A 115,343-nucleotide genomic window follows, 5' to 3' on the forward strand; every position below is an offset into this window, starting at 1 on the left:
AGGAAAGAAAACCGAAAATAAAGAAAATATTACTTTTAATGATCAAGAATTAATTTCCCAAAGAGATATTGAAAATAAACTTAGAATAATTTTTGGAACTAAAGTTATTTGCAAACAAAAGAAAGACGGAGCCGGGCAAATTACAATTGATTTTTACTCAAACGAAGAACTTGATAGATTATTTGATCTTTTTGATATCATTGAAAAAGCTAATTCTTAAAATACTAATCTTATTTTTGTTCACATCAATTAATGTTCAAAGTCAGAACATTAATCAAGATTCAACTTTAACAAATAGTGAAGCCGATACAACTTTTATTATGACGAAATCCCCAACGGGAGCAATGTTAAGAAGTGCAATAATTCCAGGTTGGGGACAGTTTTATAATGAATCATATTGGAAAATTCCGATTATTTGGGGAGCTGCAGCTTGGTTTGTTTATGGGTGGCAAGGTGAAAATGATAATTATAATTACTTTAGTGATTTATATAACAAAAGTTTACTTGATCCGTCTAATAATTTAACATTAGTATATAAAAATATAAGAGATGGTTATAGAGATAATAGGGATTTATTTGCAATTTATTTGGGTTTAACATATTTTCTTAACGTTATTGATGCTTATGTTGATGCGCATTTATTTGATTTTGATATTGGAATGAATAGTTTTACAAAAGAACCGGAATTCAAAATTAAATTCAATTTTTAATGAATAATAATTTCAACATTTGCCAAAATTGCGGAGAAAAAAATCCGTTATATTTAAATAAATGTACAAAATGTCATCATTATTTTAGAGCTGCTGTAGTAAATATTGATTTATGGAGCACAATTTGGAGACTTTTTGAAACTCCAAAAGATGCGCTAAAAAATATAATTTATGCCGAACATAAAAACTTTATAACATTTCTCACTTTTTTTCTATCAATAAAGCTATTACTCATTTCTGCTTTTGTTCAATCTTTTGTTGATGATAGTGTAATGAATTCAAAAAGCTTTATTTACAACATTCTCATTCAAGCTGTTATTTACACTGCATTTTTTATATTTTTTTCAATTTTATTAAATGTAGGATTAAAGAAATTCACAAAAACAAAATTTAAGAATACATTTGCCGTTACAATTTTTTCATTTATTCCAACTATCTTAACTCTATTTTTCCTAACCCCAATTGAATACGGAATTTTTGGTAAACATTGGTTTATATTTAATCCATCACCATTTTTGATAAAAGAAATTCCGGCTTACATTTTAACTTTAGTAGAATTAATTTTTATTATATGGAGTGTCATAATCTTTTGGAAGGGAATAAAACTTCAATCGAATTCAAACTTTTTTAGTATCGCAATGATAATATTTTTTTTAATTTTTCTAATATCAATTATTTTGAAAATACCTTATATTATTTTTTAAGTTTATTTATATAATCAATTATAATTCCATATCTTAAACCTCTTCCGCTAACATAAATTATATCAAGGTTTTTCATTTTCATTATTGATTCAAGAATTAAAATTCCGGCAAATAAAACATCTTCTCTTCCTTTAACAACATTGCCAAAATTTGTTAACATTTCATTCGGCTGAATGTTTATAATTTTATTTTTCAATTTTAATATTTCAGAAAAATTTAAATGCGAATTTTCTACTTTTTTTTCATCATAATCTCTAAGATTTTGTTTGATACATGATAAAGTTGTTGGAGTTCCGGCAACAGCAATCGTAGTTAATTTTTGCGGAATATTAAAATATATTTTTTCAAATAACTGATGTAAAAATAATTCCGCTTCTTTTATATTAGTTTCTTCAATAGGTCTATTCTTGAAGTATTTTTCTGTTAAACTTACAACTCCGGTTTGAAAACTATGCTTAAAAATTATATTGTTTGATTTCCCATAAATTATTTCCGTACTTCCGCCGCCAATATCAATTACCATTTTTTCTTCAGCTTTTGGCATTGATGATGATGCTCCCAAATATGAAAATTCAGCTTCAGTATTTCCATCAATAATTTCAATTTCCAAATCAAGTTTTGATTTTACCAAAGTACAAATTTCATCAGAATTAGAAGCAATTCTCATAGCATTTGTTGCTTTTAACAAAACTTTTTCGCACCTGTATTCAATAATTTTATTTTTATATAAAGTTAATATTTCAAGTAAATGATTTATTCTATCATGTTGAATTTCTTTTCCCGGAAGCAAACCTTTTCCCAATCGAGGTGAATTGTATAAATTTATCAGCGGAAAAAGATTATTATTTTCAACTTTTGCTATTAGTAATAAAACTGTATTTGATCCTATATCAATACTTGCAATGTTCATAATTTCCAAGTTTTAATTGAGTTAAAGAATTGTTATTTTCAAATTATAAATTTAATTTCACTCTAAATATAAAACTTCAAAAATGAAAATTAAAGAAAAAGAATTTGAAGAAGTGCTTGAAGACTTAAAATCAGTTGCTGCACAAATGGGAGCAAAAGTTAGATTTGAAAGAGGAGACTTTAAAGGCGGATATTGTATTGTGAAAGAAAGTAAAATTATTGTTTTAAATAGACTCTCGACAACTCAAAGAAAAGTTATTACACTTTCTGCAGCATTAAAAGAATTAGGTATTGATGATATTTATTTACCTCCAAAATTAAGAGAAATTATCGAAGAAATGGATGAAACGAAATGAAGATAATAATAATAAATGGTCCTAATTTAAATTTACTTGGAAAAAGGGATGAATCGCAATATGGAAATTTAACTCTTGAAAAAATTGAAGAAATAATAAAATTAGAATTTCCAGAGGATGAATTCGAATTTTTTCAAAGTAATTTAGAAGGTGAAATTGTTGATAAATTGCAAAATGCCTCAAAAAATTTTGAAGGAATTTTAATAAATCCCGGAGGATATACTCATACTTCAGTTGCAATTAGAGATGCTCTTGAAATTGTAAAAATTCCCAAAATTGAAGTACACCTTTCAAATGTTTCATCAAGAGAAGATTTTAGAAAAGTAATGATAACTACTCCATGCACAAATGGATACATTTCTGGATTTAAAGAAAAAAGTTATTTAGCCGGAATATATCTTTTAAAGAAAATTCATTCTGAAAAATAATTTCATCTCCATGCTCCCACATATTTAGCAAGCAAAATCTTTCAGATACGAATTATTGTATCGTTATACATATTCTTGGTGCTAAATAAATTTATGAATTTATTCGAATATAATTGCATAAATATTTTAATTCAATTTCATGCTAATTAAGCATTAGCTTGATTTTCTTGCAATCTATTTAAATTATACATATAACGATTGTTTCAAGCAAAAGTTTAGAATAAATTCTAAACTTGCTATTTTTTAACACTTTATATATTTTAGCTAAAGTATAAATCGAGGAATTGTATGAAAGATTTTGGATTAAAAAAATTGTATTACTCAATCTCAGAAGTAAGTAAATTAACCGATTTGGAGCAATATATTTTACGATATTGGGAAACAGAGTTTGAACAATTAAAACCATCCAAAAATAGAGCTGGAAATCGAATTTATACTAATAAAGATATAAAAATGATTTTACTCATAAAGCATCTATTACGTGAAGAGAAATATACAATTGAAGGTGCAAAGAAAATTTTAAGTGATCCAAACGAACTAAATAAAATAAGTTCGGAAAATAGAAATACTTCAATACAAAAAGTTGCAACTCCAGAACAAAATTTTCAAGAACAACGCGATATTAAAAGAGACCTTGAAGATTTAAAGAACTTTTTAGTAGATTTACGTTCAAAGATATAATTCTCGGAACGTAGCGCAGCCCGGTAGCGTACTTGAATGGGGTTCAAGTAGTAAGACTGATTTTATTGCGTTTATTAACTAAAAACCAAATAAATAATAGAAATAAAACTCATTGTTGCAAAATTGTTGCAATAATAATTTTGAAAATGCATAGCAATGGTAGAATTTTTGGTTAGTTAATAAATTGTGCCAGAGCGAATGTCGGTACGAACAAGCAACATTTTAAGGTTATTTATAGCAGATTTATAATGTTGAGAAATTAAACTTTCAGTTACACCGCAGCTTTCAGCAATAAAATTATTATTCATTCCTTGAAGTTTACATCCTAAAATTATTTGCTCTGTCCGTGGAAGTTTTGGAAATTGATCAAGCATAAGATTTATAATTTCAGTGTTCTCAATATTCAATAAAAAATTATCCTTTTCATTATGCTCCAATTGCTCCGGTTCATATCCGAAATTGATTTTTATTTTTCTGATTTCATCAAGTATTCTGAATCTTATTATCTTCATTAAATAAGTTGTAAATTTAATTTTATTATTAACATCAAAATCAACGTTAATGCAGTTTAACAAAACTGTATTAGCTATTGAAATCTGAGAATCATAATCAATTAAATTTTTTGGAATTCCTTGAATTGCTTTGTGTAGTAAAAGTTGATGATTTTTAACTAAAACATCTAAGGCTTTCTTACTGTTAGTTTTCCGGTAAAACTTTATGAGTTTTTTAGTATTGAGATCTTCCATAGAAAAATAAAGTACGTACTAAGTACGTACTTTTTTGATATGCAATTTAATTATTGAAAAACATCATTTCATTATGATTATTTATAAATTCAATAATATTTTCCGGCTGTACTTCTTTTAATTCTTTGAAAAGACTTTCTAAATCTTCACGTTTAAAAGATAAATCATTATATGGCATTTTTTCAATTTCAGTTTTAGAAGTTGTACCGAATATTTTTTTAATGATGTTTGTTTTAATCATAATATCTTCTTTACTCCTTGGACTTCCTAATCCATTCAATTCAAAAACTGCTTCTATTTTTTCGATTTCAATTTTTCTTTTAAGATCTTTTTCATAATATTCACGATCAGAAGGAATAGAATTTTTATTTGTTTCTGCTGCAACTTCTCCGGTCGGCAATCCTTGAATAAAATTTATTATTGGTTTGAAATCTTTGAAAGTAGGGAAGGAAAATATTTTACCATTTATTGAATCTGATCTATCTTTCAAAACATATCCAAAAATTTCTTTTGTAGGTTTACCTTCCTTATTATAAATATCGTTTGAATTCATCCAGACATTAAGATCAGTTTCATAGGGAGTTTCTCCGGCAATTTTCATTTTAAATCCGGATTTAACAAAAGAACCTTTTTCTGTTACAACTCCGTTTTCATCTTTTGTATCTTCTTCTTTTTCATATTCAAATCCTCCTCTTCCGGTAAAAACGATATTACCTTCTGACTGAACAAATTTTTCTGAGAATTCCTCGTTCCAAAGTGGAAGGATTTTACCCCAGTCTAGAAGTGTCATAAAATTTTTTTTATTTCTAACGCGATAATCTTTAATATATCTGTAATAAATTTTAGTTAGTGAATCGATAAAGAGAAAATCAATTTCTTTTTTCTGCAAAAAGTTGAAAGCTTCTTGAACATCTTTTAAAGATGTTGTTTCTTTTGCGATTGCTTCAATTTTATTTTTCTTAAATAAGTTGATTAAAAAACGTGATCCCTTTTCATTATCCAAAATAAGAATTGGTTTTGTTAATTTCATTTGTTTGTAAGTTCCGGTTATAAATTCAAAAGCGGTTCTGGTTTTTCCAGAACCTTGAAAGCCGCCAAAACTTGCTTTAATGAAATGATCTTTACTAATTAACGGTTTTGCAAAATCTGATAAGTTCATTTTACAATACTCCTTTATTTTCTAAGTTGACTAAGTTTACATTAATTTCATCAATATTTTTTCTGCAATTTCGACAATTTTTGAAGCTGGTCTATATTTAGAATTTAAGTAGAAGTTATTAGAATAAAATTCTAATTCTTCCGCATAAAGTTTAATTACTCTAAAATGTTTTTGAATTTCAGTTAAAGCAGCGCTAATATTTTGAGCATCCATTTTTTTAACTCCTATTTTTATCAAAGTAATTTATTATTCTATTTTGATTATTGATTCTTTCATTTGCTTCCATAACATCAAAAATCAATTCACTGATTTTAAATTCACATTCTGCAAAAAGAGAATTATATAGAAATGTAAAATCTAATTTCCCAAATTTTTTAATTGATGCGTTTTTAATTTCTGCTTGAATTGATCTTAAAATCAAGTTTGCTTTTTCATCCGCTTGAATCTCTTCCGGAATTTCTTCCGGCGTTAGTAAATCTTCTAATGGATTAAAATAATTTCTTGGGTAAATGTTAGTTTTCATTTTCTTTTATCTCCTCAGTTTGAGAAATATCAAAAACAACTGCACTAAAAAAATTGCTTGGTTCTTCAGCTTCTTCACCTTCATTTTTCTTTTTATCAACTCCAACCGGATATAAAATAACTGCTCCGTGTTCACCTTTTTTTACTTGTCTGCCGTGCTCCTTCCATTGATGAAAGCCGCCGCAAATAGTTGGAATTATATTTTGGAATCTAAATTGCAAAGCGATTAACATTTGGTTTCTACCGGAATAAACTCTTCCTTCAATTGATGAAATTATTCTGCAGGATAACTCCAATTTTTCATCATCCGAAAGAGAATTTAATTTTTGAACTAAAATTTTTGTTTTTTCTTTTCTTGTTAATTTTTCCGTTGTTTCCATTATTGAACCTCTTTTAATTTATTGTTGATGTCTTGAATAAGTTTTAGGATTTCGTCAAGTTGTTTTAAAATTTCTTCCATTGGTTTGCCTTAGAAATAATTGATAAAATGCATTTGTTTTTTGCTGAATTGCTTAAAAGATTTAAGAAATTTCTTTTCTATTTTTTGCGGAATTGATAAAAAAATAACTGCGTAAGATTTGCCTTTATAATTAAGTGTTGTTTGAAAATATTCTGTTGAATTATGGTTTATGCGTAACCATTGAAAGAAAAAATTATTACAATGCTCCGGATTGAAAAAGAATACAAGCTGCCCTAAAAAACCATTTAATACATTATTGAGAGGTTTGCCGCCGATGTAAGAACAATTGTATTTAAAAGCAAAAGATGAAATTTGATTTATGGTGTACATTAAAGAACCTCTTAAAATAATTTTAACTGATTTGGTTGTTTTGTTAGTTTTTTGCCTAAAAGAGAAAAATATTTTTCTTGTGCTGTTGATAAATTTTTGTAAGAAAAACTATGATGTTTACCGGATGACAAATAAATATTTATATGATAACTACCTTTAAAAAAAGTAAGCCTATAAAGGATGTTGTTTTTTTTGACTTGCTGTATGACCACGACCACCACCTAATAAAAAAGAAAAAATGAAAAAGAAAAAAACTGTAAAATGACTTTTGTGAAGTGCGGAGAAAAAGCAAGGGCGGGCTGATATTTGCCCGCTATGTACACCCTTGACTTTTTTGAGCAACGGAACATATTTTGCCACAGTTTTTTTCTTCATTTTTTATTTTTTGGTAAAATGATTATGATAAAAGAAAAGTTATTTAACGAAGTTATATAACTGATACTTGGGCGTGAGGAACGAGTGACCGGAATAATAAAAACAAAAAAAATACTTTATGAATGAATGATGGAGCGATTGACGAGGTTCGAGGATTGAGCGACTGAATGAAAGAATAATGTATTATAAAAGCTAAACAAAGTTCCACGAACGAAGTGAGGTTGAAAGTTAAATAGTATTGAGGGACGAAATCCGAAGGTAAGGAGCGAAATATTATTTTTAAGTTTTGAGCTGAACAATTTTTATTAACACTATGGATTAATATTACTTAATAAAATTTGTGAAGTGTTTGTTTGATTTAACGAAAGGACGAAGTATAAAAAAACTTGGTAGTGACGAGATGTCGGATACCAAGTTTCTGCAATTAACTAAGATGGCAAATTCTTGACTGCTTTTGCAGTTTAAGATAATAAAACTCTGATAAGCTGGCTTGCACCAGTTGCGGCGTCTAATGCAAAACCATTAGATTCACCGGATGCGAAAGTTATTGCTTGACCACTTGCATTTGATTGAACTTTTGAACCAAGTGTTACAGCGGCACCGGAAACAACTAATGCAATGCCGGATGTCATAACCGGACCGTATTCATTTATTGAAGTATCTGCGTTTAAAACTCCAAGAGCTTTGGCACCATTTCCGCATAAAGCACCATCTAAACCAATGAATAAATTTTTTGTTCTATCTGCGGTCATTAAAACCGAAGTGATTAAAGTTGATTGTTCTGTCTGCATTTCTTTTGTCCTTAATTTATATAATAAAAATGGATCTTGTGAAAAAACATGATAATTTAAGCGAGCTAATGATTCAGCGACAACTGGATTAGGCATACCCCAACCGTTTATTTCGGAATAATGAATAAAGTAATCCGAAGGTGATTCTGTTGCAATTACATTATAATCACCGCAGCGCATTAATAAATCTCTGCATTGCCAAAAAGTTAGATCGGTTTTAAACATCAGCCAAAGAATTTTACCGGCAAAGTAACCGGCGGGGGTTTCAGTAAAATTTGAAATTTGATTAACAAAAAAATCAATATTATAGCCGTGAATATTTCCTTCGGCCAATGAATTACCAAAACCAATAAACATAACATGTTGAGGTAAAGTCAATAGAATATGATGTTGTGAAGTATTATAAGTATTTTGAATTATATTAACTGAAGGATAATAGCGACGAGACATATCGAAATAATTCTGATTGAAAGAACTATAACCAGTTACAATGATTTCAATTTTATTGATTAATGCAAATTCTAAAGCGGCTTCCAATCCGTAATAAAAATATATAATATTATCGGAGGGAAGAATATCTATATTGCCATTAGAATTAAATCCAGCTAAAATAGCATCATGAATTCTTTGGTAAGAAATATTTTTATAATCATTGGGATCATTTATATCATTTGGTGCATCAAAAGAAATAATGATTTTAGGATATTCTTTAATATGTGGAGCAATTGTTGGCATTACTTATTTCTTTTTTTTCTAGTTGATTTACCTTGATTACCTTGCCTACCGACATGCAAGCTTGAATTTCCCGGATTTTGCTGTTCATCAGAATTATTTATTTCTTCTGAATTAATGCTTAATTGTTCCGAATTATTAGCTATTTCTTCCGAACTATTATTTAAATCTTTTGAAACTTTCCCGACTTGAATTTCTTGAGATGAATTTTCAAGAAACGGCAATAATTCATCGGATGGATTCCCTAAGAAATCCATACCGATTTTATAAATTGTACCTTCGTGAACGAAATTTTCTAATACTTTCATATTAGATCACCGTATTACTAATTAAATAACCAGCATCGGGGCCAACAATTTTAGGCTGGAATATATCAGTCGAGCGTACAAATAAAACTTTTCCATCACGATCAAAAGTATCAACGGAAGGATAAGCTTTTTTCTTAAAAGTGTATCCAAAAGATGGTTCGTAATAAGAACGCTTTTCATTTGTCTGTGCTTTTGGAAGGTAATACAAGCCCATAAAATCACCGAACAAATCGGCATTAACATTTGCATCATTAGCATAAACAGCATTGCCGATAAATAATTCATCAAAACCTAATAATTGGCGTAACAAATCCGGGGTAACAACTGCATTCATTGTATATTTAATACGGTCAACGATTGCCGGATGATTTTTAAGAGCCATGTAAGTAATTGCTCCCAAAACTGCAACATTAGGATATTTTGCAATTTGCGATCTAACTGCATTTTTTGCATCGTCAATAATCTGTATTGGATTTGAAGCTGACTGATTAAAGCCGCTTCCGGTAGTAAGAGTAATTCTGTTAGTTGCCGGATAATTAGCAGTATTTTGAAGTAAATCTGCGATTTGTTTTTCGAGTCTTAAATTGATGCCATTTGAAACCACATTAGTAGCATGCATTTTTAAAGGAATATCATCTTCATCAAGTTCACGGTAATCAATTGGGTAAGAAAGATCATGCTCCGTTAAAACAAAATCAACAGTACTTCTACCTTCGGGAGAAATCTGATTAGATGCAGCGCGGATGGCTCTTTCCGTATTATAAATTTTAAAAGCTTCTTTGTTGAATAAAGGCACTTTTCCGCCTTCCTTTGAAACTACAACAATTGGGAAAATTTTAGTACCGATATGTTCAGCATTAGAATAACCTCTAGCTAATTCAGTAAGAACGGGGTCGTTAACTCTCTTTTGTTTTAATGTTCCATCCATATATGGACCTCATATTTAATTATGTTTTAATTATTCATTAAACTTAGAAGCGCATCCTTATAAGAAATTTTCTGTTCTTTGGATAACGCCAATACTTTTTTGTGAAGTGAGAAAGATTCAGGATCAACCTCATAGTTATCATATTCATACTCAGATTTAGAACTGCCGAGATTTTTTGCGAAATCATCCAATAAAAGCATATTTGGGAATTGATCTAAAAGGGCATCAAATTTCGATAATAAAGTTTTGGTTTGATTTTCTGAATTAGAAACATGCTCCGAAGTAATAAATTGGAGAAGATCCATAATTGATAATTTTATTGCGGGAGTAAGCGAACCGGATTTAATTTTATCGTTAAGAGAAAATTCAAATTTTGAGATATCAATTTTTAACTGAACGGAATAATTAAGCTGTTTGGTTAGATCATCTTTCAAATTTGTAAAATCATTTTTAAGATTTGTAACAACCGATAACAAATCATTTGCTGAGGATTTATCATTTGATGCATTATTATTCTTAGATTGTTCCGGAAGAGGATTTCCGGTTTCATCTAAGATTGCAGTCGAAAAAGCGACAAATTTTTCGGTTCTGTAGTTATCAATTATTTCATCAATTAAACCAATTGCAAGGGCTTCATCAGCAGAAATGAATGAAGATTTATTGCACATTTCTTTAAGTTTTTCTTCATCAAGATTAGTTTTCGCTTTATAAATATCTATTAGCGTATCGCGGAATTTTCCAAGATTGTTTGATTGGTCTTGAAAATCGTTAGTATCACCGATTGCGATATTCCACGGATTATGGATAAATATGTAGGAATTTTTATAAGCAAGGATTTTATTTCCAGCTAGAGCGATAACCGAAGCGATTGAAGCCGCGATTCCATCAATAATTGTAGTTACGTTTCCAAAATCTCGAAGCTGATTAAAGATTGAAAATCCCTCAAAAAGAGAACCTCCGGCTGAATTAATACGAACTTCAATTTCAGAAATATTTTTTGATTTGAAATCTTCAAGCGTGTTAAGAATTGTTTTAGAAGAAATGCCAAAACTTGAAATATGATCAAAAATGTTAATAATACCTTTATTCATTTTATCCTCAGATAACTGTTTAATATTAGCCAATTGTTTGTATGTGACCAAAATAATTCATAAGTTAGAATAAAGCAAGAAAATAAATAGCGAAAAAGCTATTTATTTTATCGCAGTAATATGAGAGGTAGGAAAAAGAAATATATAAATCATAAGAAAGTCGAGGAATACATACGGATAGGGCTTTCAGGCAGAGAAATAGCAAAATTAACTGATGTAAGTGAGTTCACAATTAGGAAGATATTTCACGCACTTTTACAAAAAAGGGAGCATGAAAATATTTTAGCACTAAATGAGAAAAAAAAGAAATTATTGGATAAGCAATTTGAAAGAGCGATGGAAGGAAGTGATATTATGTTAATCTGGTTGGGTAAGAATTGGCTTAAGCAGAGTGATAAAATTGAAGAGAATGTAAGACAGAAATTAGAAATAACTAAAAAAGAAATCAAATAAAACAGAAGACAGAATTCAGAAGACAGAATGAAAGAATTGAAAAAAAATGTAATTCATAGTCATTCAGTGGTGATTCAGTAGTAAAGAGAAACGTTGAAACGTGAAAAAGAAATTGAATAATTAAAAATTAGGAATTATGAATTAAGAAGACAATAGGCAGAAAATAATTAAGAATTAAGAATTAAGAATGAAAAAATTAAAAAAATTATGAATTATGAATTAAAAAAGTAAAAGAAATTTTGAATGAAGAATTAAGAATGAAAAAAAGAAAAAGTAATTCGTAGTTATTCAGTGGTGATTCGATGGAGAAGAGAAAAGTTAAAAGTAAAAAGTAAAAAACAAAATCAGAATTAAGAAAATAAAAGAAACAGAATTTGAAGGCGTTAATAATATATCATACTAATGCACTTGAACCGGCTCATTCGCAAGCAGTGAAAACAGCGTTTATTGCTGGCGGTGGAATTGATGCAGATATTTATTTAATAACAAATTTTAATCAAGCGGTTTTAGATTATGAAAGAGATAATAATTATGATGCAATAATTTACAGTTATGAAGGATTAGCAAATTATTTACAGTTGGCGATAAATAATCCAGACATAATGATATTCATGCCGACTCATTCAATTTATGCAGAACAAATACAGCAGTTAGTCGTAACCGAAAGTTTACAAGATTTACAAGGCGGTGAATATGAATTTAAAGAAACAACGCAAAACAAGGATTCATTTAGTAATGGTTATATCTGCGGACAGTTATTTAAAATAGCAGAATTAAGAAATTGTAGTTTACAAGATGCAAGGTTTTTGGCGAATAAAACGAAAGATGTTGATGGCGGAATAAATATTACTTCCGCAACAAATTACCAAACAGAAATTTTTATTGATGAGCCAAAAGAAATAGAAATTGAATATTTACAAGACTACCAAGTAAAAGTAAAATGTGATTTGGTTAGAGATGCAATTGAATATGAATATCAAATATTAAAAGAAAACAATTACATAGGTGAAAGAGAAAGAATAATTGAATTTACTGATTCTGAAGAAAGATTTATAAAATATAGAGCAATTAGGGGAAGCAATATTTCAAATTGGAGTGAATTATTTAAAATATATCCATTAGAAGAAAGGAGAAAAAAAATGGTAAAAGTATCAATGTTTAGACAGGTTGGCGTTAGAAGAAAAGAATTTATAGAAGATGTACCAACTGAAGAAGGGCAAATTTATGTGAGCAAAATTGAAAATGGTGTAATGCAAATGGTTAAAAAGAAAGCAGTAAAAAGATATACTGCACAAATAGGAGTTGCAGAAGGAATTGACGATATAATATTATTTGAAAATGATTTGGGTACAGTAACGGTAAGTTGGAATAATACATATAAAAGAGTTGAAATAGCAAATACCAATATTTTATTTAATGGTGTACTTGCTTTTACAGAAGATGATTATGATTATAAATTCCAAATAGGTAGGGGTAATCAAATGATAGCAATTTCTGCTAAGGATATTAATAATGTTGTTTTAGATGAATTTTTAGTAACGGTACATATTGAAGTATTTAAATAATACAATGAGAACGGAAAGACGTTGAAAACAGAAAAAAAAGATTAAGATTAAGAATGCAGAAGTCAGTCCGTTAGCTAACGGAACAGAAATCAGAAAGAGAAAAAATAAAAAGCTGACTGTTGCGGAATGTTCAGCATTCCAAAAAATACAATTATAAGTACATAAAGATTATTTTGGTATGCTATGAAGCGCTTGCCTACTGCAAGCAGGTTTGTAAATCAGCAATAAAAATAAAAATGAATGAAGAAGAAAGTATTAGTCAGATTGAAATTAATTACCATAAGAATCAACTCAAGATATTTTTTGAATCGAAGAAAAGGTATAAGGTAATTACAAAAGGGAGAAGGTTCGGGCTTACTAAAGGTATGGCGAATTTTCTTATTGAAAAAATGTTTGATGAAACGCTCAAATGTTTGTGGGTTGATACGACTTACTCAAATATTCAGAGATATGTAGAAAGATATATTATTCCGATATTAAAAAATGTACCAAAGCAATATTGGAAGTGGAGAAAGAAAGAATCCATTTTAGAAATTTGCGAATCGTACTGCGATTTCAGATCAGCAGATAGACCGGAAAATATTGAAGGTTTTGGATATAATTTAATAATCCTAAACGAAGCCGGAATTATATTAAAAAACAGAAAATTATGGATTGAATCTATTCGTCCTATGGTAATGGATTATAAAGCCGATGTAATAATCGGCGGTACTCCAAAAGGTAAGAAGCATAAAGGTGAGCCGCATTTGTTCTTTGAACTTTCGGAATTATGCAAAATTGAAAAAGATTGGGAATTATTCCAATTCTCGACTTATGATAATCCGCTTATTGATGTCGATGAAATTAAGCAGCTGGAAAGGGAAATTGCTTCATCAATTAGGGACCAAGAAATTTACGGAAAGTTTATTGATGTAACAGAAAATGCAATCATTAAAAAAGAATGGTGGCAATATTTCCGAAATGAAAGTTATAAATCTGAAAACATCACCGGAATTTATCAAAGCTGGGACACAGCTTTTAAGAAAAATGAGGAGAATGATTTTTCCGTTTGCAGTACTTGGGCTGTTACAAAAAATAAAATATTCTTAATTGATGTTTACAGAGAGCGATTAACATTCCCGGAATTAAAAAGAATTGCCGTACAACTTTTTATGAAATATGAGCCGAAGGAAATTTTAATTGAAGATAAAGCAAGCGGAACGAGTTTAATTCAAGAATTAAAAAGTGAATCATTACTTCCAATAAAAGAGATAAAGGTCGATGGTGATAAAATTGCACGCGCCAACGCTGTTACTCCGCTTATAGAAATTGGGAAAATATTTATTGATGAAAATGCGAAATGGAAAAAAGATTTTATTGATGAATGCGAAGAATTTCCGAACGGACAGTTTGACGATCAAGTAGATTCCATAACTCAATTTTTGAATTACATAAAGAATAAACAAAAAGAGAATGCTGATATTACTGCAAGAATAATTAAGTATAAAAAGCCGAAGAGGAATTTTAGGAATGTGAGAGGATGAGGAAGACAATTAAAAATTAAAAATGAAAAATTAAAAATTAGAAAGCGGAACTCAGAAGTAAGGAGAAAAAGGCAAGGAAATTACAAGATTGCATGATTGTATGAATAAATTAAGAATTATGAATTAGGAATGAAAAAATAGAAGACAGAATTCTGAATGCAGAAGGCAGAAAAATAAAAAAAGAGTAAGATTAAGAAAAAGAAAAAAGGAACGGAAAGATTGCTTTGAAAAGCACTCGCAATGACAACAGAAAAGAAAAAATTAAAAAAAGATTAAGAGTAAGAATAAGACCAGCTTGCAGCTGGCAAGTTAAGAGCAAAAAGAAAAAATTAAAAAAATAATGTCATTAGTAGTCAAAAATTGTCATTAAAAAAAAAGAAAGAAAAAATAAAGAGTAAGATCAAGATTAAGAATAAGATTAAGAAAAAAAAGAAAAAAGGATAATAAAAGAAATTGCCGAAGATAATTATTAAAAAGGATTTTGCGACTGCTGAAAAAGTGGAATGGTGGAAAAAGTTACAGTATTCGATTCCAGATCCCGATAAAATTTTGCAAGATAATGGTTTTGATTATTCGATTTACAGAAATTTATTGAGTGATCCGCATTTATGGAGCACGATTCAGCAGAGAAAGGCGCAAGTTAATCAAATGGGCTGGACTTTAGTTAATGATGAAAATGAAGAATTATCAAATGAAATTGTTGAAGTATTAGAAAGAATTCAAATCAATAAAGCAATTGATCAGATTTTAGATTGCACCTTGTTTGGTTTTGATGTCGAAGAAATTAGATATGATGTTATTAACAATAAAATTACACCCATTGAATTAAATCAGAAGCCGGTCGAGTGGTTTATTTACTCAAATGAAAATGAATTGAAGTTAAGAAAAATAACCGGAGGAAGTTACGTTTTTGAAGAAGGTTTATCATTGCCGGAATACAAATTTATTTTATCTCAGCATAAAGCAACGTATCAAAATCCTTACGGTGAGAAATTACTTTCCAAAGTTTACTGGCCGATTACTTTTAAAAAAGCAGCAACAGATAATTGGGAAAAACTATTAAACGAACACGGCGTACCATATATAGTTGCAAGGCATCCAAGTAATGCAACGGAAACACAAAAAACAATTATTGAGCAAAGTTTAACGGATTTATTAAATGATCATGTTGGAATGTTAAGCGAAGAAATAGGATTGGAATTTAAGGAAAGTCAGAAATACAATGCCGGAGATTTGTTTAAGAATATGATAGAGACTTTGAACATAGAAATATCCAAAGCAATATTAACGGTAACATTAACAACAGAAATAGGAAGTACCGGAAGTTATAAAGCGGCTCAAATTCATAGAGATATGCTTGAAATGATTGGACTTCAAGATAAGAAAATTGTTGAACGAGCAATAAATAAGTTGATAGAGTTTTATGTAATTCTCAATTATGGAACTAAAATAAAATATCCCAAAATAGTACTCGAGAAAAAAGAAGGAATTGTTGATGCGACAGTAGAAAGGGATAAAACATTAAAAGAAATGGGAGTGAAGTTTAACAAAGATTATTTTGTAAGGAGATATAACCTTCAAGAAACTGATTTTGAAATTGAAAATACCGGAGAAAAATAATGAGTCTTGCTGAATTGATTTCGGGAATTGGAACAATTGGAGTTTTGATAATAGCATACTTCTTAAAAAAAACAATTAAGGATTTTGAAAAAAGATTTGAAAAGATTGAAGAAAAACAAAATAAGCAAGAGGAAAAAATAAATAAACTAAAACTGAATGAAATAATAAATTATAACAAACTTGAAATAATAATTTTGAACATGGAGAAATCCATATCAAAGTTGATTGAGGACAAATTTGAAAAGTTTAATAAAATTTTAGTTACAAAAGAACATTGTGACAATATTCATCATCAATAAAAAGGGAGATAATAAAAAATGCAACAAATATTAAAAAACATTATTGCAATTATTGGATTGGCAAAGTTATTGAATTATGTTTGGGAAATTGCCTTTGATGAGTTAAACAAGCTTGCAACGGACAGCGAAGCGGCATGGGATGATAAGGCGGTAAAGGTTTTGGATGAGATTGTGAAGGGAGTGATAAAAAGTTTGGAAGTGAAAAGTTAAAAAGATTACAAGATGGCAAGATTACAAGATGGCAAGATTACAAGATGGCAAGATGGCAAGATTACAAAGAGAATTCAGAATCCAGTAACCAGAAGGCAGAAAAAAAATTAAGAATTAAGAATGAAAAACAAAATGAAATTTTGAATTATGAGTTAAAAGGAAAAAAATATAAAAAATTATAGTGGAGCAAAGGGTTTAGCCGGATATGAAAAGTCCGGCTTTTTTTTGCGTGAAATAAAAATACATAATTTTATAGAAAAAAATATTTTTATAAATAAATTGTAATAAATTCATTATTTTTAAGAGGGGGTCAAATCAATTATTTAATTAATTGAGTGGTGAAATGCGACTCCTATACATACCAAGACTTGTAAACCAAATTAAAAAAAACTCACCGACATATCTTTTACAAAGATTAACACTCGTATTTAGACAAATAAATGTTTTCACAACAGGATTAAAAAATAATTCAAATATTTTATCCTTAATCAGAAAAGATATTCCATTATTAATCTTTTATTTGAAAAATCTTATTAAAAATAAATTAGTAGAAATGAAAATAGTTATTTAATGGTGAGAAATAAAAGAACAAACAAATACTACTCATAGTACGTAGTAGGTTTAGAGAATTAAATTTTAAAAGAATAAAACTAAATTGAAAAAAATTACGTGTGAGTAAGGATGCGAAGCTGTAGGAAAAGATTAAAAAGAGAAATAAATGATTAGTCGTTAAAAATTGAAAAGGCAGAAAAGATTTTTGTAAAAAAGTTTTCTGTTAGCAGAAAAATTAATTAACGGCGCTTGGCGCCTAAGTATATATGTTATACGGCTGAGAAAATATGAAATCTGTAAAACCAGAAGAATTATTCAAACATAGAGTATTTTTTACAGAATTTGATAGAATCACACATTCAGATTTATTTATGAATTCAGATTCCAAATTAATCCAGATTATTCAGATTGAAAGAAAACTGAAACTATACATTTTAACAAAAGCGCATATTGTCATTGCCACTTCCCAACTTTTAGAATCACCAATCGCCCATGAAATAATATTTAATAATCCAAACTTATTAAAGTCTGAAACGATTATTCCTTCATTAAGAGTAGAGTATAAAGATGCGAGTGATTTTTTAGTTTGGAAACGTGAAGAAGCTGCTTCTAACAAAAACAATACGTATCATTTTAGCCAAACTGAAGAAATTGCAAAAATTATAGATACCCAAGGTAAGGCAGTTAGGTGGGCTCTGGATGATATGAGTATATGGTTTAAAGAAAGACTTGTTGGTGATTTGAGAAATGAAAAAAGTTTAGTTAGAAGTAGTATGAGAGAAAAGGGATTGTTGTATGATGAACATTTAACAAATGAATTATCTCTGATTGAAGGTCTTTCAAGAGGAAAAGTAATTGATGTATTGAAAAAAACAAAAAATAATGAATATATCGATTTTATGAGTTATTACTCTGACTTTATTTATTATTTAAGTGGCGCAAGGACAACTGATTCCGAGGGTGTTCTGCCCCAAGAAAATCTCATTGATTTTTCATTATCTGAATTATTGGGGCGAAAAACTAAATTATCCGATAATGAAATATTCTTTAAAATATTCTTGGATATTGTAAAAGCTAAAACATCAACAATATTTCCAATTGATTTTTTAGATGCTATTTCTATTAGCGATGCCATAGAATTACGTCAAATAGCTTTATCAAAGAACTTCATTGATAAATACAATGAGATCCAATTAAAAACTAAGAAAGCCTTATTAATAAGTGATCCAGAAAAACTGGTTTTACTTTTAAACGAATTAGATGAGTTTGAAGAATCTTTATTTATTGAATTTTCTCAAGCTTTGGATCATGAGTTGCCGACAAGACTTAAAGAGAAAAAACAAAGAGCTACGGGAAATATACTTCATTCAATCGCTTCTATATTCTTGCCGTTTTATAGTCCAGAATCTTATAAAGATATAACAATTTCTGGATTACGCTTGCTTGGAAAAGAGAAAGCTGCGAAAAAAGTTGACGAAAAAATCCGCCAAGGAATGTTTGCATGTGAAAAACTATTAGAGAATACTTCGATTCTTGAAAAGCAAATTTTTCTGGACTTTGTAGATGAAATGAAAAAGAAATATTCTAGTAAAATGTTTGATTAAAGATGTATATCATGTTCTTCAAACCAACCACTTTAAACATAGCGGCATTTGTATTGTTATAATGCTTAGTTGCAAATGTTTGTTGCTTTTTGAGTGTAGTTAACAAAATGAATTAATAAATAATTATTGTCATTTGTTTTCAAAGCTGCGATGCTGTGTTGAGCGGCGGCTTAAAAACAATGCCGTTAGCTTGCACATAATAGTGAATAAATTATGGATGAATATTTTGCTTATCGGATATTTTTGGTTGATGCATCTCAAGTAGAATTGTTTACTGACTCTATTCCGAAAAGTCAAAGAATATTTGAATTGATTAGTCGAATTCAACAACAAGGGAAAGTAGAATACATTGATAACAATATTCGATACCTTTTTTGTTTTGTTAAAAATTATTCAGACAAATATTTCATTCTTCAATTTGCTAAAGAAGAAACATATACAAAATTAGCCGAGGGAGAAAAAATAATTGAGACTATCGAGGATAAAAGATATCCATTCATTTATCTTTTTATCGATATTACTCGTCAAATTATTTTAATTGAACATAAATCGACTATGTTCAGAGATATTGATATTCCTAAAGCGAAGATTGAAAAATTCTTTTCTAACCGTTTCCGGACATTCGGTTTAGTTACAAAAATTCAAGAAATATCTAGCGAAATTACTTTTTGGGAACAATTACAACATTATGATGAAATATTTTCATTTGATATAATGCTTACAGGTCCAAATTTGTTCGGTGCACGTTATAGAGCGAGCGAATTAGCAAAAGATATCCACGATAATTACAATGCATCAGAATTCAATATAAAATTGAAAAACACTCTTGGAAAGCTGAAACTTCTAAAAGAAAATATTTCAGACTATATAAAATTAGCAGCTGCTGGTGCTGGAAAGTTTGTTGCTGAGGTTGCAAAGAAAGGTATTAAAGAGAAGATTGGTAGTTTTTCCTATATTTTAAAGAAACACTATGATCGAGATGTTGATAAAATATCTGAAGAGCAATTAAATAATGATTTTGAAGATTTAGATAAACATAATGATGAAAAAAAATAAATTATCACCTGTGTATATCATATTATTATTTATATGGCTATTCTTTATCTCTTGTGCATTGGTTAAGCATACTAATATTAACATAAAATCCATTTCTGATAATTCTTTTTTATTCACTTACTTGGGAATATTTCTTGGTTTTGCATTAACAATATTTACTTTCATTGTTTCTATGGTAGATAAAATAAAAGATGCTATTGAAAAGGACGAATCGAAAACAAAAGAACAAAAAAACATTGCACAAATAAATATCCTCTCTTTTTATTCTGAAATCAAAGACGATATATTTTTAATATTCTATTTCTTTATAATTGTAACAGCTTTGTCTTTGTTTGAAAATGTCGACATTCCATTTATAAATACTTCCAATTTCTTTTTATCAAAAATCCAATTAATCGTTGCAATAAAATTAGAGTTATTCATTCTTAGTTTATATGCAATATATGATTTGACTTCCAGTGCTTTTAAAATATCTGAAGCAACTGGAATATTTAAGAAAGATAAAAAGGCTAGCTAAACAGCCAATCAAGAGGACGACGTATTCGCATTCGACATTTTAGAAATTTTAGAGTTAGTCGTTACGTTCTGGCAAACTTGATAAAGGATGTTCTATTAAACAATATTGTTGCAACCTGCGCTTACAAGGAAAGTTAAGCACAGTTTGTTAAATCATCGACAATTGTTATTAAGTGGCATTGCTGTTTTTGACAACAGGTTATCCGTTGCCTTTGGATAGCAGTGCGTTGCCGTTATATGTTAAATAAGTGTCAAATTAAGTTAAGAAATGTAATTTGAGTAAAAGGATATTTATGAAAATTAAAGATAATAAAGATGATCTTTGGGGAAGCTATCTCACGGGATTATTGTATTCGGGAATTCTGGCAATTATTTTACTTCTGATTTGTTTTGCGGTTGATGAGAGTTTATTTGATAGCTATATTACCTTACTAGTATTAGGTATAGTATGTTTGGTATTTTTTCTTAGTGGTTTTAAAAAAATTGAGGAAAACAACATCGGGTTTGTGTGTTTTTTAGGTAAAAGAGATTTTGATCAATATTATGGAGAAGGTAAATGGTGGATTTTCCCATTTGCATCATTTAAACAGAAACCAGATATTGAAACACTAAATTATACTGAAGATATTAAAGAAGAAGTTATTTCAAAAGATGATATTCTTTTAAATCTCCAGGTTTCATATACATGGCAACTCAAAGATGCTAAATTACATGATAAAAAAGCGCAAGCTAATTCAGTAAGCAAAAAACTTGCTTTTGAACTAATTAAATTTATTAAAAGCAATAAAGCAATTGAACTATTAAGTGATATAGAAATTTCAGAAAAAGTAATGAGCAACTTTCTTAAACTTGAAGGGAATAAAATTGGTATAGAAATAATAGGTGTATTTCCAATAATAAATCATCATGAGCAATTTAAACCTGTTGCTTTAGAATATGAAAGAAAATACAAAGAATTAAAATATCAACTTAAACAACTAAAATTAATAAAAAAAGATATGAAGATTTATCAAAACCAAGTACTTGAATGTATCAGGGTGCTAGGTTTTTCAAATGAGGAAGCCTTGAACTTTATTAAAGTTTATAAAAATGATGTTATCCTAAATGAACACAGTTACAATTTCAATATTGGAGAACTAACTAAAGCTTTAGATGCTTTAATAAATATTCTTAAGAGATAAAAATGAAAAATAAATATATTTTTTTACTTATTGTTTTTATACTTTTATTTGGTTTGTTATTCATTATTTATAAGACACGATCCGACAACGAAAAATATCGAATAGAAGAAACACGTATTAACGCACATAATCAATATGTTAGGGATAGCATTCAAAAGTTTGAAGACAATCTAGCAACTCAAAAGAGATTAGAAACTGAAATAAATAAAAGTAAAATTAGACAGCAAATTGAAAGCGAGAAGTTCCTATCTAACATTAATTCTTCAATTACAAACTCTAATAGCAACACTGATGTATGTGTAACTATTATTGATGAGGATGGAAATATTTCATCTTCAGTTTCAAGTGCAATTGCTAACATATATATGCAGAAAGGGAAAAAAAGCAATCCTGGATTATTGAGAAATTCATTTATTAAAAAAAAAGAGTTTCAAGAATTGTATGAAGGGGGCTCGGCTATAATTTCACGATTAGAATTAATAAAACATACGGATTATTTGGCACTTGGTAAAATTAATTATTCAATGCGGAAAGGGGAATTAGTTGGAGGAACAATAATTTGTAATGCTTCTATTGATATAAGAATAATATCGGCAATAGATAAAACTCTGTTAGAAAGTTTCTCCTTTTCAGTTAATGGGAATGGAGTAACAGAATCCCAAGCAAAAGAATATGCAATTCAAAAGTTGATAGATGTTTATTATAGTGAACATTCAGCGATATAAGAGGATTAAAATGAAAAAATACATACAATTATTTTGTCTTTTATTTGTTACAACAATTGCATATTCACAGACCGCATTTGATAAATCTGTGAGTGAAGCTACTTCTGATCTTGCAAACAAGTTAATCCAAAAGAATAAAAAGAAGGCAGTAGTTTTATATATTACAGATTTAAGTAAATTGCAAACAGTAGCGGGGAAATATATTGCCGATGTAGTTTCATATAACCTCGTTAATAATACAGGTAGTTTTGAAGTTTTTGATAGAGAAAATCTATCTGGAATAACAGAAGCAAAAAAGTTAATTGCTGAAGGTTATATTGATGTTAATACAGCAAAGGAATTAGGGAAAATCTTGTCTGTTGAAGCAATTATCATTGGGAATTACACAGTATTAAGCAATACCATGAAACTTAATTTAAAAGCTTTGGATGCAAATAGTGGTTTTGTAATAGCTGCTACAATGAAAGACTTAATATTAGATTCTGATGCTGGATCCTTGTTGGGAATTAATATAGAAACTAATACAGGAAAAAATAATTCCAATCGCGGATTCAATGATCGTCCACTGAATTCAAATGAAGATTACAATAATCCGGAGACAGTGAATAAAGAATGTGAGATCAAAAATACTGGTGATTATTGTTTCACAAATAGTACTGTACTTAAAATTAGTTTGCAAATAAGTTCCACAGAATATCCATTTAAACATTTTAAAATGACATTGGAACCAGGTCAAACTCAATGTTTCTATGATTTAGTAGCACAGACGTACGAATACAATTACCACCAAGAAAATTATAATCCAGGTGCATTTTATAGGAAAAACGAAAAGGACAAAACAAGGAGCGGTCAAATATTAGTTGAAAAATGTAAATCAAAAACATTTATTATAAAATAAGGAATGCCTACAACATGTAAATCCCATGGATAGGCAACACGATCCCCATTGAATTGGGGCAAACTCGTTTGGGTTTTGGCAAATATAGAAATTTATTTAAGTTTTATAAAAATTCTTTACAAAAAAACTAACCGAATACAACTGCGTTAAAAATCCGTAAAAGACTTACCATTTTTTTAATCTAATTTATTTTTTAAATTTATCTTAAAGACTTTAAGAAAGGGAAAATTATGTGCGGGAGATTTGAAAATAGAATTCGAGAAGATTGGATGATGGAGAAGTTTGCAGAGTTTAATGTGAATGTGTTTTTTAGAACTGTTGATAAGCTGCGTAAAAAAGAAAATATTGCTCCCACTAATAAAATATTAACAATTATGAAGAATGAAGATGATTTATCCGGAGATGATAATAAATGGGGAATAAAGTTTTCTGATACTTCACCATTGATATTTAACTCGAGGATTGAAACAATAAGCGAAAAGCAATTTTGGAAAATGTTGTTTGACAGAAACAGATGCATTGTTCCTATGAGTGCGTTTTATGAATGGAAGAAGGAAAAAACGAAGAAAGTACCGTATAGAATATTTTTGAAAAATGAGGCGATGTTTTTTGTTCCGGGACTTTACAATAAGGATAAGGAAGGGAATAAGTCGGTTTCTTTAATTACAACCGAACCGAATAATTTTATGAAAGAAATACACAATAGAATGCCGGTAATTTTGAATATGAAAGATGCAGTTGAATTTTTAAGCGGAGATGTAGGAAGCAATTTTGAAAAATGTGTTCCATACAAAGATGAAAAAAATATGAAAATGGAAGCTGCGGAGATTTAAATCATCCATAATTCTTATCCACTAATTTCATGGTATCTCTTAAAACACCGAGTGATCTTTGACTTAGCAAGTCAATTTTAACCAATCCCATATCTTCAATTGGATACATATCAGGCTGAGTAATAATTAAACCAACTCCTTTATTAGCTGCATATTCTAATGCTACATAATTTGTTATTGGTTCTTCTGTTATTAGTATTCCACCGGGATGAATACTTGCATGTCTTGGAATTCCGCCAAGTTTTGAAGCTATGTTTACAACATTTGACCAAAATTTATCTTTGAGATTAAGATTTTTTGATTCCGGGAATTTCTCAGAAATAATCGGCAGATTTTCAGCACTTGTCCATGGAATAAATTTACTGAATTTTGAGATATCCGTATCGCTAACACCAAAAACTTTGGCAGTATTTCGAAAAGCTGATTTTGCTCTAAAAGTTACATGAGTACTAATGAATGCAACTTTCTCATAGCTATATTTTTCATAAATATATTTAACCAATCCATCTCGTTCCTTCCATGAAAAATCCAGATCAACATCCGGGGGAGATTTTCTTCCTTTGTTTAAGAATCTTTCAAAGTAAAGGTTATATTGAATTGGATCCATCTGTGTAAATCCCAAGCAAAAAGCAACAAGACTATTTGCGGCAGAACCTCTTCCGATATTCATCATATTTCTTTTTCTTGCTTCATTCACAATATCCCAAACAACTAAAAAGTAATCACTATATCCCATTTCTTCTATTACTTCCAGCTCATACTGAAGCCTTGTAACAACTTTTTCGGTGATGGGCTGATATTTCTTAGCTAATCCATTAAAAGCAATTTTCCATAGAAATGAGTATGCAGTTTCACCTTTATCAAGCGGATATCTTGGGAATTTATACTTACCAATCTCGAGTTCTACATTACAGTTTTGCACTATGTACTTTATATTCCAGAGGGCTTCGGGTAACACTTTCCAATTCTTTTGAAAATCTTCATTTCTTATTAAAAAGAATTCTTCATCAGCTAAATCTTCATTATCCAAATTTTCTATTGTCTTATTCAATCTTATTGAAGTAAGAACTTTATGTAATAAAAAATCCTCTTGTATTAGAAAATAAGCCGGATGAGAAGCAATGATTTGTAAACCTTTACTTCGAGCAAAATCATACAACTTACGAGTTATAGGTTTGTGTTTTTCAGTAATAATAAGCTCAACAAAAAGATTCTTTTTAAGCTCATCAGTAAAATTTAGAGAGGTGAGTAACTCAATTGATGAAGAAATAAAGAATAAATTAGGGGAAGGTTTTTCAAATAAATCTTTTAGTTGAAAATCTTCTTTTAGGTTTCTGGTAGTTAATATTTTACATAATTCAGAATAACCGTTTCTATTCTTAGCAAGAATTATTGTATTTAACTTTTTGTTCTTTGGATCATCAAGAAAGGCTCCTAAAATCGGTTTGATATTTTCTTCCTTTGCTAATTTGGCTAATTGGATTAAACCACTCATTTTATTTGTATCAGTAAGACAAACATATTCGCTGCTTATCTGTTTAGCGTATTTTATTAAATCCGGTATTTCTATTGTTCCTTCGAGAAGAGAATATTTTGAATGTATGTGTAAACTCAGCATTTTGATATTTGGTATAAAAAATATATATTAGTGAACAAATGTACACTAATACCAAACATATTATCAAGACAAATCTTTTAGATCTTAAAAATTATTCATTACCAACATCTGCAAAAGATGTAAAACTTAGAATTTACGACAGAATCCCATCTAAAGTTGTAGATATCTATGATTTTGATATGATATTTCATGATCAAAAAACTATGGATTTGATACGTTCAGGAAGTACAATAGGATGTTTCTACATAGAAAGTCCGGGAATGAGATCATTATTAAAGAGGTTAAGCTGTGATACTTTTGAAATGTTAACTGCAGCTAGTTCAGTAATTAGGCCAGGAGTTGCGGAATCCGGTATGATGCAGGAATTTATAGACAGACACCATGATCCCTCAAGGAGAAAGTATTTAGTTCCGGAAATGGAAGAAGTTTTAGGTGAAACATATGGAGTTATGATTTATCAAGAAGACGTAATAAAAGTTGCACATAAAATTGCAGGATTATCTCTAGAGGAAGCAGATTTATTAAGAAGGGCAATGTCGGGAAAAATGAGATCTCATACAGCGATGGAAAGAATAAAGATTAATTTCTTTTCATCATGTAAATTAAAAGGTCATAGCGAGGAAGTATCAAACGAGTTATGGAGACAAATTGAATCATTTGCAGGTTACGCATTCTGTAAAGCACACAGCGGATCATTTGCTCTGCTCTCATATCAGGTAGCATATTTAAAATCTCATTATCCGGCGGAATTTATGGCAGGTGTTTTAAGCAATCGAGGAGGATATTATGCCCCGGCTGTTTACATACAGGAATGTAAAAGATTAGGTTTAAAGGTCAACTTGCCTTCGGTCAACAAAAGTGAATATGAGTACACAGGAAAGGGAAAGGAGATTCAGATTGGACTAATGGCAATCGGTGACTTATCAAATAAAACGATGTTAAAGATAATTACAGAAAGAACTAAAAACGGAAACTTTGAATCGTTATTAGATTTTTTCATAAGAACAAAAATAGGATATTCCGAATGCGAAATACTTATAATATGTGGAGCATGTGACTGCTTTAATCAGACACGACCGACATTAAATCGCTTATTAGGTTTGTATAATTACAACAAGCAATTTCTGCATAATGACGAAGAATCACTATTTGGCTACGATCATTTTAATATTGAAGATCAAGTAACTACCAGCGAGCAATATTCCATTGAAAAAATTTGCAAGTACGAATATCAAACTTTTGGTTATATGGTAACACAGCATCCTTTGTATTTTTACAGAGATTTTACGAAACAAAAGAATATCGTGAAAGCAATTGATATGAAAAAATATAATAGCAAGAAAGTTGAAATGATAGGATGGTTTATGACTTCCAAAAGAATAAGAACCAAAAAAGGCGATATTATGAAATTCTTATCTCTTGAAGATGAAACCGGAACATTTGAAGCAGTGATATTTCCGAAGGTTTACAGTCAATGCGCAGAACAGACCATGTCAATGGGTCCATATCTTTTATTTGGCAGAGTTGATTATAATATGGGAAATAATCTTGTCGTTGAAAAGTTAACAGTACTTTCGAATAGAGAAATTTTATCAATGATACAGAAGGACTCAGTTGAGAATAATTATTTTGGCGATGTTGAACACTTCAGTAATGATGAAATTGATATTGTTAAAAGTCTTGATTTTGAAAAATATAAAACTGCTTATCTGTAGTGTTTGTATGTTGGCAAACAGAAGTAGCAAGTAGTTAGGAGTTAGTAGTCGGAAGGCGGGATTCAGAAAACAGAAAATAAGTAAAAATTAATAATTAAGAATAAAAAACAAGAGAAATTATGAATTGTGAATTAAAAAGATAGAAAAAAAATTAGGAATTAATAATTAAGAATGGAAAAATTGAAAGATTTCAAAATTGCATGATTACAAGATGGCAAAAGCAGAATACAGAATTTAGTAACTAGTAGTTAGAAAACAGAAAAGAAATTATGAATTAAAAGAGAAAAATTAAAAGATTTATATTGGTGCAAAGGAAATTAGCCGGACTTAGAATGTCCGGCTTTTTTTTTATCTAAAAGAAAAGTGTTAAGCCCATTCTAACGGGAGCCCCTTTTATTTCAAATCCATCGTCCTCTGATTCTCTTTCTGTTATAAAAGATGTTGTCGCAAATTCGGTTACAGTTGTTGTTTTGTATGAATAATTATTATCATTGATAAAATATTGCATCAATAAGCCTACCTCCACTGAGAGAGAAAAATCTTCCGAAAATTTATATTCAGCTCCAACAATTCCATTTATACCAAATCTCTGTGTATCATTCCTATTGATTATAGTCTCTCTATAGGTATGGTTTGTATAATTACGTTTATTGGTTTCATCTAATTTACTAAAATATACAAATGGACCAATACCAACCAAAAAATTAACGTTCTTTTTATTATATACAAGTTTATGATATTGAATTGATAGACCAAAACCAAGACTATGATTTTCTTTTGTGGTTAATGCCTCATTATGATCAGAATAATCGTATTCTTGGATTTCTGAACCAGAGCCATCTGAGTTATATGTATTAAATAAAAATCCAAATCTTAAACCATTATTTTTATCCCAAAAATACCGGTATGAAATAGTGTAACCATCAAAATTAATTAGTTGGAAATTACTGCCGATTTGAAATTGTAGTCCGTGGGGATTTTCTACGGTGCAGCTGTCTTGTGCATAGTTAGAAGAAACGATTATTGAAAAAATAATTAAATAAAGAAATGGTTTCATGTCAACTCCATATTTATGAAAGATAAGCCAAGAGGATTAATTTTCAATTTTCGAGGTATGTACAGAAAATTTCACGTAAGATTGTGGTTTTGGGTTTCTTGAATTTGTCCGATAATTCTTTTACAGCATTATATGATTCTAAATCAAATTTTAGCTGAGCTTTATACGTTTGAATTCTGACAAAATTATCATACTTGAATTTATAAATTGGTTTATTAATCTTTTTAATTGATGTATTAATAACCTTGCTATGAAATACTTCTTTTAATAATCCAGTAAAGCCTAATGCTTTTTTGTATTTATCATATTCATTTGAATAAACTATAAGTGAGATCGATTTAGTTTTAATTATTTTAGACATGATTATATATTTAATTTATTATTATAAATTTATAAATAAATATTTATTTGTATATAATAATATAATTCAAATTATAAAAATAATTACATTATTTGACAGAAGATATGCAGAAGTGAATTCTGGAAAGTACATACAGATTAAGTTGACAAGACAGTAAGTCCCAAAGTAATAATGTCTAAAAATTTGCATTGGAATATTATTATAAAAATATTAATATTGGTTTAAATGTTATAAAATTAAGATATTCAGAGAAGGGGGAGTTCTAATGATTTAATTTATTTAAAAGATTTATAGGAATAAAAATGGATAAGAAAATTACAAATCCAATTCTTACCTTTTTTGGAACATATTTTTTTGCATTTCTCTTTTACCTCATTTGGATATTAAAATATTTGAGGCATTTCAATTTTGAATACCAGAAGTATAATTCGAAGATTAAAAGTTTATTATTTCTTGTAGAAATGAATGTTGGATTTATTTCGATTTACACGATAATACTTTTATTTAATACATCTCAAAGTACAACTCAAGTAACAATTGTACTACCTTTCATTTATGTTTTGGCAAATCTGATTACTCTAATTATTGCTATAAAGTTTACAAATTTATTATTAACTGTTTACAGAGAAGAAGGATATTCAGTCAGATATTCAAATCTTTACACATTGTTGATTTCATTCGGAATATTTTTAATATGCCTAATACCATTTGTTGATTTGGAAAGTAAAATAATATTAGTAGCTGCTGGGAATACTTTTATTGCGGCTTTTGTAACTTTTTTGCAGTTAAAGATAAACAGATTGTTTAGTACGGAAGAGTATTTGTTTCAGATATAATAATTAGAGAATTCATGGATTCCCGTCCGTTAGTTAACGGATCACATGAATGACAAATTGAATATTTCTGAAGTCTTTGTTGCCAAATATATTTTAATTGGAAAAAAAATAATAATGTTTTTAGTTACTCGGATGGAACCCCCCTTTCAAACGGGTAATGAAATCTGGCGGATGGCTTTTAGCTGTTCGCTGGAGATTTAAGAATTTATTTTTTTATGTTGGCTAGGTAGGTGCATATCATTTCTCTTGTGATGAAAGGTTTTGCAACTTTATATTTTTCTGCGATTTTTGTTACTTCAGTGAAAACAGTTAATTCAACCTTTATAGAACTTTTATAAATCATAGATCTTTCAGAAAGGTTATACTTTAGAATATAATTTGGATTTTTCTTAAGTATAGACTTAAAATTATTTAATATATTATTGAATATTATTTGCCTTTGAATATGGTTGGCTCTTAAAAGATGTTGGGCTAGCTTTTGTTTTTCTTCTTTGTAAAGCATTGTAAGTAATGTTTTATATTCCATAGTTTGAGTTTAGAATGTTTATATTTTATTATATAAAAAATAATATTTAAATAAATAAAAAAACTGAAAAATTTGTAATAAAATTATTATTTTTGAGTGGGGGTCAAGTCAATTAAACAAAACAATTGAGTGGTGAAATGCGGCTCCTATACATACCAAGACTTGAAATAAAGAAAATAAGAACTTACCAATTTTTATACACACCAAAATCTAAAATACATTTAAATCCAAGTATTATATTTAAAAGGTTATAAAAGCTTATGCCCCAAATATTTGATAATATTAGTAATCATTTAAATAGCGCACTGAAAAAAACTCTTGAAATATCTTTTCGTTCAGATTTCTGTGTTGGATATTTTAATTTAAGAGGATGGAAACAAGTCGCTGACGAAATAGAAAACTGGAACGGTGGTGAGAATAATAACTGCAGGTTACTCGTTGGGATGCAAAACTTAGGTGTTGAAACTTTAAAAGAATATTTTTCACAAACCGATATTAGTTCAATTGATAATAAAGAAGCAATAAAAATTAAGAAGAGACTTGCTCAAGATTTTAAAGATCAACTAACAATTGGAATCCCTACAGAAGAAGATGAAATTGGTCTTAGAAAACTTGCAAAACAAATTAGTGAGAAAAAAGTAGTTGTTAAATTATTTTTAAAACATCCTTTACATGCAAAACTGTATTTACTTTTTAGAAAAGATCCAATAAGCCCAATAGTTGGTTATCTTGGTAGTAGTAACTTAACACTTGCCGGATTATTAAAACAAGGTGAATTAAATGTTGATGTTATTGAGCAAGATGCAGCTAAAAAACTAGCACAATGGTTTGTGGACAGGTGGGAAGACCGTTGGTGTATTGATATTTCGGAAGAACTAATTGAAATATTAAATACAAGTTGGGCTTCAGAGAAACTATATAGTCCATTCCACGTTTATTTGAAGATGGCATACCATTTAGCTAGAGAAGCAAGAACTGGTATTAATGAATTCAAAATTCCTAAAATATTCCAAAATGAATTATTAGAATTTCAGAAAAAAGCTGTGTTAATTGCAGCACATCATTTAAATAAAAGAAACGGTGTATTGGTTGGAGATGTAGTAGGTTTGGGTAAAACTATAATTGCAAGCGCCCTTTCAAAAATATTTGAAGATGATTATTCAGCTAGAATATTAATTATTTGTCCAAAAAACTTAAAACAAATGTGGGATGACTATGTTTATAAATATGAATTAAGGGCAAAAGTTTTATCAAGTTCTGTTGTTCAAAATGAATTAAAAGAATTGAAAAGGTACAACATTGTTTTGATTGATGAAAGTCATAACCTTAGAAATAGGCAAGGTAAGAGATACAGAGCAATTCATGAGTATATCAAGGAAAATGAAAGTAAAGTAATATTATTAACTGCAACCCCTTATAATAAAACTTATATAGATTTATCAAATCAACTAAGATTATTTGTTGATGATGAAACTGATATTGGAATTGGTCCAGAAAGATTTATTGAATCGGTTGGTGGACAGGTTGAATTTTCTGCAAGATATCAAACTCAACCAAGAACGTTAAGTGCATTTGAAAGAAGTGATTTTGCAGACGATTGGCGAGAATTAATGCGTTTGTATTTAGTAAGAAGAACAAGAAGTTTTATCAAAGAGAATTATGCAGAAACTGACGAAACGATTGGAAGGAAATATCTTACTTTTTCAGATGGCAGACGTTCCTATTTTCCAGATAGGATACCAAAAAGAGTTGAGTATGTGTTTGATCCTAATGATCCAACTGATCAATACGCTAAATTATATTCTAAAAAAGTTGTAGATGTTATAAATGATTTGAATTTACCAAGATATGGAATAGCTAATTATTTAATTAATGATGCAATAAATAAGGCTGATAGTAATGAAAAGATTATAATTGACAATTTATCGCGTGCTGGAAAAAGGTTAATAGGTTTTGCAAGAACAAATCTTTTCAAGCGTTTGGAAAGCAGTGGGTATTCTTTTTTATTATCTATAAATAGACATATTTTTAGAAATTATATTTTCATATATGCACTACAAAATAAACTTCAAATTCCCATCGGACAAAATGAAGCTAGAGCATTAGATGAATATTTAGATGAGCTTGATTTAGATATTTTTAAAGAAAATGATAACAATCATTTTTACTTATCAGAAGAACAATTTTTTGAACATGCCTCAGTAATTTATAACCAATATCTTGAAAAATACAAAATAAGATTTGATTGGATTAGATCGAAACTTTTTAATGTTGATCTAATGGAAGAATTAAAAAGCGATTGTAAAAAATTATTCAAAATATTAAAATTAGGAAAAAACTGGAATGCAAAAGAAGACAGACAATTAAATGCATTATATAAGTTATGCTACAAAAAACATAAAGAAGAAAAAGTATTAATATTTACACAGTATGCTGATACTGCAAATTATATTGCCGATGAATTTAAACATAGAAATGCAGAAAATACTGAATGTGTTACCGGAGATAACGAAGAGCCAACAAAATACGCATATAGATTTAGTCCAATAAGTAATAATAAAATGGGTTACAAGAATACGAAAGAAGAAATAAGAGTACTTATTTCAACAGACGTATTAAGTGAAGGACAAAATTTACAAGATGCTCATATTGTAATAAATTATGATTTGCCATGGGCTATTATCCGTTTAATTCAGAGAGCTGGTAGAGTTGATAGAATAGGTCAAAATGCAGAAGAAATACTTTGTTATTCTGTTTTACCAGAAGATGGATTAGAACAAATTATTAATTTGAGAAGAAGGTTAAGTCAGCGAATAAGCGAAAATGCCGAAGTAGTTGGATCAGATGAAACATTTTTTGAAGGTGATCCAGTTAATATTACTGATTTATACAATGAAAAATCGGGAATTCTTGATGATGAAGATGATGGAGAAGTAGATCTTTCTTCTTATGCATATCAAATATGGCAAAATGCAATTGATGATGATCCACAATTGAAAAAGACAATACCAGATTTACCGGATGTAGTTTATGCAACTAAAAAAATAGATAGTCTTGAGGAAAAAGAATCAGTTATAGTTTATGCGCGAACTTATGATGACAACGATATTCTTTCTTTAGTTGATAAAGATGGAAATCTTATCACTAATTCTCAATTCAGAATTTTAAAAGCTGCAGCTTGTGATAAAAATGTTAAGCCACTTGAAAAAATTCATAATCACCATAAATTAGTTGAAAAAGGAATTGAAAATATTAAAGAAATAGATAGTAAAATTGGCGGACAATTAGGAAAGAAAACCGGAGCAAGATACCGAGTTTATAAACGATTAACAGATTATTATGAAGATAATAAAGATTCTCTTTTTGTAAACGATGCAATAAAAAGAGCGATTGAAGATATTTATAAATATCCACTAAGAGAATTTGCTAGAGAAACTTTCAACCGGCAATTGAAATCCGGAATTTCCGATTACGATTTGGCAAATCTTGCAGCATCCTTAAGGGAAGAAAATAAGCTTAGTATTATTGAAGAAGATGATACTAATAAATATAAAGAACCAAAAATTATTTGTTCACTTGGATTAAAAGATAAAGAGTAATTATGGCAATTCAACGAAAACTTTTCAATCAGCTAATTAAAGATTTTAACTTCTCAGAATTATTTATTGAACTTGGATGGGATAAAGTTTTAATAACCCAGAAAATAAAAGCCAATGATGAAACTTATGAAATTAAGTCAGCTGCTCAGAAACGTAGTTTTGTAATTTTTGTTTGTAATTCGAACCATGATAATAGAATTCCTAACAAAGATGAAAGAAAAAAAATAGATAAGGCTGTAACCAAATTGTTTTATGAACACCTTATAATTTATATCGATAAAAACAAAACTCAACAGCTTTGGCAATTAAGTGTACAAGAACCAAATAAACCAATTCAATACCGTGAATTTAATTATTATATAAAAAATGATCCTCAACAGCTTTTTGAAAAGTTAAATCATTTATTCTTCACTTTAGATGATGAGGACAAAATTGCACTTGTAGATGTAAAAAGCAGAGTAACGGAACAATTCAATCAAAATGCAGAAAAAGTTACCAAAGCATTTTATGCTGAATTCAAAAAGCATCATGCTGTATTTCAATCCTTTATTCAAGGTCTTGAGAACCAAATGGATATTGATTGGTACACATCCTTAATGTTGAACCGATTAATGTTTGTATATTTTATACAAAAAAAAGGTTTTCTTGACAGCAATACAAATTATTTGAGTGATAAACTTAGAACTATTAAAAGCAAACAAGGTAAAGATAAATTTTATAAAACATTCTATAAAACATTTCTGTTAACTCTTTTTCACCAAGGACTTGGCAAACCAAACCACACTCCAGATTTTGAAAAAGAACTTGGTAAAATTCCATACTTAAACGGTGGATTATTTGACGTTCACAAATTGGAAAAAGATAATGATAAATTAGACATTGCTGATAAAGCTTTTGAAAAACTATTTGCATTTTTTGATGAATATAATTGGCACCTTGATATTAAACCAAACACAACCGGTAAGGATATTAACCCCGATGTAATTGGCTATATTTTTGAAAAATATATAAATGACCGAGCTACAACGGGAGCGTATTATACTAAGGAAGATATTACTGAATATATAAGCAAAAACACAGTTATCCCATACTTGTTTGATAAAGTAAAAGAAAAAGTTAAAAATGCTTTTACTTATGATAGTTCACTTTGGAAAATGCTTAAAGAAAACCCGGATAGATACATTTATGATTCAGTTAAAAAAGGAATAAATACAAATTTTAATATAAAAAATAACTTTAATGATAAAGTTACCGAAGACTTGCCAAATTTCATTTCTATCGGTATCGATACATCAAAACCAAATTTACTTGAGAGAAGAAACCGCTGGAATGAAAAAACGGATGAAGAATTAGCTTTACCAACCGAAATTTGGCGCGAGACGATTGAACGAAGAAAAAGATATTGGGAATTACGTGCTAAAATTGAAAATGATGAAATAAGAGAAATAAATGATTTTATAACATACAATCTTAACATTCGTCAATTTGCACAAGATGCAGTTGAACAATATGAAGGTTCTGATTTTGTAAATGCTTTTTATAAAGCAATAACTGAAATAACAATTCTTGATCCAACTTGCGGATCCGGTGCATTTTTATTTGCAGCACTTAACATTCTTGAACCTCTTTATGAAGCATGCATAAGCAGAATGCGAGAATTTGTTGAAGTTGATAACGAAAAAGGAAACGGAAAAAAACATGAAAACTTCCGTAAAGTTTTAAATGATATTGAAATTCATACTAATGAAAAATACTACATTTTTAAAAGCATAATACTTAACAACCTATACGGTGTTGATATTATGAACGAAGCTGTAGAAATAGCTAAACTCCGTTTATTCTTAAAACTTGTTGCTGTTGTTGAACCGGATGAAAGAAAAGAAAATTATGGATTAGAACCCTTACCGGATATTGATTTTAATATTAGAGCCGGTAACACACTTGTTGGTTATGCTACTGAAAACGAAATTGATTCTGGTTCTGAACTAGATGCATTTAATGAAAAAGAAAAAGAAAAAGTAAAAAATGAATTACTTGAAAAAATTGAAATTGCTGCAAGTTCATTTAAGAGCTATAAAGAAGTACAGCTTGAGTCTTGTAAATTAGATTATATTCAATTCAAAAAAGCTAAAGACAATCTTGAACTTAGATTAAAAGAATTAAATGAACAATTAAATGATTATTTAGCAAAAGATTATGGAATAGTTAAAGAGAAAAATAAAAAGAAATATTCGGAATGGATTCAAACTCATAAACCATTTCATTGGTTTGCTGAATTTTATGAAATTGTTCACCAAAATGGAGGTTTTGATGTTATAATAGGTAATCCACCCTATATAGAAAATTCTAAAGTTTTCAACATTTATAAACCAAAATTATCAATTACAATAGATGCGGGGAATATTTATACATTAGTTTTAGAGCGTGGTCATTCAATAGTTCACAAGAAATCAAAACATGGCTGGATAATCCCAATTTCAGCAGTATGTACTGATAGAACAACTAGTTTCCAAAATTTTATTAGAAGTAATTATAACAGATGGATTGCGACATATGATATTTTCCCTGCTAGACTTTTTACCGGTGCTGCTCAAAGACTAACAATTTTAATTCTTACAAACAATGAAAAATTATTTCAACAATTTGTTACAAAGTACTATAGATGGTATGAAAATGAGAGAAACAATTTAATTGATTTAGTTTTTTATAACCGCAATTTAGATTTTGATGAAGTAGGTTGGTTAGCTAGAATAAATCAATATATTGGTTGGGATGTTCTCCAAAAACTTAAACAAAAAAGGCTTGTCAATTTTCTTTATAAACCTAAAGAAAAACTTATTTATGTTCATAGAATAATTAATAATTTTATCAAAGCGATTGATTTTGAGCCAATTTTTAAAAAATCAAATGGTATTGTTACTCATTCTGATGATTTTAAGATGTTATATACTTCGTCAGTTCATAATGCTGTCATAATTTCAATTCTAAATTCGAATTTATTTTATTTTTATTGGCGTATACATGGTGATGGCTTTCATTGTGGGTTTAAAGATATAGAAAAATTTCCAGTTGATATTTCGAAAATACAAAAGAATGAAGAAAAACAATTAAAATTACTTTCAAAAATATTAGTTAAGAATTTAGAAAAAAATTCTGAAATTAGAATCCGCGATCAAAAAACAACTGGTAAAGTTGAATTGCAAACTTTCTTTGTTGGGAAATCTAAAACAATAATTGATGAAATTGATAAAGTCCTTGCAAAACATTATAGCTTCACAGAAGAAGAATTAGACTTTATAGTAAACTACGACATAAAGTATAGAATGGGAAAGGAGTTGGATGATGGGGAATGATAACTTTAAACCAGATTTGGGTCTTGCTTTAAGTGAGAGATATAGTCAAGAAATTACACACCATTTTTATTCAATCCCACTAATAGAAATACTTCATGTTGGTAACAATCTCTTTTCAACAATGGTTGGTTATACAGTTGAAGAAGTAGATTTTGCAGTCTCATTCGACTTTGATAATAAATTACTTATTGAATTATTGCTGCAAATACAAAACAAAGGTTTAAAGGAATATTTGGAGAATGTACTTTTAAAAGAATTTACCGGACCAGAAAAAGCTGTTTTTTATGAAACACCAATTCATGTTGATATAGAAGCAAGATTGGGAAATTTAGTAAAAAGTAAATATGAAACATTTGTGCCATTGATTGTAGAAAAGTTTGAGAATGTCATTGAAAAGCAAATTATAAGAATAACTTAACTTTACTTAGTGGAGCTAAATTATGTCAGTGCCTACCCATCACAGTAATTGTCACACCTATGCTTATCCAACGCGTTGTTATCTATGTGGAGAGGAAGTTTATTTCTTTTTTTGTAGTTGTGGATCGCGTGTTTTTTTTGATGAACTTAATTATCCTTGGAAAATCCATAATTGTTTTTTGTATCAGATGAAGGATATTATTGAAGATTTTATTAGTCAACATAGTGGGACAAGAACAATTGAATACATTAGAAGATTAATACTAAATTCAGCAGAGGATAGAGATATTCCTGTACCTATTGATCGTATAGAACTACTTGAGAATTATATAAGAAGAGTAACCTCTACAACAACAATAGTAAATGTTAAACCAGATAATGATTATTTTGTTGGGACAGGTGAAATTACAAACATAAATAAGAACATTAATTTTTATAAAAAATATAAATTAGAAGAAAATTTTATTTCTGCTCATTTACTTGGTTTATTAACAAAAGAAAAATTTAGTGAAATATTTTTAAGAACACATGCTAACGAAAATGGATTAATCAGTGATTTCATTTTTTATTGTCCAGAAAAAATTATTAGAACCTTGAAACTTAGAAATAAAATGAAAATTGTAGTAAAGATAGCACCACATCATGCAATGCCGGAAAACAAAATATGGCTTGTTGAGAAAATTGAAACATTTGATTAAGATATATTAATTACATTAAAAAAAATAAGATGTTGTAAATCGTTGTAAATAAACAAAGATATTTTTTAAGTTAATAATTACATATTATTTAAATTGAAAGAGTTTTGCAATATGATTAAAAATAAAGAAGTATTTGTTAAGGAGCTTCTATCAAATCCAGAATTAAAAGACAATATCATTTCCTATGTTTTTGCTTTTAACCCTAATATAGACATTAGTTTGAAAAACAATTATTTCGACAATGTAGTTTTTCATTACGAAAAATATAAAAACGATAGACCCAAAAACCCTCCTTCTATTAAAGAAATTAAAGATGATGTTGATAAGTGGACTGGACTAGATCTGCGAATAAAAAAAATTAGATTGAAATCAATAAGGGGATTTCCAGATTCTGAAATACCTTTTGGGATTGATCTTGTAAATGAAAATGATGTGGTTCAGAATATGGTAATTCTAGGTGGAAATGCAATTGGTAAATCTTCAATATATGATTCAATTGAATATATATTTTGTAATGATATTGGAGAGGCACAATTAAGAAATTATGATATTAAAAACCAAGATAGGTATAAAAAATATTTAGAGCATTATGATAATGGGAGTCAAAATACTTATTGCACAATACAAACGGTTGACAAGCTTTTTGATATTAGTAATTCACAGAATATACCTGAAACTGTAAGAAAAAGAATAAATCCGAATACACACTTTATTAGTGAATATGATATATATAAAAATGGTCAGTTGGACTATGAAAACAGTGTTTCCCAATCATTCCATAATCTTATTGCTAAAAGCATTGGGCTAGAAGATTTACTAGAATTTAGTAAAAACCTGAAATCATTTATTTTATATCGCCGTGCGACCGAATCAAGGGGAATAAATAAAGCCAGTGAAAATATAAATATACAACAAAAGCTTATAGATACAACACAAAAAGCCTTAACTGAAAGTAAAAAAAAACTTTTTGATTTAGAGAATGAACAAAAAGTTAAGCCTGAGGAGGAACATTTCAAAAAGTTGGTTGAAATAATAAATAGAATAAAAAATAATAGCTTCACTTTAATATTTTCCCATCCACAATTATTAAGTACATTGCACAATTTTAAAAATGAATACAATAATTTTATTTCACGTCAGTTCAATAGCATTAATGTAAACGAGTTACATTTTTTAAATATGGGATTAGAATTAATTACGAAGTTTGATAACTGTCCATTTTGTTTGGATTCAAAGTTGCAAAAGAATGAGATTGAGGAAAATGCTACTGAAAGAAAAAATAAAATTGAAGGACTTAATCAAGTTATTAAAAATCTAAATTCAGAATTAAATGATTTAGTTGATAAATTACAAAATATTTATTCTCAATTTTTAAAACTCGACAACAATATACGAAAAGAAATATCTGAAATATCCGATTGTGTTGAATTCAATAATTTAGTTCAAATAGAAATGAATTTTTCGAAATATATTGCCAACTTACTAAGTGCTGATATTTTTGTAGAAATATCGAAATTGGACAACAATCCGCAATACTTGAAAAACAGAACTGGGTACGTATATAAACTAGTTAACGATTCCGATAAATTTATTAGCGAATTAGCAAAAATAGAATCCGAACTGACTCAATTAACTAATAATCGAAATAGTGAAGTAAATTTTGTCGATTCCAATCTTCAAAATAAAACTCAAATTAAATCAATTACTGAACAAATCATTGAGACAAAAAAAGAGATTCGTGATTATGAAAGTCATATTAATGAAGCAAATAGAGTTGTTAAGAATGAATTTTCTAAAAAAGAAGAACTGGAAAACACACTCAGGCTTTTTAATGAAATCAAAGAATCAACTAAGCAGTATGAAAAAATAGTATCAAGCAAAATTAACGATATTGTCAATTCTGCATTTGCTCCAATAAAAATTATTGTTGAAGAAGTGCTTGAAGAATATTTTAATATTGATAATAGAGATATCAATTTAATAATATCAAAAGAACCTGATTTAGTAGACGAGGAGACAGGAGAGATATTAAGTGAAGTTATAACTGCAAAAATTAAATTAAAAAAATCAAAAGAAGCTCCACAATCTATTAGTAAAGTACTAAATACTTTTCATTTTCGACTTTTTTCAACTATGGTTGGTGTTGCAATTGCAATCACGTCTCGTATTAATACCAGAATAAATATGCCCCTTGTAATGGACGATATTTTTTATGCTAGTGATTTCGAAAATAGAGTAGCCGTTGAAGAATTTATTAGAGCACTTTTCAAAGTATTTTACACATTTACACCTGATTTGCCTTTACAATTAATTCTTTTCACACACGATCAACTTATTTTTGAAAGTGCTATGAAAGCATTTAATGAAATAGATAAATTAAAAGGTGATTCATTTGCCTTTGCAAAACTATTCTCCCACGAAGAATCGACAGTTATTGGCGACTATAAAGATCTGATATATAAAATACCGGCTTACTATGCAAAACAACAATACAAAAACACAATCGAGATGAAATGAATATAACATTTAAAGTTTTGTTAAAGTATATTGTCTACACTATCCTTCCAATTATACTTTTTTCTGCCATCGGTATCTTATTATGGCGATCAAATATTAATAACCTTAATTCTGAACTGCAAAACAAAGTCTCAGATATAATAAAATCAACAGTGACCCAGCAAGCAGAAAAAGGTTTATTAACACCAGAAATTTTCTTTATTGCTACGGACTCTTCAAAAGTTAAAGAGCTAAGCAAAGAGCTAAAAGATAAAATTATTAATACTGTTACTGAATTATATTTAAAGAATAATAATCCTTTATCATATGACGAAGTCGATGTCAAACCATTTTACTTACTTCCTGCAAAGGCGAATAAAAGCGGACAATACATTTTAACAGAGAGACAACTAAATATATTAAAAGAACACATAATATTTTTAGCGAAGCAAGTAGAAGTTGAAACAAATAGAACCAAAGAAGAGGTTGGAAGGGATATTGAGAGATTAAACTTTTGGGTAACAATATGGATAGGATTTATTGGGCTTATTGGAATTTTCATCCCAATAATTATTAACATAGATGCCACAAAAAATGCAACTGATGCAAAAAAGATTGCTTCTGAAGCAAAGAGCATGTCTGATGGAATTGAAACCCGTTTAAATGAGACAAACACAAAGTCAGAAGTAGCATTAAGAGAGGTGCAGTCAGTCAAAGGTAACCTTTCCATAATAATTGCAATAAATAAATTAAAAGAATTTTCCCCACAGTTTATTGCTCAATTTGAAAGTAAAAATGCAACAAAAGCTCTTAAAAATATTCTGACTGATTTGTTAAGGGAGCTTAAAAATAATTCCGAAAATTTTGATAGTCAATTTATGGATAATTGGTTAAAACAAATTGTAACAAATATTCAATATCTTTCATTTTTAAAAGTATTTAATCAAGTACAAACAAAACAAATGAATGAATTCTCAAAACTAATAACAGAATCATTTGGCAAAGACGGAAAATCTAAAATTGAAGGAATATCAAACGGACTTGAAATATTAATTAACGAATTATAATTAAATAGTATTATTAAAAAGGGCTCATTCAAATTAGTTCAAGACAACAACAACTTTGTTTTCAGAATTAGTGCACTTAAAAGTGTGAATTACCGTATCGTAATTGCCGTCCCGATTTGTATATAAGTAAAAGTTTTGAAGTAAAAATATTTTTAAGACTATAGCATAGTTGTTATGTTCTTCAGGTGAGGCGCAACATCTTGGTTGCTTTTTGAAAATAGTATCATATTATCTAAACACTACCATATAATAATAGGAATTTATTATGTACGACGATTATAAAGAGGAGTTCTTGCCAAGATTACTGAAAAATAATATTTATAATGAATTAAAGAGAAAATGTGAAGAAAAAGATAGCGAAATAATTTCCCTTGTGGATAAAGCAGTTTCTTATTCATATCAAAGAACAAAAACAATTTTAAAACACATGGGAGAATTTACTCTTCACGATAGCGACCATTCCTTTCGGGTTCTACATTTAATGAACAAATTAATACCAGAAGAAATTTTGCATAATTATTCAATACCTGAATTAACCCTACTTTTATTAACAGCATTCTTCCACGATATTGGTATGGCACCTAATGAGAAAGAAGTTCTTGCATGGAAGAAAGTTTGGGATAAAAATATCGAATTAGATATAGATGAAACAAAAACTTATGATGAATTCAATCGTTTTCTTGTAGCAAAACCTGATGAAATTAGTATAATTGAGCAGTTGCAACTTAAGGCTAAAGAAACAGAAGTGGAAATCCAAAAATCTTATTTAATAACAGAATATATACGAAAAACTCATACAGAAAGAGCAAAAGATATCATTGCCACCGATTGGAATAATAAAATTCTTTATAGGGATGTTGACATGACGTTCGAATTTGCTCAGTTATGCTATAGCCATAGCGAAAATGCTCTTGCGTTACTGGAACTTGATAAAAATTTTTTATGTGGCGAAAATACTTATTTGTGTCTCCCTTTAATTGGTATAATTTTGAGGTTAGCAGATGTTTTAGATTTTGATGCAAAAAGGACCCCGCCCTTATTATTTTCACATTTGAATGTTCGCCAACCTGTATCAATAAAAGAGTGGAATAAACATAGAGCTGTGCAGGCGTGGGAAATAAATCCAGATTTGATTCAATTTAATGCTAAATGTAAACATCCAGCAATTGAAGCAAGTATCCATGAGTTTTGCGATATAATAGATCAAGAATTAAGTGTGTGCAATAATATTTTGACAGTTCTTAACGATTCGTCACAAATAAAAGAAAGAAACATTCTCATTAAGTTTCCGTTTAAGGTGAATAGAGAAAAAATTCAAACTCAAAAAGATGTTCACAATAAACCTTATTACATATACCGGAATACAAAATTTAATCTTAGTAAAAAACAAGTTGTTGATCTTCTAATGGGTACAAAACTGTATGGCAATCCAGAGGTTGCTTTAAGAGAATTACTGCAAAATTCCATTGATGCATGTTTACTAAGGCAAGCCCAAGAAAAAAAATGGGGAAATTTATATTTTCCAGAAATTTCTGTAAAATACTATAAGGAAGAAAAGGAAGTAATTCTTGAGGTAGATGACAACGGTACTGGCATGGATCAGTATATAATTGATAATTATTATTCAAAAATAGGATCATCATTTTATAAATCCACTGATTTCTATAATCTAAAGTCTGAATCAAATGCTGAGTTCACACCAACTTCTAGATTTGGAATTGGGATTTTATCTTGTTTCATGGTTGCTGATTCGCTAATTGTTGATACAAAAAGGGTTTATGAACCTCACAAATCGAGTGACGCCTTACAAATTTCTGTGGAAGGTCAAGAGAGTATTTTCTGGATTCAAGAAGGCAAGAGAAAAATGCCTGGAACAACAACAAAATTAATTCTTCGAAAAGGAGAAAATCCTTGGGACGAGATGTCTGAAACTGATTTCATTAAATCTATTGACAGCGTTTTGCCAAACCCACCTTTTAAAATCAACATACATACAACAACTGAAATTAAAGAAAAAAACGAAAACAGTTTTTTTAAAAGAACAACAGAATCCTTAAAAGACTATACGTGGGAACCACATGAAAATTTAAAGTTATTTGAAATTCACCTCAAAAATAAAGAAATAGGTATAATTGGATCTGCTTCGGTAGCAATTCTTGAGAGTCATCGAAAACCCGTATCAAAAATTGAACTAAACTCGCGTGATGTTGAGATCGAAGGTAAAATTTTTACTTTAGAACGACAAATGGAAATTAGCGAAAATTCAATTTCAGAAACATCAAAATCGATTACAATTACAGACGATGGTGAAATAAATGAAACGAGCTCAACTAGAGAATTTACTAGGTCAAGATCACAATTTTCCTTACATGGAATCGAAGTCCCATCTTCTTTATTCCCATTTAAATGGAACTTTAAAAAAAACCAAGTAAGGATATCCTGGCCATTTCCTCTAATCGTTATAATTGATATTTGTGGCGAGCGTGATTTAGACTTAAATTCAGCAAGAACAGAATTAGTTGTATCTGAAAAATGGATCGCATTTGAGGAAGATTTAGCCTATTTGGTTTGCAAAGGAATTTCGGAAAAAGTATCAAAAAAGTATTGGAGTCAACTTAAAAAAATTTTCATAAAAAGCACAAAAAATCAAATATTCTTAAAAGGTCTTTCAAGAGTTGTAACATAGTCTCTAAATTGAAAACTCAACCGATATGGCAATCAAGATGATACCATTTTCACATTTTACATTTTAAAATAATTGAGATAATGTTTCGGCATTATTTTAAGATATCTATTTGTTATGGATTTTGAAGATTAAAAAAAATAATTTAATAAAGTTTTAATATCAAAAAATATGGGGAAAATTATGAAGGAAATAATTTGTCCAAATTGTAAAAAAGTATTTAAAGTAGATGAGGCAGGATTTGCTGATATTTTAAAGCAAGTTAGAGATCATCAATTTGAAGAAGAAATAAAAAATAGGTTAGACTTGGCGGAAAAAGAAAAAGAAAGTGCCATTAAGTTATCTGAAGCAAATCTAAAAAATTCGTTTCAAGAACATTTAGCTAAAAAAGATTCTGAGATAACTGAAATGAAGTTTAAAATTGAGAATGCTGAGCTTGACAAGAAACTTACAGTTACTGAAGCAATTCAAAAAATCGAAAAAGAACGTGATGAATTAGCAAACAATTTGAAAAATAAGGAAACAGAAAAACAGCTCCTTGAAAAATCATTAAATGAAAAATATAGTGCTGAACTTAAAACAAAAGATGATATAATTAAGATGAAAGATGACGAAATAGCTTTACGCAAAGATATGAAGCTAAAACTTTCAACTAAAATGATTGGTGAAACTTTAGAGCAGCATTGTGAAACTGAATTCAATAAGTTGCGAGCAACAGCATTTCAGAAAGCCTATTTTGAAAAAGATAATAATTCAAAATCAGGTAGTAAAGGTGATTTTATTTTTAGAGAAACCGATGAAACTGGAAATGAAATAATTTCAATTATGTTTGAAATGAAGAATGAAGGAGATGAAACTGCTACTAAAAAAAGGAATGAAGATTTTTTTAAAGAGTTGCACAAAGATCGTACAGAAAAGAATTGTGAGTATGCAGTTCTTGTTACATTATTGGAAGCTGAAAGTGAATTATATAATTCAGGAATTGTTGATGTATCTCATAAATATGATAAAATGTATGTTATTCGACCTCAATTTTTCATACCAATTATTACGCTTTTAAGAAATGCTGCAATGAATTCATTGAAGTATAAAGCTGAATTAGCTTTGGTCAGAAATCAAAATATTGATATTACTAATTTTGAAGAGAGTATTAATTCTTTTAAGGAAGGATTTGCAAGAAATTATGAATTAGCGAGTCGTAAATTTAAAACGGCTATTGAAGAAATTGATAAAACAATTGATCATCTGCAAAAAACAAAAGAAGCATTATTATCTTCTGAAAATAATTTAAGATTGGCAAATAATAAGGCTGAAGATCTGACTATAAAGAAATTGACAAGTGGAAATCCTACTATGACTGCAAAGTTTGAAGAACTTTCTGATAAGACAAAATAAGTTTATGTTGGTTGAGTTAGAAAGTATTTAATTCTCTCATCCCAACAATTTATTTATTTCCCTTAAGGTAATTGTGAAATTAATAATGTTTTATTCATACATCTCAAAAATCACATTCTTCCATTTAATGAATTTAGTTTTATTGTTTTCAAATGGAGATCTCTTATTTCTAAAAATTGTATCCGAATAAACAATGGCGTAAGTTTTATAAACCATTGAATCGTGAAAATTCTGAGTAAAATAAAACCATGCTGATGAATCGATATCTACTAGAGTGTTTACAGTATCAACCAAGTAAGTTAAAAGAGTATCGTACTCAATTACTTTGAAGGAATCTATTTTAACGATATCAACAGTATCAAAAATTACTTGTGGTTTTTGATCACTGGGCTGGCAGGAAGGAAAAAGTGAAAAGAGAAACGTGAAAACGTAGAAACGTTGAGATGCGGAAAAGTGAAAAGAAAAAGGTGAAAACGTTGAGACGTAAAAACGTTGAGACATGTGCTTCGGCAGGCAAGCGTGAAAGGTGAGTAGTAAAAACTTGGAGACGTTGATACGGAAAAAGTGAAAGGTGAATCGGGAAAAGAATAAATATAATTTCATATTAGAGCCTCTTTATTTTTCGTTTACGGGTGCATCCGCACGAACCATGCCTGCCGGCAGACAGGCTAGTATATTTTATTTTAACGTCATACAGTCTGGATTGAAACAAAGTATTGCAATGACATGATCCGTTGGCTAACGGAAAACCGATTGGATTTCTGTGACTATCTCTTCCGGTTTGACGGATAAATTTTATTTGATTCTGCATAATTAGACCTTCCTATATTGTGTTTGACCAACTTCATTTTTTTCTGCAATGAGTGTGATATTTCTTTTCCGGTTATTATAAGAAACGTGAACCCATCCGTCAGCTGACGGATAAAATTCAAGTATTAATTCATCGTAAGGGAGTTTTAGGATTCTGATTGAATCAAAAATTTCTTTTGAAGAATATTTGATACTTATAATATCAGCAGCGCATCCTTTAAGATGTGCAGAATTTCGGCTTCCTTTAACTTCTTTGTTAAGATCATAGGACCTAAAACCAGAAGTAATAATTATTGGAAATTTTACATATTCACGCAAAGGCTGTAAAACGTGCTTACACAACATTTTTAGATTGAATATCTGATCTTGGTTAGGGATATTCGGGATATTTAATCTTTCTGCCGTGTAGCTGTAGATAAATTCTTTTAAGAAAAAATTTTCTGATAATTGTTCGTTAATCATAACTTGTCTGCCTTATGCACGATCAGTTTTTATGTTTATGAAAAAAAGACTGTTGCTGCGGTTTATAATAATTACAGTTGTTACAAAAGAACTTAAAAGTTCTGCTGTAGATTATTGAGTAAAAATCAATTAAGGTAAAAGGAATTCTAAAGGAGAAAAGAATTTTAGCTTTTCTGATTTTTGTAAGATTACTTTTACAAAATTGACAACGCTCTTTTGATTGCTCAATTAGCGGCGGTGTTAATATTTTCAAGTTTTTCATAAATTTTAGTTGATGCTGAAAGGTTTTTACCTTCCAAGATTAAAGAGTTAATTTCATTATATTCTTTATGTGAGAATAAAGCTGCGTGTTTAAGCAATAAAGACTTAGTATCCTCTGAAAGAAGTTCTTTATCGGATAAAAGCAGTTCGCTTTCTTTCTTTATTTCTTTCTTTCTTTCTTTAAACGGTGGTGATACAGTATCAATACTTTCACCAAGATTTACCGTTACTGAATCATTACATTCATCAAGATTTACTGTTACGGTATCGTTACTTTCACCAAGTTTTATTGATACAGTATCATTACTGTCTTGATACTGTCTTGGTACAGTAACGTTACTTTCTTTAGATTGTGCCGTTACTGTTGTAGTACTGCCATACCTAGCGGTAGGTAAACCATGCCTTTCGGCAGGTAGATTGAAATGATTAAGTTTTGGTTCCGGAATAGTTGAATTAACGGGTTTTGGAACAAATTGATGATTTTTCCAGCCATGAATTTTAATTACAATTTCATCAGCAATAATAAGTTTTAGATCATGTAATTTTTTTAATGAATTAAATAATTCAGTTTCAGTAATATTATCACAAGGGAAAACAGAAGCTTTGATACTTAAGAGATCAAACCAAAGTTTGCCGTAATCATCAGCGGTTGAAAATAAACCGATGTATAATAATTTTTCTTTATCCGTTAATCTGAGGAATTTTCTGTTCGACCAAATATCCGGTGTTATCATTCTTTTTCGCATAAGGAACCATGTTTAAAATGTGATAGATTTCGTTAAAATTAATTGGTGTTAAGCTGATACTAAATTTTTCTTTGAAATATTTTTGGAACGATTCGCGAAAATCAAGATTATCAAAGAAGTTATTGAGTCGAAAATATTTTATATCGTTCGGATAAATTTGATTGAAGGTCCATAAAACATCTTGGTCAATTTCATGGAAATTAGAAATTCCTTTTACTTCATCGGGAATATTTAGGAATAAAGTTTTAGGTTCGTTTTCCATTATTCCACCGAATTAATTTTTGCTTTAATATTTTTAATTAGCGGTTCTTTAGGAAATTGGAGTTCTTCTTGTAGAATATCAATTACCGATGAACCATCAGAAATTATCAAGCCGTTTTGATCTAATTGAGTAGTAAGTTTAATTGATTTGATTCCCGGATGTTTCTCTTTGATCTTATATTTAACCGAGCCGAATTTATTATCTTGGCTTGGCAAAATATTAATTTCAAGAGTTACGGAAGTTTCAACGCCGGAATTAACGGCAGATTTTTGAATACTTTCAAAAGCTTTCTGCATTTCATAGGCAAGCGTTCCATCTGCAATTTCATAAAATGCTAATTTCCTTTTTTCGTTCATTTAAGCTCCATAGTTAAAGTAATTTTAATTGGTTTGGATCTTCTAATGGGAAAGCTAAGTTTATCATTTTATCAATTTTGCCGGTTAAGGCAAGAATTGATTTGGCACGTTCTGAGTAAAAGTTGAGTCCCTTTTCTGCATCTTCTCTATTTTTTGCGATGTAGTAACCATTACCGGAAGAAAAGACCAAATAAAATGGGTTGTTAATCAATGAATAATAAATTTGATCGTTTTGAATTTCTCTAACAATAATTGCAATTCTGCGGCTATAATCAGATAAACCTTCACCGGGTAATTTGAACTTATTAAAGAAATAAGCAGCGTCCAAAGGTTTATCGATTGATGAATAATTGATGAGTTCGAATAGTAGTTTTTCTTTAGTTATCATTTTAGCAGCGCATTTATGTAATAAATAAAAAATTTGAATAATGAGAATCTTTTATCAGCGATTGAATAAGCTTTCTTTGTTCTTCTATGAAAAGTGTATAAGCAATAATTTTTATTAGATTCGATATCAATTATCATTTGATTTATCCTCGAACGTTGCAAATCTTTTTAATGAAATTTCATTTGCAGTGATAAAAATTTTAACGTATAAATTTCTATTGGAGTGCATTTCTTCGATAAATTCATCAAGGTGTTTTTTGTAGATTTTAGGTTTCGTGTAGCCGGGAATGAAAGTTAATTTGATAAGATTCTTATCAATAAGAAACTTTAACCAGAATGGCGAGACATTTAGATAATTTGAAGCTTCAGAAAAATTAAGTAATCCCCCTAATACTTTTATTTCCAAAGCTTCAATTCTTTGTAATAAATTACTGTTCTTTTCCATTTTTTTCAGAAATAGCGTTTATAATAATGGAAGTAGCGAAAGATTTTATCTGAAAGTTATTTTTCTTACAGAATCGTTTGAAGCGCAAATAAATTTTTTTATCAATCTGTATTGTAGAATATTGATTATTATTGATCATTGTGTTACCTTGTATATAAAAATGTAGAAAAATGTAATAAATAATATTATCAATAATAAAAATAGCTAATACGCTAAATATTTTCAAGTAAAATATTTAATACGCTATAGATTACGGGGGTAATGTGGAAGAATTCAATATAAATGAATTCTCCAAGCGATTAAAAATAGAAGCCAAAAAAAAGTATGGGAATATTAAAATTGTAGAGGAAAAGGCGGAGATAGCTAATCTTGGAGTTTACACAAAAAAGAATCCAAGGGAACCTAGAGCGACAATATTATATAAGTTAGCTCTACTTGGATTTGATATAAATTATTTATTAACTGGAAAATCTAATATTGAAGAATTAGAAAATCTGAAAAAAGAAGTTAATAGAATAATGAAACGAATTAATGAAATATCCTAGAAGAATTGAAAATAATAATTCAATTTGATCAATTGTTATGGTTTTTATAGTTATATTTTAGGCATAAAATGGCTTCAATATATTCAAGAGGTGGAATACTCTGGTTAGGATGGCTTGAATACCAAGATGATAAAAGGGTACATGCACAAGAAAGTCTTAAACTTAGAGATACAAAATTAAACCGCAAAATAGCGAATGAGATAAAAAAGAATAAAGAGTATGAACTAAAAAATACTCAAATTTATTATATCGGTAAAGTAAAAGTTAAAACTGCGATTGATAGATTTTTAGAAACAAAAAATAAGAAAAAAAAAAACACTTATGATATTTACGATTATTCATTAAAGAAGCTAAGTGGATATAATGAAAAATATTTGAATGATATAGGTAAGAATGATATTGATAAAATAATCAGCAGCTTACAAGCTGAGAAAAAGAAAGAACAAACAATAATTACTTACCTAAAACACATTAAAATATTTTTTGATTATTGTGTAAAAAATAGATTTATAAAGAGTAATCCGGTAATAATTCCGAAAGCAAAAGTTGATAATGTTGTAAAGATAATAAGTGATACAGAGCTTGAGAAAATTTTTGAACATTTTAAAAACAGAAACAAAAAACATTATTATCTTTTGCAATTATTATTCAATACCGGTTTACGAATAAGTGAATTATTAAGTGTAAAATGGGATGATATTAATTACAACAAGAAAACAATAATCATCAGGAACACGAAAGGGAACAGAGACGAAGAAATAATTTTATCTGAAACAACGGAAAAAATATTAAATGAAATTCCAAGGGAGTATGATAAAATATTTGACTATAAGAACAGGCAATCGTTAAAAGCAATAAGAAGGGAATTAACTGAATTTGGTTATACCTTTCATGATTTCCGCAGAACATACGGAACGAAATGTGCAAGAATATTGAAGCCATTTGAATTGAAAAAAGTTATGAGACACAAAGATATTAGAACGACAGATAAATATTATATCAACATAGAACTTGATGAAATAAGAAGTAAGATTAATTTTTAGAATGTTGCAATATTGTTGCAATTTTTTTATTAAACTGTCGAAAACTGTAAAAAAATAATAAAATAGAGTAAGAGAAAAATTATAAATATTGTGAATTTAGAGTAAAAAAGAACTCGGAACGTAGCGCAGCCCGGTAGCGTACTTGAATGGGGTTCAAGGGGTCGCGGGTTCAAATCCCGCCGTTCCGACTCTTACATCAATTCCTAAAGAAATTAATTCGAGTGAAAAATTGAAAATTGATAAACCTCAATGTCATTGTGGTATTTTTGGAATATTTGGAGTTCAAGATCCAGCTATTTATACATATTATGGTTTGCATTCGCTTCAACATCGTGGTCAAGAAGCAAGTGGGATTATTACATCTTCAAATACAGAATCCGGAAAAGTTAAATTTAATATTCACAAGGGCATTGGATTAGTTTCGGAAGTTTTTGCTAATTCAGAAGTATTTGAAACAAAACTACCTGGATTTGCCGCAATTGGACATAATAGATATTCTACCACGGGAGCATCAGAATCCGAAAAAAATATCCAACCATTTACTGTTAATTATAGAATGGGAAATCTTGCAATTGCTCATAATGGTCAATTAACAAATTCAGATAAAATAAGAAAAGAATTAGTTGATGACGGCGCAATTTTCCAAACAACTAGTGATACCGAAGTAATTTTGCATTTAATTGCTCGATGTAAACTTGAATCGCAAGTTGAACAAGTTGTTGAAGCATTGAGAAAAGTGGAAGGAGCATATTCAATAGTAATTTTGACGGACGATAAACTAATTGCTGCGCGTGATCCCAATGGATTTAGACCTTTGGTTCTTGGTAAAATTAATGATTCTTTTGTAATTGCATCTGAAACATGTGCTTTTGATATAAATAAAATTGAGTATATAAGAGATGTTGAACCGGGAGAATTAATTATTATTGATAAAGATTTAAAAAGTGTAGATGATATAAAGTCTTACAGAATAAATACTGTACAAATTGAGAAAAAACATTGTGTATTTGAATTTATTTATTTTTCAAGACCGGATAGCAGAATTTTTGGATCAAATGTTGATAAAATTAGAAGAAAACTTGGTAAAGTTTTAGCAAACCATCATCCGGTTTATCCCGATAATCCAGAAGAAAAAGTGATTGTTATAAGTGTACCCGATAGTTCAAACACAGTTGCCATTGGTTATCAAACCCAATTAGAAAAAATGGGAATTAAATCAAAACATGAAATTGGATTAATTAGAAGTCATTATATTGGCAGAACTTTTATTCTACCTGGACAAGGAAAAAGGGAAGTAGGCGTTAGAATAAAATTTAATACGGTTAAAGGTGTTCTTGAAGATAAAAAAGTAGTTCTAATAGATGATTCTATTGTACGCGGAACAACATCAAAGCAATTAATTAAATTAATTAGAGAAGCCGGAGCGCGTTCAATTCACGTAAGAATTTCCTCTCCGCCGATTTTGCATCCTTGCTATTATGGAATGGATTTTCCATCTGCCGAAGAATTAATTGCTAATAAATTTAATGGCGATATAAAAGAAATTGAAAATTATCTTGGTGTCGATTCATTAAGTTATATGACTCTTGATCAAATGCTGGAAGCTATGGTTGATCATACTCCGGATAATTTTTGTACTGCATGCTTTTCGGGTAATTACCCAATACCGGTAAATACAAACTTCGAAAAGTCAGCATATGAAATATAAAATTGCGTTTATAATATTTTTTTTTATAAGCAATTTTTTATTTTCGCAATCTAAATATTTTGTAAAATATAAAAACCATCTTTCACAAAATGAATGTGAACAAAATCTTTCTCATAAGTTAATCTCAAATTCTGCTAAAAAAAATAACGCTCAAATTTTCCAATCGATTTCCAAAAGATTTAGGACTAAAAGTAAAATTTTAGAAAGAATGTTTACTTTCGAAATTCCATCTGAACAAGAAAATATTTTATCCAAATTTAAAGATGATCCATATGTCGAATATATTCAAAAAGCTTCTACTTATATAATTGATTCAATTCCTAACGATTCGTTATATGCAGAACAATGGGGATTACAAAACATCAATGCGGAAAACGCATGGTCTTACATTCCACAAAATTCAGAAAAAATAATTTTAGCAATAATAGATACTGGAATAGATAATCTTCACCCGGATTTGAAAAATCAAATTTTCAGAAATCAAGGTGAGTTAGGTATTGATATAAACGGAAATGATAAAGCTGCAAATGGGATTGATGATGACGAAAATGGTTTTGTGGATGATTTTTCCGGTTGGGATTTTGTAAATAAAATAAATATTTATGCCGCTGAAATAAATGATGATTTCACAGATTGGGATAATAATCCAATGGATGAAAATGGTCATGGGACAAATGTTGCGGGAATTATTGGAGCTGAACATAATTCAATAGGAATAGCCGGAGTTATTCCAAAAATTCAAATTATGAATTTGCGTGCATTCGATAAAAACGGAAATGGTGAGGAAGATGATGCTGCATCAGCAATTATTTATGCAGTATCAATGGGTGCTAAAGTAATTAATATGAGTTGGGGAGATTCGGAATTTTCTCAAGTGTTAAAAGATGTAATTGATTACGCTTATTCAAATGGAGTAATATTGGTGGGCAGTTCGGGTAATTCCGGGTCAAATCTTCCGCATTATCCTTCAAGTTTTTCAAATGTGTTAAGTGTCGGAGCAATTCAAAGTAATGAAACTTTAGCAAGTTTTTCTAATTATGGATCAACTATTGATTTAGTAGCTCCGGGATCACAAATTATAACAACAAATTTAAATAATACATATAAAAGTATTAGCGGCACTTCTGCATCGGCTCCATTCGTAAGTGCAGCAATTTCAATTATTCTATCGTACAATCATTTTAACAATGAAGAAATTAAACAAGTTATTAAAACCACTTGTAAGGATTTAGGCGAAGCTGGATGGGATGAGAAATATGGTGCCGGAAATCTAGATTTAGAAAAAGCATTAAAATTATTATTACCTTCTGAAATAAAAATAAATTTTCCAGCAAATGAATTTAATACTTCTAATGAAAACATTAAAATAAACATTTCTTGTATTTCACCAAGTTTTAAATCGTATAATTTGCAATATGGTATTGGGTATAATCCAACTAACTGGATTGAAATAAATATTCCAAATAATCAATATCAAACTTTAAATGAAAATGTATATAATTTTGATTTAACAAATCTTTTAGACACAACTTATACAATTCGATTTTTAGTTAACACAATTGATAATAAAATATTTGAAGAACGTTCAAGTTTTACGGTTGACAGAACAAAACCTCAAATTCTTTCCTACTATTTTTCATCGGCATTGTTAAACGATGAAGAAACAATTCAAACATCAATTCAAACTGATGATAAATGTACTGCACAAATATTTTATAGAAAAAAAAATAGCTCTGAGGAATTTAATTCAATTTATTTAGATGAATTTAATTCTGATATAAAAACTACTTCACGGAATCATTTTGGGTTTATTCCTATTAATGAAATACAAGCTGATTTAAACTTGGAATTCTTTTTTGTTATAACAAATCAATCCGGTCTTCAAACTATTTTAAAAGATGGTGAAAATTATTTTACATCGGAAAATTCTATTAAAAAAATTATTCGAAATTATGATGTTAAAAATTATTCAATTCCAAGCGGAAGGATTTTCCCAAATAAAATAAAATTAACCGGATTGGATAATAATTTTTTATTCGTAAATGAAAATTCAACTTCTTCAGATTTAAGTATTTATAAATTTAATAATTCACAAATCACAAAAATTAATTCCTTAAAAAATAGAATTCCGATTTCAGTTGGCAATTTTAATAACGATGAAAAAACTGATATTTTAAGTCTCTATGTAAAAAGTGGTTTTATTGAAACCCTAACCAGCATTGAGAATTATGAATTTCAAAATATTTTCAAAGATACATCGCAAACATTTTGGCCGGCTTTAGCAGAAGATATTGATTTGGATTCTAAAACTGAAATTATTGTTTTTAGCGATGAGAAAACAATCACAATTTGGGAAGTTCAAAATGATTTTAGTTTAATAAAAGAAACTGATTTAAACATTTTTAATATTGAAGAAAGTAATATTCCCAATTCCATTTTTAGAAATAATCAAATAATATTTGGTGATTTTGATAATGACTCAAAAAATGAAATTGTAACATCGGATAATTTCGGAAGATTACTTTTTTATGAAATTGAAAATAATGGAAATTATAAAAATGATTTAATTCTTGAAACATTTTCGAATTACGAATCCGAAAGCCAAATTGCAAAAGGTGATTTTAATGGCGATGGAATTTTAGATATTGCTGTTTTAACAAATTATGAGGATAATAATTTTGATATTCCAATAAGTAATATTTCGGTTTTTACTTATATTGAAAATAAGTTTGAAACTATTTTTCAAAAAGTGTTAATTAAAACTGAAGAAAATTTTACAAGCAGTTTTGATAAATCATATTCTTCATTAAGATTTGCAGAAATAACCGGTGATGAAAAAGATGAAATTATAATTTCACAGAATCCAAATTTATATATTTTTGAATTTGATTCTGAAAATCACAAAATGATTTACTATAAAACTAATGTTAACACACAATCAATTTTTGTTGATGATATTGATGAAAATGGAATTAAAGAAATTGGTATTCCGCAAAACGATTTAATTAATTTTTTTGAACTAAATTTAATTACAAATTTAAACTCTCCAAATATTACAGATTATTATAGTATTGATTCCACCAAAAATTATTTTGTATGGCAAAATAATAGTTCAATGACACGAATTTACAAAGGTAGCAATTTTGAAAATATTCAATTGCACGATTCTACAACTAATAATTTTTATATTGATTCCGTAAATCCAAATGAAACTTATTTCTATGCTATTGATTTTAAAAATAATTCCGAAAATTTAATTTCAAGTAAAAGTAAAATTATTTCAATTTATTCGCATGCTCCCGGAAAATTTGCCTCTGTTGAATTAAAAAATAAAAATTCTTTGGAAGTATTTTTCACATTACCAATTGATAAAAATTCAATAAAATTAAGTAACATTTTTATAGAAAATGAAAATCCAAATTCTTTCACTTTAAGTTCTGAAAAAAGTCTATTGCTAATTACAAATTCCGAACTTCAAAACGGTGATTATCTTTTAAATTTTACAAATATTAGAGATATTTATAATACACCTTTTCAAGATTCAACAATAAATTTTTCAGTAAATTTGGAAAACTTAATAAAGGAAGAATTATTTATTCAAAATTATAAAATTATCGATAATCATAAATTAAATATTATTTTTAATCTTAATTTAGATACGTTAACTTCATTAAATTTAAACAATTATACTTTATCACCTCAGAATAATATTGTGCAAATTCAATTTGAAGAAAATACAAAAAACTCAATTTTTATATTTGCAGAAAAACCATTTGGTTCAATTGGAAGAGAATATATATTATCAATTAAAGATATTTTCTCATCAAAAGAAAGCGGATTTTTACCGATTAAAGAAAATTCGGGAAGTCAAATTATTTTAACTTCTAATTCAGCAAATCTTGATGAAATTTTCGTATATCCAAATCCGGTAAATTTGAGTGAAGTTGAGGAAATGACGTTTGCGAATTTAACTCAATTTGCAGAAATTCTAATTTATTCACTAGATGGTAAATTTGTTAAAAAATTAGTTGAAAATGACGGAAACGGTGGAATTTCATGGAATTTAATTGAAGATAATAATATCAAAATTTCTTCGGGAATATATATTTTTAAAGTAATTTCTAAAGATTTTGAAGGTGAAAATACTCAAGAAAAACTAGGCAAATTTGCTGTAATTCGTTAAAATTATGAAAATCCAATTAAATAAAATTCACACAATTTCGAATTATATAAGTTTTGTAAGATTACTTCTCGCAATCCCAATTTTTTATTTCATCAATAATATAAATGAAATTACGGGAGCACGAATTATTTTAGTTACACTTTATTTATTTGCATATTTAACCGATATTCTTGATGGATATTTTGCACGAAAATTCAATGAAATTTCGGAGCTTGGTAAAATAATTGATCCTCTTGCAGATAAAATTCTAGTAATTATGATTGTGCTTTTTCTTTTCTACTTTAATATCATTTCAGAATTTTACTTTTGGTTAATTGTTTTACGGGATTTGATTATCTTTACCGGCGGAATTTTTGTGAGTAAGAAAATCGGTTTTGTTTTACCTTCCAATTATTTAGGAAAAGCAACGGTTTTATCAATCGGAATTTATATTATAATTGTTACGCTGGGATATAATTCTTCGCATATTTCTCATCAAATTTTCTATAATTTATCAATTATTTTAAGTTTTCTCTCAGTAATTTTTTATGCATTGAGGGGATATAAAGAAATTAAAAAGGTTAAAAATGAAGTTGTTTAAAAATCTAAATTTTGGAAAACTTAAAGACGGATTAACCAAAACCAGAGAAAAAATATTTAATAGTATTTCGGAAACAATTAGCGGAAAAGCAAAAATTGATGATGAAGTTTTAGATGAACTTGAAGAAATTTTAATATCAAGCGATATTGGAATGGAAACCGCCGAAAGAATTATTGAATCTACACGAAGAACTTTAAAGAATGAAAAAGAAAGATCCGAAGAAAAAATTATTGAAATTCTTAAAAATGAATTGATTTTACTGCTTGAAGAAAAAAGTTCTAAAGTTACAGAATATGATCTTATTGAAAAATTTAAACCATACGTTATTTTAATTGTTGGAGTAAACGGTGCTGGCAAAACAACAACAATTGGAAAACTTGCACATAATTATAAAAAAGCGGGATTGAAAGTCGTTATTGGTTCTGCAGATACTTTTAGAGCTGCGGCAAATGAACAATTAGAAATTTGGGCAAATAGAGCTGGTGTTGAAATAATTCAGCGGGAGCATGGTTCTGATCCTTCTTCAGTTGCATTTGATACTTTAACTTCTGCAAAGAAAAGTAATGCAGATATTGTAATAATTGATACAGCCGGAAGACTGCACACAAAAACAAATTTAATGGAAGAATTAAAAAAAATTAAACGTGTTTTAAATAAAGTTTTAGACTTTGCACCAAATGATACATTTTTGGTAATTGATGGAAATACCGGTCAAAATGGTTTAACACAAGCGCAAGAATTTGCAAAATCAACAGAATTAACCGGGCTTATTGTAACCAAACTTGATGGAACCGCAAAAGGCGGAATAATTTTTCAAATAACTGCCGAACAAAATATTCCCGTAAAATATATTGGAGTTGGAGAGGGAATTGAAGATCTTCAAACTTTTGATGCAAAAGAGTTTGTGAACGCAATTTTTGGGTGAAATCCATTCTTATTTTTTAAAAATTGATTTTACAATAAAAACTAACTTTTTCGTTAAAGTGTACAATTAATCATACATGTATTTTACACTAAAATATACACAAAAATAAATTAAATTAAGTTTTTACATTATAAATTTGGCACAATATTGGAATTTCTTAATTAAAATATTGAGCTGACCTTATGAAAACCGCAAATCTTATTCCATTCATTTTCGTAATTGTAATTCTTGCTTCAAGTGTTCAATATTCTCAAACCAGAAACTTAAACGATAGAGTAAAAGAAAGAAAACAAACTGAAAAAAGAAATATTAACAAAAATGATAAACAAGCTGGAAGAACAAGAAACGACGAATTAAAAAATGATAATTTTCCAAAACGGAAAAAAGAAAATCCCAAAATAGAAGAACCAAAAATTTCTAAACCAGTTAGACCCAAATATCCAAAAATAAAACCAAAACCCGTTTATTTTGAAGAAGTTATAGAAATTCCGGTTGAAACAATTATTGTTGAAACTCCGGAAATTAAAAAATTAACAATTGATGAAGTATATCCAAATTTTCCGTTAAGATTAATTGACGCAGAAATAAGTTATATTTATTCGGTAAAGAATGATAACGATGAAAAATTAACAGATATTTATGAATTAAATTTCAGCATAAAACCTAAAACCGATTCTTACTTTTCTCAATTTGGAATTCAAATTTTCAGCTCGAATGATTACGAATATATTCAAATTTTTAATGATGATGAAAATACTTTATTTCAAGATAGTACTTATAATTTTGTATCAGAAATTGAATTGGAAAAATCCGGTTACATAAATTTAAGAATCGGATTTTATGATAAAAATGATGAAATATTTTATCCTGCAATTGAAATTCCAAATAAAACAGATTTGTTAATTTTTGTCAAAAATGTTGATGAAAAAATTTTTATAGAAGAATAAACATATTTTTGCATTTCCTAATCAATCTCAGCGATAGCTAATTATATAGATTCTTTTCTGCCAATTACCTAAATTATTTCCTAAATTTTAGAAAGATTAATTTTGAATAAAAATAGAGTTATAGTTGCTATGAGCGGCGGAGTTGATTCATCTGTTGCGGCGGCTTTATTAAAGAATCAAGGTTTTGATGTAATTGGAATTACGATGAAAACTTGGGGATTTATGGAAGTCGGCGGAGCACCAAAACATGAATCCGGCTGCTGTTCCTTAGATGCAATTTTTGATGCAAAAAGTATTGCCACAAAATTTGGATTTCCGCATTATACAGTTGATTTTACTAAAGCTTTTGAGGAAAATGTAATTACAGATTTTGTTGACGAATATTTAAATGGAAGAACTCCAAATCCATGTGTAATTTGCAACAGAAAAATTAAATGGGAAGAACTTTTATCTAAAGCAGATTCCTTAGATGCTTATTATGTTGCAACTGGACATTATGCAAAAGTTGAATTTAATTATATTTCAAATCGTTATTGTCTAAAACTTGGAAATGATACAAACAAAGATCAGACTTACGCACTTTGGGGTTTAACGCAAAAAAGTTTAAGTAGAACATTATTTCCTTTAAGTGATTTAACAAAAACGGAAGTTCGTAAAATAGCGGAAGAATTAGGAATCAAAACTGCAAATAAACCGGATAGTCAAGAAATATGTTTTGTTGCAGATAACAATTATGAAAGATTTTTGCGTGAACGAATTCCGGATGAAATTGAAAAAGTTGAAAAAGGTGATTTAATTTTTGAAGGCGAAAAAGTTGGAAATCACAAAGGAATTCCTTTTTATACAGTTGGACAAAGAAAAGGTCTTGGAATTGCTTTAGGAAAACCGGTTTATGTTAAATCAATAAATAAAGAAAATAATATTGTTGAATTAGGAAATTCCGAAGATTTATTTAGTACAAATGTAATTGCAGATCAAATAAATTATGTAAGTGTTGATAAATTGGAAATTGGAAATACTGTAATTGCAAAAATTAGATATTCAGATAAAGGTTCGTTAGCAAAAGTTGTTGAAGCAAATTCAGATAAAATTACTTTAGAATTTTTGGAACCTAAAAGAGCAATTACTCCCGGTCAATCTTTAGCAATTTATGATGAACAAGGATATTTATTAGCCGGTGGAATTATTTCAAAAGAATAAAGAGTTTAAATCTGATTGGAGGCAATTTCGAACACACATACTCAAATAACGGTGTATTAAATGCACGAGTACTATTACTAAATCAAAGTTATGAACCGCTTACATTATGCTCTGCAAAGAAAGCAGTTGTTTTGGTTTATTTAAGAAAAGCCGAATTGATTAGAGAAAATCCCAAATTATTGGTAAGATCTGTTTCAACATCATTGCCATGGCCAAGCGTAATTAGATTGAAAACATATATTAAAATTCCCCATAGTAATATTAATCTTACAAGAAAAAATATTTTGAGAAGAGACAATCACAAATGTGCATATTGCGGAAGAGGAGATTTAGCATTTACAGTTGATCATGTAATTCCAAAATCAAAAGGCGGAAAAGAAACTTGGGAAAATTTGGTAACTGCATGTCTTCCTTGTAATAACAGAAAAGGTGATAGAACTCCCGATGAAGCCGAAATGAAATTAAGAGTTATCCCACACAAACCAAATCATATAATGTTTATTTTAAATTCCATAAGCAGAATTGATGAAAATTGGAAACCATATTTATTTCAATAATTAGGAAAATAATTTTGAAGAAATTTCTTATTCTTTATATAGTTGTTGTTAGTCAAATCTTTGCTCAAACTCCTTTTACAAAAGGCATAAATTTAACTGGATGGTTCCAAGAAGAAAAAGCAACATTAATTCATTTTGGGAAATATACAAAACAAGATTTTAGAAATATTAAATCACTTGGTTGTGATGTAATCAGACTTCCAATTAATTTACACTTCATGACTGACGGAGCACCCAACTATTATTTAGATCCAATTTTCGTTCAATTTCTTGATAGTGTTGTAACTTGGGCTGAAGAAATAAATATTAATCTAATTTTAGATAATCATTCATTTGATCCGGCTGTTAGCACGAATCCAAATGTTGGAGAAGTCTTGATTCCGGTTTGGCAGCAAATGGCAGAACATTATAAAAATAGATCAAAATTAATTTTTTACGAAATATTAAATGAGCCAAACGGAATTTCCAGAACTATTTGGAATTCAACTCAACAAAATGTTATAAACGCAATTAGAGAAATTGATTCAGTTCATACTATAATTGTTGGAGGAACAAGCTGGAATTCATACAATGAATTAAATTATCTGCCACAATATTCGGATACAAATTTAATTTATACTTTTCACTTTTATGACCCGTTTTTATTTACTCACCAAGGTGCCAGCTGGACAAGTCCATCAATGGTTGGTTTAGCAAATGTACCATTTCCATATTCAGCCGCAGAAATGCCCGTGATGCCAACATCATTTGATGGTACTTGGGTTGAAACATCATACAATAGTTATAAGACTGACGGAACTGAGGCTAAAGTTAAAAGTCTTATAGATATTGCTGCAAATTTTCAGAAGAATAGAAATGTTCCGGTTTTCTGCGGGGAGTTTGGTGTTTTTATTTCAAATGCTGATACTAATGAAAGAGTTGAGTGGTACAGAATTGTTAGAGAATATTTAGAAGGAAAAGATATCACTTGGACAAGCTGGGATTACCAAAATGGATTTGGTTTATTCGAGAAGGGAACTGATGAACTTTTTAATTATGATTTAAATATTCCTTTGATAAAAGCGCTTGGATTTAATGAAGTTGTGCAAGAAGATTTAGTTATTCAGCCCGATTCAAACGGCTTCGATTTTTATAAAGACAAAATCGGAGGAAATATTACTCCTTATTTTTATCATACAACCGGCGAATTGAATTATTATGTAGATTCAGATTCGCGTGAAGGAAAATTTTCGTTCTATTGGGCAAATGCAAATCAATATGAATTTATAAATTTTAATTTTGTACCAAACAAAGATTTATCATACTTAGCTCAAAACAATTACTATTTGCATATAAGTGTAAAAGGCAATTCTCCAGGGGGAAAATTTGATTTGAGATTTATTGATACAAAAACCGATGACAAAAATGATCATCCTTGGAGGAGAAGATACACAGTAACCGAAAGTAACAGCGGGCCATGGAATAATACTTGGCATGATTTAGCAATTCCATTTTCAAATTTTGTTGAACACGGCTCTTGGGATAATAATCAATGGTATAATCCAATCGGCGCATTTGATTGGTCGCAAGTTGATAATTTTGATATTGTTGCAGAAGATGCAAATTTACTTGGCAAAGAATTTTGGTTTGATAATATTTACATTTCTGATAATCCAGTCGGCATTAAAGAAAATAAAATCTATTCCGAATTTTCACTTTCGCAAAATTATCCGAATCCTTTTAATCCAATTACAACAATTAAATATTCAATTCCGAAAAATGTGAAAAATGAAATTCCTAATGTACATTTAATCATTTATGATATTTTGGGCAGCGAAGTTAAAACCTTAGTTAACGAAAAACAAATTCCCGGAAATTATGAAATACAATTTGACGGAAACAAATTATCAAGCGGAGTTTACTTTTATAAAATTCAAGCTGGAACTTTTTCTGACATTAAAAAAATGATGCTGATAAAGTGAGAAAAATATTTTTATTCGTTTTTATATTTCTTTTTGTGTACAATATTTATAATGGTCAAACCCAATTTACAAAAGGTGTAAATCTTACAAATTGGTTTCAAACACAAAATATTTATGAAATTAATTTTACAAAATTCACCAAAGATGATTTTATTTACTTAAAATCAATTGGCTGTAATGTAATAAGAATTCCCATCAATTTTCAGGCAATGGTTGATGTAAAAAATAATTATAAAGTTGATGATTATCTTTTATTTCTTCTCGATAAAGTCTGCGATTGGGCTGAAGAATTAAAAATAAATATTATTATCGATAATCATCCTTTTAGGAAAGATATAACTAATGAAAATTATGATAAAATTTTAATTCCGATTTGGAAAGAACTAAGCAATCATTTTAAAAATCGTTCACATTTAATTCATTACGAAATCTTAAATGAACCGCACGGAATTTCAAATTTTAAGTGGAATAAAATTCAACAAAATGTTTTAAATGAAACTAGGAAAATTGATACCACACATTCAGTAATTATTGGCGCAGCTAATTTCAATAGTTATAAAGATTTGGATTCTTTAACAATCTATAATGATAAAAATATTATTTACACTTTTCATTTTTATGAACCTTTTTTGTTTACGCATCAAGGTGCAAGCTGGATAAATCCATCAATGGAGAAAGTTAAAAATATTCCATTCCCGTATAACGAAAAAAAAATGTACTTAGATAATTCTTTCTCCAAAACTTGGATTCAAAGTTTATTTAAAAGATATAAAATTGAAGGAACGGAAAATTATTTGAATGAAATGATTGATAAAATTTCTGCATTTAAAAAGAAAAATAATGTAAAATTATTTTGCGGTGAATTCGGTGTTTTAAATTTTAATGTTAATAAAAATGATAGGAATTTTTGGCATAAATTAGTTTCAGAAAATTTTACAAAAAATGAAATACCTTGGACGGTTTGGGATTTCAACAGTGATTTTGGAATGTTCAATTCAGACCAAGAAATAAATTTGGAACTTTTAGAATTATTGAATTATAAGCCAATAAATTATGTAAATCAAATTTTGGATAAATGTTCTATTAAAATATTTTCAGATTTTTGTGAAAATGAAGTTCAGCCAATAAAATCAACGAATTTGAAAAATATTACTTTTGCAAATGAAGATAAAACTGAAGGAGAATTTTCATTAAAATGGGAAAATGCTGAAAAATATTCAACAATTACTTTTGATTTTTCACCTGATAAAAATTTACAAAATCAAGCAAACGAAAATGCTGTTGTAAAATTTTCAATGAAATTTAGTCATGCAAATACAAGAATTGATTTGAGATTTGTTGATTCAAAAATTAATTCTTCAGATCATGCATGGAGAAAAAATTATTCTATAGAATCTGTTAATTCAAATTCTTGGCAAAAGTTTGAAATACCATTAAATGATTTTTACGAAACTGGTTGTTATGAAAATGGGAAATGGTACAATCCGGAAAATAAATTTGATTGGAGTGAAATCGATAAATTTGAAATTGTTGCAGAACAAGAATCATTAATTGGCAAAACTATTCTTTTGGATGAAATTGAAATTTCAATTTGTAATTAATATAAATCTTTCTTAATCCTAATCTTAATCGTTCAAAAAACCTATAATTAACTCAAGTCAATTTTATAAAAATTTATCAAACAATTTTTGTAATTTTGATACTGATTTTAAAATTATTACAAAATTAACTCGTTATGGAATTGGTAAATACAAAAAGAAGAATTTTAAGCGGAATGCGTCCTACCGGTAAATTACATCTTGGACATTATGTTGGTGCGTTAGAAAATTGGGTAATACTTCAAAACGAATATTTTAGTTTTCACTTAATTGCTGATTTGCATGTTTTAACTACTCAACTTGAAACGGATCAAATTTATCAAAATACAATTGATATGGTAATTGATTGGCTTGCCGTTGGACTTGATCCCGAAAAAGCACCGTTTTTTCGTCAATCACAAATTAAAGAGCACACAGAATTATTTTTAATTTTTTCAATGTTAATTACAAAAGCCAGACTTGAGCGAAATCCAACTTTGAAAGATCAAGTTAGAGATTTAAATATTGAAAATATTGTGTTTGGTCATTTAGGTTATCCGGTTTTGCAATCCGCAGATATATTATTGTATAAAGGGGAAGCTGTTCCGGTTGGTGAAGATCAAGTTCCTAATGTTGAAATCACAAGAGAAATTGCGCGAAAATTTAATAATCAATATGGTTATGTTTTTAGAGAACCAAAACCGTTGCTAACAAAATTTTCTAGATTGGTTGGTTTGGATGGTGAAGCAAAAATGAGCAAATCTCTTGGCAACACAATTCTACTTTCTGATGAACCGCAAGAAGTAATTAATAAATTGAAAAAAGCAAAAACCGATCCGCAGAAATTAAGAAAAAATGATCCCGGAAATCCCGATATTTGTTTAGTTTTTAGTTATCATAAAAAATTTAATGAAACAGAAATTAATGAAATTGAAGCCGGATGCAGAAGCGGAACTTTAGGCTGTGTAGATTGTAAATTAAATTGCGCATCAAAGATGAATTTATTTTTAGAACCGATTCTTGAAAAAAGAAAAATGTTTGAAAATAATATTTCAAAAGTTGAAGAAATAATTTTTGATGGGGAAACGAGAGCAAGAAAAGTTGCACAAGAAACAATGCAAGAAGTTAGATCTGCAATGCATTTGGGATAACAATTGTACAAAATAAAATTAAATACTTTTGAAGGTCCGCTTGATCTTCTTTTGTTTTTTATCCGAAGAGACGAACTGGATATTTATGATATTCCAATTTCAAGAATTACAAAGGAATTTATTGAATATTTAGGATTATTAGAAAAGTTGGATTTGGAAATTGCCGGCGATTTTTTGTTAATGGCTGCAACGCTTATGCAGATTAAGGTTAGAATGCTTCTTCCAAAAGAAATTGATGCCAAAGGAGAAGAAATTGATCCGCGCATGGATTTGGTAAATGCACTCATTGAGTATAAAAGATATAAAGAAATGAGCGATGAATTTTCTTTTCTTGAAGCTAATCATAGAAAAGTTTCATATCGTGGAAATTTTAAAAATGATGAAGTTGAACATCAAGGCGAAATAGAAACTTTGCTTAAGAATGTTACAATTTATGATTTGATAAAAGCGTTTCAATCAGCCTTAATGGAAAAACCTAAGCCTTTTCTGCACGAAGTAAAAAAATTAAATGTTACAATTGATGAACAAATAGATTTTATTTTATCTAAAGTAAAAGAATTTGGTAAAGTACATTTTATTGCTTTGGTAAAAGAAATGAATGAGAAAATTAGAATTGTTGTTACATTTATTGCTTTACTTGAATTAGTAAAAATGGGAAAAATAGGTTTGAATGAATCACCAAAATTTAATGATTTTGAAATTTACGCATTGAGCAATGGATAACATTTATAAATCTATTATTGAATCTCTAATTTTTGCTTCGGATGATCCAATTCCATCGCAAGAAATTATTAAAGCAATTAAGGAAATTGACGGTGATGATATTGAGATAAATATTTCCGATGTTGAAAATTCCGTAAATGAGTTAAATGAAAAATATAATAATGAAGAATCATCTTATAGAATTCTAAAAATTGCGGATGGATTTGTATTTGCAACTAAACCGGAATATGCAAAATATGTTGGATTTCTATCAACAGAAAAAAGTAAACGTAGATTAAGTCAAGCAGCACTTGAAACTTTGGCAATTGTTGCTTATAAACAGCCAATTACAAAACCGGAAATTGAAACAATTCGCGGTGTAAATTCTGATTATATTATTAATACGCTTTTGGAAAAAAATCTCATTACAATTAAAGGTAGAGCCGATTCAATGGGAAGACCTTTGTTGTATGCAACTACAGATGAATTTCTGAAATATTTTGGTTTAAACAGAATTTCAGATTTGCCTAAGCCGAGAGAAATTGAAGAAATTGTTAAAGATGCTGATTTTATTGAACAAAAAAGAAAAATTATGATGAATGAAATTGAAGAAAATTTAGAACAAGAAATAATAGACTCGAGTGGAAATGATAACACGATTGAATAAATATTTATCGGAATGTGGAATTGCATCCCGGAGAAAATCTGATTTGCTAATTCAAGAAGGTAGAGTAAAAGTAAATGGTAAAATTGTTTTTGAACTTGGGACCAAAATTGATACAGAGCAAGATGAAGTTTCGATTGATGGTGAAAAAAGTAAAGCCCAGCGAAAAGTTTATTTTTTACTTAATAAACCTAAAGGCGTAATTACTTCAACAGATGATGAAAAAAACAGAGCTACAGTTGTTGATTTAATTAAAACCAGAGAAAAAATTTTCCCGGTTGGAAGATTAGATTTTAATACGACTGGACTTTTAATTCTAACAAACGACGGAGATTTTTCTAATTTTATTACACATCCCAAAAATGGAATTGAAAGAGAATACGAAGTTAAACTTGATAAACCTTTATTAAAAGAACACAGAGAAGATTTGCTAAAGGGAATTTTTATTGATTACAGAAAAAGTAAATTCGTAAAAATTTCTTTTCCAAAAGATAATAATTTTTCAATTGTTAGAGTTGTTACTGTTGAAGGACGAAATCATTTTGTAAAAAAAATGTTTGATCATTTTGAATATAATGTAAAAGATTTAACCAGAATTAGATTCGGAAAACTTACCTTGAAAAATCTGCAAAGAGGTGAAAGCAGAATCCTTACAGAAAAAGAAATAAATTTTTTAATTAGTAAATAAATATTGAGATATTTTATTCGGAGGAATAAATTGGAAAATCAGTTTTTAGATAAAGATGTAAACACGTTGATAGCAAGAAGATTTGAAGAACTTGCAGAAATAAAAAACAAAAATGTTCGCCCATATGAATATTCATTTGACGTTGATACATATTCAGTTCAAATAAAAAATAATTTTGAAAATTTTGAAAATAAAACAGTTAAAATTGCCGGAAGACTTATGGCAATTAGAAAAATGGGAAAAGCTTCATTTGCGCAAATCCAAGATAAAGACGGAAGAATACAAATTTATTTGAAGAAAGAAGAAATCGGTGATCAATATGACATTTTCAAATTACTTGATATTGGTGATTTAGTTGGCGTTGAAGGTTTTGTGTTTAAAACTAAAACCGAAGAAATTTCAGTTCATACAAAATCTTTAACATTGCTTGCAAAATCAATTCGTCCAATTCCAATAGCAAAAGAAGTTGTTGATGAAGAAGGTAACAAGAAAATATTTGATCAATTTGCCGATAAAGAATTACGTTATCGTCAACGTTATGTTGATTTGGTAGTTAATCCGCATATAAAAGATGTATTTGTAAAACGTTCAAAAATTATCAGCTCAATGAGAAATTTTTTAGATAAAAATGATTTTCTTGAAGTTGAAACTCCGGTTTTACAATCACTTTATGGCGGCGCTTCTGCAAAACCATTTGTAACTCATCATAATGCATTAGATATAAAATTGTATATGAGAATTGCCGATGAACTTTATCTAAAAAGATTAATTGTCGGTGGATTTGATAGAGTTTATGAAATCTCTAAAGATTTTAGAAATGAAGGAATGGATAAAACTCACAATCCGGAATTCACAATGATGGAACTTTATGTTGCATACAAAGATTATGAATGGATGATGAAATTTGTCGAAGAAATGGTTTACCACATTGCCAACGAAGTTTTGGGAACATCGAAATTAAATATTGAGGGAAATAAAGTTGACTTCAAACCGCCGTGGAAAAGGATTTCTATGGTTGATGAAATTAAAAAAGAAACAAATATTGATGTGCTCACAATTTCCAAAGATGATTTAGTAAAAGAAGTTAAGAAACGTGGAATTAAATTATCCGGCGGCGAAAGCAAAGGAAAATTAATTGATGAATTATTTTCAGCGGTTGTTGAACCAAAATTAATTGAACCAACTTTTGTTATGGATTATCCGGTTGAACTTTCTCCTTTGGCAAAAAAACATAGAACTCGCGAAGGACTTGTTGAAAGATTTGAAGGTTATGTTTTAGGTCGCGAAATTTGCAATGCGTTTAGCGAACTTAATGATCCGATTGATCAAAAAGAAAGATTTGAAGAACAAGTTAGATTTATGGAAGAAGGCGACGAAGAAGCGCATCAAATTGATGAAGATTACGTTAGAGCTTTAGAATACGGTATGCCGCCAACTGCCGGACTTGGAGTTGGAATTGATAGATTGACAATGTTATTAACAAATCAACCATCAATTAGAGACGTAATTTTATTTCCGCAAATGAGACCGGAAAAATAATTTTTAAAAGATGATTAAGATTAGGAGTAAGATTAAGATAAAGAATTTAGAATATTTAAAGTTTTGTAACTTGCAAAATCTGTTTAATACAAATTTATTTTTTTTAATCCTTTTCTTAATCTTAATCAAACATTCAAATGCACAAAATAATTCCGACTCAATTCAAGTTAAAATTCCAATTAGTTTGATGAATCAAAATTTTTCCGAAAAAATTAATCCATTTAAAACAGAAATCAATTACCCAATACTTGCTGGAGTTGGATTAAGTTATTCATTTATTATTTATCAAATTAATAATTACTATCAAAATACATGGTGGAAAAAAGATTCAAATTATGTTTACAATAATAAATTTAATATAGTAAGTGATAATACCTATGCGAGAAACATTGATAAAATTGGTCATGCTTTTGGAACTGCAGTAACTTCGCATTTTTTTGCTGCGGGATTTGAAGCTGCAAATATTGAAGAAGAAACATGCGTTTGGCTCGGAGCGCTTGGCGGATTAGCTATGCAAACTTTTGTAGAAATCAATGATGGTTATTCACCAATTGATAAAATTTCTGGAAAACCTAAATGGGGATTTAGTACCGGTGATGCAGTTTCAAATTTTGTTGGAGCAAGTTATTTTGTTTCAAGATATTATTTCCCGGTATTAAATAATTTCCAATTGCGAGTAAGTTATTTTCCTTCAAAAGAAATGTTAAATGGAGAAAAGCCAGATAATAATATTTCTGATGATTACGAAGGTCAAAAAATGTGGCTGGCATTGCGAATGAAAAATTTATTACCCAAAAGTATCTCAGAATATTGGCCATCATTTTTAATGTTATCAGTCGGATATCATGTTAGTAATGTTGGAGATATTTACGAAAAACCAATCAAAGAAAATTACTATTTAGCTTTCGATATTGATGCAGAAACAATTCCGTTATACGGAAAGTTTTGGGCATTCATAAAAAACACTTTAAATTACATTCACTTTCCTATGCCGGGAATTCAATTTTCCAAAGATGTAATTTCTTTTGCACTAATTATTTATTGAAATGACAAATTACAGTATTATAATTCCTACTCTTAATGAAGAAAAACTTTTACCAAATTTGCTTCAAACAATTTGTGATAAAAATCTTCAAAAAAAATATAATTATGAAGTACTTATTTCAGATGGCGGAAGTTCTGATTCAACAATAGAAATTGCTAAAAAATTTGAAATAAAAATTCTTGAAATAAATCCTAATGAAAAACAAAATATTGCAATGGGAAGAAATATTGGTGCTAAAAATTCAAATGGGAAAATTCTCATATTTTTTAATGGTGATATTGCAATTAATAATTTTGAAAATATTTTAATGGAAGTTGAAAATAAATTTTCGCAAAGTAAATATTTAGCAATGACTTGCAAAGTTGAAGTTTTTCCGGAAGAACAAAAATTTGTTGATGTGATTTTTCAGACATTTTACAATTTTCATTTTCATGCCTTAAATGTAATAGGAATGGGAATGGGAAGAGGCGAGTGTCATATAATTAAAAGAGATATTTTCGAAAAATTAAATGGATACAATGAAAATCTTGCTGCCGGCGAAGACTTTGATTTATTTAGAAGAATTAGAAAATATGGTAAAATTTTATTCTCAAGAAATTTAGTTGTTTATGAATCGCCGAGAAGATATAGAAAACTTGGACATTTTAGAATTTTCTTTACTTGGTTATTAAATAGCGTTTATATTATTTTTACAAAAAAATCAAAATCATCTGAGTGGGAAGAAGTTAGATAAAATGAATGTAAATCTGAAAAAAATATTTTCATTAGGGATTATTTTTCTGCCATTAAAAATATTTTCACAAATTGGATATATTCCCGTGGAAGATGAAATTTATAATTTTCTTGAAAGAATGAGTTCGCAACAAATTATTACAAATTATAATTCTTTTGAACTTCCTAAAACCAGAAAAGAAATTTCAAAGTATTTAATTGAAATAAAAAAAAGTGAATATATAATTGATGATATTGATCAGCTTAAGTTTAATGATTTTTTATCGGAATTTGAATTGGATATTTTTTCAACTCTTGATAATTCAGAATCACTAATTCCCAATTGGGATTTCAATTATTTATTTTCGGAAAAAGAAAAATTCCTATATAAGTATTCCGATACAAATAATACATCACTCTTTGTTAATTTCATTGGAAAGCTTGATTTTCTTAATCGAAATGAAGATGCTAAAAATCTTTCAAGTTTACTTTACAGATTTGGCGGAGAAATTAGAGGAACATTGTTTGATAAAATTGGATTTTCTGTAAATACTACAAATGGATCATTTTCCGGAAATAAAGATTTAGCTCAAAGTTATTCTTCGTTAAAATATAATTATAAATTTAATTTGGAAAGCGGCTCGCAGCTTGGCGATAATTATTTTGATGAAACTTCTTCGTTTATTTCCGCAGATTTTGATTTTGCAAAAATTAAATTTGGAAACGATAGAAAGTTTATCGGTCATGGTTTTACCAAAACTATTTTGAGTGATATTGCTCCACGTATGGAATATTTGGAGTTAAATTTAAAATACAAGCAAATTAGTTTTTCATTTTTCCACTCAAAATTAATGGGAAATATTTCTCAAAGTTTTGATTCAATTCGCGGTTTAATAAATTATGTTGATGATAAATATTTAGCATATCATAGACTGGGCTTGGATTTCGGCAAACATCTTCAATTTGGTGCTGGTGAAATGATAATTTACGCAAACAGAAAAGTTGATTTTTCTTATTTGAATCCGTTTAACTTTTATAAAAGTTCGGAACATGCAAATCAAGATAGAGATAACACATTTTTGTTTTTTGATTTTCAGAATAATTCATTTGAAGGATTAAAATTTTATTCAACAATTTTGTTGGATGATATTGATTTTGGTAAAATTGGTTCCGGCTGGTATGGAAATCAATCATTAATTACTATTGGCGCTTATTCAACTTTACTTTATAAAATTTTGCCGCTCGATATTGAACTGCAATATTTAAAAATTGATCCTTACGTTTTCACGCATAGATTATCTGAAAATAATTTTACTAACTCTAATTTTGCATTGGGAACAGATATTCCACCAAATTCTTCAACGGGAATAATTAATTTTTTCTACCGATTGCATCACAGAATAAATTTAAATTTATCATATAAATATTCTGTTCACGGAGCCAATGTTCAAGATTCTAAAGGAAATATTAAAAATTTCGGCGGAGATATTTTATTAGGACACAGATTTAGTGATCCCGAAGAAGTTTATTTACTTAAAGGTGAAAAAGAAATTTTGCGTTTGTTAACTTTTTCTGCACACATTGAGCCAATTAAAAATTGGATATTTATGTTAAATATGAATTTTACAAATAATTCATTAGCCAGATCACAACATTTAGAAAATTTCTTCACTACTTTCTCGTTATATACTAAAATTTAATGGGGCATTTCAATTGACCAAAAAAACATTAACAATTTTAATTTCAGTAATAATTTTGCTTATTGGAATTGCAATCGGATTTTTTATAAACAATTATTTGTATGATGTAAATGTTACGGAAGGCTCAAAAAAATTCAATGAAGTTTTAAGTTATACTCAAAAATATTATTACCAAGATGTTGAAACAAAAGATTTAGTTGATAATGCAATAAATGGAATGCTGCATGAACTAGATCCGCATTCTGTTTACATTCCGGCAACTGATCAGCTTCACATTGAAGAAGAATTCAGAGGAAATTTTGAAGGAATTGGAATTGAATTTCAAATAAATAATGATACTATAAATGTGGTTTCGCCAATAACCGGCGGGCCTAGCGAAAGTGTTGGAATTGAAGCCGGCGATAGAATAATTCAAATAGAAGGAAAGAGTGCAATTGGTTTTACGAATAAAGATGTTGTAAAAAATCTGCGCGGCGAAAAAGGAACAAAAGTAAAAGTTACAGTTTTCAGACCGTTCATAAAAAAGAAATTAGATTTTGAAATTATACGTGATCAAATTCCAATTTACACAGTTGATGCCGCAATCATGATTTCGGATACAATCGGATATATTTCGCTTTCCAAATTTGCGGAAACTTCAATGTTTGAAGTAAAGCAATCTTTAGAAAAACTTTCTCAACTTGGAATGAAAAAAATAATTTTCGATTTAAGAAATAATCCCGGCGGATATTTGGATCAAGCTTTCCAAATTGCCGATTTATTTATTGATCAAAATAAATTAATAGTTTTCACTCGTGGAAGAATTTCAAGTTTGGATGATAATTTAACCGCAGAAAAAACTTATCCGTTTGAAAAAATTCCGATTGTAATTTTAATAAATCGCGGAAGTGCATCTGCAAGTGAAATTGTTTCAGGCGCAATTCAAGATTGGGATAGAGGAATTTTAGTCGGTGAAACTTCGTTCGGCAAAGGCTTAGTTCAAAGACCTTTTATATTAGAAGATAGTTCAGCAGTGAGAATTACAATTTCAAAATATTTTACACCATCCGGAAGAGCAATTCAAAGAGATTATAAAAATAAAGAAGATTATTATAATGAAGTTATGAATCGTGAAGAAAATGAAGGTGAAAATATAAATCATTCACTTGAAGCTGATTCTGCAAAAGAAATTTATTATACTTCCGGCGGAAGAAAAGTAATTAGCGATGGCGGAATTACTCCCGATTTTATTGTTAGAAATGATGATATAACAGATTATTCACTTCAGCTTAGAAGTAATAATATTTACTATAAATTTGCTCGCAGAATTATTGATACAAATTCTGATTTGAATAAAAAGTTTAAAAATGATTTTAGATTATTCAAGAAAGATTTTTCTTTTAGCATTAGTGATATGAAATCATTTATTAAATTTGCGGAAGAAAACGGTGTAAAATATTCGGGAAAAGATTTTACAAAGGATGAAAAATTTATAAAAGCAAGATTGAAAGCTCATATTGCAAAAAACTTTTGGAACAACAACGGCTGGTATTCTGTACTTTTGGATGAAGATGAACAGTTTGAAAAAGCCAAAGAATTATTAGAGAAAAATTATCAATTACCAATTTCGAAGAAAAAATAAAAATGAAATTTGATTTAAAATTAGAAGAAAAATTATATCAGTATTTAGATCTTTTTCCAAAATTAGGTGAGAATGTTTTTCTTGCTGATGGAGTAAAAATTATCGGCGATGTAACAATTGGAAAAAATTCGAGTGTGTGGTATAATTGTGTAATTCGCGGTGATGTTCATTATGTTAAAATTGGTGAAGATACAAATATTCAAGATTTGAGCATGCTTCACGTAACAAATAAAAGATTTCCGTTAAACATAGGCAACAAAGTTACAATCGGGCATAGTGTAAAACTTCATGGCTGTACTTTGCAAGATTTATCTTTTATAGGAATTGGTGCAATTGTTTTAGACGGAGCAATTGTGGAAGAGAAATCAATGGTTGCAGCGGGTTCTGTGGTAAAACCAAATTTTATTGTTCCATCCGGAAAATTAGTCGGCGGAGTTCCGGCAAAAATTCTTAGAGATTTAACCCAAAATGAAATTGATGATTTTGAAGCTTCAGCAGAGCGGTACAAAAAATATTCACAAATTACGATTGAATCATTATTAAAAAGAGTGAAAATTTGATTAAAAATCTTACAATTTCTACAAATCCAAAAGTTAAAATTGATAAAAGAAAAATTCATGAACTTATTCTAAATCTCAAAAAGGAATATTCATTCCAAATAAATTCACTCGCAATTAATTTCATTTCTGAAAAAGAAATTATTCCAATCAACCAAAAGTATTTAGGACATAATTTTTCCACAGACATAATTACCTTTAATTATTCTGGAGAAAATGATAGTTTAGACGGTGAAATTTTTATTTCTTTAGATGATGCTTGTTTCAATGCAAAAAAATTTAACGTAACTTTAGAGAATGAGCTAATTAGATTAGTAATTCACGGTATTTTGCATTTGTTAGGATTTGATGATAAATTAACGAAAGATAAAAAGAAAATGAAAGTTGAAGAAAATAAGCTTGTAAGTAAATTTCAAGAAAATACTCAAAAATTGATTAAAAAATATGACTGCTAAAATTGTTGAAGTTCTTGCTAAAATTTTAGAGGGACTAAAAAAAAATTACACTATTGAAGAAGTAACAAAAAAACTTAAAACAAATAAAGATTTTGATGAGCAAACAGTCAGCGCAGCATTCGGATTAGTTTTTGATAAGTTTTTGACAAACAGATTAGAAATTCGCAAAGAAGGAAAATTATTAAATAAAGGTTTTAGAATTTTATCAAACGACGAAATAAATATTGTTGGAACTGAAAACACCAGATACATCCAGCATTTAGTTAATGTTGGACTTTTAGATCCAATCGATGTTGAATTACTGATTGAACAAATGACAATGTTTCCCGAAGAAAAAATTTCCAAAGATGATATTAATTGGATAATTTTATTCTCATTGGTAGATTTTGATTCGGAAATATTACCCGGAAGCAGAGTTTTGTTATACTCATCTGATACAATAAACTAAGGAATTTTAAATGGCAAAAAATCTTGTTTTGGTGGAATCTCCATCAAAAGCTAAGACTATTAATAAATATTTAGGCAAAAATTATATTGTTGAAGCTACAGTTGGACATATCAGAAACTTACCTAAAACTAAGTTGGGTATTGATATTGAAAACGGTTTTAAAGTTCAGCTTTTAAATATTCGCGGAAAAGGCGATACAATAAAGAAAATTAGAAAACTTGCCGGAAAAGCCGAAAAAATATTTGTAGCAACCGATCCGGACCGTGAAGGCGAAGCAATTGCTCAAGATATTGTTGAAGTTTTGGAAGGAAAAACCGAAGCTCATATTTACCGAGTTCTTTTTAATGAAATTACTAAAACCGCCGTTAAAAAATCCATGGAAAATCCATTGGAAATTAATGATGCATTGGTTCAATCTCAACGTGCAAGAAGGGTAATGGATAGAATTATTGGCTACAGTATTAGTCCATTGTTGTGGCGTTCAATTTTGGAAGCATCGGGAAATTCACTTTCCGCTGGAAGAGTTCAATCAGTTGCTTTAAGATTAATTTGTGAACGTGAAGAGTTGATTGAGAATTTTATTCCAACAGAATATTGGGTAATTTCTGCAGAATTTAAAACAGAAAATGGTGATACATTAGTTGTAAAATTAGCTGAAAGAGACGGTAAGCAATTAAAAATTCAGCCAAAACCCGAAATGACTGATTCTGATTGGGATGAATTCCTTCAGAAAAATTTTGCAATTACAAATAAAGAAGAAGCTGAGAAAATTTTAGATGAAATTAAAAATTCGAGTTCGTTTTTTATAAGTGATATTTCGAAAAAGAAATCAAAAAGAAATCCTTCGCCGCCGTTTATTACAAGTACTTTGCAAGCTGAAGCTTCGCGAAAATTAGGTTTTAGACCAAGAAAAACTATGAGCGTGGCGCAAAGTTTGTATGAAGGAATAAAACTTGGCAAAGGTGAAATTACCGGTCTTATTACATATATGAGAACCGATTCAACAAGATTGAGTGAAGAAATTGTTTCATCAGCGCGAAGCTATATAAAAGAAAATTTTGGAAACGATTATTTACCACATCAGCCAAAATCTTATGAAAAGAATAATAAGAAAAATGTTCAAGATGCGCATGAGGCAATAAGACCAACTTCTTTGGAACATTCGCCACAAGAAATTAAAGAATTTTTAGAGAAAGATCAGTTTAAACTTTATCAATTAATTTGGCAGAGATTTGTTGCTTGTCAAATGGAATCAGCCGATGTTGAATCAACAAATATTTCCGTAAAAGCAGATAAAAATATTTTAAAAGTTTCCGGCTCGGTTGTAACTTTTGATGGATTTTTGAAAGTTTACCAAGAAGAAAAGGAAAACGGAAACGAAAATGGTGAAACTTCTCAAATTCCGGCTGGTTTAGAAGAAAATCAAAATCTAAATTTAAATTTTGTTGAAAAATCTCAACAATTTACAAAACCTTTACCGCGATATACGGAAAGTACTCTAATTAAAGAGCTCGAAAGTAACGGAATCGGTAGACCAAGTACGTATGCTTCAATTATTGGAACAATTCAAGATAGATTTTATATTGATCAAAGTGAAAAAAAATTAGTTCCAACAGATTTAGGGAAAAAAGTAAATTCAGTTCTTGTAAAAAATTTCCCTAAAATTTTAGATGTAAATTTTACAGCTAAAATGGAAGAAGAACTTGATATGGTTGCTTCGCAAACAAATAATTATCTTCAAGTTTTAGAGGATTTTTATCATCCGTTTTCTAAACAATTAAATATTGTTAAACATAATTTAGAAAAAGTTATTTGTGAAAAATGCGGCTCGGAAATGGAAATTAAAATTGGCCGTTTTGGAAAATATTTTGCATGTACTTCATATCCGAATTGTACAAATATAAAATCTACAAATGAATTAAAAACAAAAAACAGTGAACCGGAATTTACAGGTGATGATTGTCCAAAATGCGGAAACAAAACAGTTTTTAGAAGCGGCAGATTTGGAAAATTTATTGGATGTGAAAATTATCCCGAATGTGATTTTACAAAACAAATTACACTTGGAATTAAGTGTCCGGTTTGCAAAGAAGGCGATGTTGTAACTCGCCGCGCAAAAAGCGGAAGATATTTTTACGGATGCAGTAATTATCCCAAATGCGATTATGTAAGCTGGACAAAACCGGTTGAAGAACAAGTAAAAGTTGAACAAGAAGAAATTTAATTGATTGTAATTTGATGATAGAAAATACTCTTAACCAAAGTATTAATGAATTTATCTCAAATCTTTCTGCAATAAAAAGAGTTTCAATAAATACAATAATTTCATACCAAAATGATCTTCAGCAATTTTTTGAATTTTTGGAAGAACGAAAAATTTCCGAATTAAATTTCATCACGGAAAAAACAGTAAGATTATTTATTCTAAAATTAAACGAACAAAATTTCAGCAGAACTTCAATTTCTAGAAAGCTATCGGTTTTAAGAGGAATTTTTAATTATCTAATTCAAAACGAAAAATTAAAAACTAATCCACTCGAAAATATTAAGAATCCCAAAATCCAGAGAAAACTTCCGGAGATAATTACGCTTGATTCTTATTTAAAAATTCTTAAATTTCTGGATGAGGAACAAAAAGATAGTAGAAACAACAAATTAATTTTTGAATTATTATACGGTTGTGCACTTAGAGTTTCAGAACTCTGTAATCTAAATTTTGGAGATATTGATCTGAACCGTAAAAGTATAAAAGTTTTGGGTAAAGGTAGTAAAACAAGGTTAGTTCCGCTTGGGCAAAAATCTCAAATTATTTTGGAAGATTATTTGTCATCCAGACCACAAATAAAAATTAGTGATCCGTTAATTTTAACAAACTCGAATAAAAGAATTTATCCCAAATATGTTGATCGTTTAGTTAAAACATATTTCTCAAAAGTTTCAGATATTTCAAAAAAAAGTCCGCACATTCTAAGGCATACAGCCGCAACTCATATGCTTGATAATGGTGCAGATTTATTAGGAGTAAAAGAAATTTTAGGACACGAAAATCTTTCCACTACACAAATTTATACACACGTAAGTGTTGAAAGATTAAAGCAGGCATATAAAAACGCTCATCCAAAATCATAAGGAGTTTTTATGAACGTAAAAATAACATCAAGGAAATTTAAAGCAAAAGATTCTCTTAAAGAAGAGATTACAAATGAATTAAAATCTCTTGAAAAATATAATGACGATATTTTGGACGCAAATGTAATTCTAAGTTACACTCATAATAAAGACAGTATAAAAACTGTAGAAATAAATTTAAATATTCCGGGCAAAACTTTATCGGCAACAGAATCAAGTGAAGAATATGGAAAAGCTTTAATTTTGGTAATTCAAAAATTAATAAAACAATTAAAAACATTAAAATCTAAACGAATAGCAAAAACAAGATAGTGAACATTAATAATAAAAATATTTTTAGAAAAGAAAGTATTACGGTCGATTTTTTCTACCAAAAAACTAAAGAGCGCTTTGATATTGAATTGCTAAATAAAGATGTCGATTTAAATAGACCTATTACTGAACAAAATTTGCACAGACCCGGTTTGGCTCTTGCCGGGTTTGTTGATTTGTTTTCATATAAACGAGTTCAAATTGTGGGAAATACTGAAGTTCACTACATGAAAAAACTCACAATTGAAAAAAGAAAAAATGCTCTAGAAAAACTTTTTGGTTTCAATATCCCATGTATAATTTTTACAAATTATAATAAACCGGTTCCGGAAATTATTGAGCTGGCAAACCAGTTTAAAATTCCATTATTTATTTCCAGTTTAAGTACAACAAAATTATCATATTTAGTTAGTGATTTTCTTGATGATCAATTTGCTCCAAGACTTTCGGTTCATGGATCATTTATTGATGTATATGGAATTGGAATGTTAATTGTCGGAAAATCTGGAATAGGAAAAAGTGAAGTTGCACTTGATTTAATTGAAAGAGGTCATAGACTTGTTGCTGATGATGTTGTTATCTTAACAAAAAAAGGTGAAGGAATTATAATGGGTTCCGGAACCGAATTAGTTAAACATTTTATGGAAATCAGAGGAATTGGAATTCTTGATGTTAGAAGTATGTTTGGTATTAGAGCAATTCGTTTTCAAAAAAGATTAGAAGTTATAATTGAGTTGGAAGTTTGGAACGAAAATAGCGAATACACAAGAACTGGTTTAGATGCAAAAACTACAAATGTTTTAGATGTTGAAATTCAAACAGTTAAAATACCAATTGTTCCGGGAAAAAATATTACAGTTATTAGTGAAGTTATTGCGCTTAACTATGTTTTGAAACATTACGGATATGATGCTGCAGAAGTTTTTAATCAAAGATTAAGATCCAAAATTAAATCAAAAAATGCAGATACAAATAGATCGGTAGATTATTTTGAGCATGATTTTGAGTGATAAATTATAAAAAATCCTTACTTAAAATTGCTTGCTTAAAACTATGTCTTTTTGTATCTTCGAAACCAAATTAGTCATTTTAAGGTATGAAGAAAAGTCTTTATTATTATTCGGACAAAAAACTACAATTCATTGAAATAAAGAATTTTTATTCTAAATTTCTTTCACTTGTGGCATTATTTGGGTTACTTTCTTCATTAATTATTTTTGGTGGTTATTTATTTATATCAAGTTTTTTAAGTCCTTCGTTTGATATTGATGCATTAAAATCTGAAAATATAAAATTAAAATCTAAATTTAACGAAGTTGCAAGTGAGCTTAATAATCTTAATCAAAATATTGATAAACTTCGTAGTAAAGATGAAGCACTTAGACTTTCGGTAAACTTAAAACCAATTCCAGAAAACGAAAAATATTTTGGTATTGGCGGTTCTGAATTTGATGAAATTTTGCCAACCAGCATTTCGGATGTAAATGATTTACTAGAAAATTTAGATAATTCTCTAAATACCATTAAAACCAAAATTACAATTGCAGAAGAAAATTATTTTGAAATTGAAAATTCTCTAAAAAATAATGTTAAACTTTTTAAATCTATTCCAGCTATTTTGCCAGCCGAAGGAAATATAGGTGATAGATTTGGAATGAGATTCCACCCAATTTTAAGATATAATAGAATGCATACCGGACTTGATGTTGTTATTGATACCGGAACCGAAGTTTTCGCTCCAGGTGATGCTAAAGTTTTAGAAGCCGGTGTTCAATCTGGTTATGGTAATACTGTTCAACTTGATCATGGATTTGGATACATAACATTATATGCCCATTTATCAAAAATAAAAGTTTATAAAGGGCAAAAAGTTAGAAGAGGCGATTTGATTGGTTTATCTGGAAGTTCCGGTGAACTTTCAACAGGTCCACATCTTCATTATGAAGTTATGCATAATGGAATACATTTGAATCCGGAAAATTTTATTTTTAGCGATATAAAAGTTTTTGATATAAATAATGAAAAAGTTCAAAGTAGGGGAGTGAAATAATAATGATTTGGACTATAGAATTAGCATCTTATTTAGTAGATGCTCCATGGCCGGCAACAAAAGATGAATTAATTGAATATGCCGATAGAATTGGAAGTCCGGTAGAAGTAATTGAAAATCTAAGTGAATTAGAAGATGATGAAGAAATATATGAAAGCATCGAAGATATTTGGCCGGATTACCCAAGCGATGAAGATTTCTTTTATTTTGATGACGAGAATGAATTCAATTAGCGTTTACCAAGAAAATTATAATGCATGAATTATTGCTTGAAGTTAAGGGTCAAACTTCTGCATTAAATATTTTACACAACATTTATTCTTCGAAGAGAATTCCAAATGCAATTCTGCTAACCGGGATTGAAGGAATTGGAAAATTTTATTCAGCCATTCAGTTTTTAAAATTATTAAATGGTAATTCTGATTTAATCAATCAGAAAATTTCCAATCTTTCCGAACCTTATATAAAATTAGTTTTTCCACTTCCTCGCGGTAAATCAGAATCTAATTTTGATTTACCTTTGGATAAACTTTCTACGGATGAAATTGAACTAATTAACGATCAGATAAAACTTAAAGCTGCTAATCCTTACCATCAAATTCAAATAAAAAATGCTAATAATATTAAAATTAATAGCATCAGAGAAATCAACAAAAACCTTTCACTAAATTATGATGAAATTATTTTTAGAGGAATAATTATAAATGATGCTCATAAAATGAGTATTGAAGCACAAAATGCTTTCCTTAAAAATTTAGAAGAACCGCCAAACGGAGTAATTTTTATTTTAATTTCTAGTCAGCCGGATCAATTGTTAACGACAATTAAATCAAGATGTTGGACTGTGAATTTTTCACCACTTTTTGATAATGATATTCAAAATATTTTAGTTGAAAGATTTAAATATTCTTCAGAATTGATTAAAGACGTTTTACCATTTGCAAATGGATCGGTTACAAATTCTGTGTTTTTGTTAGAAACCAATTTCGAAAAATATATTCAGAAAGCCATAACCATTTTAAGATATTCATTAGCTGGAAAATATTTCACAGCAAGTAAGGAGTTTTCAAGTTTGATTGAGAAAAATTCCGGTGCAGATTTTAACACAATAATTGATTTAATAATTACTTGGTTTAACGATACTTTAAGATCGAAATATGAAATAAGTAATATTAAATTTAATAATTATAAAGATACTTTAGAAAAATTTAATAATAGGTTTTTAAAAACAGATGTTAATGAAATTATTGTTAAACTAGTATCCTATAGAGATGCAGCAGCACGAAATGTAAACTTGAATCTGATAATGATGAATGTTATATTTGACATAGCGTCTATTGGAATGAAAGTAAAATGATCGATAAATCCCAACCGAATTCAAACAATCACCACACATTATCTAATTCTCTAATTGACAACAATTATTTTAATCTTGTGCATGATAAAATAACTAAAGAACTGACATGCTGTAAGTCTGATCTTGCTGAAATTGAACAAGTTGGAGATGGTTATTCAGAATCAAATGGAAATGGTAATTCTAAAATTTTAATAGCAAAAAGCAAAGGTTTACTTGGGATTCATTTTTGTGAAAACGTAAGTGAATTAGCTATAAAACTTTATGATGATGTTATATTAAAAATTGATGACGAATTTGAATTTGCAACAATTATAGAAACTGGTAAAATTGTAAATTTCAAACTTTCCAAAATTGAACATAGCGACTCTAAATTGCCAGTAATTGATAGAGTTGTAAATGAAAAAGATATTGAAAGAAATATCAATAACGTAATAAATTGTTCTGAAGCAAAAAAAGTTTTTCTAAAATATATTCATGAACTTTCACTAGATATGAAATTGGTTGATATTCATTATCAATTTGATAGGAAAAAACTATTCTTTTTTTATACTTCAGATGGTAGAGTTGATTTTCGGGAGCTCGCCAAAAAATTAGCTGCAACATTCAAAACTCGAATTGAACTAAGACAAATGGGAGTTAGAGATGAAGCTAAAAGAATTGGGGGATTAGCAACTTGCGGTCGAGAATTTTGCTGCTCAACATTTATAAGTAACTTTAAGAGAATAACGACTGATATTGCGGAAGAAAATAATGTTGCTAACAGCATATCAAAATATACCGGTCCTTGTGGAAAACTAAAATGTTGTCTATCCTTTGAAATAGAATAAATTGTAATTTATTTTTATTTATTGGGAGCACGTTAAAAAAAACTTTCTAAAAAAATCCTTAATTGATTTATAAAATATTTTTCTGTGAGTAATTTATGGAAATTAAAAAAATTGGAGTGATTGGTGCCGGAACGATGGGAAATGGAATTGCACACGTTTTTGCGCAAAATAATTTTATCGTTGAATTTATTGATGTGAATGAAGAATTACTATTTAAAGGAATGGCAACAATTAAGAAAAATTTAGAAAGACAACTTAAAAAAGAATTGATTAACGAGGAAATTCTTAATAAGACATTGAGTAATATTAAGCATAAAGTTGGAATTAACAATCTTTCATCAGAAGTGGATTTAGTTATTGAAGCAATTATTGAAGACAAAAAGTCTAAAATCAATTTATATAATAATTTAAAGGATATAGTTAATTCTAATTGTATTATTTCATCTAATACCTCATCAATTTCTATTACAGAATTAGGAGCAAATTTAAATCCGGAAAAATTTATAGGAATGCATTTCATGAATCCTGTACCAGTTATGAAATTGGTTGAAATTATTCGCGGTTATTCTACAAGTAATGAAACATTTGAAGCTATTAAGAATCTTACATTAAAAATTGGTAAAACTCCTGTTGAGGTTAATGATTATCCCGGATTTATTTCTAATAGAATTTTAATGCCGATGATAAACGAAGCAATATTTTCCTTATATGAGAATGTTGCTACAAAAGAAGATATTGATACTGTTTTAAAATTAGGAATGGCTCATCCATTGGGTCCGCTTGAATTAGCTGATTTTATAGGATTAGATGTTTGTTTATCTATAATGAATGTACTTTATGATGGTTTTAATGATTCAAAATATCGTCCGTGTCCGTTATTAAAGAATATGGTTGCTGCAAATAAATTAGGAAGAAAATCCGGTGAAGGGTTTTATAAATATTAGTAATACATTTTAATATTTATTTATTAAAAATTGTCCTATAATGTATATTATGTAAACTAATAAATTCCCTATTTAACAAAACCTTGATATTTAACAATAAGATATACTACAATAATTAGTAATAAAATAAAAACAATCGGTGATCTTTTTTTTGAGGATTTCTTAAAACTTGCTCTGAATCCAAGTTTTTTTTTTCGAATTTCATCACGATCAATTTCAGGTTTGTAATACCTTGGTTGGTATTCAAATTTCTTATTTTTAAATTTTTTCATCAACATATTGCTATGCCATTTCAATTATTTGTAATTTCTCTTTATAAATAGAAATTTCGGCAGATTTTAATTTATCACTTATAATTTCTCCATCGCAGTGAAAATAATATGGATTTTTTAATGTTAAGGATACAAATTTAGACTTCATTAATTTAGCTTCTGGAATTTCACTTACTTTATTGATTAGTGCCTTCGGTAATGCCACAATTAATCTTCGTCTTGTTATTTCATCAAATAAACTTATATCAATTAATCCATCATCAATTTTTGCATATGGTGTTAAATAAAAACCGCCTCCGTGTGAAATCCCATTTCCAAAAGTAATCATCAATTTACTTTCGTCAAGCTCAAAATCATTAAATTTAATATTAACTTTAACCATTTTAAAATTAAACAAAGCTTTTACAACAGAAACAAGATATGCTGAAATTCCGGATAGAACTTTATTATTTTGAGTTAATGCTCCAACATACGCATCAAATCCCAAACCGGCTCCGTTAATAAATTTATGAAATAAATTACTTGAATTTTCAGTCTCATATTTTACTTCACACAAATCTATTTTACGAATATTGTTTTTTTCAATTCCGCAATTTACTTTTAGATTGAATAAAATATCTTTAGACAATTTTATATTTTTTGAAAAGTCATTTCCACTTCCAATTGGGAGCACGCCAAGTTTAATTGTACTAATTAATTCATCGGGGATTCCATTAACCACTTCATTAAGTGTTCCATCACCACCAACAGAAATAACAACATCATAATTATGTAAATTTTTCTTCAAAAATTCAGTGGCAAATTTTGGATATTCTGTAATTTGCAGTTTAAAATTTATTTCATGTTTCTTGAGGAATTCTTCAATAATTGGAATGAATTTTCTGCCTCTTCCCTTTCCAGAAACCGGATTTACGATAAATAGATATCTCATAAATAGTTTTGACTATGATAGGATTTGTAATTTAAATTTTAGCCGAAATTAGTAATGATTATTTGCGTAAATAATTGCAAAACATGTAACATAATTTTCAGAATGACTCATCGATATTTTTAATGATTTATCTTTTCCAAGAAATTCTTTTATTCTGCCATGTAAATTTACATTCGGCATTCCGGAACTTTCGTTAAAAATTTCAATATCTTTCCATCTAAAACCTTTGCTCCATCCAGTTGCTAAAGCTTTTGCAATTGCTTCTTTTGCTGCAAATCTTGCCGCCAAATGTTGATATTTATTTTTCTTTTTTAAACAATACTCCAATTCGGTGGCAGTATAAATTTTATTTAAAAAAAGGTCGTCGAATTTTTCAACACTTTTTTTAACTCTTTCAATTTCAATAATATCTATTCCAATTCCAAAAATCATTTTATCTCAATTAAAAAATATCAACATCGGCTTTAACTTCTAATCCGCCTTTCTCTAATTGCTTATTTAACGTTTTTGTTAATTTCTTAAGTTGCTCAAGGGATTCTTTTACATCATTAAATAAGTTTTCATCATATAAAATTTTGCCTATGTTATTTTTTCCGTTTACTGTTTCTTTAGTAATTGAATTTATATTTTGAATTAAGGAATCTGCATTTTGCAAAGTTTTATTTGATAATTTCAGCATATCGTTAAAAGTAATTTTATTTTCAGCAATTATATCTTTTGTTTGGCTTGTTAAAACTTTTGTATTCTCAATTATTTGAGAAATATCACTCTGATTTTTAATAAGCAAGTCATTTAAATTTGAAGTCAATAAATGTAAATTCGAAACTGAATTATGCAGATTAGTTTTGAATTCATCATTTAAAAAATTAGAATTGACAAAATTAAGTGAAGTTCTGAGATCTTTTATAACCGAAATTAAATCGCCTTCAACGGAATTTAAAGTTGCCATTACAGTTGAAATGTCGCCGGAAAATTTACCTACATAAATTTTATTAAAGTCAATTTTTGCAGATGAAGTTCCGTTAATAATTTCTATTTTTTTACCGCCCATTAAATCCAACATCATAATTGAAAATGTTGCATCTTCTTTTAAGTTCGGATCTTCCGAAAAATTTATTTTAACTAAAGCTGAATTTACTTCGGATTCGATTGACTCGACATACCCTTTTCTAACTCCGTTTACGCTTACAAGATCACCAATTTCCAAACCGGCAACTGTATTAAATTTTACGGAAAGCTGCATGTTTTGAGAAGTTAAACTGTAGTTTTTTGCCCAGCCAAAAATTAATACAATAACTATTAATGCAAAAAATATTGTTATACCAACTTTAAGTTCAGTTTTCTTTTCTTCATTCATTTGTTTTCAAAATTTGTTTAACAAATGCAAATTCAACAGAATCAATTTTTGAATCTTTTACAATTACTTCAAAATTGTGTGAAAAATCTTCCAACTTGTTTATTTTTGTTTCTATTTCTTTATTTTCAAAATCTTTAAAGAATTTATTCATTACAATTTTTAGAGAATCAACATATTGCTTATTCTCTAAATTTTCTAAATCTGAATTAATTTTCGATTGTGCAAATTCAATAACTTTATCTTTCCCAAAATCAATTAAATCATCGCCATGATATTTAATTATATAAAATACTACCCCAACAAAAATAGTCAGAGAAATAATTACTGTTAAAAAGCAGCCTTTTTTCATAAAATTAATTAAAGTTTTTCAACTTCTACTTTACTAATTCTGTTACTATCTAATGCTAAAACTTTAAAGGAATATCCATATTTTTCAAATTTATAACCAACATCCGGAATTGTTCCGGCATGGTTGAAAATAAATCCACCCAGTGTTTCAAAATCCTCGTTAGGAACTTCAATATTGATATTTAGTTTTTCTTCCAATTCATCAATATATACTTTACCAAACATAACAAATTTATTATCACTTATTTGTAAAATTTCGTCTTCTTCAATATCATATTCATCGCGGATTTCACCAACAATTTCTTCCAAAATATCTTCAAGAGTTATCAATCCAGCAGTTCCACCGTATTCATCTACAACAATACTAATATGCATATTTTTTTCTTGAAATTCTTTCATCAATGTGCTTAATAATTTTGTCTCGGGAACAAACAAACAGTCTCTAATTACTTTTTTGATATTAAACGAAGTTTCACTTTTAAGAAATGGGAGCAAATCTTTTGCGTGAATAACTCCAATAATTGAATCAAGATCATTTGAATAAACCGGAATTCTACTGTGACCGGAAGTCTTTATAATTTGAATTAACTCTGGAAACGGAATATCTTCCGGAACTGAAATTATATCAACGCGCGGAGTCATAACTTCTCTGGCAAGCATTGATTTGAATGAAACTAACCCGTGAATTAATTCATGTTCTTCTTCTTCAAGTGTTCCCTTTTCAATTCCAATATCTGCTAAATCAGCAATATCTGAAGTAGATAATGCTGTTCTTGATTTATCATATTTTACATTTGATGTAAGAATTTTCATTATTATTGAAAGCACTTTGGAAATTGGACTAATAACAATACTAATAAAATACAACGGCGTTGCAATTAGTTTTGCAATCTTAACCGGATGTTTATTTGCCCAAACTTTAGGTGTAACTTCGGCAAATAAAATTACAATTATGGTAAGAGTTATAATTTGAATTAATAATACAATATCAATGGAATATTTAAATTTCTCTGCAACATCTAAAGCAATAGAAACAGAAATAATCGATGCACCTACATTGCTTATTGTATTTCCTATTAGAATTGTAATAAGTAGTTTTTTAGGAAAAGCAATTAATCGTGCAATATATTTTCCAACGTGTTTAGAGCTTTTATTAATTTCATCTAATTTTTTATCATCTAATGAAAATAATGCAACTTCAGAACTGGAAAATAATGCAGAAAATAATAGAAGAACAATAAGAAAAATTGTTCGATAAAACCAATCTACGTCCAAAAAATATTCTTAACCTATGTTATTTTACATATAAACTAAAATGGTAAATCATCATCTTCTGCGGCTGAATTATTTGTGGATTCAACTTGAACAAAACTTGCAGAATCATGCGAAGAACTTTGTGATCCACTTTCCGAACTATCTAAAGGAATAATGCTAAATTTATCAGCAATAATTTCAGTTACATAAACTTTTTGACCATCTTTATTCTCATAATCTCTTTTGCTTATTCTTCCTTCAACGTAAAATTTTCTGCCTTTTTTAAGATTTGCTTTTAAAAAATCAGATACGCCAAAAATTACAATATTATGCCAAGTTGTTTCATTTACCCAATTACCGTCTCTGCCTTTATATCCATGTGTTGTAGCAATGGAAAATGTTGTAACTTCGGTATTATTTGTAGTAAATCTATGTTCCGCATCTTGACCTAAATTACCGATAAGCATAACTTTATTTAATGAAAATGCCATTAAAATTTCTCCAAAAATTATTTAATTTATTCAGTTACTATAAATGCATCTTTAAACATATTTTGATTCCAAAATCCATCTCTTACCATTTGAGCTTCTGATTTTGTTTTATATGGCGTACTTCTAACAGTATAAAGTGCATTTGTATTATTGTAAACTATTGATAATCTAAAAGGAACTTTCGATTCATTTTCTGCCATAAATTGTTCTGCTCTCGATTTTGTAGAAAATGCGCCGAGTTGTAAGAAAAATCCATGTTCAGATGATTTCAATAAATTATCTTTTGATTCATCATCATCAAAAGTATTATCTACTTCCTTTTTTAATTCATCAACATTTTTAGTTTTATCTTTTGATTGATCGACTTCATCAAAAACATAGACTTCTTCAGTTTCAGATTTAGCTTTTTGCTCTTCTTCTTCAGAAGATTGAAAAATTGAACAAGCAGAGAAAGAAAAAATTAATAGAATAATAAATATGTTTTTCATTTTTATACTTTTGTTTGTTGTTAATACTCAAAAATACTTAGCTTAATTTAAAATATCAATTAATAAAATAATCTATCAAAAGTTCCTTTTTCAAAAATAGGTAAATTATTTTTGGTAAAAGTCACTTTCTTTGCTAATTCTAAACTGCCTGGAATTTCAGAAACATTTATTTTATCCATAGAAGCATCGAACACATCATTAATTTTTTCTATAAATAAGTTTGCAATAATTGCATAACCTTGACTTGTAGGATGAACACCGTCTAAGCTAAAAATTCCGCCGGAAATAAATTCTGTTGTAAATTCAACTCCATTTGCAATGTAACCATTTTCCGCAACTTCGTTGAAGAAATTATTTATATCAACAAGATGAAAACCATATTTTTGAGAAATACTATTTATTGATGCATTAAAATTACTCACAACATTTTCTACAATTATTTGTTCGGAAGGATCTAAAACAAAAGTATTTGGGAACGGATTTTCCGGTGTTAATCCAAATGGATAAGCAGTATTTACGCCTTCCGGAACTGCTAATGAATTTGTTGAGTAGTATAATCCTTTTGTATCACCAATAAATGCAGCTGCCGAAGATCCTCTTAAAGTAACCATAGTTTTGTTTGTTAGCAAATCCGAAACGGACGCAACTCCAATTGGGATTTCAGTTGAAGTTGAATATACCAATCCTTGAATTTGAGGATTTTGTGTTTGAGCCGCTTGAATTGCGAGTCCAACATTTGGTGCAACAGTTGTAAAAAATGGAATTGCACTAACATTTGGGATATTTGCCAAAACAACTGGAATACTTGCTTGAGCTAAACCTCCGCAAAGTTGATCATATAAAAATGCAAAAGTTTCTGTTGGAGTATGAGGTAAAGTTCCTCCGCTTGTTGCGTAACCTAAAATATCATTATTGCCAATCCATAAACTTACTAATGTTGGTTGAGCGGAAATTGCCATTTCCAAAGGAGTTTTGTCTTGATTTCTTAAAACGATATCAAAAAATAAATTTGTTTTATCGATTGCGGTTGCAGAGCTTTTTGCTGTTAAAATATCAGGAAGCAGAGCTCCGGGAATTCCCAAATTATTATAAACTCCAACGTAATTTAAATTAGTCGGTGATCCGGCATTTATTGAAGCATAGCTAGTGGAAAACGGATCTAACGATTTAACTTCTATTCTTCCGCCTATTCCGGGATCACTAATTGTGGGTTGAACAAATTCAACTCCAGCTTGATTTGCAATTTGCTTTCCGTAGGAATATTCTTGTGCACTTTCATAAAGCGCACTTGATTGATAACCGGCTGTTAAACTATTACCAATTGTTACAAACTTGCTGAAATCAGCGCTTCCGGTATTTGGTTTTGCTGGTTCTGTTAAGTCACTTCTATCTTCGCAAGATAAAATAAAAATTCCGATTAAAATTATTGCTAATAATTTTTTCATTTATTTCTCCAAACTTAAAATTTATAAGCTAACGTAACTGAAAATAGATGTGCAACTGAATTATAAACTCCATTCATAGGTGAAATACTATTATCGATTCCGCTGTAATTTTCCAATGAATTTGTAATTTTTCTTTCATCAAACCTCAAAAACATATATGCAGCTTCAACTGAAACACTTTCATTTAAATTGTAAGAACCTCCGAGATTAAATCCCAATCTGTCGGAATCCGGTAATGTCGGATCTAATCTTTCATCCGAAACTGGATTGTGATCATATAAAAATCCGGCACGCGCAGTAAAAGATTTACTATATTCGTATTCTGTACCAAGCCTTGCAATAAATCCATTATCATATAATCTTTCTGAAGTAGAAACTAAAAGTTCACCAGTTTCTGAATCTTCAAATTCCTCAAATTGAACTTCGAGTTTATCATAACTATCCCATCCAACATATTGATAATCAGCGGTAAGAGTAAAATTTTTCAAAGGTCTAATTGCAATTCCTAATGTTATATTTTCAGGAGTTGTTAACGGAGCAGCAATTGGTCCGTTCGGTAGTAGTCCGTCAAATTGAGAAGAATAATTCGATGGAACAGCGTCGCCCTCAAAATCAAATCTAACTTGACTTCTGAATGATAACCCTAAAGAAATTGATTTAATTGGATGAACAAATATTCCAGCAGTAAATCCCGAACCCAAACCGGTTCCTTCTAACTCTAAAGAAGGTTCGCTATTGAAAGGAGCTAAATTAATTTTTCTATTAATGAGAACATCACCATAAGCAAATACATATCCAAATCCAACGGAAACTTCATCCATAATTTTGTAGGAAGCAACTGCATTAAAAAAGAATGTTCTAATTTCAGTTTGAACTGTCATAAATCTTCCGACCCAGTTCTCGTCCCATTTGGTTCCAAGTCCGTAATTATTACCAACTCCTAAACCAAGAAAAAATTTATCATACAATTGATGAGTAGCGTAAAAATGAATTGGGTTAAAAACTTGCGAATTCATTTTAGTTTCAGTGATTGATGGTGAAGGTCCTCTAAATGTTGAACTTGGTAAAATTAAAGTTGCGCCGCCAATTAAGTGTGTTCCGTAAAGCTGTGTAATTCCCGCAGGATTAAAATAAATTGCAGAAGGATCGTTTGCAAGACCTGTAAATGCACCGCCTAATCCCATTGCTCTTGAACCTTGTTCATTAATTTGAAATCCGCTTGCAAAAATATTTGAACAAGCAATAATAAATAAAAGTATTATAGTAAAATATTTTCTTAACAATCCTCCCTCCTTTTAGAGTATAAAGCTTTTTAAAGATACCAATATAATTTGCCTAATTGCAACTTTTGCTATTCAATAGTTAATAGTATTTGATTCTTTTCAACAGAATTTCCTGCTTTAACAAAAATATTTTTTATTCTTCCGGATTTTGTAGAGTGAATTTCATTTTCCATTTTCATTGCCTCGAGCAAAATTAATGGTTCACCTTGTTTTACTTTTTCATCAATATTTTTATATAATTTTAAAATTAAACCGGGCATTGGCGAAATAATTTCTTCTACTGAATTATGGCTTTCATTTTGCTTTAAATAATTTTCTACTTTTTCTTCCAAAGCTGTTTTAATAGATGTTTCAACATAATGTCCATCAATTAAAAAAGTAATTTTGTTTTTATTTTTTTGTGCTACAGTTACATGAAATATATTATTATCAAACTCCAATTTGTAAGTGTGTTGAGACAATTTAGAAATATTACAATTGTGTTGAACTCCATTTACCAAAACTTTTTCAAAATTTGAAGTTCTGATTTTTATTTTTTTATTATCAACTGTTGCAATAAATTCATTCTTCATTTTGCTGCGACCAATTATTTGTTTCAGAAATACAATTTTTTGTCGGCTTAAGATTACTATTTCCAAACTTTAGAAATGCACTTAGCACAGCAGAAATTTCATTGTATTTTTGGTTAATATTTTCGCGCCACTTACTTTTTTCTAAAGACAAAAAATGATTTTCCAAAAAATTATTATCAAATGTTGAATCTAAAAATTTAGGATGTTCCAATATCCAATAGAAAAAATTTATATTAGTTTTAACTCCGGCAATTTGATATTCGCCGAGAGCCCGCTTCATCCTTGCAATTGCTTCACTTCTATTATTTCCCCAAGTTATAATTTTTGAAAGCATTGGATCATAAAATATTGAAACATCTGAAAGAATATCAATTCCCCTATCAACTCTAATTCCAGCACCGGATGGTAGTCTGTGATGTAATATTTTTCCGGTTGAAGGAGCAAAATTATTATCAACATCTTCTGCATAAATTCTGCACTCAACTGCGAAGCCTTTTATTTTAATATCTTCTTGAGTAATAGATAATTTTTCTCCACAAGCAATTTTTATTTGTTCTTTTACAATATCAATTCCGGTAATCATTTCAGTAACTGGATGTTCAACTTGTAGCCTCGTATTCATTTCAAGAAAATAAAAATTTTCATTTTGATCAAATAAAAATTCGATTGTGCCAGCATTAAAATATTTTGCGGCTTTCGCAGCATCAATTGCAATTTGTGTTACTTTATTTCTCAAATCATTGTTTAACGAATTTGAAGGAGCTTCTTCCAAAACTTTTTGATGCCGTCTTTGCACAGAACATTCTCTTTCAAAAAGATGCAAATAATTCCCATGTTCATCGGCTAAAATTTGTACTTCTATATGCTTAGGACTTTCAATAAATTTTTCTATATATATTGAAGAATCTCCAAACGCTTTTTGAGCTTCATTTTGTGCAAGTTCAATTCCCTTTTCTAATTCATCGAAAGAGGAAATTTTTCTCATGCCCTTTCCGCCGCCGCCGGCAGAAGCTTTAATCATAACTGGCAAACCAATTTGATTTACAATTTTTTCAGCTTCTTCAAAATTTATTATTGGTTCAACTGTTCCGGGAACAATGGGAATTCCATTTTCAATCATTAATTTCCTTGCGGAAGTTTTATTTCCCATCATTTGCACTGATTGAAAACTTGGACCAATAAATTTTATTCCGCTTTGCGTAACTTTTTCAATGAATTCAAAATTTTCTGATAGAAATCCATAACCGGGATGAATAGCATCCGCATTAATTTGTTTGGCAATATTTATTATTTTTTCAATATTTAGATATGATTCTGAACTTTGCGCCGGTCCAATTCTATAGGCTTCATCTGCGGTTCTAACATGTAAAGAATTTTCATCTGCATCTGAATAAATTGTTGCCGCAACAATTTCCATTTCTTTACAAGCATTAATAATTCTTACAGCAATTTCACCACGATTTGCAATTAATATTTTTTTAAATTTTGACAAATTGCTTGCTCGTATAAAATATTAAATTTAAGATATGAAAAATAAATGAGAAAATTTATTTATTTTAATTTTACAAATGTAGCGCCCGCACCGCCAAAATCAGCATTGGCTAATTCAAACGATTTTACCATTTCATGGGTTTCTAAAATATGATGAACAGTTTCTCTTAAAACTCCTGTCCCTTTTCCATGAATTATTTCAACATTTTTTAAGTTACTTAAAAACGCATTATCAACAAATTTTATTATTTCAAATTCAACTTCTTCCGGTTTTCTTCCTCTAATATCTAACCGAGAACTTTCAATTGAATTTTGAGCAAAATTGTTAAATAATTCAGCATTTGTTTCTTTGTTTTTTTTGGTGTGAATTAAATTTTTTGATTTGACTTTTATTCTTAATTTACCGGTGTCCAAAGTTATTATTCTTTTTTCAAAATCAATTTCTACTATTTCACCAGTTGTTCCAGAATCTTTTATTTGTACATAATCCTTTATTTCAAAATTTGTTTTTTCAAAAATTTCTTTTTTTGGAATTGCAAAGTTTATTTCTGTTAAATTTTTAATTTCTTCAATTTTTTGTTTTTCTTCTTTGATTACATTTTTGTCGGCATTTGATTCTTTGATTTTTTTAATTGTATTTTCAAATTTACTGTTTACATCATTCAAAAATTCTTCAGCTTTTATTTTGGTTTCTTTTAATATTTTTTCTTTCTGATCTTTTAATTTAAGATTTTCACGCTCGTATAAACTTGTTAATCCCTGAAGTCTTGAATTTTCAATTTCCATTTGGTTTAATTTTTTATTCAGTTCACTTGATTTATTTTCAAGTTCTGTTATAAAGTTTTCAATTTTAAAAGTATTTGAATCCAAATGATTTTTTGCTTGATCAATTATACTTTTTTCCAAACCAATTTTTGAAGCAACTTCAAAAGCATAACTAGAACCCGGAATTCCTTGACGAAATTTATATGTCGGAATTAAATTTTCAATATCATATTCCATTGATGCATTTTGAAAGTGCTCTATTTCAGAAGCAATAATTTTCAAATTTCCGTGATGTGTTGTAGTTATTACAACAGATTTTAGTTCTGCCATTTTAATTAAAAATGAAGTTGCAAGCGCAGTTCCTTCACTTGGATCGGTTCCGGTTCCAATTTCATCAATTAAAATGAGTGAATTTTCATTAGCGTTTTCCAATATATTTTTGATGTTTCGAAGATGTGAACTAAAAGTTGAAAGATCATCTTCAAGCGATTGTTCATCGCCAATATCCAACATAATATTTTCAAAAAACATAAATTCCGAATCTGGATGAACCGGAATGTGAATTCCCGAGTTTACTAAAAGTGAAAGTAATCCAATAGTTTTTAGAACAACAGTTTTTCCTCCGGCATTTGGTCCGGTAATAATTGTAATATTGTTTTTTTCAAAATTAAAATTGAGAGGAATTGTTTTTTCTCTTCCCATTTTTTTTAATAGAATTGGATGACGAGCATCAATAATATTTATTTTTCTTGATGAACTTATTTGAGGAAAACTTCCTATAATTTCCAAGGAGTATTTTGCATTTGCAAAAATATTATCAAGTTCTGTGATTGCTTCGAAAGATAATATTAATGATTCAGAATTTTTACCAATAATAATTGTTAATTCTCTAAGAATTATTTCTATCTCTCTTTTTTCAGCAAAAGTAAGTGATAAAATTTCATTATTAAGTTCTAAAGTTTGTTCCGGCTCAATGTAAACTGTTTGTCCGGTATTTGATTCGGAATGAATAAAACCTTTAACATGCCTTTTATGTTCTGCTTTTATTGGAATTACTAATCGGCCGTCTCTCTGAGTTATATATTCTTCTTGAACTAAATATGAATCGCTTAAATTTTTAAGAATTTTTTCTACAACATTTGAAAGAGCAGAATTTTTTTTGATAAGTTCTTTTCTAATTTCACTTAATTTTGGACTTGCAGAATCTCTAATTTCTCCGGTTTCATTAAATATTTTTATAAAAAGTGATTCAAAATTTTTATCCGCAAAAAACGAATTTGAATATTTTGTAAACAAATCCGTATTCAAGGCATTGGTTTTAAGGTAAGAAAAAATTCTTCTTGATATTTGTGAAAGTTCAAATACTTTTAAAATTTCTTCTTTCTTTAAAATTGTACCAAGAATTGTGCTTTGCACTAAAACTTTTTGAAGATTTGGTAAATAATTAATTGGAGGATATTCATAATTAATTAAAATTTCTTTTGCTTCAGAAATTAGTTTGCCTTTTTGAATTGCTTGTTCTTTTTCTAGAAAAGGTTTTTGCAAAAGTATTTGTGATTTGCCGGATTCTGTGGAAGCATAGTTTGAAATATAATTCAGAACTTTGCCGTATTCAATTTTTTCTAAAACTGAGTTACTTATCATTATTTGTATTAAGAGTATCTAAATCAACCGGTTCGGAAAAATCTTCCGGAATTTCTTTATCATTTTTACTATCTATATAATCTTTTAGAAAACCTTCAGTTTTAAAATTCGATCCAATTATTAAATCAATTATGCTCGGCGTAATATTATAAATTTTTGTATAAAGCAAAGAATTATCTTTATCAGTTTTCTTAGGAATATTTAAAACATTTAAAAGCAGCAAAAATACACTTGCGAAAAATACAATTTGAATTGTTCCGGTAATGCCGCCTAACAGTTGATTTATAAATTTATTTACTTTATCAACAGGATGAATTAATCTTTTAATAATTGATGCAAATAAAATTGTACCCAAAAAAATTATAAATCCGCCGATCATTTTAGCGAGGTAAATTTCGTCATTGAAAATTGGTGCTAATTGTTCGCCAATTGGTCCGGCATAAGTAATCGCAAGGTAAATTGCTAAAATTAAACCAATTAAACCGATAAGTTTTCTTACAAGTCCGTCTTTATAACCAAGAATAAATCCGATAAAAACTATAATAATTAATATATAATCAATATAATTCAAAATTTAACTCAAAAAAGATTCAACAATTTTTCTTATTTCGCTTCCGTCGGCTAATCCTTTCAAATTTTTCATTGCAGCTGGCATAAGTTTTGCAAAATCTGTTTTTGAAACTGCTCCAATTTCATTTGCAATTTCTTTTATTTTTGCTAAAATTTCTTCATTCGACATTTGTTTTGGAAGATAATTTTGAATTATTTCCAATTCTTGACTTTCTTTTTCTGCCAAATCTTTTCTTCCGGCATTTGAATATTGCTCAATTGAATCTTTTCTTTTTTTTGCAGCAGAACTTAACATTTTTATTTCATCTTCAGCAGATAATTCCTTAATTGTGCCGCTTTTTTCATACTCTAAAATTAATGCTCTAATTGATCTAATTGTATTTAAGCGAAGTTTATCTTGGGATTTCATCGCGTCTTTTAGATCATTGTTGATTTTATCTTTTAATGACATTTTTAACCTTTAATGAATTTACAATTTAAAAAAAAAGCAGGTTATAAAATTATAACCTGCTCATAAAAATAAAAAGATAATTTCTACAATTTACTTGTTGCTGAGTAATTTATTCTTCTTGCGTCGGCTTTTCTTAAAGATTGTTGAATATCCATCACCAAGCCCATGGTTGAATTTTTATCTACTCTTAATGAAACAATAACTTTTGGTATATCAACTCTTTTCTTATACATAATATCTTGAATTTCTTTTAGTTCAACAATATTATCATCAATTTGAATTCTTTCATTATCGCCAATCCAAATGTAAGAAACAAGTCTTTTATCTTCTATTTTTTGAACAGCTTTTGCTTCTGGAAGTATGAATTTAACAAATATTTCCTGCTCCCTCATTGTAGTTGCAACCATAAAAAATAAAAGAAGCATAAAAATAATGTCTGGCATAGAAGCTGTTGAAACTTCAGTTTTTGCATTAGCACGTGATTTTTCAAATTTCATTTTCTTTCTCTCAAAAATTTTTATTACTTCTTAATTGATTCAGGTTCGGCAAATGACACAGTTTTCCAAACTTTTTCTTTTAGTTCTTCAAACTCTTCTTCAGTTAAATCTACAACCTTCTTTCCCCATTTTGAAGTCGCATATTCTTCTCTAACTTCATTAAAAGCTAATTCAACTTGGTCAAGTGTCTGAATAAAAATATTGTAATTAGTTTCTCTATCAGTTTTTATAGAAATTACTAATTTTTTGTTTTTAGGTAATTCAATTTTACTTCTAATTCTATCCTTTAATAAATCTTTAATTTGCGGAATAGCAATTATTTCATTATTCAACAAAACATCACCATTTTCATTTACAAGAATAGCAACCAGTCTATCTTTTGATAATGGTTGTTCAATTCTTTCATCTTCTGGAATATATTCAGGTAAAACCATACCAATACCTGTATCAACATCAATATTTGTTGTTACTAAAAAGAATAAGAGAAGTAAAAATGTAATATCTGCCATCGATGCTGCAGAAAACTCTCCACCAGGTCTTGTTTTTTTCTTATCTGCAATCATTATTTTCTCAATTTATTAAATTATTTTTTCATTTCGTAAAGTGCATCAATAAGTTCAATTGAACTTTCTTCCATATCACCAACAATTCTATCTATTCTTGAAATAAAGAAATTGTAGAAAAATTGTAAAGTCATTGCAACAATAAGTCCAAAAAGTGTTGTTAACAATGCAACTGAAATACCATTTGCAACAATTGCCGGAGACATTGTGTTAGCAGCGGCAATATCATCAAAAGCTTGAATCATTCCTTGTACAGTTCCAGTAAACCCAAGCATTGGAGCTAAGCTGATAAATAATGAAATCCAAACCAATCCTCTTTCCAAGAAACTCATTTCAATTGCACCATATGTCATGATAGCTTTTTCAGCAGCTTCAACGCCTTCATCTGCTCTTAACAAACCAGCATGGAAAACTGAAGCAATAGAACCTCTTGTGTTTTCGCACAATTTCATAGCTTCTTTAACTCCACCTTTTTTCAAAGCATCTTTTACGGAAACAATAAACTTTTTGGTATTTGTGCTTGATCTTGTGAGAGTCCACATTCTTTCAAACGAAAATGCTAATCCTAGAATTAAACAGCCAAGAATTGGCCACATGAAACCTCCACCAGCAACAAACTTATCTTGTAAATAAGTGAGCATGCTAGTAGATTCGGCTTGAGCCAAAATGTAAGTAATTGATCCAAATATTTCAGTAATTTGCATGAGAACTTTCCTCCAATATTATTTTTATTGTACTTTAATTTAATTGCAAAATTAAGTTGGTTAACATTAAGTATTTAGTAAAAAAAAGTCAATAAGTAAATTTAAGCGTTGTTTTAATTGAATAAAAGACAATTTTCTCTCAAAATTATTTTTTTACAAAAAATTTTGCTCCAACAGGAAAATGATCGCTATATCCGCCTAAATATTTTTTCCCGCCGTAAGTTGGAAATGGATCGCCTTTATACTTACCTTCCTTTTCAATTATAAATTCCGGATTTATTATTTCAAAACTATCACAATTATATTCAGAGTTTTTGAAATCAAAGAATCCCTTTGAAATAATTATTTGATCAAGCATATTCCAATGATCTCTAAATTTATAACTTCCTTCACCTTTTTGAAAGCGATTGTAAGCTAAATTATATAAGAAATTTTCAGAATTATTTTCATTGCAATTTACTTTAACAGCACCAATAACTTTACTTATAGAGTGGTTTGATGGCAAATCATTAAAGTCTCCAATAACAATAATATTTGAATTTTCATTTTCGACTTTTATTTCATTTATAACTTCAATCAGTGTTTCTGCGGCATCTATTCTAAATTTTTCGGTTTCTTTCAATCCTTCTCTTCTGCTTGGCCAATGATTTACAAAAACGTGAATTAGTTCTTCAGTCATTTTAAGTTTAAGAGTTGTATGCAAAATATCTCGCGAAGATTTTTTTTCGTCAAACTTAATTTTAATGGATTCAGAATTTTGCAAATCAAATTTTTCCGAATTATATATTAGAGCATTATCAATTCCTCTGCCGTCTGGAGATTCGGAATGTGCAATTTTATATTTTGAATTATCTAAATATTTATCGACTAATATTTCCATTACAAATTTATTTTCAACTTCTTCAAATCCTAAAATATCTGGACCATTTCCATTATTCATATAATTTATAACTTTTGCCAAATTTTTCATTTTGGTGTTTAACTTTTCTTCGTTCCAATTAATTTCACTTTCCGGCAAAAACCATTCATCATTTTTTTTTGGATCATCAACGGTATCAAATAAATTTTCAACATTCCAATTCGCGACAAAAAATTCATTGTTTGGTTGAGCAATTGATTTTGAATTCTGTGAACAAGAATTGCAAATAAAAATTGCAAAAAGTATAAAAAGGGTTTTCAGATATTTTTTCATATTCCACAAATTTTAGTTATTGTTATAAAGAATTTATATTTTGAGGGAATAAAATAACTATAAAATTTTAGAAAGTATTGGAATAAAATGGCAAAGAAAAAATTTGTAATTATAGATGCAATGGCAATTACTTATAAAGCATATTTTGCTTTTATGAGCAGACCTTTGCAAACCTCAAGCGGTGAACCAACTTCGGCGGTTTACGGATTTATTACTCAACTATTGAGAATAATTGAAGAAACCAAACCGGATTATCTCGCAGTTGCAACTGATTCAAAAGAAAAAACTTTTAGACACGAAATGTTTGATGGTTACAAGGCAAGTCGTGCGTCTATGCCCGAAGATATGATTCCGCAAATTCATAGAATAAAAGAAATTATTTCCGCATTTAATATTCCGCTTTATATAAAACCCGGATTTGAAGCGGATGATATTATTGGAACTGCTGTAAAATTAGCTGAGCAAAATAATTTGGAATCTTTTGCCGTAACTCCCGATAAAGATTATATTCAATTAGTTTCCGAAAATATTAAACTTATAAAAACCGGAAAATCAAATGATGAACTTATAATTACGGATTTTGAAAAAGTTGTAAATGAATTAGGATTTGAACCAAAATTTATGGTTGATTATTTGGCATTAATTGGTGATTCATCTGATGATATTCCCGGTGTTGCTGGAATTGGTCCAAAATCAGCTCAGCCACTAATACAAAAGTTTGGTCACCTTGAAAATATTTATGATAACTTGGATAATATTGATAAGCCGGCAATTAAAAATAAACTTGAGCAAAATAGAGAAAACGCATTTCTCTCAAAAAAATTGGCAACAATTGTAACAAATGTTGAAATGGATTTTGATTTCGAAACAAAAATTAAAAATCCGGATTTTGAAAAATTGCAATCAATTTTTAATGAATTAGAATTTAAAACACTTTTAGAAAAAGTTAAAAAAATATATAATTCTCAATCTGATGAACAAACTGAAGAAATTCCAACCGAGAAAAAAGTTTTTGAAAAAGAGAAAGTAAATTATCATTTAATTACAACGATAAAAGGCGCAGAAAATCTTGCATCACTTCTAGAAAAAAGTGATGAATTTATTTTTGATACAGAAACAGATTCACTTGATACAATTGATTTAAACATTGCAGGAGCTTCATTTTGTTTGAATCAAGGTGAAGCATATTTTATTGCAATTAATCCAAATTTAAAAAATACTTCACTTTTTGAATATAACTTAAGTAATAGATTAGATGTGGAAGTTTTTATAAAAATATTTAAACCTATTTTTGAGAATGAATCGATAAAGAAAATTTGTCAAAACGGAAAATATGATTTAAGCGTTTTAAAACGTTACGAAATTAATCTTAAAGGATTTTATTTTGATACAATGCTGGCAAGTTATTTACTCGATCCGGATCAGAAACATGGAATGGATGCACTTTCTGAAAAATATTTAAATTATGAACCAATTCATCTCAAAGATTTGTATGATGTTAAAAAAGATCCAACTCAAATATTTTCTGTTGAGCCGGAAAAACTTAATGAGTATGCAAGTGAAGATGCGGATGTAACTTTTCAGCTTTATGCAAAGTTTAAGAATGAACTTAAAAATAATGATTTGGAAGAATTAGCATATAGTATTGAATTTCCGCTTGTTCCAGTATTAGAAAAAATGGAAAGAACCGGAGTTAGAATTGATAAAAAAGGTTTAAATGAATTCAGTATTGATTTGGAAAAAATGATTTCTAAATCAACGGAAAATATTTACAATTTTGCCGGTGAAACTTTTAATATAAATTCAACAAAACAACTTCAGTCACTTCTTTTTGATAAATTAAAACTTAAGCCTACAAAGAAAACAAAAACCGGATTTTCGACTGATGCAAAATCTTTAGAGCTTCTTCAAGGCGAACATGAAATTGTTGACGAACTTTTAAATTATCGTCAATTATCAAAGTTAAAATCAACTTATGCAGATTCACTTCCTAAATTAATTCATCCGCTAACTGGGAAAGTTCATACTACATATAGTCAAACTGTTGCTTCAACCGGAAGACTTTCAAGTTTAAATCCTAACTTGCAGAATATTCCAATCAGATCCGAACTTGGTAAGGAAATAAGAAAAGCATTTATTCCAACTGATGAAAATTATTTAATTCTTAGTGCGGATTATAGCCAAATTGAATTAAGAATTATGGCGCATCTAAGCAAAGATGAAGCTTTAATTGATGCGTTTGAAAAAGGTGAAGATATTCACAGAGCAACTGCTGCTTTAGTTTTTTCTGTAAAACCGGAAGATGTAACTTCGGATATGAGAAGAAAAGCAAAAGAAGTAAATTTTGGAATTTTATACGGAATCGGAGCCTTCGGATTGGCTGGAAGATTGGGAATTCCGAGAAGTCATGCTCAAGAAGTTATTGATACATATTTCAATACTTTTAAAAATGTAAAAGGAATGATGGATAGTTTAATTGAAGAAGCAAAGAAAAATAGTTTTGCTAAAACAATTATTGGAAGAAGAAGATTTTTGAGAAATATAAATTCAAGTAATAGTGTTGTTAGAAAGTTTGAAGAAAGAGTTGCGATAAATATGCCGATTCAAGGAACTGCCGCAGATTTAATAAAATTGGCAATGATAAACATTCATAATGAATTGGAAAAAAGAAAAACAAAAACTAAAATGATTTTACAAGTTCACGATGAGTTACTTTTTGATATTCACAAAAATGAAGTCGATGAATTGCGACCAATAATTAAAAATATTATGGAAACTTCTATGAAATTTAATGTGCCGATTATCGTCGATACCGGAGTTGGTGAAAACTGGTTAGAAGCTCATTGATTAAACTAATATTGATGATTTTATCTGTGTTCTATTTTTAAGAAAATTTATTGTAAAAATTTAAAATACGAAGAGCCCTCAGCGTATTCCAGCGACTCGGCTCCCCAACTTTTTCCATTTCAAAATAAGTTTCACCTTTGTGATTTTGTTGAAGTAACCATTTGCCGTCTTTTCTTTTTTTCTTAATTATTATATCAATTGCATCTTTCATTCTATCATCATATTCAACTTTTGCAAAATAAAAATAATCCAAACATCTTAAAATATCGTAATACCATCTTGGTGGATATGAGAAACTTAAAAATTGTTTTTTAATTATTTCTCCAGTGCGGTGAGATTTGAATAATTTGTGCAATAGAATAAATTCAATTGATTCTTTTTCGGCTTTTAGTAATTCATCTAATCTATATTTGTATCCATTGTTTTTGTATTCTAAAATTCCTTCAAGAACAGAAAGTGTTGTGTGGAGAGAGCTATGTATTGCTCCTATTCTATTTGAATGGCAATTGAATCCACCATCATTCATTTTTTCAGTTAATAAAAAATCAACTATAGATTTTAATTCTTCTTCAGGCAACTTAAAATAAGAAGCATAATTCAGAAACATTCCACAGATACAAACATCACTTTTTTGCATAGTTTTAGCCGGATTAATTCCTCCATCAGTTCCTTTTTGATGTTTGAGAATAGATAAAATTATTTTTTGAACTGATTTTATATTTTGCGAAATACTTAAATTTTTAAGTTCTAGAAGTGTGTAATGTGTTGATGTCCATTTAGGCTGATAAAATCCTTGTCCCCAATGCCCGTCTTTATTTTGCAGCGAAAGATACTTTTTGCCCCAGCCTTCTTTAGAAATTCTATTTCGTAAATCCGGATTTTCTGTATTTAATAAATCCCTATAAACTTGATATTGAATAGAAACATCACCTTTTAGAAGCCAATTAATAATATCATTATCATCATTCGTTTTCATATCGGATCTGTAAAATTTTAAATTCTTCTTATTAGAAATCCCCTTTCACTAAAATTGTATCACACTCAGAAGCGTTTAATCTATATTTAAGAATATTCTGATATTCGTGTGAAAAATACCAATCATCAAAATCTTGTTTTGAATCAAATTGAATTAAAACACATTTTGTATAATTCCACTTCCCTTCCAATATTATTGGATTTTCATCAACTGAAATATACTTCCCATTAAAATTTGAAAAAATATTATCAACTTCATCTAAATATTTTTGATATTCTTTTTCATCATTAATTTTAATATTTGCAATAAAATAGTAACTCAATTTTCTAAAAGTTTTATTTAATTTTTTGTTTAAGTTCAATAAGTGATTTTACATTTTCAATATCTTTTTTCTTTGAAAATATTATACTAATTGCTCTAATTTTTCCAAACCTTTGTCCGTTTGTATATTGATTTTTAAGATCGTTATCAATCTTAGTATTTAGTATTTCTGCTTCAGCTTTTTCGCCAAAATAAAATGTAATTCTAAATGTTTTTTGATAAAGAGAAAGCCAAAATATTGTTTTAGCTTTCTTTGTAACTTTCATTAACCAGCTTTTCCCATCGTTATAATATCTCCATTCGGAATTAATTTCTGGAAATTCTGAAGAGATCATAGAAAATAAATTTTCCCATAAATTTTTCTTATTCCCAATGATTGAAAAAATTAAATCATCAGTTGGATAAATATTTTTATCAAATAGAATTTGTTTTTCCATTTTCAATCCGATTTTTAACTTTTAACTAACTAGATTTCAAATTTGATACCTTGCGCTAATGGCAAAGTTTTTCCGTAGTTAATTGTATTTGTTTGTCGTCTCATATAAGCTTTCCAAGAATCTGAGCCGGATTCACGTCCGCCGCCGGTTTCTTTTTCACCGCCGAAAGCTCCGCCAATTTCAGCTCCGGAAGTTCCAATATTTACATTTGCAATTCCGCAATCTGAACCGGAAGCCGATAAGAATATTTCTGCTTCTTGTAAATTGTTTGTAAAAATTGCAGAAGACAAACCTTGCACAACACCATTGTGTAATTCAATTGCATTTTCAACCGAACCTTTATATTTGATTAAATATAAAATTGGAGCAAAAGTTTCTTCTTGAACAATTTTAAAATGATTTTCAGCTTCAACAATTGCAGGTTTAACATAACATCCCGATTTAAATCCTTGTCCTTGTAAAACTTCTCCGCCAAAAATAATTTTTCCGCCTTCTTTCTTTGCAAGATTTAAAGCATTTGTAAAATCAGCAACAGCAGATTTGTCAATTAATGGTCCAACATGATTTTTCTCATCTAAAGGATTTCCAATTTTCAAACTTCTGAATGCTTTTAATAATGAAGATTTCATTTGATCATAAATTGATTCATGTACGATCAATCGACGAGTAGTTGTGCATCTTTGTCCGGCTGTTCCAACTGCGCCAAAAACAATTGCCGGCAAAGCAATTTTCAAATCAGCTTCTGGTGTTAAGATAATTGCATTATTTCCGCCAAGTTCCAAAATTGATTTTCCAAATCTTTTAGAAATAACTTCTGCGCCGTGTCTTCCAACATGAGTTGAACCCGTTATTGAAATCAAAGGAACTTTATGATCATTTAACATTTTTTCACCAACTGAAGAACCTTTACCAATTACTAAAGTAAATAATCCTTCCGGTAAATTATTTTCTTTGATTACTTCTCCAACAATATTTTGAACTGCAATTGCCGAAAGCGGAACTTTTGACGAAGGTTTCCAAAGATTTGTATCTCCGCAAACTGTTGCCAGCATTGCATTCCAAGCCCAAACTGCTACGGGAAAATTAAATGCGGAAATTGTTCCAACAACTCCAAGCGGATGATATTGATCATACATTCTATGATTTGGTCTTTCTGACTTCATTGTAAATCCATAAAGCTGTCGTGACTGGCCAACTGCAAAATCACAAATGTCAATCATTTCTTGAACTTCACCCAAACCCTCTTGCAAAGATTTTCCCATTTCATATGAAACTAAATGTCCAAGCGGACTTTTATATTTTCTGAATTTATCGCCAAGTTGTCTTACAATTTCTCCTCTTTTAGGAGCCGGAATATTTCTCCATTCAAGAAATGCTTTATGAGAAATTTGAGAAACTTTTTCATAATCTTCAATAGATGCTTGATAAACCGAGGCAATAAATTTTCCATCAACTGGTGAAAATATTTTCAACTCACCTTGATTTTTTGTTGTATTCCATTTTAATCCGGTTGAAGAGCCGAAATTATTTTTTTTAATTCCAAGTTTTTTTAAGAAATCCATATCACACCTTAATTATTTTATATTTTATAAATGATAAATTAGTAAGAATTTTTCGAAATGGCTTAAAATTTATTTTAATTTTTCATTCAACTATTTTGATTGTTTCAGTAAAATAATTTATTTTGAATTGCACTAAAAATAAAAGGATATCACTACTTGCAAATTAACGGCTCCAATGGAGCCGTTAATGTTTAAATATGGATCAAGGCAAATTATATATAGTTGCAACGCCAATCGGAAATCTTGATGATATTACTTTACGCGCAATAGAAACTTTAAAAATGGTTGATTTTATTATTTGCGAAGATACTAGAACTACTAAAATACTTTTGGATAGAGTTAATATTTCTAAGGAATTAATTTCATTTAATGCGCAATCTGAAATAAAAAAAATTGATTACGTAATCAACAGAATTATCAATGGTGAAAATTGTGCATTGGTTTCCGATGCTGGAACTCCGTGTATTTCGGATCCCGGCGTTAGATTAGTAAATTCGGCAATAAAAAATGAAATATTAATTTCCGGAATCCCGGGAGCAAACGCTGCAATACTTGCTTTAAGCATTTCCGGATTACCAACTGATGCATTTATTTTCGAAGGTTTTCTCCCTCAAAAAAAAGGTCGTCAAAAAAAACTTCTCCAACTCTCAAATGAAGAACGAACAATTGTACTTTATGAATCGATGTATAGGATTGAAAAATTATTAAAAGAATTAAATGAATATATGCCTAACAGATTTATTGTTATTCAAAGAGAACTCACAAAAAAATTTGAAGAAAGCTGGCGGGGTTTACCAAGTGAAATTTTATTACAATTGCCAAATAAAATTATTAAAGGTGAATTTGTAATAATTATTTCTCCACTAAATTGGAAGTTTTGAATATTCATTCACTTTTATATTGATTATTTTAAAAATATTTCTTTATAATTCCGCTATTAAATAAAGTGCTTTGTTATTTTCTTCTGATGTATATAACTTTGCACAATTTTTTACACTTATATCATAAGGAATAAAAAAATGTCAGAATGTCCAGTTTGCGGCGCAGAAATTATTTTAGAACGCGGAACCGTTAAAGGGGAATTAATTCAATGTAATGATTGCGGCACCGAGCTTGAAGTTGTAAGCGTTAAGCCCGTAATTGTTACCGAAGCTCCACAAGAAGAAGAAGACTGGGGACAATAATTGCTTCAAATACTTGATACAACTTTAAGAGAAGGAGAACAAACTCCCGGAGTCTATTTTAATCGTCATATAAAACTTGCAATAGCAAGAATGTTGGATGAAATTGGAATTGACATAATTGAAACCGGACATCCGGCAGTAACTTCTGAAATATATGATTCAGTTAAAACAATTTCTCATAGTGGTTTTAAATCTATTATTGGTGCTCACTCAAGATCAATAAAAAGTGATGTTGAGTTAGCACTTGATTGTGGCGTTAATTTTCTCGGAATATTTTATTGTGTTTCCGATGAAAGATTAGACACTGTTTTCAAAAAAGATTTGGATGAAGCAATCAGTCAAATTACGTCGGTAATATCATTTGCAAAATCTCAAAATCCAAATTTGTTAATTCGATACACCCCGGAAGATACGGTTCGCTCACAATTTGAAAATGTAATTAAAGCTGCTAAAGCTGCTGTAATTGCCGGAGCAGATATTATTTCGGTTGCCGATACCACCGGTTTTATGGTTCCCGGAACTGACAGAAATATGTTTGATTACATTTCAAGATTGAAAAAAGAATTAGCTGTGAGTAATTTATTTCCTAAAATTGCAGTTCATTGTCATAATGATAGAGGCTTTGCACTTGCTAATGCACTTGATGCATTCAGAGCCGGTGCAGAAATTATTGATGCTTCTGTATTAGGATTAGGTGAAAGAGCCGGAATTGTTGATCTTGCCCAACTTTTAGTTGTATTATCTGCTGATTACAATATCAACAAATGGGATCTAAAAAAACTTGATGAACTTTACCAATTTGTAAGTAAGCATTCGGGAATTCCCATACCGGTACATTTTCCGGTAATGGGAAAAAATGCGTTTACACATTGCGCCGGAGTTCATACTCACGCTGCTTCGGTTAATCCTACTCATTATGAAAGTTTAAGTCCGGATTTACTTGGGAAAGAAAGACATTTTTCTCTTGATCATATGTCCGGAATTGCTTCATTAAAATATGCATTCAAATTATTAGATATCAATGATATAGATTTAGAAATTCAGACTGCCGTATTGAATGAAGTCAAATCGTTAGGACAAAAAGGTAAAGTTGTAGAACTAAATGAACTTCCTCATATTGTTGAATTTACAATACAAAATTATAAACATAACCAAATCAAGGCTAAGTGATTTCGCTTAGTCTTTTCAGTATTTATCCAAATAACTAATTGAAAAGAACTAAATTAAGGGAAAACCGAAATGGAAATTGGCTTTTTACATTCTGTGATGAGAAAAGATGAAAAACTTCTTATTGATGAATTTAGCAAAAGAAAAAATGTTAATCTCACAATGATCGATGATAGAGAATTAAAGTTTGACCTTAAAAAAAATAAGTTCCCATTTGATGCAGTTATTGAAAGATCAATAAATCATTCACGAGCTTTGCACGCATTGAGATTATTTGAGAGTGCCGGAATTAAATGTGTAAATTCTTTCAAAGTGGCTTCAATCTGCGGCGATAAATTATTAACCTCAACAGCTTTACAAGATTTCGGAATACCACAGCCGAATGTAAGAATTGCTTTTACTGAGGAATCTGCTTTAGCAGCAATTGAAGAAATGGGCTATCCGGTTGTACTAAAACCGGCTGTTGGTTCGTGGGGCAGACTTTTATCAAAAGTAAATGATCGTGATGCTGCAGAATCTATACTTGAACATAAAACTGTACTTGGCTCTTATCATCATTCAATATTTTATATTCAAGAATATGTTGAGAAAAAAGGTAGAGATATTAGAAGCTTTGTTGTTGGTGATCAATGCATTGCTGCAATTTATAGAACTTCCCCACACTGGATTACAAATACTGCTCGAGGTGGAGTTGCAACAAAATGTGAAGTTACAAATGAAATTGTAGAACTATCTCTAAAAGCTGCGAAAGCCGTCGGCGGCGGAGTTGTGGCATTAGATATTTTTGAAACTTCAGAAGGTTTTCAAGTGAATGAAGTAAATTATACAATGGAATTTAAAAATAGTATTTCAACAACCGGTGTAAACATTCCAGAACATATTGTTGATTATGTAATTAAAGTTGCACAAGGAAATTAAAATGGACAAAATTAAAGTTTCGGTTGCCGGTGCTTCCGGATATACCGGCGGAGAATTATTGCGTTTACTATTATTCCATCCAAATGTTGAAATTTTTCAAGTTACTTCAGAAAGTAATTATGGAAAACTTATTTCAAAAGTTCATCCAAATTTACGCGGAATAACTAATCTAAAATTTACTGGATTAGCAGATTTAGAAAAATGTGATTTGCTTTTTCTGTGCTTGCCGCATGGTTCATCGATGAAAAGTATGGAAAAGTTTATGAACATTTCAGATAAAATAATTGATTTATCCGGCGATTTCAGATTAAAGAATAAAGATGATTATATCAAATGGTATAAAGAGGATCATACGAAACCGGAATTGCTTGAAAAATTTATTTACGGAATTCCCGAACTTCATCGTGAAGAAATGAAAAATGCAAATTACATTTCAAGTGCCGGATGTAATGCAACAACAACAATATTAGCACTTTATCCACTTTTCAAAAATAATTTGATTTATGAAACCCAAACAGTTGTAGAAGTTAAAGTTGGATCAAGTGAAGGCGGAAAAAAATCTTCGCCATCATCTCATCATCCAGAAAGAAGCGGCTCTTTAAGATCATATAAACCAACTTCTCACAGACACGTTGCCGAAATGCTTCAAGAACTTTCTTTAGGGAAAAAAATTGAAATTCATTTTTCAGCAACAACAACGGATTTGGTCAGAGGAATTTTAGCTACAAGTCATGTTTTCTTAAAAGATGATTTGGATGAAAAAGAAATTTGGAAAGTTTACAGAAAAGAATATTCAGAAGAACCTTTTATTAGAATTGTAAAAGAGAAAGAAGGCAATTACAGATTTCCGGAGCCAAAATTACTTTACGGAACAAATTATTGCGATATTGGTTTTGAGAAAGATCCTTTTTCAAATAGATTAGTTGTAATAAGTGCAATTGATAATTTAATGAAAGGTGCAGCCGGACAAGCTCTACAAGCATTTAATTTAATGTTTGGATTTAATGAAAAAACCGGTCTAGAATTTCCTGGATTACTTCCAATTTAATTTAAATTATTTTTCTTGCTCTTAATCTTTATCTTAAACTTAATCTATTTTTAATTCGTATTTTTTAATAACATTAAAAAAGATTAATTGCAGATTAAGAGTAAGATTAATAAAAATAAAAAAACAATGTGCAGATTATTATTTGTAAAATCAGATTCGGATTTTGAAATATCATACCATCTTGAAAAATTTGCTGAAGTTTGTAAATCAAGCAAAGAATTTCAAGGTCATGGTTGGGGCTGCAGTTATTTGAATGAAGAAAATGATTGGCAGCACTACAAAACTATAAATCCAATTTGGGAAGATGATTTCGCAAAATTTGAAACTACAAACCGGTTAATCGTACATGCCAGAAGCGCTTTTGAAGATAAAGATATTTTTATTGAAAACAACATGCCGTTTTATGATGATGAATTTATTTTTATTTTTAACGGTGAATTGAGAGGTGTAAAAATTAATTCTGAAGGTAGAATCGGCGCAGAAAAAATCTTTAATTTCATAAAAAGATTTCATAATTATGATATGAAAAAGGCAATTGAAAAAGGAACCGAAATAATTGTTAAAAAATCAAATTACATTCGAGCTATGAATATAATAATTGCAGATAAAGAAAATGCTTACGTATCTTCCCTTTTCAATGTAGATCAAGATTATTTTCAAATGTCATATAAAAAAACAAATGATGAATTAATTATTTGTTCTCAAAATTATATTGGCGAAAATGATTGGACAAAAATCAATAATAAAAGTTTAGAGGTTTTTTAATGTACATTGTTAAAATTGGCGGCGGCAAAGATTTAAATTTGCAAGGAATAATAAACGATTTAGCTAATATAAAAGAAAAATTTATAATTGTTCATGGAGCAAATGCTTTAAGAGATGAGATTGCTGAAAAATTAAATAAACCTAAAAATGTTATAACTTCTGCCTCCGGTTATTCAAGTGTATTTACTGATGAAGAATCATTAGATATTATGATTATGGCTTATGCTGGTTTAAAAAATAAACGTATTGTTGAAATGTGTCAGCAAGTTGGAATAAATGCTATTGGGCTTTCCGGAATTGACGGAAAAGTAATTCAAGGAAAAAGAAATAGCGGAATTAGAATTAAAGAAAGTGGGAAATTAAAAATTGTTCACGATTTTTCCGGTAAACCAAAAACTAGTAATACTTCGTTATTAAATTTATTATTGAATAATGGATATATTCCGGTTTTGTCTGTTCCAATAATTGATGAAAATAATTTCGCAATAAATTCTGAAAATGATGACATAGTCGCTGTTTTAAAAAATGATTTGAATGCAGATAAAATTATTCAGCTTATTGAAGCTCCCGGATTTTTAGAAGACCCAAAAGATCCAAATTCTTTGGTTAAAAATATTTCGAAAGATGAATTGGAAAGAAGAGAAAATCAAGTTGAAGGAAGGATGAAAAGAAAAATTTTAGCTTTTAGAAAACTTTTTGAAAAAGGCGATGCAACAATTTATATTGGTGATGGAAGAACCGAAACTCCAATAACAGACGCTATAAACGGAAAAGGAACTATAATAAAATGAGTATTTACAAAGAATTAATTGATAAATATGAAGTAAATGTTTATCCCAAAAGAGACGTTGTAATTGTTAAAGGAAAAGATGCAAAACTTTGGGATGAGAACGGCAAAGAATTTATTGATTGTGCAGCTGGGATTGGTGTTGCAACAATTGGTCATTGCAATGAAAAAGTTGCTGAAGCAATTTCACTGCAAGCAAGAACTTTAATTACGAATCCCGCAATATTTTATAATGATAAGCGCGCCCAAGTCTTAGAAAAATTAATTTCAATTGCACCAAAAAATTTAACGAAAGCATTTTTAACTAATTCCGGTACAGAAGCAATTGAAGCAGCCATAAAATTTGCAAGAGTTTCAACCGGAAAAACAGATTTTATTACTGCGATGAAAGGATTTCACGGAAGGACTTTAGGAGCATTAAGCGGGACTTATAAATCAGAGTACAGAGAACCGTTTGAGCCTTTAGTTCCGGGGTTTTCCTTTGTTCCATTTAACAACTTGGAAAAAATTGAATCTGCAATTACTGAAAAAACTGCCGGAATAATTTTGGAAGTTGTTCAAGGCGAAGGCGGAATAAATATTGGGTCAAAAGAATATTTTAAAGGTGTAAGAAAAATTTGTGATGAAAATAATATTTTATTTATAGTTGATGAAATTCAATCCGGATTTTGCAGAACCGGTAAAATGTTTGCTTGTGAATATTTTGAAATTCAACCGGATATTTTAACTTTGGCAAAAGCTATTGCTGGAGGTTTCCCAATGGGTGCAGCATTATGTTCCAATAAAATTAATATTTCTGTTGGAAAACACGGAACAACTTTTGGCGGAAATCCACTTGCAGCAGCAGCTTCAATTTCAGCAATTGATTTTATGTTGGAAAATAATTTAGCTAAACAAGCTGAAGAAAAAGGTAAATATTTTATTTCAAAATTTGACGTAGAAAAATTATCTAAAGTTAGAGCAATTAGAAATCTTGGATTAATGATTGGAATTGAACTTAAAGAAAAAGTTCAACCGTATATTATTGAGCTAATGAATAAAGGAGTTTTGGCAATGCCCGCCGGAACAACTGTTTTGCGATTGCTTCCGCCAATTGTAATTAGTTATGAAGAATTAGAAAAAGTTTCAGAAATTTTAAATGAAATGTTGAAGTAAAATAATTATGTTTTTAGCAATACTTTAATGAATCCTAAAATAGTGGGAATTGCTTTCATTTTAGAATTATCATTTCCATAAATAGTTGGAATAAGGATAAAGCCTAATTTATATTTTTGTTTACAAAGTTTTACAATCATTTCACTTTCTGCTTCAAATCCGGTAAATTGCGGCAAAATATTTTCAAGTATATTTGTTTTAAAAGCTCTAAATCCGGATTGGCTATCTAAAATTTCCGTTCCGGTTTTCATACTCAATAATTTTGAAGTCAAATAATTGCTCAATCTTCTATGAATCGGCATTTTTGTTTTACTTATTTCCCTTTTCCCAATTATGCAATCATAATTTTCAATGTTATTCAAAAAATTTGTAATTTGTTTTGGATCGTGTTGAAGATCAGCATCTAAAGTAATTGTTATCAAAGTTTTTAATTCAATACTTTTCAAAAATCCTAATTTTAAAGCTGCACCTTTTCCTAAATTATTTTCATTTGAAATTAGAATAATTTTTTCGCTTTTAAGAATTTCTGATTGCCAATTATCTGTTGATCCGTCATTCACTAAAATTAACAAATCAACATAATTAATTGTTTCTGTAACTATTTTATTCAAAGTAGATTTTTCGTTGAAGAATGGAATAACAGCACAAACATTATTTTTGTTTTCTGAAATACTCAAATATATGTTTTACACCTTTGTCTTTTGATGAAATTGTACTTCTTACAATTTGATTTTTTAATCCTTCTTTAGATAAGCCGGAAATAAGTTTTCCCCTTTCTGCAATTGAAATACTTCCGGTTTCTTCCGAAACTATTATGCTAATAACATCTGCGTTTTCAGTAATTCCAATTCCGGCTCTGTGTCTCATTCCCAAATTTCTACCATCGATTGAAGTTCTTTCAGTAAGAGGCAATGTAC

The 115,343-nt window shown here is 29.0% G+C and carries 117 protein-coding genes and 1 tRNA gene (2 of these 118 cut by a window edge); 72 read left to right on the forward strand and 46 right to left on the reverse strand.

Annotation, left to right across the window (positions count from 1 at the left end; translation table 11 throughout):
* The 3 genes in view from IPH62_15200 to IPH62_15210 are tightly spaced (at most 16 nt apart) and all read left to right on the forward strand, a layout consistent with a single transcriptional unit that may run on beyond the window.
* On the forward strand, nucleotides 1–220 hold the end of the coding sequence (locus tag IPH62_15200; GenBank protein ID MBK7106619.1) for a ParB/RepB/Spo0J family partition protein. The gene continues 728 nt to the left of window position 1, outside the view; 220 of the gene's 948 nt are visible here — the last part of the coding sequence; its start codon lies beyond the left edge, outside the window; its stop codon occupies nucleotides 218–220.
* A 16-nt stretch (nucleotides 221–236) separates the two neighbouring features.
* A complete protein-coding gene (locus IPH62_15205; GenBank protein MBK7106620.1) occupies nucleotides 237–710 on the forward strand; it encodes a hypothetical protein in 474 nt (157 codons plus the stop codon).
* Nucleotides 710–1,414, forward strand: coding sequence for a YIP1 family protein (locus IPH62_15210; GenBank protein MBK7106621.1), 705 nt, complete (start codon nucleotides 710–712; stop codon nucleotides 1,412–1,414). Before IPH62_15205 ends, IPH62_15210 begins: the two co-directional genes overlap by 1 nt.
* Here the strand turns inward: IPH62_15210 and IPH62_15215 are convergent.
* Nucleotides 1,404–2,324, reverse strand: coding sequence for a hypothetical protein (locus IPH62_15215; GenBank protein ID MBK7106622.1), 921 nt, complete (start codon nucleotides 2,322–2,324; stop codon nucleotides 1,404–1,406). The genes IPH62_15210 and IPH62_15215 overlap by 11 nt on opposite strands.
* An 82-nt stretch (nucleotides 2,325–2,406) precedes the next feature.
* Between IPH62_15215 and IPH62_15220 the strand changes: the two genes are divergently transcribed.
* The 3 genes from IPH62_15220 to IPH62_15230 all read left to right on the forward strand — a co-directional run bounded on the left by IPH62_15220 (nucleotide 2,407) and on the right by IPH62_15230 (nucleotide 3,788).
* On the forward strand, nucleotides 2,407–2,679 hold the full coding sequence (locus tag IPH62_15220; GenBank protein MBK7106623.1) for a hypothetical protein: 273 nt from the start codon (nucleotides 2,407–2,409) through the stop codon (nucleotides 2,677–2,679).
* The gene (locus tag IPH62_15225) at nucleotides 2,676–3,107 is read left to right on the forward strand and encodes a 3-dehydroquinate dehydratase (GenBank protein MBK7106624.1); all 432 of its coding nucleotides are present in this window, start codon (nucleotides 2,676–2,678) and stop codon (nucleotides 3,105–3,107) included. The genes IPH62_15220 and IPH62_15225 overlap by 4 nt, the downstream gene beginning before the upstream one ends.
* A gap of 288 nt (nucleotides 3,108–3,395) precedes the next feature.
* The gene (locus tag IPH62_15230; protein ID MBK7106625.1) at nucleotides 3,396–3,788 is read left to right on the forward strand and encodes a MerR family transcriptional regulator; all 393 of its coding nucleotides are present in this window, start codon (nucleotides 3,396–3,398) and stop codon (nucleotides 3,786–3,788) included.
* A gap of 176 nt (nucleotides 3,789–3,964) precedes the next feature.
* Here the strand turns inward: IPH62_15230 and IPH62_15235 are convergent, their stop codons facing one another.
* The 11 genes from IPH62_15235 to IPH62_15285 all read right to left on the reverse strand — a co-directional run bounded on the left by IPH62_15235 (nucleotide 3,965) and on the right by IPH62_15285 (nucleotide 11,230).
* Entirely contained in the window at nucleotides 3,965–4,534 is a 570-nt protein-coding gene (locus tag IPH62_15235; protein MBK7106626.1) for a sigma-70 family RNA polymerase sigma factor, read from the reverse strand.
* A gap of 46 nt (nucleotides 4,535–4,580) precedes the next feature.
* Nucleotides 4,581–5,693 carry a hypothetical protein gene (locus IPH62_15240; GenBank protein MBK7106627.1) on the reverse strand — a complete coding sequence of 371 codons (1,113 nt, stop codon included), beginning with the start codon at nucleotides 5,691–5,693 and terminating at the stop codon, nucleotides 4,581–4,583.
* Nucleotides 5,694–5,729: 36 nt separating this feature from the next.
* A complete protein-coding gene (locus tag IPH62_15245; GenBank protein ID MBK7106628.1) occupies nucleotides 5,730–5,906 on the reverse strand; it encodes a hypothetical protein in 177 nt (58 codons plus the stop codon).
* 4 nt (nucleotides 5,907–5,910) lie between these two features.
* Nucleotides 5,911–6,216: a hypothetical protein gene (locus IPH62_15250; protein MBK7106629.1), complete on the reverse strand. Its 306-nt coding sequence runs from the start codon at nucleotides 6,214–6,216 to the stop codon at nucleotides 5,911–5,913.
* Nucleotides 6,206–6,595, reverse strand: a complete 390-nt coding sequence (locus tag IPH62_15255; GenBank protein MBK7106630.1) for a DUF1738 domain-containing protein — start codon at nucleotides 6,593–6,595, stop codon at nucleotides 6,206–6,208. Before IPH62_15255 ends, IPH62_15250 begins: the two co-directional genes overlap by 11 nt.
* A gap of 89 nt (nucleotides 6,596–6,684) precedes the next feature.
* A complete protein-coding gene (locus tag IPH62_15260) occupies nucleotides 6,685–7,005 on the reverse strand; it encodes a hypothetical protein (GenBank protein ID MBK7106631.1) in 321 nt (106 codons plus the stop codon).
* Between the two features lie 171 nt (nucleotides 7,006–7,176).
* Nucleotides 7,177–7,380 carry a hypothetical protein gene (locus IPH62_15265; GenBank protein ID MBK7106632.1) on the reverse strand — a complete coding sequence of 68 codons (204 nt, stop codon included), beginning with the start codon at nucleotides 7,378–7,380 and terminating at the stop codon, nucleotides 7,177–7,179.
* A 461-nt stretch (nucleotides 7,381–7,841) separates the two neighbouring features.
* Nucleotides 7,842–8,906 (reverse strand): DUF2190 family protein, encoded by a 1,065-nt coding sequence (locus IPH62_15270; GenBank protein MBK7106633.1) that lies wholly within the window; start codon nucleotides 8,904–8,906, stop codon nucleotides 7,842–7,844.
* A complete protein-coding gene (locus tag IPH62_15275; protein MBK7106634.1) occupies nucleotides 8,906–9,211 on the reverse strand; it encodes a hypothetical protein in 306 nt (101 codons plus the stop codon). Before IPH62_15275 ends, IPH62_15270 begins: the two co-directional genes overlap by 1 nt.
* Nucleotide 9,212: 1 nt before the next feature.
* On the reverse strand, nucleotides 9,213–10,139 hold the full coding sequence (locus tag IPH62_15280; GenBank protein ID MBK7106635.1) for a hypothetical protein: 927 nt from the start codon (nucleotides 10,137–10,139) through the stop codon (nucleotides 9,213–9,215).
* Between the two features lie 26 nt (nucleotides 10,140–10,165).
* Complete coding sequence (locus tag IPH62_15285) at nucleotides 10,166–11,230, reverse strand: ATP-dependent Clp protease proteolytic subunit (protein MBK7106636.1); 1,065 nt, start codon at nucleotides 11,228–11,230, stop codon at nucleotides 10,166–10,168.
* Between the two features lie 120 nt (nucleotides 11,231–11,350).
* Between IPH62_15285 and IPH62_15290 the strand changes: the two genes are divergently transcribed.
* From IPH62_15290 to IPH62_15355, 14 genes are all read left to right on the forward strand, one after another.
* Nucleotides 11,351–11,683, forward strand: a complete 333-nt coding sequence (locus IPH62_15290; GenBank protein ID MBK7106637.1) for a hypothetical protein — start codon at nucleotides 11,351–11,353, stop codon at nucleotides 11,681–11,683.
* Nucleotides 11,684–12,057: 374 nt separating this feature from the next.
* Nucleotides 12,058–13,248, forward strand: coding sequence for a hypothetical protein (locus IPH62_15295; GenBank protein MBK7106638.1), 1,191 nt, complete (start codon nucleotides 12,058–12,060; stop codon nucleotides 13,246–13,248).
* A gap of 236 nt (nucleotides 13,249–13,484) precedes the next feature.
* Nucleotides 13,485–14,771: a phage terminase large subunit gene (gene terL / locus IPH62_15300; protein MBK7106639.1), complete on the forward strand. Its 1,287-nt coding sequence runs from the start codon at nucleotides 13,485–13,487 to the stop codon at nucleotides 14,769–14,771.
* Between the two features lie 453 nt (nucleotides 14,772–15,224).
* The gene (locus IPH62_15305) at nucleotides 15,225–16,391 is read left to right on the forward strand and encodes a DUF935 family protein (GenBank protein MBK7106640.1); all 1,167 of its coding nucleotides are present in this window, start codon (nucleotides 15,225–15,227) and stop codon (nucleotides 16,389–16,391) included.
* Nucleotides 16,391–16,690 (forward strand): hypothetical protein, encoded by a 300-nt coding sequence (locus IPH62_15310; protein MBK7106641.1) that lies wholly within the window; start codon nucleotides 16,391–16,393, stop codon nucleotides 16,688–16,690. Before IPH62_15305 ends, IPH62_15310 begins: the two co-directional genes overlap by 1 nt.
* Nucleotides 16,691–16,708: 18 nt before the next feature.
* Nucleotides 16,709–16,900: a hypothetical protein gene (locus IPH62_15315; protein ID MBK7106642.1), complete on the forward strand. Its 192-nt coding sequence runs from the start codon at nucleotides 16,709–16,711 to the stop codon at nucleotides 16,898–16,900.
* Nucleotides 16,901–17,243: 343 nt separating this feature from the next.
* Nucleotides 17,244–17,471, forward strand: a complete 228-nt coding sequence (locus tag IPH62_15320) for a hypothetical protein (protein ID MBK7106643.1) — start codon at nucleotides 17,244–17,246, stop codon at nucleotides 17,469–17,471.
* Between the two features lie 268 nt (nucleotides 17,472–17,739).
* A complete protein-coding gene (locus IPH62_15325; GenBank protein ID MBK7106644.1) occupies nucleotides 17,740–19,056 on the forward strand; it encodes a hypothetical protein in 1,317 nt (438 codons plus the stop codon).
* A 213-nt stretch (nucleotides 19,057–19,269) separates the two neighbouring features.
* On the forward strand, nucleotides 19,270–20,112 hold the full coding sequence (locus IPH62_15330; protein ID MBK7106645.1) for a hypothetical protein: 843 nt from the start codon (nucleotides 19,270–19,272) through the stop codon (nucleotides 20,110–20,112).
* Nucleotides 20,099–20,629, forward strand: coding sequence for a hypothetical protein (locus IPH62_15335; GenBank protein ID MBK7106646.1), 531 nt, complete (start codon nucleotides 20,099–20,101; stop codon nucleotides 20,627–20,629). The genes IPH62_15330 and IPH62_15335 overlap by 14 nt, the downstream gene beginning before the upstream one ends.
* Nucleotides 20,630–20,921: 292 nt before the next feature.
* On the forward strand, nucleotides 20,922–21,809 hold the full coding sequence (locus tag IPH62_15340; GenBank protein ID MBK7106647.1) for a hypothetical protein: 888 nt from the start codon (nucleotides 20,922–20,924) through the stop codon (nucleotides 21,807–21,809).
* Nucleotides 21,810–21,811: 2 nt separating this feature from the next.
* Nucleotides 21,812–22,534, forward strand: coding sequence for a hypothetical protein (locus IPH62_15345; GenBank protein ID MBK7106648.1), 723 nt, complete (start codon nucleotides 21,812–21,814; stop codon nucleotides 22,532–22,534).
* Between the two features lie 10 nt (nucleotides 22,535–22,544).
* Nucleotides 22,545–23,432 carry a hypothetical protein gene (locus IPH62_15350; GenBank protein ID MBK7106649.1) on the forward strand — a complete coding sequence of 296 codons (888 nt, stop codon included), beginning with the start codon at nucleotides 22,545–22,547 and terminating at the stop codon, nucleotides 23,430–23,432.
* A 230-nt stretch (nucleotides 23,433–23,662) separates the two neighbouring features.
* The gene (locus IPH62_15355) at nucleotides 23,663–24,265 is read left to right on the forward strand and encodes an SOS response-associated peptidase (protein MBK7106650.1); all 603 of its coding nucleotides are present in this window, start codon (nucleotides 23,663–23,665) and stop codon (nucleotides 24,263–24,265) included.
* 1 nt (nucleotide 24,266) lies between these two features.
* On the opposite strand, the gene IPH62_15360 is transcribed toward IPH62_15355, so the two are convergent.
* On the reverse strand, nucleotides 24,267–25,883 hold the full coding sequence (locus IPH62_15360) for a DNA polymerase III subunit alpha (GenBank protein ID MBK7106651.1): 1,617 nt from the start codon (nucleotides 25,881–25,883) through the stop codon (nucleotides 24,267–24,269).
* A gap of 38 nt (nucleotides 25,884–25,921) precedes the next feature.
* Here IPH62_15360 and IPH62_15365 point away from each other — a divergent pair, with 38 nt between their 5' ends.
* Nucleotides 25,922–27,598, forward strand: coding sequence for a hypothetical protein (locus IPH62_15365; GenBank protein MBK7106652.1), 1,677 nt, complete (start codon nucleotides 25,922–25,924; stop codon nucleotides 27,596–27,598).
* Nucleotides 27,599–27,950: 352 nt separating this feature from the next.
* On the opposite strand, the gene IPH62_15370 is transcribed toward IPH62_15365, so the two are convergent.
* Both IPH62_15370 and IPH62_15375 read right to left on the reverse strand, forming a co-directional pair.
* Complete coding sequence (locus tag IPH62_15370) at nucleotides 27,951–28,655, reverse strand: outer membrane beta-barrel protein (GenBank protein MBK7106653.1); 705 nt, start codon at nucleotides 28,653–28,655, stop codon at nucleotides 27,951–27,953.
* Between the two features lie 43 nt (nucleotides 28,656–28,698).
* Entirely contained in the window at nucleotides 28,699–29,016 is a 318-nt protein-coding gene (locus IPH62_15375) for a hypothetical protein (GenBank protein MBK7106654.1), read from the reverse strand.
* Nucleotides 29,017–29,318: 302 nt separating this feature from the next.
* Between IPH62_15375 and IPH62_15380 the strand changes: the two genes are divergently transcribed.
* Nucleotides 29,319–29,852 (forward strand): hypothetical protein, encoded by a 534-nt coding sequence (locus IPH62_15380; GenBank protein ID MBK7106655.1) that lies wholly within the window; start codon nucleotides 29,319–29,321, stop codon nucleotides 29,850–29,852.
* Nucleotides 29,853–30,057: 205 nt separating this feature from the next.
* On the opposite strand, the gene IPH62_15385 is transcribed toward IPH62_15380, so the two are convergent.
* Nucleotides 30,058–30,378, reverse strand: a complete 321-nt coding sequence (locus IPH62_15385; protein ID MBK7106656.1) for a hypothetical protein — start codon at nucleotides 30,376–30,378, stop codon at nucleotides 30,058–30,060.
* Nucleotides 30,379–30,638: 260 nt separating this feature from the next.
* Between IPH62_15385 and IPH62_15390 the strand changes: the two genes are divergently transcribed.
* The 8 genes from IPH62_15390 to IPH62_15425 all read left to right on the forward strand — a co-directional run bounded on the left by IPH62_15390 (nucleotide 30,639) and on the right by IPH62_15425 (nucleotide 46,086).
* The gene (locus tag IPH62_15390; protein MBK7106657.1) at nucleotides 30,639–33,977 is read left to right on the forward strand and encodes a DEAD/DEAH box helicase family protein; all 3,339 of its coding nucleotides are present in this window, start codon (nucleotides 30,639–30,641) and stop codon (nucleotides 33,975–33,977) included.
* A gap of 2 nt (nucleotides 33,978–33,979) precedes the next feature.
* Nucleotides 33,980–37,330 carry an Eco57I restriction-modification methylase domain-containing protein gene (locus IPH62_15395; protein ID MBK7106658.1) on the forward strand — a complete coding sequence of 1,117 codons (3,351 nt, stop codon included), beginning with the start codon at nucleotides 33,980–33,982 and terminating at the stop codon, nucleotides 37,328–37,330.
* On the forward strand, nucleotides 37,320–37,748 hold the full coding sequence (locus tag IPH62_15400; GenBank protein MBK7106659.1) for a hypothetical protein: 429 nt from the start codon (nucleotides 37,320–37,322) through the stop codon (nucleotides 37,746–37,748). The genes IPH62_15395 and IPH62_15400 overlap by 11 nt, the downstream gene beginning before the upstream one ends.
* 22 nt (nucleotides 37,749–37,770) lie before the next feature.
* Nucleotides 37,771–38,445, forward strand: a complete 675-nt coding sequence (locus IPH62_15405; GenBank protein ID MBK7106660.1) for a hypothetical protein — start codon at nucleotides 37,771–37,773, stop codon at nucleotides 38,443–38,445.
* A gap of 111 nt (nucleotides 38,446–38,556) precedes the next feature.
* Nucleotides 38,557–40,962: a hypothetical protein gene (locus tag IPH62_15410; GenBank protein ID MBK7106661.1), complete on the forward strand. Its 2,406-nt coding sequence runs from the start codon at nucleotides 38,557–38,559 to the stop codon at nucleotides 40,960–40,962.
* Complete coding sequence (locus tag IPH62_15415; protein ID MBK7106662.1) at nucleotides 40,959–42,008, forward strand: hypothetical protein; 1,050 nt, start codon at nucleotides 40,959–40,961, stop codon at nucleotides 42,006–42,008. The genes IPH62_15410 and IPH62_15415 overlap by 4 nt, the downstream gene beginning before the upstream one ends.
* A gap of 265 nt (nucleotides 42,009–42,273) precedes the next feature.
* A complete protein-coding gene (locus tag IPH62_15420; GenBank protein ID MBK7106663.1) occupies nucleotides 42,274–44,694 on the forward strand; it encodes an ATP-binding protein in 2,421 nt (806 codons plus the stop codon).
* Nucleotides 44,695–44,874: 180 nt separating this feature from the next.
* On the forward strand, nucleotides 44,875–46,086 hold the full coding sequence (locus IPH62_15425; protein MBK7106664.1) for a DUF2130 domain-containing protein: 1,212 nt from the start codon (nucleotides 44,875–44,877) through the stop codon (nucleotides 46,084–46,086).
* A gap of 813 nt (nucleotides 46,087–46,899) precedes the next feature.
* Here IPH62_15425 and IPH62_15430 read toward each other — a convergent pair.
* The 6 genes from IPH62_15430 to IPH62_15455 all read right to left on the reverse strand — a co-directional run bounded on the left by IPH62_15430 (nucleotide 46,900) and on the right by IPH62_15455 (nucleotide 49,815).
* Nucleotides 46,900–47,358: a hypothetical protein gene (locus IPH62_15430; protein ID MBK7106665.1), complete on the reverse strand. Its 459-nt coding sequence runs from the start codon at nucleotides 47,356–47,358 to the stop codon at nucleotides 46,900–46,902.
* Nucleotides 47,359–47,582: 224 nt separating this feature from the next.
* Nucleotides 47,583–48,353, reverse strand: a complete 771-nt coding sequence (locus tag IPH62_15435; GenBank protein MBK7106666.1) for a hypothetical protein — start codon at nucleotides 48,351–48,353, stop codon at nucleotides 47,583–47,585.
* Entirely contained in the window at nucleotides 48,301–48,627 is a 327-nt protein-coding gene (locus IPH62_15440; GenBank protein MBK7106667.1) for a hypothetical protein, read from the reverse strand. Before IPH62_15440 ends, IPH62_15435 begins: the two co-directional genes overlap by 53 nt.
* Nucleotides 48,627–48,983 carry a hypothetical protein gene (locus IPH62_15445; GenBank protein MBK7106668.1) on the reverse strand — a complete coding sequence of 119 codons (357 nt, stop codon included), beginning with the start codon at nucleotides 48,981–48,983 and terminating at the stop codon, nucleotides 48,627–48,629. Before IPH62_15445 ends, IPH62_15440 begins: the two co-directional genes overlap by 1 nt.
* Before the next feature lie 13 nt (nucleotides 48,984–48,996).
* Nucleotides 48,997–49,371, reverse strand: a complete 375-nt coding sequence (locus IPH62_15450; protein MBK7106669.1) for a hypothetical protein — start codon at nucleotides 49,369–49,371, stop codon at nucleotides 48,997–48,999.
* 126 nt (nucleotides 49,372–49,497) lie between these two features.
* Complete coding sequence (locus tag IPH62_15455) at nucleotides 49,498–49,815, reverse strand: hypothetical protein (protein ID MBK7106670.1); 318 nt, start codon at nucleotides 49,813–49,815, stop codon at nucleotides 49,498–49,500.
* A 263-nt stretch (nucleotides 49,816–50,078) separates the two neighbouring features.
* Between IPH62_15455 and IPH62_15460 the strand changes: the two genes are divergently transcribed.
* The 33 genes from IPH62_15460 to IPH62_15620 all read left to right on the forward strand — a co-directional run bounded on the left by IPH62_15460 (nucleotide 50,079) and on the right by IPH62_15620 (nucleotide 84,941).
* Complete coding sequence (locus IPH62_15460; GenBank protein MBK7106671.1) at nucleotides 50,079–50,360, forward strand: hypothetical protein; 282 nt, start codon at nucleotides 50,079–50,081, stop codon at nucleotides 50,358–50,360.
* 68 nt (nucleotides 50,361–50,428) lie between these two features.
* The gene (locus IPH62_15465) at nucleotides 50,429–51,403 is read left to right on the forward strand and encodes a tyrosine-type recombinase/integrase (protein ID MBK7106672.1); all 975 of its coding nucleotides are present in this window, start codon (nucleotides 50,429–50,431) and stop codon (nucleotides 51,401–51,403) included.
* A gap of 114 nt (nucleotides 51,404–51,517) precedes the next feature.
* A tRNA-Pro gene (locus IPH62_15470) sits at nucleotides 51,518–51,591 on the forward strand.
* 47 nt (nucleotides 51,592–51,638) lie between these two features.
* Complete coding sequence (locus IPH62_15475) at nucleotides 51,639–53,111, forward strand: amidophosphoribosyltransferase (GenBank protein ID MBK7106673.1); 1,473 nt, start codon at nucleotides 51,639–51,641, stop codon at nucleotides 53,109–53,111.
* Between the two features lie 208 nt (nucleotides 53,112–53,319).
* Nucleotides 53,320–57,294, forward strand: a complete 3,975-nt coding sequence (locus tag IPH62_15480) for a S8 family serine peptidase (protein MBK7106674.1) — start codon at nucleotides 53,320–53,322, stop codon at nucleotides 57,292–57,294.
* A gap of 4 nt (nucleotides 57,295–57,298) precedes the next feature.
* Nucleotides 57,299–57,874: a CDP-alcohol phosphatidyltransferase family protein gene (locus tag IPH62_15485; GenBank protein MBK7106675.1), complete on the forward strand. Its 576-nt coding sequence runs from the start codon at nucleotides 57,299–57,301 to the stop codon at nucleotides 57,872–57,874.
* The gene (ftsY, locus tag IPH62_15490) at nucleotides 57,861–58,799 is read left to right on the forward strand and encodes a signal recognition particle-docking protein FtsY (GenBank protein ID MBK7106676.1); all 939 of its coding nucleotides are present in this window, start codon (nucleotides 57,861–57,863) and stop codon (nucleotides 58,797–58,799) included. Before IPH62_15485 ends, ftsY begins: the two co-directional genes overlap by 14 nt.
* Before the next feature lie 182 nt (nucleotides 58,800–58,981).
* A complete protein-coding gene (locus IPH62_15495; GenBank protein ID MBK7106677.1) occupies nucleotides 58,982–59,746 on the forward strand; it encodes a hypothetical protein in 765 nt (254 codons plus the stop codon).
* 129 nt (nucleotides 59,747–59,875) lie between these two features.
* Complete coding sequence (gene mnmA, locus IPH62_15500; protein ID MBK7106678.1) at nucleotides 59,876–60,946, forward strand: tRNA 2-thiouridine(34) synthase MnmA; 1,071 nt, start codon at nucleotides 59,876–59,878, stop codon at nucleotides 60,944–60,946.
* Between the two features lie 14 nt (nucleotides 60,947–60,960).
* On the forward strand, nucleotides 60,961–61,503 hold the full coding sequence (locus tag IPH62_15505) for an HNH endonuclease (protein MBK7106679.1): 543 nt from the start codon (nucleotides 60,961–60,963) through the stop codon (nucleotides 61,501–61,503).
* A gap of 14 nt (nucleotides 61,504–61,517) precedes the next feature.
* Entirely contained in the window at nucleotides 61,518–63,464 is a 1,947-nt protein-coding gene (locus tag IPH62_15510; GenBank protein MBK7106680.1) for a cellulase family glycosylhydrolase, read from the forward strand.
* Nucleotides 63,461–65,065 (forward strand): cellulase family glycosylhydrolase, encoded by a 1,605-nt coding sequence (locus IPH62_15515; protein ID MBK7106681.1) that lies wholly within the window; start codon nucleotides 63,461–63,463, stop codon nucleotides 65,063–65,065. Before IPH62_15510 ends, IPH62_15515 begins: the two co-directional genes overlap by 4 nt.
* 134 nt (nucleotides 65,066–65,199) lie before the next feature.
* Nucleotides 65,200–66,192 carry a tryptophan--tRNA ligase gene (gene trpS, locus IPH62_15520; GenBank protein ID MBK7106682.1) on the forward strand — a complete coding sequence of 331 codons (993 nt, stop codon included), beginning with the start codon at nucleotides 65,200–65,202 and terminating at the stop codon, nucleotides 66,190–66,192.
* A 3-nt stretch (nucleotides 66,193–66,195) separates the two neighbouring features.
* Entirely contained in the window at nucleotides 66,196–66,915 is a 720-nt protein-coding gene (locus IPH62_15525; GenBank protein MBK7106683.1) for a segregation/condensation protein A, read from the forward strand.
* Complete coding sequence (scpB, locus tag IPH62_15530) at nucleotides 66,908–67,561, forward strand: SMC-Scp complex subunit ScpB (GenBank protein MBK7106684.1); 654 nt, start codon at nucleotides 66,908–66,910, stop codon at nucleotides 67,559–67,561. The genes IPH62_15525 and scpB overlap by 8 nt, the downstream gene beginning before the upstream one ends.
* Nucleotides 67,542–68,246, forward strand: a complete 705-nt coding sequence (locus IPH62_15535) for an rRNA pseudouridine synthase (GenBank protein MBK7106685.1) — start codon at nucleotides 67,542–67,544, stop codon at nucleotides 68,244–68,246. The genes scpB and IPH62_15535 overlap by 20 nt, the downstream gene beginning before the upstream one ends.
* A gap of 30 nt (nucleotides 68,247–68,276) precedes the next feature.
* Nucleotides 68,277–69,785 (forward strand): lysine--tRNA ligase, encoded by a 1,509-nt coding sequence (gene lysS, locus IPH62_15540; protein MBK7106686.1) that lies wholly within the window; start codon nucleotides 68,277–68,279, stop codon nucleotides 69,783–69,785.
* Between the two features lie 187 nt (nucleotides 69,786–69,972).
* Nucleotides 69,973–70,830 carry a DUF2279 domain-containing protein gene (locus IPH62_15545; protein ID MBK7106687.1) on the forward strand — a complete coding sequence of 286 codons (858 nt, stop codon included), beginning with the start codon at nucleotides 69,973–69,975 and terminating at the stop codon, nucleotides 70,828–70,830.
* Nucleotide 70,831: 1 nt separating this feature from the next.
* On the forward strand, nucleotides 70,832–71,563 hold the full coding sequence (locus IPH62_15550; GenBank protein ID MBK7106688.1) for a glycosyltransferase: 732 nt from the start codon (nucleotides 70,832–70,834) through the stop codon (nucleotides 71,561–71,563).
* A 1-nt stretch (nucleotide 71,564) separates the two neighbouring features.
* Nucleotides 71,565–73,241 carry a hypothetical protein gene (locus IPH62_15555; GenBank protein MBK7106689.1) on the forward strand — a complete coding sequence of 559 codons (1,677 nt, stop codon included), beginning with the start codon at nucleotides 71,565–71,567 and terminating at the stop codon, nucleotides 73,239–73,241.
* 13 nt (nucleotides 73,242–73,254) lie between these two features.
* Nucleotides 73,255–74,862, forward strand: a complete 1,608-nt coding sequence (locus IPH62_15560) for a S41 family peptidase (protein MBK7106690.1) — start codon at nucleotides 73,255–73,257, stop codon at nucleotides 74,860–74,862.
* Nucleotides 74,863–74,864: 2 nt separating this feature from the next.
* Entirely contained in the window at nucleotides 74,865–75,422 is a 558-nt protein-coding gene (locus IPH62_15565) for a gamma carbonic anhydrase family protein (protein MBK7106691.1), read from the forward strand.
* Nucleotides 75,419–75,874, forward strand: coding sequence for an rRNA maturation RNase YbeY (gene ybeY / locus IPH62_15570; protein MBK7106692.1), 456 nt, complete (start codon nucleotides 75,419–75,421; stop codon nucleotides 75,872–75,874). Before IPH62_15565 ends, ybeY begins: the two co-directional genes overlap by 4 nt.
* Nucleotides 75,864–76,322, forward strand: a complete 459-nt coding sequence (locus IPH62_15575; GenBank protein ID MBK7106693.1) for a DUF494 family protein — start codon at nucleotides 75,864–75,866, stop codon at nucleotides 76,320–76,322. Before ybeY ends, IPH62_15575 begins: the two co-directional genes overlap by 11 nt.
* Nucleotides 76,323–76,332: 10 nt before the next feature.
* Nucleotides 76,333–78,546, forward strand: a complete 2,214-nt coding sequence (topA, locus tag IPH62_15580) for a type I DNA topoisomerase (protein MBK7106694.1) — start codon at nucleotides 76,333–76,335, stop codon at nucleotides 78,544–78,546.
* A 14-nt stretch (nucleotides 78,547–78,560) separates the two neighbouring features.
* Nucleotides 78,561–79,451 carry a tyrosine recombinase XerC gene (locus IPH62_15585; GenBank protein ID MBK7106695.1) on the forward strand — a complete coding sequence of 297 codons (891 nt, stop codon included), beginning with the start codon at nucleotides 78,561–78,563 and terminating at the stop codon, nucleotides 79,449–79,451.
* Between the two features lie 9 nt (nucleotides 79,452–79,460).
* Nucleotides 79,461–79,763 (forward strand): ribosome-associated translation inhibitor RaiA, encoded by a 303-nt coding sequence (gene raiA, locus IPH62_15590; GenBank protein MBK7106696.1) that lies wholly within the window; start codon nucleotides 79,461–79,463, stop codon nucleotides 79,761–79,763.
* Entirely contained in the window at nucleotides 79,763–80,773 is a 1,011-nt protein-coding gene (locus IPH62_15595) for an HPr kinase/phosphorylase (GenBank protein ID MBK7106697.1), read from the forward strand. The genes raiA and IPH62_15595 overlap by 1 nt, the downstream gene beginning before the upstream one ends.
* An 86-nt stretch (nucleotides 80,774–80,859) precedes the next feature.
* Complete coding sequence (locus tag IPH62_15600; GenBank protein ID MBK7106698.1) at nucleotides 80,860–81,813, forward strand: M23 family metallopeptidase; 954 nt, start codon at nucleotides 80,860–80,862, stop codon at nucleotides 81,811–81,813.
* A 2-nt stretch (nucleotides 81,814–81,815) separates the two neighbouring features.
* Nucleotides 81,816–82,046 (forward strand): DUF2795 domain-containing protein, encoded by a 231-nt coding sequence (locus IPH62_15605; protein MBK7106699.1) that lies wholly within the window; start codon nucleotides 81,816–81,818, stop codon nucleotides 82,044–82,046.
* A 20-nt stretch (nucleotides 82,047–82,066) separates the two neighbouring features.
* Nucleotides 82,067–83,170 (forward strand): hypothetical protein, encoded by a 1,104-nt coding sequence (locus IPH62_15610; protein MBK7106700.1) that lies wholly within the window; start codon nucleotides 82,067–82,069, stop codon nucleotides 83,168–83,170.
* Nucleotides 83,167–83,997, forward strand: coding sequence for a stage 0 sporulation protein (locus IPH62_15615; protein ID MBK7106701.1), 831 nt, complete (start codon nucleotides 83,167–83,169; stop codon nucleotides 83,995–83,997). Before IPH62_15610 ends, IPH62_15615 begins: the two co-directional genes overlap by 4 nt.
* 101 nt (nucleotides 83,998–84,098) lie before the next feature.
* Nucleotides 84,099–84,941, forward strand: coding sequence for a 3-hydroxybutyryl-CoA dehydrogenase (locus IPH62_15620; GenBank protein ID MBK7106702.1), 843 nt, complete (start codon nucleotides 84,099–84,101; stop codon nucleotides 84,939–84,941).
* A 282-nt stretch (nucleotides 84,942–85,223) separates the two neighbouring features.
* On the opposite strand, the gene IPH62_15625 is transcribed toward IPH62_15620, so the two are convergent.
* The 18 genes from IPH62_15625 to IPH62_15710 form a co-directional block, all read right to left on the reverse strand.
* A complete protein-coding gene (locus tag IPH62_15625) occupies nucleotides 85,224–86,144 on the reverse strand; it encodes a diacylglycerol kinase family lipid kinase (GenBank protein MBK7106703.1) in 921 nt (306 codons plus the stop codon).
* Between the two features lie 48 nt (nucleotides 86,145–86,192).
* Nucleotides 86,193–86,576, reverse strand: a complete 384-nt coding sequence (gene acpS / locus IPH62_15630; GenBank protein ID MBK7106704.1) for a holo-ACP synthase — start codon at nucleotides 86,574–86,576, stop codon at nucleotides 86,193–86,195.
* 10 nt (nucleotides 86,577–86,586) lie between these two features.
* Nucleotides 86,587–87,501: an MCE family protein gene (locus IPH62_15635; protein ID MBK7106705.1), complete on the reverse strand. Its 915-nt coding sequence runs from the start codon at nucleotides 87,499–87,501 to the stop codon at nucleotides 86,587–86,589.
* Nucleotides 87,494–87,850: a hypothetical protein gene (locus IPH62_15640; GenBank protein MBK7106706.1), complete on the reverse strand. Its 357-nt coding sequence runs from the start codon at nucleotides 87,848–87,850 to the stop codon at nucleotides 87,494–87,496. The genes IPH62_15635 and IPH62_15640 overlap by 8 nt, the downstream gene beginning before the upstream one ends.
* An 8-nt stretch (nucleotides 87,851–87,858) precedes the next feature.
* The gene (locus IPH62_15645) at nucleotides 87,859–89,124 is read right to left on the reverse strand and encodes an HlyC/CorC family transporter (protein MBK7106707.1); all 1,266 of its coding nucleotides are present in this window, start codon (nucleotides 89,122–89,124) and stop codon (nucleotides 87,859–87,861) included.
* A 35-nt stretch (nucleotides 89,125–89,159) separates the two neighbouring features.
* Complete coding sequence (locus IPH62_15650; protein ID MBK7106708.1) at nucleotides 89,160–89,594, reverse strand: single-stranded DNA-binding protein; 435 nt, start codon at nucleotides 89,592–89,594, stop codon at nucleotides 89,160–89,162.
* A 26-nt stretch (nucleotides 89,595–89,620) separates the two neighbouring features.
* Complete coding sequence (locus tag IPH62_15655; GenBank protein ID MBK7106709.1) at nucleotides 89,621–90,082, reverse strand: SPOR domain-containing protein; 462 nt, start codon at nucleotides 90,080–90,082, stop codon at nucleotides 89,621–89,623.
* Nucleotides 90,083–90,141: 59 nt separating this feature from the next.
* On the reverse strand, nucleotides 90,142–91,527 hold the full coding sequence (locus tag IPH62_15660) for a hypothetical protein (protein MBK7106710.1): 1,386 nt from the start codon (nucleotides 91,525–91,527) through the stop codon (nucleotides 90,142–90,144).
* Nucleotides 91,528–91,541: 14 nt separating this feature from the next.
* The gene (locus IPH62_15665; protein ID MBK7106711.1) at nucleotides 91,542–92,810 is read right to left on the reverse strand and encodes an outer membrane protein transport protein; all 1,269 of its coding nucleotides are present in this window, start codon (nucleotides 92,808–92,810) and stop codon (nucleotides 91,542–91,544) included.
* 68 nt (nucleotides 92,811–92,878) lie between these two features.
* A complete protein-coding gene (locus IPH62_15670; GenBank protein ID MBK7106712.1) occupies nucleotides 92,879–93,382 on the reverse strand; it encodes a hypothetical protein in 504 nt (167 codons plus the stop codon).
* Complete coding sequence (locus IPH62_15675) at nucleotides 93,372–94,874, reverse strand: acetyl-CoA carboxylase biotin carboxylase subunit (protein ID MBK7106713.1); 1,503 nt, start codon at nucleotides 94,872–94,874, stop codon at nucleotides 93,372–93,374. The genes IPH62_15670 and IPH62_15675 overlap by 11 nt, the downstream gene beginning before the upstream one ends.
* 59 nt (nucleotides 94,875–94,933) lie before the next feature.
* Complete coding sequence (locus tag IPH62_15680; protein MBK7106714.1) at nucleotides 94,934–97,282, reverse strand: endonuclease MutS2; 2,349 nt, start codon at nucleotides 97,280–97,282, stop codon at nucleotides 94,934–94,936.
* On the reverse strand, nucleotides 97,272–97,853 hold the full coding sequence (locus IPH62_15685) for a CvpA family protein (protein MBK7106715.1): 582 nt from the start codon (nucleotides 97,851–97,853) through the stop codon (nucleotides 97,272–97,274). The genes IPH62_15680 and IPH62_15685 overlap by 11 nt, the downstream gene beginning before the upstream one ends.
* Nucleotides 97,854–97,856: 3 nt before the next feature.
* Entirely contained in the window at nucleotides 97,857–98,303 is a 447-nt protein-coding gene (locus tag IPH62_15690; protein MBK7106716.1) for a GatB/YqeY domain-containing protein, read from the reverse strand.
* Between the two features lie 83 nt (nucleotides 98,304–98,386).
* Nucleotides 98,387–98,800 (reverse strand): biopolymer transporter ExbD, encoded by a 414-nt coding sequence (locus IPH62_15695; GenBank protein MBK7106717.1) that lies wholly within the window; start codon nucleotides 98,798–98,800, stop codon nucleotides 98,387–98,389.
* A 23-nt stretch (nucleotides 98,801–98,823) separates the two neighbouring features.
* A complete protein-coding gene (locus IPH62_15700; GenBank protein ID MBK7106718.1) occupies nucleotides 98,824–99,363 on the reverse strand; it encodes a biopolymer transporter ExbD in 540 nt (179 codons plus the stop codon).
* Between the two features lie 20 nt (nucleotides 99,364–99,383).
* Complete coding sequence (locus tag IPH62_15705) at nucleotides 99,384–100,067, reverse strand: MotA/TolQ/ExbB proton channel family protein (GenBank protein ID MBK7106719.1); 684 nt, start codon at nucleotides 100,065–100,067, stop codon at nucleotides 99,384–99,386.
* 145 nt (nucleotides 100,068–100,212) lie between these two features.
* Nucleotides 100,213–101,259 carry an endonuclease gene (locus IPH62_15710; protein MBK7106720.1) on the reverse strand — a complete coding sequence of 349 codons (1,047 nt, stop codon included), beginning with the start codon at nucleotides 101,257–101,259 and terminating at the stop codon, nucleotides 100,213–100,215.
* Between the two features lie 87 nt (nucleotides 101,260–101,346).
* Here IPH62_15710 and polA point away from each other — a divergent pair, with 87 nt between their 5' ends.
* On the forward strand, nucleotides 101,347–104,106 hold the full coding sequence (gene polA / locus IPH62_15715; protein ID MBK7106721.1) for a DNA polymerase I: 2,760 nt from the start codon (nucleotides 101,347–101,349) through the stop codon (nucleotides 104,104–104,106).
* A 37-nt stretch (nucleotides 104,107–104,143) separates the two neighbouring features.
* On the opposite strand, the gene IPH62_15720 is transcribed toward polA, so the two are convergent.
* Genes IPH62_15720 through IPH62_15735 form a run of 4 tightly spaced genes read right to left on the reverse strand, consistent with a single transcriptional unit; the run spans nucleotide 104,144 to nucleotide 107,402 of the window.
* Entirely contained in the window at nucleotides 104,144–105,082 is a 939-nt protein-coding gene (locus tag IPH62_15720; protein MBK7106722.1) for a hypothetical protein, read from the reverse strand.
* A 31-nt stretch (nucleotides 105,083–105,113) separates the two neighbouring features.
* Nucleotides 105,114–105,404 carry a DUF1330 domain-containing protein gene (locus IPH62_15725; GenBank protein ID MBK7106723.1) on the reverse strand — a complete coding sequence of 97 codons (291 nt, stop codon included), beginning with the start codon at nucleotides 105,402–105,404 and terminating at the stop codon, nucleotides 105,114–105,116.
* A gap of 13 nt (nucleotides 105,405–105,417) precedes the next feature.
* Nucleotides 105,418–105,840, reverse strand: a complete 423-nt coding sequence (locus tag IPH62_15730) for a DUF3788 family protein (protein ID MBK7106724.1) — start codon at nucleotides 105,838–105,840, stop codon at nucleotides 105,418–105,420.
* Nucleotides 105,841–105,869: 29 nt separating this feature from the next.
* On the reverse strand, nucleotides 105,870–107,402 hold the full coding sequence (locus IPH62_15735) for an aldehyde dehydrogenase family protein (GenBank protein MBK7106725.1): 1,533 nt from the start codon (nucleotides 107,400–107,402) through the stop codon (nucleotides 105,870–105,872).
* Nucleotides 107,403–107,599: 197 nt separating this feature from the next.
* Between IPH62_15735 and rsmI the strand changes: the two genes are divergently transcribed.
* The 8 genes from rsmI to IPH62_15775 all read left to right on the forward strand — a co-directional run bounded on the left by rsmI (nucleotide 107,600) and on the right by IPH62_15775 (nucleotide 114,426).
* Complete coding sequence (gene rsmI / locus IPH62_15740) at nucleotides 107,600–108,283, forward strand: 16S rRNA (cytidine(1402)-2'-O)-methyltransferase (protein ID MBK7106726.1); 684 nt, start codon at nucleotides 107,600–107,602, stop codon at nucleotides 108,281–108,283.
* A 138-nt stretch (nucleotides 108,284–108,421) separates the two neighbouring features.
* Complete coding sequence (lysW, locus tag IPH62_15745) at nucleotides 108,422–108,586, forward strand: lysine biosynthesis protein LysW (protein MBK7106727.1); 165 nt, start codon at nucleotides 108,422–108,424, stop codon at nucleotides 108,584–108,586.
* Nucleotides 108,587–109,756: a 2-isopropylmalate synthase gene (locus IPH62_15750; protein ID MBK7106728.1), complete on the forward strand. Its 1,170-nt coding sequence runs from the start codon at nucleotides 108,587–108,589 to the stop codon at nucleotides 109,754–109,756.
* A 69-nt stretch (nucleotides 109,757–109,825) separates the two neighbouring features.
* Entirely contained in the window at nucleotides 109,826–110,671 is an 846-nt protein-coding gene (gene lysX, locus IPH62_15755) for a lysine biosynthesis protein LysX (protein MBK7106729.1), read from the forward strand.
* A gap of 1 nt (nucleotide 110,672) precedes the next feature.
* Nucleotides 110,673–111,719, forward strand: a complete 1,047-nt coding sequence (locus tag IPH62_15760) for an N-acetyl-gamma-glutamyl-phosphate reductase (GenBank protein MBK7106730.1) — start codon at nucleotides 110,673–110,675, stop codon at nucleotides 111,717–111,719.
* A 126-nt stretch (nucleotides 111,720–111,845) separates the two neighbouring features.
* Complete coding sequence (locus IPH62_15765; GenBank protein MBK7106731.1) at nucleotides 111,846–112,484, forward strand: hypothetical protein; 639 nt, start codon at nucleotides 111,846–111,848, stop codon at nucleotides 112,482–112,484.
* Nucleotides 112,484–113,275: a [LysW]-aminoadipate kinase gene (locus tag IPH62_15770; protein MBK7106732.1), complete on the forward strand. Its 792-nt coding sequence runs from the start codon at nucleotides 112,484–112,486 to the stop codon at nucleotides 113,273–113,275. The genes IPH62_15765 and IPH62_15770 overlap by 1 nt, the downstream gene beginning before the upstream one ends.
* Nucleotides 113,272–114,426, forward strand: coding sequence for an acetylornithine/succinylornithine family transaminase (locus tag IPH62_15775; GenBank protein ID MBK7106733.1), 1,155 nt, complete (start codon nucleotides 113,272–113,274; stop codon nucleotides 114,424–114,426). The genes IPH62_15770 and IPH62_15775 overlap by 4 nt, the downstream gene beginning before the upstream one ends.
* Before the next feature lie 5 nt (nucleotides 114,427–114,431).
* On the opposite strand, the gene IPH62_15780 is transcribed toward IPH62_15775, so the two are convergent.
* Together IPH62_15780 and IPH62_15785 are read right to left on the reverse strand one after the other, a co-directional pair.
* On the reverse strand, nucleotides 114,432–115,103 hold the full coding sequence (locus IPH62_15780; protein MBK7106734.1) for a glycosyltransferase family 2 protein: 672 nt from the start codon (nucleotides 115,101–115,103) through the stop codon (nucleotides 114,432–114,434).
* A protein-coding gene (locus IPH62_15785) for a TIGR00159 family protein (protein ID MBK7106735.1) crosses the window boundary here: on the reverse strand, nucleotides 115,078–115,343 show its end. 556 nt of this gene lie beyond the right edge of the window; 266 of the gene's 822 nt are visible here — the last part of the coding sequence; its start codon lies off the right edge, out of view; its stop codon occupies nucleotides 115,078–115,080. Before IPH62_15785 ends, IPH62_15780 begins: the two co-directional genes overlap by 26 nt.

The sequence above is a fragment of the Ignavibacteriota bacterium genome (assembly GCA_016708125.1).
In the GTDB taxonomy this organism is placed as follows: Bacteria; Bacteroidota; Ignavibacteria; order Ignavibacteriales; family Melioribacteraceae.

Bases quoted from the DNA above. Each gene is read 5' to 3' on its own strand.
- IPH62_15210 (MBK7106621.1), top strand. From the start codon at position 710: ATGAATAATAATTTCAACATTTGCCAAAATTGCGGAGAAAAAAATCCG.
- IPH62_15215 (MBK7106622.1), bottom strand. From the start codon at position 2,324: ATGAACATTGCAAGTATTGATATAGGATCAAATACAGTTTTATTACTA.
- IPH62_15220 (MBK7106623.1), top strand. From the start codon at position 2,407: ATGAAAATTAAAGAAAAAGAATTTGAAGAAGTGCTTGAAGACTTAAAA.
- IPH62_15225 (MBK7106624.1), top strand. From the start codon at position 2,676: ATGAAGATAATAATAATAAATGGTCCTAATTTAAATTTACTTGGAAAA.
- IPH62_15230 (MBK7106625.1), top strand. From the start codon at position 3,396: ATGAAAGATTTTGGATTAAAAAAATTGTATTACTCAATCTCAGAAGTA.
- IPH62_15235 (MBK7106626.1), bottom strand. From the start codon at position 4,534: ATGGAAGATCTCAATACTAAAAAACTCATAAAGTTTTACCGGAAAACT.
- IPH62_15240 (MBK7106627.1), bottom strand. From the start codon at position 5,693: ATGAACTTATCAGATTTTGCAAAACCGTTAATTAGTAAAGATCATTTC.
- IPH62_15245 (MBK7106628.1), bottom strand. From the start codon at position 5,906: ATGGATGCTCAAAATATTAGCGCTGCTTTAACTGAAATTCAAAAACAT.
- IPH62_15250 (MBK7106629.1), bottom strand. From the start codon at position 6,216: ATGAAAACTAACATTTACCCAAGAAATTATTTTAATCCATTAGAAGAT.
- IPH62_15255 (MBK7106630.1), bottom strand. From the start codon at position 6,595: ATGGAAACAACGGAAAAATTAACAAGAAAAGAAAAAACAAAAATTTTA.
- IPH62_15260 (MBK7106631.1), bottom strand. From the start codon at position 7,005: ATGTACACCATAAATCAAATTTCATCTTTTGCTTTTAAATACAATTGT.
- IPH62_15265 (MBK7106632.1), bottom strand. From the start codon at position 7,380: ATGAAGAAAAAAACTGTGGCAAAATATGTTCCGTTGCTCAAAAAAGTC.
- IPH62_15270 (MBK7106633.1), bottom strand. From the start codon at position 8,906: ATGCCAACAATTGCTCCACATATTAAAGAATATCCTAAAATCATTATT.
- IPH62_15275 (MBK7106634.1), bottom strand. From the start codon at position 9,211: ATGAAAGTATTAGAAAATTTCGTTCACGAAGGTACAATTTATAAAATC.
- IPH62_15280 (MBK7106635.1), bottom strand. From the start codon at position 10,139: ATGGATGGAACATTAAAACAAAAGAGAGTTAACGACCCCGTTCTTACT.
- IPH62_15285 (MBK7106636.1), bottom strand. From the start codon at position 11,230: ATGAATAAAGGTATTATTAACATTTTTGATCATATTTCAAGTTTTGGC.
- IPH62_15290 (MBK7106637.1), top strand. From the start codon at position 11,351: ATGAGAGGTAGGAAAAAGAAATATATAAATCATAAGAAAGTCGAGGAA.
- terL (MBK7106639.1), top strand. From the start codon at position 13,485: ATGAATGAAGAAGAAAGTATTAGTCAGATTGAAATTAATTACCATAAG.
- IPH62_15310 (MBK7106641.1), top strand. From the start codon at position 16,391: ATGAGTCTTGCTGAATTGATTTCGGGAATTGGAACAATTGGAGTTTTG.
- IPH62_15315 (MBK7106642.1), top strand. From the start codon at position 16,709: ATGCAACAAATATTAAAAAACATTATTGCAATTATTGGATTGGCAAAG.
- IPH62_15320 (MBK7106643.1), top strand. From the start codon at position 17,244: ATGCGACTCCTATACATACCAAGACTTGTAAACCAAATTAAAAAAAAC.
- IPH62_15325 (MBK7106644.1), top strand. From the start codon at position 17,740: ATGAAATCTGTAAAACCAGAAGAATTATTCAAACATAGAGTATTTTTT.
- IPH62_15330 (MBK7106645.1), top strand. From the start codon at position 19,270: ATGGATGAATATTTTGCTTATCGGATATTTTTGGTTGATGCATCTCAA.
- IPH62_15335 (MBK7106646.1), top strand. From the start codon at position 20,099: ATGAAAAAAAATAAATTATCACCTGTGTATATCATATTATTATTTATA.
- IPH62_15340 (MBK7106647.1), top strand. From the start codon at position 20,922: ATGAAAATTAAAGATAATAAAGATGATCTTTGGGGAAGCTATCTCACG.
- IPH62_15345 (MBK7106648.1), top strand. From the start codon at position 21,812: ATGAAAAATAAATATATTTTTTTACTTATTGTTTTTATACTTTTATTT.
- IPH62_15350 (MBK7106649.1), top strand. From the start codon at position 22,545: ATGAAAAAATACATACAATTATTTTGTCTTTTATTTGTTACAACAATT.
- IPH62_15355 (MBK7106650.1), top strand. From the start codon at position 23,663: ATGTGCGGGAGATTTGAAAATAGAATTCGAGAAGATTGGATGATGGAG.
- IPH62_15360 (MBK7106651.1), bottom strand. From the start codon at position 25,883: ATGCTGAGTTTACACATACATTCAAAATATTCTCTTCTCGAAGGAACA.
- IPH62_15365 (MBK7106652.1), top strand. From the start codon at position 25,922: ATGTACACTAATACCAAACATATTATCAAGACAAATCTTTTAGATCTT.
- IPH62_15370 (MBK7106653.1), bottom strand. From the start codon at position 28,655: ATGAAACCATTTCTTTATTTAATTATTTTTTCAATAATCGTTTCTTCT.
- IPH62_15375 (MBK7106654.1), bottom strand. From the start codon at position 29,016: ATGTCTAAAATAATTAAAACTAAATCGATCTCACTTATAGTTTATTCA.
- IPH62_15380 (MBK7106655.1), top strand. From the start codon at position 29,319: ATGGATAAGAAAATTACAAATCCAATTCTTACCTTTTTTGGAACATAT.
- IPH62_15385 (MBK7106656.1), bottom strand. From the start codon at position 30,378: ATGGAATATAAAACATTACTTACAATGCTTTACAAAGAAGAAAAACAA.
- IPH62_15390 (MBK7106657.1), top strand. From the start codon at position 30,639: ATGCCCCAAATATTTGATAATATTAGTAATCATTTAAATAGCGCACTG.
- IPH62_15395 (MBK7106658.1), top strand. From the start codon at position 33,980: ATGGCAATTCAACGAAAACTTTTCAATCAGCTAATTAAAGATTTTAAC.
- IPH62_15400 (MBK7106659.1), top strand. From the start codon at position 37,320: ATGGGGAATGATAACTTTAAACCAGATTTGGGTCTTGCTTTAAGTGAG.
- IPH62_15405 (MBK7106660.1), top strand. From the start codon at position 37,771: ATGTCAGTGCCTACCCATCACAGTAATTGTCACACCTATGCTTATCCA.
- IPH62_15410 (MBK7106661.1), top strand. From the start codon at position 38,557: ATGATTAAAAATAAAGAAGTATTTGTTAAGGAGCTTCTATCAAATCCA.
- IPH62_15415 (MBK7106662.1), top strand. From the start codon at position 40,959: ATGAATATAACATTTAAAGTTTTGTTAAAGTATATTGTCTACACTATC.
- IPH62_15420 (MBK7106663.1), top strand. From the start codon at position 42,274: ATGTACGACGATTATAAAGAGGAGTTCTTGCCAAGATTACTGAAAAAT.
- IPH62_15425 (MBK7106664.1), top strand. From the start codon at position 44,875: ATGAAGGAAATAATTTGTCCAAATTGTAAAAAAGTATTTAAAGTAGAT.
- IPH62_15430 (MBK7106665.1), bottom strand. From the start codon at position 47,358: ATGATTAACGAACAATTATCAGAAAATTTTTTCTTAAAAGAATTTATC.
- IPH62_15435 (MBK7106666.1), bottom strand. From the start codon at position 48,353: ATGATAACACCGGATATTTGGTCGAACAGAAAATTCCTCAGATTAACG.
- IPH62_15440 (MBK7106667.1), bottom strand. From the start codon at position 48,627: ATGGAAAACGAACCTAAAACTTTATTCCTAAATATTCCCGATGAAGTA.
- IPH62_15445 (MBK7106668.1), bottom strand. From the start codon at position 48,983: ATGAACGAAAAAAGGAAATTAGCATTTTATGAAATTGCAGATGGAACG.
- IPH62_15450 (MBK7106669.1), bottom strand. From the start codon at position 49,371: ATGATAACTAAAGAAAAACTACTATTCGAACTCATCAATTATTCATCA.
- IPH62_15455 (MBK7106670.1), bottom strand. From the start codon at position 49,815: ATGGAAAAGAACAGTAATTTATTACAAAGAATTGAAGCTTTGGAAATA.
- IPH62_15465 (MBK7106672.1), top strand. From the start codon at position 50,429: ATGGCTTCAATATATTCAAGAGGTGGAATACTCTGGTTAGGATGGCTT.
- IPH62_15480 (MBK7106674.1), top strand. From the start codon at position 53,320: ATGTTTACTTTCGAAATTCCATCTGAACAAGAAAATATTTTATCCAAA.
- IPH62_15485 (MBK7106675.1), top strand. From the start codon at position 57,299: ATGAAAATCCAATTAAATAAAATTCACACAATTTCGAATTATATAAGT.
- ftsY (MBK7106676.1), top strand. From the start codon at position 57,861: ATGAAGTTGTTTAAAAATCTAAATTTTGGAAAACTTAAAGACGGATTA.
- IPH62_15495 (MBK7106677.1), top strand. From the start codon at position 58,982: ATGAAAACCGCAAATCTTATTCCATTCATTTTCGTAATTGTAATTCTT.
- mnmA (MBK7106678.1), top strand. From the start codon at position 59,876: ATGAGCGGCGGAGTTGATTCATCTGTTGCGGCGGCTTTATTAAAGAAT.
- trpS (MBK7106682.1), top strand. From the start codon at position 65,200: ATGGAATTGGTAAATACAAAAAGAAGAATTTTAAGCGGAATGCGTCCT.
- scpB (MBK7106684.1), top strand. From the start codon at position 66,908: ATGGATAACATTTATAAATCTATTATTGAATCTCTAATTTTTGCTTCG.
- IPH62_15535 (MBK7106685.1), top strand. From the start codon at position 67,542: ATGATAACACGATTGAATAAATATTTATCGGAATGTGGAATTGCATCC.
- IPH62_15545 (MBK7106687.1), top strand. From the start codon at position 69,973: ATGAATCAAAATTTTTCCGAAAAAATTAATCCATTTAAAACAGAAATC.
- IPH62_15550 (MBK7106688.1), top strand. From the start codon at position 70,832: ATGACAAATTACAGTATTATAATTCCTACTCTTAATGAAGAAAAACTT.
- IPH62_15555 (MBK7106689.1), top strand. From the start codon at position 71,565: ATGAATGTAAATCTGAAAAAAATATTTTCATTAGGGATTATTTTTCTG.
- IPH62_15565 (MBK7106691.1), top strand. From the start codon at position 74,865: ATGAAATTTGATTTAAAATTAGAAGAAAAATTATATCAGTATTTAGAT.
- IPH62_15575 (MBK7106693.1), top strand. From the start codon at position 75,864: ATGACTGCTAAAATTGTTGAAGTTCTTGCTAAAATTTTAGAGGGACTA.
- topA (MBK7106694.1), top strand. From the start codon at position 76,333: ATGGCAAAAAATCTTGTTTTGGTGGAATCTCCATCAAAAGCTAAGACT.
- IPH62_15585 (MBK7106695.1), top strand. From the start codon at position 78,561: ATGATAGAAAATACTCTTAACCAAAGTATTAATGAATTTATCTCAAAT.
- raiA (MBK7106696.1), top strand. From the start codon at position 79,461: ATGAACGTAAAAATAACATCAAGGAAATTTAAAGCAAAAGATTCTCTT.
- IPH62_15600 (MBK7106698.1), top strand. From the start codon at position 80,860: ATGAAGAAAAGTCTTTATTATTATTCGGACAAAAAACTACAATTCATT.
- IPH62_15605 (MBK7106699.1), top strand. From the start codon at position 81,816: ATGATTTGGACTATAGAATTAGCATCTTATTTAGTAGATGCTCCATGG.
- IPH62_15610 (MBK7106700.1), top strand. From the start codon at position 82,067: ATGCATGAATTATTGCTTGAAGTTAAGGGTCAAACTTCTGCATTAAAT.
- IPH62_15615 (MBK7106701.1), top strand. From the start codon at position 83,167: ATGATCGATAAATCCCAACCGAATTCAAACAATCACCACACATTATCT.
- IPH62_15625 (MBK7106703.1), bottom strand. From the start codon at position 86,144: ATGAGATATCTATTTATCGTAAATCCGGTTTCTGGAAAGGGAAGAGGC.
- acpS (MBK7106704.1), bottom strand. From the start codon at position 86,576: ATGATTTTTGGAATTGGAATAGATATTATTGAAATTGAAAGAGTTAAA.
- IPH62_15635 (MBK7106705.1), bottom strand. From the start codon at position 87,501: ATGAATGAAGAAAAGAAAACTGAACTTAAAGTTGGTATAACAATATTT.
- IPH62_15640 (MBK7106706.1), bottom strand. From the start codon at position 87,850: ATGAAAAAAGGCTGCTTTTTAACAGTAATTATTTCTCTGACTATTTTT.
- IPH62_15650 (MBK7106708.1), bottom strand. From the start codon at position 89,594: ATGGCATTTTCATTAAATAAAGTTATGCTTATCGGTAATTTAGGTCAA.
- IPH62_15655 (MBK7106709.1), bottom strand. From the start codon at position 90,082: ATGAAAAACATATTTATTATTCTATTAATTTTTTCTTTCTCTGCTTGT.
- IPH62_15660 (MBK7106710.1), bottom strand. From the start codon at position 91,527: ATGAAAAAATTATTAGCAATAATTTTAATCGGAATTTTTATTTTATCT.
- IPH62_15670 (MBK7106712.1), bottom strand. From the start codon at position 93,382: ATGAAGAATGAATTTATTGCAACAGTTGATAATAAAAAAATAAAAATC.
- IPH62_15680 (MBK7106714.1), bottom strand. From the start codon at position 97,282: ATGATAAGTAACTCAGTTTTAGAAAAAATTGAATACGGCAAAGTTCTG.
- IPH62_15690 (MBK7106716.1), bottom strand. From the start codon at position 98,303: ATGTCATTAAAAGATAAAATCAACAATGATCTAAAAGACGCGATGAAA.
- IPH62_15695 (MBK7106717.1), bottom strand. From the start codon at position 98,800: ATGAAATTTGAAAAATCACGTGCTAATGCAAAAACTGAAGTTTCAACA.
- IPH62_15700 (MBK7106718.1), bottom strand. From the start codon at position 99,363: ATGATTGCAGATAAGAAAAAAACAAGACCTGGTGGAGAGTTTTCTGCA.
- IPH62_15705 (MBK7106719.1), bottom strand. From the start codon at position 100,067: ATGCAAATTACTGAAATATTTGGATCAATTACTTACATTTTGGCTCAA.
- IPH62_15710 (MBK7106720.1), bottom strand. From the start codon at position 101,259: ATGAAAAAATATCTGAAAACCCTTTTTATACTTTTTGCAATTTTTATT.
- polA (MBK7106721.1), top strand. From the start codon at position 101,347: ATGGCAAAGAAAAAATTTGTAATTATAGATGCAATGGCAATTACTTAT.
- IPH62_15720 (MBK7106722.1), bottom strand. From the start codon at position 105,082: ATGAAAACGAATGATGATAATGATATTATTAATTGGCTTCTAAAAGGT.
- IPH62_15730 (MBK7106724.1), bottom strand. From the start codon at position 105,840: ATGGAAAAACAAATTCTATTTGATAAAAATATTTATCCAACTGATGAT.
- IPH62_15735 (MBK7106725.1), bottom strand. From the start codon at position 107,402: ATGGATTTCTTAAAAAAACTTGGAATTAAAAAAAATAATTTCGGCTCT.
- rsmI (MBK7106726.1), top strand. From the start codon at position 107,600: ATGGATCAAGGCAAATTATATATAGTTGCAACGCCAATCGGAAATCTT.
- lysW (MBK7106727.1), top strand. From the start codon at position 108,422: ATGTCAGAATGTCCAGTTTGCGGCGCAGAAATTATTTTAGAACGCGGA.
- lysX (MBK7106729.1), top strand. From the start codon at position 109,826: ATGGAAATTGGCTTTTTACATTCTGTGATGAGAAAAGATGAAAAACTT.
- IPH62_15760 (MBK7106730.1), top strand. From the start codon at position 110,673: ATGGACAAAATTAAAGTTTCGGTTGCCGGTGCTTCCGGATATACCGGC.
- IPH62_15765 (MBK7106731.1), top strand. From the start codon at position 111,846: ATGTGCAGATTATTATTTGTAAAATCAGATTCGGATTTTGAAATATCA.
- IPH62_15770 (MBK7106732.1), top strand. From the start codon at position 112,484: ATGTACATTGTTAAAATTGGCGGCGGCAAAGATTTAAATTTGCAAGGA.
- IPH62_15775 (MBK7106733.1), top strand. From the start codon at position 113,272: ATGAGTATTTACAAAGAATTAATTGATAAATATGAAGTAAATGTTTAT.